The organism is Streptomyces sp. DF42 (assembly GCF_058267695.1).
In genome coordinates this window covers 5,019,579-5,133,056 of sequence record NZ_CM177859.1, presented here as the reverse complement: position 1 = coordinate 5,133,056, position 113,478 = coordinate 5,019,579, and the positions used below count along the sequence as shown (strand labels likewise).

Below are 113,478 nucleotides of genomic sequence, written 5' to 3'. Positions count from 1 at the left end.
GTGAGAGGGGGTGGTCCGATAGGGGGCCTGAGGCCCCTGCCCCGAGCTCTCGCGGACACTCGGGCAGAGCGCCGCGTGACAAGAACCGCGGCCGTGGAAGAAGGGTGAGAGGCCAGTGACCGAGGCGTTGACGCAGGCAGTACGACGCCAGCTCGACCTGGGCCGGCTGCTCCCGCTCGGCGGGCCCCACGACGGGACGTGGATCACCGAGCAAGCGGCCGTCCAGGCCCTCGGGCGCGCCGCCGCCGAGATCCCCGGTGTCCGACTGGAGTCCCTGCGCATCGGGTCGGCACCGCTCCAACCCTTGTCCGAGCCGGCCGTCCGTCCGCCAGCCAGCGCGCTACCGCCTGGCCCGCTCACCATCGAGGCCGCCTTCACCGCATCCCTCGTGCGGCCGCTGCCGGAGACCGCCGACGAATTGAGGAGCACACTGCTCGGCGCGGCCACTGAACAGCTCGGGCTGGCCACGGTGACGGCTGACTTGCGCGTAACGGCTCTCCGTGAGGTCCCGGAGGCAGGCATGACGTCTCGGACCGCGGCGACGACCATGAGGCCCACGCCGGAAGCTGCGGCCGCGCGGAGCTCGCCCCCGGTGACCGGAACAGGGTCCATGCGCGGACTCGCCAGGGAGCTGGCGGCCGTCGCAGCGGGTGTGCCGGGCGTCGCCCGCCTCACCGCCGTGCTGGGCAGCCGCCCGGTCAGAGTGGAGGACCATGATGATCCACCCGGCCGACACATCGAGGTTCACCTCGCGGTCGGCCCCGGACACCATCCATTGCAAGTGGCCCGCGCCGTCAGGGAGGCCGTAGCCGAGGCAGCCACCACTCACACCCCGGGCCCGGCCACCGTCGCCGTCCTCATCACGGAAACCGCGGCCTGGCGACGGACCTCGCCGGTCACCGTGACGAGTGCCCCCCAGTGATCAGCCGCCCCTCCTTCACCGGCCGTCCCCAGTTCTTCCCTGAAAGCGCGCGGCCGTCGCTCCGCCAGCCCTGTCCTGCCACGGTGTGAGACCTGCCTGGCAGGGAACCCGCATGCCGAGAGGGACGTCGTCCCTGCTCCTCGTGCGATGCGTATCCGCAACGGCGGAAGCGCATCCCTGCCTGTGGCCCGGTCTCAGCAACTCCGAGGCGGCGCCTGACCATCTGCCTCCTTCGGAGAGAGTTACAGCAACATGACCACAGACACCACGGTCCGCCCCTCGCCCTCGGAGACGTCCGGCAGTGACTTCGCCCGATTGTCGAGAAAGATCGCTGATGCCGGCCTGCTGGGGCGCCGTCCCGGCTATTACGCAGTGCGGATCACAGTGGTGGCCGCGCTCTACGTCGGTGGGTGGGCCGCCGTCGCGCTCATCGGCGACAGCTGGTGGACGCTGACCGTCGCCGGCTTCCTGGCCGTCGTCTTCGGCCAGGTCGCCCTCCTCGCGCATGACGCAGCCCACCGCCAGGTGTTCCGCCGACGCCGGGCCAGCGAAGCATCCGGCCGGATCGCCGGCACCGGCGTCGGGATGAGCTACGGATGGTGGCAGGACAAGCACGCCCGCCATCACGCCAACCCTAACCACGAGGAACTCGACCCCGACCTCGACCCCGACCTGCTGGTCTGGTCCCAGGACCAGGCCCGGGCCGCCAAGGGGCTCCCTCGCCTGATCGGCCGCTGGCAGGCGTTCCTGTTCTTTCCGCTCCTCACACTGGAGGGCTTCAACCTGCACGTGTCGAGCGTGAAGGCGCTGGCCAATCGCTCGCTCAAGCACCGAACGCTCGACGGCGCCCTGCTGTTCGCGCACTTCGCGGTCTACCTGACCGTCCTGCTCTGGCTGCTGCCGCCCGGCATGGCGGTCGCTTTCCTCGTCGTCCACCAGTGCCTGTTCGGCGTCTATCTCGGCTCCCTCTTCGCTCCGAACCACAAGGGCATGCCGATCCTGACGGGCGATGACCGCCCGGACTTCCTCCGCCGCCAGGTGCAACGCAACGTGCGCGGCGGTTGGTTCACGGACATCGCACTGGGCGGGCTGAACCACCAGATCGAGCACCACCTGTTCCCCAGCATGCCCAGCCCCAACCTGCGCAAGGCCCGGACCATCATCCGCCGCTACTGCGAGGAACTGGGCGTGGACTACGTCGAGACCGGGCTGATCACCTCCTACCGGCAGGCCCTCACCAGCCTCCATCGGGCCGGAGCACCGCTCAGGCACCCGCGCGTCCCCGCCTAGAGGGTGCTGCCGTAGCCATCCCTGCCCGTGATGTGGTGACTGACACGGCACGCATCGAGACTCAGCCCTGGACCTGCCCGTGTCCCACCGAGGCGACGGGCGGCCGTGCTGTCCGCGCTCAGCGACCAGCTCCGCGAAGCCAACGGCGCGGCCGACTACATCCGCTGATACCAGGACGTCCACGACCGTCGTACGGAATGCTCTGTCGGCAGTTCGGTGTTCGCCAACAGTGCCGTCGGCTGGGCCGCCGACAAGGCCGGTATCGAGGGCGGGGCGGGACGGTCTCTGTCAGGCCGCCAGGCCGGGAAGGACTTCCGTACCGTCGATGAAGGCGCGGGCCACATCGGGCAGGCGCCGGTTGTGGGCGCGGGCGTAGCCGCGCAGCGCTGTGAACAGGGGTGAGGTCGACATCGATGATGCGGATGCCGCCGCTCAGGCATCGTGCCGGTTTATCCATGTGCTCCTGCAACGGCGTCCTTCCGGCCAACGCTCGCTTCCAGGGCTCGTCCGCGCGTCGGCCACCAAGAGGGGCCCTCCTCGTCTCTAAGCCGACGGCGTGCCCATAGCGTGCCCTTAAGACCGGTAAACCACGGTCAACAGCGGTGCGTTCACGCGCTTCCGGGCGCCACACCAGAGCGCATATGACCAGGTCAGAAGCCATCAGGCCCGCCAAGCGCCGTCGCTTCCCAAGCTGAGAGCGCGAGTTCGATTCTCGTCACCCGCTCTTTTGAAGCCCCAGGTCAGCGGCCTGGGGCTTATGCGTTGGCGAGGACCTCTCCGCAGAAACCGGCCGCCGGGCGCACGAAGATTGGGCACGTGGAGGGCACGAGTTCTCGGCGTTCATGGCGGACTTGCTGATCCTGACACCGAACGGCTCCTCTGACCTGCGGTTTCGTTGCATCAACCACATCGGTCACGCCTGTGAGCCCTCAGCCTGCCCGTCCCCTTGGGGAGACGGATGGCGTGTGCGGAGGCCGCAGCACTGTCGGTTGCCCAACTACTGCCCGAGGGACACGACTTCAACGAGTCCGCCACGGCGGGTGCGGACGCGCCGCGTGGCACTCAGTTGACACTTCGTGATCTCCAGCATGACGACATGGCTCGCCGTCTTCGCCGGACGCGGGCGCAGCGGAAACCCCTCAGGCGATGTCGTGGATGTTGTGCTCGGTCAGGTCGGATGCGTGCCGGGCGATGGCGCGGTAGTCGCCATCGTCGTGCAGGACAGCCAGTCCGTGATGGGCTGCGGTCGCGGCGATGAGGAGGTCCACCGCCGAAGCGCTGCGATGCTCCCCGCCCTGGGCCATACGGCGTTGCACTGCGCCGATCCAGCGTCCCGCGTTCTTGGGTACCGACACATCGGGGTACAGGTCGGTGAACATCTCCGCGATCTCGTCGTACTCGCGTCCGTTCCGGGCGCTGTGGAGGAACTCGGCGCGCTGCACGTAGCAGGATGCGATGGCCCCGGCGTCGATCGCGTCGTACCAGGCCGACTGCAGTTTCGGGTCGCGGAGCAGCCGGACCAGGCCGGAGGTGTCGAGCAGGTGGATCACCGGCTGTGCTTCTCCGCCCGGTGCAAACGCTCGGCGTCTTCAACAGCCCCCCACTCACGCGCACGCTCGAAGTGTCGACCGATACGCGCGGCACGCTCCTGCTGCTCGGCATAGAAGTGCAGGGCGAGGTTGACTGCCTCCTTCTTGGTCCTGACCTTGGACAAAGCCATGGCACGTTCCAGAGCGTCGTCGTCGATGTCGATCTGGGTCACAGACACGCGGCGCCTCCTGCACGATGTTGGTGATGTACAAAGAAGAATACGTCACCAACATCCGCGAGGCCACGGTCTGCGTCAACGGCGTGCCCACAGGAGCGGACAGTCAAGGTCGACAGCCGCGCGGCCCGACCTTCGCAATCGTCGCAGAGGAGAACGTCACCCTTCAGGGGCTGCGCCCGTGGAGGGTTGAGGTCTGGGCTGTGGAGCACACACGGTCCACGGCAGTTGAGCCCCACCGCGGAGATCATGGCGCGGCCCGTCCTCCCGGCGAGTAGATCGTCCGTTCCCGCAGGCACACCTGGCGCTGTTGGGCCTAACGGTTGTCGAGGACAGCCGAGGTCGATCCGGCCCGGTGTGAGGGCTTCGAGTCGGAGGAAGGTCTCGGCGACCTTGTAAGGGAGGTAGTGGTTGAGCGGCACCGCGCCGGAGGCCACCCGGATACGTGAGGCGGTGCGGGCCGCCAGGGCGATGAGGATCTCCGGCGCCGAGGAGGCGGCGCTGGCGGCGTCGTGATGCTCGGCGTACAAACGAGGCGGGGTGGCAGACGGCGCACACCCGTGCGCGCACGAGAGGGCCGCTGCACGTGAGCGGAGAGCAGGCGTGCCGTGGAACCCGGCCGCGGCGCTCCGTACGAGAGGACCTGTCGGGGGACTTCTCGTACGGGGTGTGCGCCGCGGGCCGACGACGACGGTGGTCACCTGTGGGCGGCGCGGTTCATCTCGACGACGTCCTCCAGCGTGGGATCGGCACCGAGAGCGGCGAAGCGCTCCCCCATGCTCTCCCGGACCGCCGCGTCCTTGACGCGATCGGCCGCGGCCAGGGCCGCCGGCAGCTCGTCCAGGGTCAGCTCGGTGCAGTAGGCGGGCCCCATCGGCTGCTGACGCCAGGAGTCGGCCAGTGCTCCCGCGTCATAGGGGTCGAATCCGGTGTCGTCCACCAGACGCATGGCCACACGCTTCGCCTCCTCGGAGTCGCCGGCGACCGGAAGAGCGATGCGGCCCGGAGTGCCCGCCGGGACACCCTTCGTTCGCTGGGTTCCGGCCAGGGCGGCGTTCCACGCCTTGACCACGGGGCGCCCGAGGAGTTCGGAGGTGTACACGCTCTCTATGGCGCCGCCCTCCACTGCCTCGATCCGGCCGCTGAGGTGCGGGTAGTAGTTGGAGGTGTCGATGACCACCGTCTCTGCGGGGACGGAGGCGAACAGATCGGCCAGCTGTCCCGCCACTCCGAAGGGGATGGCCAGGACGACGGCGTCCCTGTCCTTGACGGCGTTGTCAAGGGCCACGGCGCGAGCGCCGGTCTCCAGCACGTCGGGCGCGACGGCCTCGGGCCCGCGAGCGTCGGCCACCTGGACGTCGTGACCGGCTTCGCCGAGCTTGCGGGCGAGGTTGCCGCCGATCGCTCCGGCACCGATAACAGAAATTCTCATGATTTGTACTTCCAATAGGCGCACCACCCCCAGGGCGGCACGATGTGATCACTGTGGGACTGTGGAATGAAGGCGCGGGAAACCGCCCGGAGTCCAGAGATCCTGGTCGCTCCGGTGATCGCCCGGCAGAGGCTTACGCCTCGGCGTTCTGCTCGCGATAGCCGACGGCGATGAGCGCGCGAACGCGGTCCAGCGACTCCTCCTCCGCGGCACCGGCACCCTTGAGCCAGGCGACGGAGATGGCCGCGAGGAACAGGTCGTACCCCTTCACCGACTTGCGCACGTGCCCCGTCCGCCGAGCGGCCTGCACGTACTCCTCGGTGGCGGTGATGACGGTGTCACAGGGGAGCGTGAGCGGATTGTCCGGATCCTGAGCCCTGGCCGCGGCCATGAGCGGCTCCGGCAGCCCGCTGAACGCGCTGAAGTACTCCTCCAGCGCGCGCAGCCACTGCTCCAGCGCCTTGTCGGCGTCGCCGAGGCGCGCGATCTCTTCCTGACGCGCCACCAGTTCTTCGGAGCGCGTCTGCAACACGGCCGCCAGCAGCGCTTCCCGGGTGGGGAAGTGCCGGTACAAGGTGCCGGGCCCGACACCCGCCTCCTTGGCCACCGCCTCCAGGGACGTACCGACCCCGTGCTTCAGGAAGTGACGCTGCGCCGCTTCGAGGAGGGCGGCACGGTTGCGCCGGACATCCGCACGGGGCTTGCTCCCCTGCTGTCCGCTGGCGCCCATACGCCCTCCCGACTCACGCGATCCTGCGATCCCCATAAAACGGAGGCTACCTCCGCACTGGTTCCACAGTAAAACGGAGGCAGCATCCGGTCAAGCCGGAGGCGCCACGGGCAGGACGATCCGGGATGGCCGGGCGGGGTCGTGGAAGACCTGCTGTCGGGCCACTCGGGCAATGGTCGCGTTCTCCTCGGGTTCGCCCGTGTTGAGGTTGCGGTCCCAGCGGGGGCCATCGGCGCGCAGCACGGAGCCGTCACGCATCTCCGCCGGAACATCGAACTCGATCTGGGGTCCGGCCTGCGACGCTCCTCGGGCCGCGGTGGTGGTCAGGCCGTTGCGTTCAGCAGGTCGGCCAGCACGTCGGGCCGTTCCAGGGCGATGAAGTGGCCGGCCTTCGGCACCTGTGTGAACTCGGCGGCCGGCAGCAGCCGCTTGTTGGCCTCCCGGTCCGAGGGGCGGGACCAGTCCTTCTCGCCGTAGACGAGGTGGACGGGCGCCTTGATCTCGGGGTAGCGGGGGCGGGCGGCGATGAGGCTGGGCAGGGCCTGGTACACACCCCGGGCGACGGCCGGATAGCCGGGGCGGCTGCCCACCTGGAGGAGTTCGTCCACGTAGTCCTCGCGCAGCGCGCTCTTGTCGCCGAGGCCGCCCTGCAGGATCCGCCGGAGGGCGGCCCTGGGCTCCACCCCGGCGATCACCGGACCCACTCCGGGCGCGAGGACTCCGCTGACCACCACGCGGGCGAGCAGGCCGGAGCGGGCGATGCCGCCGGGGAAGTCGTAGGCGTTGACCGCGACGACGCGCCGTACCCGCTCCGGGAGATCGGCCGCGGTGGTCAGGGCGAGCACCGCACCCATGGACTCCCCCACCAACGTCACGTCGTGCAGGTCGAGTTCGGTGAGGAGCCGCTCGACGCCCGCGCGCATCGCCGGCTCCTCGTACGACGCACCGGGCACGATCTCGGAGTGGCCCATCCCCGGCAGGTCGAGGGCGTACACGGTGTACCGGTCCGCGATCAGCGGGATGAGGTGGCGGAAGTGTTCGGCCTGCGTGCGCACCGTGTGCAGCAGGACCACGGGAGCGCCGGTCCCCGCCTTGAGATAGCGCAGCGTTCCCTCGCGGCCGCCGGATCCCGCGCGGGGGGCGATGGTGTGGCTGGTGGTCCCCGGAATGTGAATGGTGGGACGTGACTCTTGGCTGGGCATCTCGCCGACTCCTTGTGTGTGAGGGGGTTACCAAAACGGTCATGACTCTCACCGGAGAATGAGAAACCGATCGGTTTCCACCAAGGTAAACCGATCGGTTTCCAGGCGCAAGCCCGGCGGGCTCCCGGCTTCACCGGGGCGTTCCATACCCGTGGATCCCCGGGATGACGAGCTCTCCACCTATCTGTCCGGCCTGGTCGATGTCGGCGCCGTCCAGGCCGAGTTGGAGCTTGAGGCCGAGTTTCCCGACGCTGTCGTAGAGCCACTCCGGGACGGTGTCGGGCGTAAGGCGGAGGGCTGGAGGCAGGGGAATGCCCTCGACGCCGGAGAGGGTGCCCGTCAGGCTCTCGACGTACATGGTGATGTGGTCGCCTCGCAGCGTGGACGTCGAGCCGGGCGCTCCGTCGATGTGCTGGATCTGCGGGCCGACGGGTACGGCCATCTTCAGGTCGCGGATCGTGACGGCCGCCGCGGAGAACTTGAGCACCCGCTTGGGCCCGGCGGCCGTGTCCACGGTCACCACGCCGCCGAAGACGAGGTCGCGCAGTTCCAGGCGGCTTCCCTTCATGCTCCAGGACTCGGCGGCGAACCGGCCGGCGCTCGGGTCTTCGGGAGCCTTGAGATCACTGATGTCACAGGCGCGGGAGGCCCCTGTGATGGGCGCCGGCCGGGACGACGGCTCGGTGGCCCGATGGCCGGGGGTGGGGGACGCGTGGGGTTCGGCCGGATGCCGAGCCGGTCGTAGAAGCGGGCATGGAGGGCCCGGAGCCCGCCAGGCCGCTCTTCCCGGCAGTCTCATGACGGCCACTCCCAGCAGGATGCGCACCGCCCGCAGGTCCAAGCCGAGCGCGTCCAGGGGGTGTCGCCGTAGACCGCCGACCCACCGGCCAAGTACGCCCGAGCTTCCCGCGATTTTGGCGGTACGGCACAAGGTGTCGACGCCGACATGGACGCCCTGTCGGCAGCTCAGCCGTGCCGCGACGCCGAGCAACCAGCCACTTGTCGAGGCAGCACCGTCGGCCTATGCGGACTTCGACCCTGTCGGGTCACCCCCGGGCCAGAAGGCACCCGCCCACTTGCACCTGGGAAACCGATCTGTTTCCCTAGGTAGAAACAGATCGGTTTCCGACTGGCGTCCAGCCTGCGACCAGCAGCAAAGGGAAGACATGACTACGACCTTCGACCGCGGAGCACCCACCTCCGGGAAAACCGACTCGGGCCGCCGCGGCTCACATGCCATGCGCTGGTGGGTGCTTGTCGTGCTGGGCGTGGCGCAGCTCATGGTCACGCTCGATGCGACGGTGGTGAACATCGCACTGCCCGAAGCACAACACGACCTCGGTTTCAGCGACGGCAGCCGGCAGTGGGTCATCACGGGTTACGCCCTGGCGTTCGGCAGTCTGCTGCTGCTCGGAGGCCGGCTCGGTGACCTGTTCGGGCGGCGTACGACTTTCGTGACCGGCCTGTTCGGTTTCGCGGCGGCGTCCGTCGTCGGCGGCGCGGCCGGCAGCTTCGAGATCCTCGTCGCGGCACGCGTGGCCCAGGGCCTGTTCGCCGCACTGCTCGCGCCCGCCGCGCTCTCACTGCTGAGTGTGACCTTCACCGACCCGGCCGAACGGCCGAAAGCCTTCGGCATCTTCAGTGCGCTGTCCGGAGCGGGCGCCGCGGTCGGACTCCTGCTCGGCGGCATGCTCACCGAATGGGCGTCATGGCGCTGGGTGATGTACGTGAACGTCGTCTTCGCGAGCGTCGCACTGGTCGGTGCGTTGCTGCTGCTGGCCAAGCCCGCACACGCCGAGCGACCCAAGATCGACATTCCTGGCACCGTCGTGGTGAGTGCCGCGCTGTTCGGCATCGTCTACGGGTTCGCACACGTGGAATCCACCAGCTGGACCGACCCGGTCGCCCTCGGCTCCATGATCAGCGGCGTGGTGCTGCTCGCGGTATTCGCCTGGCTGGAGCTCAGGGTCGCGCATCCGCTGCTGCCGCTGCGAGTCGTACTGGACCGGACCCGGGGTGGCTCGTTCCTGGCCGTGTTCGTCCTGGGCATGGGGATGTTCTCGATCTTCCTGTTCCTGACCTATTACCTGGAGGCCAGCATCGGCTACTCGCCGATCGAGGCCGGTCTGTCCTTCCTGCCGATGGTCGGCGGCATCGTCGCCGCCTCGACCACGGTGCCCTCGCTGCTGCTGCCCCGGGTCGGCCCGAAGATCGTGGTAGTCGCCGGCTTCCTGGTCTCCGCATCCGGCATGGCCCTGCTGACCCGGCTCACGCTGGACAGCGCCTACGTCGCCAACATCATGCCGGGCATGATCCTGCTGGGCCTCGGCATCGGTGCGGTGATGACCACCGCGTTCCAGGGTGCGACCTCCGGCGTCCACCACGAGGACGCGGGTGTCGCGTCGGCCCTGATCAACACCAGCCAGCAGGTGGGCGGTTCGATCAGTACGGCGCTGCTGACCACCGTCGCCTCATCGGCCGCGACCGACTACCTGTCCTCGCACAAGCCGGGCGCGCTGACCGTGGCCCAGGCCGGCGTCGAGAGCTACACGGCCACCCTGGCGTGGGGCGCCGGGATCTTCGTGGTCGGTGCGGTGCTCATGGCGTTCCTGATGCCGAACTCGGCTCTGGCGCCGTCGGAGGGCGAGCCTGTGCTCGCCCACTGAGCCGGGGACCGCGATGGGGGTGCCGACGTCCGGACGCACCCCCATCAAGGCGCCGCCGGGCTTCTGCCGCTTCCTCGCGGCCTCCACTGTAAACCGATCGGTTTCCAATGGGTCGGAATCGAGTTAACCTCGCCATATGACCACCGAAGCAATGCCAAGCTCCCGAGAGCGCCTGCTGGAGGCAGCGGCCACGCTCACCTACCAAGACGGTGTCAACATCGGCGTGGACGCGCTGTGCAAGGCGGCCGGGGTGTCCAAGCGCTCCATGTACAAGCTGTTCGAGAGCAAGGGCGAACTGCTGGCGGCGAGCCTGGAGGAACGCGCTTCCGCCTATGTGACGGCACTCCTTCCCACGGTGGACGACGAGCGTCCACCCCGCGAGCGGATCCTGCACGTCTTCGAGCAGGCGGAGGCGCAGGCGGGTGCACCCGACTTCCAGGGCTGCCGGTACCTCGTCGTGCAGATCGAGCTCAAGGACCCGAGCCACCCCGCGAGCCAGGTGGCCCATCGGGTCAAGGAGAACCTGACGGCCTTCTTCCGCACCGAGGCCGAACAGGGCGGGGCGAGCGACCCGGACCTGCTGGCCCGGCAGCTGATCCTGGTCTTCGACGGCGCCAGCGCCCGTGCGGGGATCAAAGCCGACACGCAGGCCGGGCTCGTCGCCCCGACCGTGGCCGCCCTGCTCGATGCGGCGCACCTGCGCTGACGCATCGCGTTTCGGGAGCAGCCGTGGCGGCCGATGCACCCGGTGAGTCGCGGCCGACCTCCGGCGCCACGAGAAACTCCGCCGTCGTCACGGACCGCCGTGAGGGTCGAGACCTCATCGCCGCAAGCCCCCAGCCGCAGGCGTACAGCCTCACAGACAGCCAGCAGCTCGCTGCTGGGGCTTGCACACGGAAACCGATCGGTTTACGGTGGTGAAACTGATCGGTTTCTCGCCGTGCGGGCGAGTCTCGCACCCGAATCCCCAGGAGTACGGATGACTGCCGCGCGCGACGCCGACGAGCGGACGACGGCCCCGGCCCCCAGGCTTCCGGCGAAGCTGGCCGCCCACCCGTCGGTACGGGCCGTACTCGCCCGGCGCGCGGCGGGCGACGTCGCGAGCCCACCGCCCGTGATCGACGCGGCCTGGCTGCGCGAGCTGTGTCTGGCCGCCGGGGCGGACGACGCGGCCGCGGTCAGCCTGGATCACCCCGACCTGGCCGGCGAGCGCGCGTACGCACAGGCGGCACTGCCCGGCACCCGCACCCTGATCGCGATGGCGGTGCGGATGAACCGCGACAACTGCCGCTCCCCCGCCCGCAGCGTGGCCAACCAGGAGTTCCACCAGACCGACGAACAGGCCAACCACGCCGCCCGCAGCGTCACCCAGGCACTCCAGGACGTCGGCTATCGCGCGCTCAACCCGTCGGTCGGCTTCCCGCAGGAGATGGACCGCTTCCCGCGTGAGCGGATCTGGGTGGTCGCGCACAAGACGGTCGCCGTAGCCGCCGGCCTCGGCGTCATGGGCCTGCACCGCAACGTCATCCACCCGAAGTTCGGCAGCTTCATCCTGCTCGTGACCGTCCTGGTGGACGCAGAGGTGAGCGAGTACGGGCAGGCGCTGGACTACAACCCGTGCATCGACTGCAAGTTGTGCGTCGCGGCCTGCCCGGTGGGCGCCATCGCCAAGGACGGCTCCTTCGACGGGCTGGCCTGCACCACGCACAACTACCGCGAGTTCATGAGCGGGTTCACCGACTGGGCGCAGACCGTGGCCGACAGCGAGGACGCCGCCGACTACCGCTCCCGGGTCAGCGATTCCGAGAGCGCCTCCATGTGGCAGAGCCTGAGCTCTCCACCCGGCTACAAGTCCGGCTACTGCCTCGCCGTCTGCCCCGCCGGCGAGGACGTCCTGGGCCCGTACCTGGACGACCGCAAGAGCTTCATGGACACGGTGCTGCGACCGCTTCAGGACAAGAAGGAGACCCTGTACGTCCTGCCGGGCTCCCCCGCGCAGGAGTACGCCCGACGCCGCTTCCCCCACAAGCCCGTGAAGGAAGTCACCGGCGGCTGGCATCCCCCGGCGAGGTGTTCCGCGTCAGCCGACCGAGAGACACGTACGTCATGAGCGACAGTCACCCCTTATTACGGCCGCAAGGGATTGCACCGTATCCCGGCGGAGACGAAGCCGGAGAAGACCGCCGCACCGGCATGACGGCCGATCACCCAAGACGGGCCATTACTCGGAGTGGCCCCGGTGTGCGTCGCCCTGGCGGGGACGGCAGGCGCGCACACCATCGTGGCTCGGCGACGGCCCTTTCCCCCAGGCCGTCGCCGAGCCTCTTCCGAGGACCCCCTTCGGAAACCGATCGGTTTTCATTTCGTCCGCTCCGGGTTAACCTCACGGTATGACCACCGAAGTGAAACTGAGCCCCAGGGAGCGCCTACTGGAGGCGGCGGCCACGCTCACCTACCGAGACGGCGTCAGCATCGGCGTCGAGGCGCTCTGCAAGGCGGCAGGGGTGTCGAAGCGCTCCATGTACCAGCTGTTCGAGAGCAAGGACGAACTCCTGGCGGCAAGCCTGAAGGAGCGCGCCGGCGTCTACGTGGCGACCCTCCTGCCCGCGGCGGACGACGGCCGGTCACCCCGCGAGCGGATCCTGCACGTTTTCCATCAGGTGGAATCGCAGGGAGGGGCGCCGGAGTTCCGGGGCTGCCGATATCTGGCCGTGCAGGTCGAGCTCAAGGACCAGGGCCACCCGGCGAGCCGCGTGGCCCACCAGGTCAAGGCGAATCTGACGGCCTTCTTCCGCGCCGAGGCCGAGCAGGGCGGGGCGGGCGATCCCGATCTGCTGGCCCGGCAGCTCAGCCTGGTCTTCGACGGCGCGAGCGCCCGCGCGGGGATTCAGGCCGACAACCTGACCGGGCTCGTCGCACCCACGGTCTCCACGCTGCTCGACGCGGCGGACGTACGCTGACGCACCACTGTCCAGGACCCTCCACTCACCACCCGGCAGCCGAGGGGAGCCCGATGGCCGCAAGCATGTTGCCGAGCATGCCGCAGGCGAAGAATCTTGCGGTCTCGTCGGCATCGGCGCCAAGCGACTGGTGCACGGTGTCCCAGATCTTCATCCAGCCGGCCCGGACGACCTGACCGATCAGGTCATCGCCGCGGGCCTCGGCGGCCGCCACTGCGGAGTATCCCTGCATCTGCACCAGGAGCGTTTCGGGGCGCGTCGAGATCAGCCGCACATAAGCGTCTGCCATCGCCTGCCGAGCTCGCTCACCGCCCTCCACACCGTCGACCGCCCTCTCGAAAGCCAGGCGAGTGTCTTCCGCGCTCCGCACCAGAGCGGCGACGAAGATCGCCTTCTTGTCCGGGAAAAGCCGGAAGAGATAGGGCTGCGTGACGCCGACCCGCTCGGCGATCGCCGCGGTGGTGGTGCCGCGGTAGCCGGCGCGCGCGAACTCGGCGATCGCCGCACGAATGAAGTCCTCACGCCGCTCCTGCGCACTGATCCCGCCCATGCCCCATCTCCTGCTTGACCTTGCACACGGAAACCGATCGGTTTACTGTAGCGGAAAACGATCGGTTTCGAGCGAGTGCGGGAGTCCATGATGACGACAGGTCGGCCGGTGGCACTCGTGACGGGCGCATCCTCCGGCATCGGGAAGGAAACCGCGCTCGCCCTCGTCGCGGCCGGATTCAACGTGGTCGGCACTAGCCGTGACACCTCACGCGTCACCCCGCTCGGCGGCGTGACGTTCCTCGGCCTCGACGTCGCCAGTGACGCCTCGGTCACCGCCTTGGTCCGGGAGGTGACCGAGCGGTTCGGGCGGATCGACGTCCTGGTCAACAACGCGGGCGTCGGCTCGCTGGGGGCGGCGGAGGAAACCTCCGTCGAGCAAGCTCAGTCCGTCTTCGACATCAACGTCTTCGGGGTCATGCGCATGGTGAACGAGGTTCTGCCGCACATGCGCGCCCAGCGACGCGGGCGCATCATCAACATCTCGTCCGTCCTCGGGTTTCTGCCCCAGCCCTACATGGCCGCCTACGCCGCCTCCAAGCACGCGATCGAGGGCTACACCGAGTCCCTGGACCACGAGGTCCGTGACCACGGTGTCCGGGCGCTCATCGTCGAACCCGCCTACACCAGGACCGGATTCGAGGCCAACAGCGCGAAGCCCGACACCCCCCTGCACGCCTACGCGAAGCAGCGGCAGACCGTCGACCGCGTGATGGCGGAGGCGGTCAGGGACGGCGACGCCCCCGCTGTCGTCGCCAAGGCGATCGTGGCGGCCGCGACCGACCCGAAGCCGAGGCCGCGCTACACGGCCGGCCCCCTGGCCGGACGCGCACGCGTACTGCGCCGCCTCGCTCCCGCCGCGGTCTTCGACAAGCAGATCCGCAAGATGAACCAGTTGGCCGGCTGACGCACAGGCACTGCCCGCTCCGGAACGCGAAAGGGCCCACCGACTCCGCCGGTGGGCCCTCACAAAGGATCGAGGCTAAGGCTTGAGCACCGCCAGGACGTCGTCGAGCGAGACGTCTGTGGGGTCACTCATGTCGGAGCCATCGAACGTCTGCCAGATGTACGACGCCGTCCCGCTCTCCCGCAGCGGATGCAAGTCGGCCAGTTCCGGATCGTCCCGGAAGCGGTTGAACGCCTCTTCGGACTCCCATTCGACAAGGAACAGCACCTGCCGTGGCGTGAGGTCACCGGCCACGTTGTCCCGGAAGCGGCCGAACGCCACCATTCGGCCACCGTACTGCGGAGCCGCTTCGGGCAAGCGGCTGAAATAGGCAAGGTATTTCTCCAGGTCAACCACGTCGAACATGTTCAGGGCGTAGAACTTCTTCGTCTCTGAATTCGCACTCATCGCCAATGCCCTTTCGGGTCTCAGAAAGCTGGTCTACTTGGCGAGCTGGGGGTACAGCCCCGTCAGGTCGTCGGCCAGGCCCGCCTTGACCTGCCGCGAGATGTCGTCGGCGAGCACCTCGTACGCACCGGTCTCGATGCCGTCGAGGGCGAGGGCGGCGACGTCACGGGGGTCGGACTTGAGCGCCTCGACGCCGGCCGCGAGGTCCGTGTCGACGTACCCGACGTGCAGTCCGGTCACCGCGATGCCACGCGGCTGCAGCTCCAGGCGCAGGGAGTTGGTCTGCGACCACAGGGCGGCCTTGGAGGCGCTGTAGGAGCCACCGAGGGCCAGCCAGGAAAGCACGGAGTGCACGTTCAGGACGTGGCCGCCACCATTGCGCTCGATGACCGGCACGAAGGCACGGGCAACCAGAAGCGGGCCGTAGAAGTTCGTCTCGAACTCCCGGCGTATGTCGTCGATCGGGGAGCCGAGGAAGGACGCGCCGACCGAGGCACCGGCGTTGTTGATCAGCACGGTGACATCCCCCGCCTGCGCGACGGCCGCGGCCACGGAGGCCGGGTCGGTGACCTCCAGCGCCACCGGGACGGCGTCCGGGTGCGTGACGCTGCGCGGGTCGCGGGCCGTGGCGTAGACCTTGCCGGCGCCGCGCGCGTAGAGCTCCTCCACCAGCGCCTTGCCGATGCCGCGGCTGCCGCCGGTGACGAAGACGTTCGCGCCCTTCAAAACGGTCATGACTCTCTCCCGGAGAATGAGAAACCGATCGGTTTCCAGAAGAGTAAACCGATCGGTTTCAGGGTGCAAGCTCAAGCGCCTGCCGATACCCGCCGCATCGGCAGGTGGGCTCGGGCCGAGGGCTGCCGTGTAGCGCCCTGGGGCCTGTTCGGCGGATCAGAAAACGAGGCCGCGCAACGGTCGGTGACCCAGAGCGCCACCTCGCGGGTGAGGGCGGGCGACGCCCCAGAAAGGGCCGGCCATCCATGTGCACACGCAACGGCTCCGCGCGGTCGGCCCCGGCACGGGCGGCCCCATGCAAAAGGTGGGCCACTTCGGCGCGCCACCTACCCGTCGCCCGAGCGCCGTGCCCATAGCGTGCCCATAAGACCGGTGAACCACGGTCAACTACGGTGCGATCGTGCGCTCCCGGGCGCCACACCCAAGTACGTAAGCCCAGGTCAGATCCTCTCCGACCCTCCAAGCGCCGTCGCTTCCCAAGCTGAGAGTGCGAGTTCGATTCTCGTCACCCGCTCCAGAATGAAGCCCCAGGTCAGCGACCTGGGGCTTGTTTGTTGTCTAGTCCAATGCCCCGTATCTGGGACGCGCCCGCCTCTCCGGCGAAGGCGGCCGGGGCCTCCTCATCGTCGCTCAGCCCTCCCAGCGGTGGGGCAGCCGTCACACCCGCACCGGCAAGACGAACTGGGCCGAGCTACCCCTCACCCCTGCGCAGCATCGATCTCCCTCCGCGGGGAAGGCCGGTGGCGGGCGTGGTACGCGGTAAGCGGCAGGGCCGGGAGCAGCCATCAGGCGTTCGCCACCGCCGGCCGTGCCGTGCTCCGCGGCGAACGGGAAGCGGTCGAGGAGAAAAAAATCTGTGGCTCTTCGCGGCAACCTTTTCGGCCTCTCGGACCACTCAGCGTTGTCCGGCCAAGTGGTCCGGTCAGATGCAACGGCTGAAAGAGAGCACAGGCATGTCCCTGGAACGAGAGCACAGACATGACGGCGGCGCGCGCGATGGTCGCCCGAAGCATCGTGGCCGTCGGTTGCTCGCGCGTCGGGGTCTCTGGGCGGGTCTCGCCATGGTGGTCGTGGCCGGCTCGGCTGTTGTGGTCAGTCAGGCATCGGCGGAAACACCCCTGAATCTGAAGAAGTGGTACGTGCTGGTCAACCGCAACAGCGGCAAGGTGCTGGACGACCGCGCCTTCGCCACGAAGGACGGCGCGGCGGTGGTGCAGTGGGCTCGCCACGGCGGGGCGAACCAGCAGTGGCGGTTCATCGACTCGGGTGACGGGTACTACCGGCTGCAGAACCGGAACTCCGGCAAGGTGCTGGACGACCTCGGCTGGTCGAAGACCGCCGGCTCCGCCATCGTGCAGTGGAAAGACCTGAACGGCACCAACCAGCAGTTCAAACTGGCCAAGTCGCCGGACGGCTACGTGCGTTTGGTCAATCGCTTCAGTGGCATGGCCGTCGATGTCCACGACGCCGCCAAAGCCAACGGGAGCGGTGTCGTCCAGAACCGCGACCGGGGCGGGGCCGATCAGCAGTGGCAGCTCGTCCCGGCCGGGAGCGTCGGCAGCTCCGGTACGCCCACCGCGCCGAGCAGCAGCGTTCCCACCAGCCCGGCTCCGAGCAGCTCGCACCCGTCGTCGACGCCGTCTCCCGTGGCCGGTGGCGGCAGCTCGACGACACGTTTCATGGGCAGCGGCACGGTGCTCATCGGCGGCTCGATGTCCGACGCCTCGGCGGCCGCCGCGCCGTTCGACGTGCGGTACGCCTATGTGCACAGCCAGCCCGCGCCCTCGTCGGACTACTACTCGGCAGCGCGCTGCCACGACGACTGGTCGGGTTGGTGGGGCTGCTGGAACGGCAGCACCACGGCGCCCGGCACTTACGTGACCTGGCGGGACACCGAGGCGGCCCAGGCGACGTACAAGGGCAGCCCGCGTCCGCAGAAGATGCTCTGGACCTGGTACTCGTTGCGCGACCTCGGGGATGCGGCGGGCCAGGGCGACGGTCCGGGCGAGGTCAAGGCCATCAACCGGCTCGACCTGCTCACCCGGTACCTGAACGACTACCGTTTCTTCCTCCAGAAGATCGGCACGTCGCAGGAGGCGATCGACCTCGAGCCCGACTTCTGGGGCTACGTCCGGTCGCTCGGCGATCCGCACCAGGTTCCCGCACAGGTCTCGGGCGCGAATCCGAAGGATTGCGGATCACAGGAGAACAGCGCCGCCGGACTCGCCCAGTGCCTGATCTCGATGGCCCACAAGTACGCGCCCAACACCGCGGTGGGGATGCACCTTTCCTGCTTCGACTGGGAGACCAACATGCAGGCGTGCGTCAAGGACTACGCGAGCCTCGGGGCGAAGAACGCCGACTTCCTGGCCTCCGATGTGTCGGACCGCGACGCGGGCTGGTACGCGCAGTCGGCCCATGGTGGTAGTGACCACTTCTGGAACGACCAGAAGGCCGCCGCCTCGCTGAAGTTCTACAAGACGATGGCCGAGTCCGTGGGCAAGCCGGTGGTCCTGTGGCAGATCCCCGTGGGCAACATGGCGCAGAACAACACCCTCAACCACTACAAGGACGACAAGGTGGACTGGTTGTTCGCCCACATGGACCAGGTGGCGAACGCCCACATCGCCGGCCTGTTCTTCGGTCCAGGGCAGCAGGAACAGACCGCGGTCGAAACCGACGGCGGAAACCTGATCAACAAGACGATCGCGTACCACAACTCGGGTGGTACAGCACTCAAGTAGGCGAAGCCGACGAATGCGCCCCCATCTCTTCGATGGGGGCGCATTTCGTCATCCGCGTCGGGCTGAGGACTAATCCGCCGCGCAGGGTGTCGGCGTCGGTGATGGACTTGACCCAGCTGGGCAGTCGGGAGTGCCGGACCAGGGTGTGGCCGCGCATCCGCAGCCCGTGCCCGGTGGCGTGGCCGACGATCTGGTCGGCCGGGCCGAAGTTGAAGCTGCCACGGGAGGGTTCGGCGGTGTCCCACTTCATCTCGTTCTCCGGGCTGGTCATCTTGAACTCCCGGTCGAGAATCGTGGAGTACGTCGAGTCACCGAGCGTGCCCGAGGACGCTGCCGTGCCGAAGTAGCGGCCGCTGCCGGCCGCCGCGGCGGCCAGGGTCGGTGTGCGGGCCTCCGGCATGCGTGCGGCCGGCGCGACCAGCGGTACGGCGGCACACGCGGCGGCGAGGACCACGGCGACGGCGCGCACGCGGCGGGTTGCCGGACGGCGACGATGAGAGCGGTTCTGATCCGACAACGGCATGTCCTTCTGGCACAGCGGGCCTTGATCCGGCCCCGGTCACCCGCCGGTTGCCGCCCCGCACGCGAAGGCTGCTGCGATCGAGGGAAGAATTTCCACGGCCGCCGTCACCATCCCCGACCCAGCTCCACGGCGACCTGCCGGCCACCTACGCCGACGGGACCGACGCCGGCCCGGCCGACTGGGCCCCGTACCAGCAGTTCGGGTACTTGTTCTCCCACCGAGCTGTGCGGCAAGGGGACTCGTCGCCTTGCCGCACAGCGGCGTTCACCGGGTCGGGACGAACCCTCCCCGGACCGACGCGGAGCCGCCCGAACCCTGCGCGTCGACGCGGTAGCCGTCGCCCACGGCACCGCGCGCGCCGGTGCCCTTGTTGAACTGGGCGGCGAACTCATAGCTCCCGGCCGGCACAGTGAGGCCCGGCTTGAGGACCCACCGGTAGACGAGCGTGCCGCCGGACTCTTGGACGGTGACGGTGAAGTCTCCGCTCGGCAGGGTCTGCCAGGTGCCGGTGTTCTTCACCCCGCCGGTCTGCACGATCCGGATCTCGATCGTGAGCGAGGTGACGGGCTGGGTCGTCTTGAGGGCGAGGTTGCTCTGCGTCCAGTAGACGCTGCTGCGCGGGTCCACCGAGCCGGCCGACCACAGCGGCCCGTTCTGGCTCTCGCCGGCGGTCGGCGATGGGCTGGTGGCCGGCGGAGTCTGGCGCGAGCTGCCCGGGGTGGCCGGGGCCGGCGCGACAGCGGTGGGGCGGGCCGATGTCGGGTGCGGGGAGCTGACGGCCGGAGACGGGGTGGCGGGCACGGTCACGGTGGCCGACGGCGGCGGGGTCGCGACGATGGCGGCGACGGCCAGGCCGCCGGTCGCCAGGATGCCGGCGGCGGCGAGCCCGGCGAGCGCGACCCTGGTCCCGGACCTCGCGAACGGCCGCGCACGGTGACGGACGGCGGGGCCGGCCATGCCGCGTTGCACCCGGGCCAGCATCCGCGCAGGGTCGGGCCGGTGGGCCTCGGCGGCCTCGCGCAGCTGACGTGCGATCTCCTCGTTCACCGGTTCCTCCTCCCTGCCACCAGGTCCCCGGCCGCTCGTGCGCCAAGTGTCCTTTCCAGCTCGGCCATTCCCTTGGAGGTCTGGCTCTTCACCGTGCCGACCGAGACGCCCAGCGCCGCCGCCGTGTCCTTCTCCGACAGGTCGAAGGCGTGCCGCAGCACCACGCAGGCGCGCTTGCGGAACGGCAGCCGGGCGAGCGCCGCGCGGACGTCCAGCACGGCCGCCATGTCCGGCCCCTCCACCTTCTCGGGGCCGCGGGACCAGAACAGCGCGATCCGGCGTCGCTCACGCACCGCGCTGCGGATCCGGCTCCGTGCCAGGTTGGCCACCACACCGCGGGCGTAGGCGAGCGGGTGGTCGGCCTGCCGCAACCGGTCCCAGCGCTGCCACAGAGCGACCAGGGCATCCGCCGCGAGGTCGTCCGCCGCGTCCGTCTCGCCGGTCAGGAGGTGGGCCAGACGGGCGAGTTCGGCATAGTGGCGTTCGAAGAATTCGTGGAACTCCGCGGACGCGTCGTCGAGGAGCATCCCCCGGTCGCCCTCTCCTGGCAATGATGTGCACGTTGGTTGCGTGTTTAACAACATCGGGGGGCGCAGCCTAACAGTGCCCGGCCCGGGACCGGACCGGCGCTCGTGCTCGGTTGCGGGCCGGTGAAGGCCGACCGGCGGGCTGGTCATTGCCGGGCGAACCGGACGCCGGTCGGCTGCGCGACGTCCGGCTGCACGGCGGTGCCGCCGACGGTCAGCCGCTCCCCGTAGATGTCGGTGATCCTTACACCGGTTCCGCCCCCGGGGGGACGGCACGCCGGCGCACCGACGCCCAGCAGCGCCAAGGGAATGCCCGTGACCAGTCCGCGCCTGCGCCACGGTTGCGGCGCGGCGTGCTTCGTTGCCCTCATGCCCGTCCATCCGGTAGTTCGACTCGGCCTTCCGGCTCCCAGTTGCCGCAGAGGACGAGAAGGTTGCCGCCCCGACGCTGTTTTCTCGGCGACCGGTGCGCGGCACGAAAGGGACCGTTCCCCAGGACCCGATGCCTTCCGTGTGCCAGGTGGGCAAGTCCTCAATGCCCCTGTCGCCTCGTCCGCCCCGACGGGCGACGTAGGTGGGATGGAGAACTTCTCCGGGTTCTTGAGATCCCGGTGGCCGGCCACCGGTCTTCACGTCCGTAAGGATCACCAGCACTTCGGGAAGCACCCTGACTCGATGAAGCGGTCTTGGCACCTTGTCCTGGCATCGGCTCTCGTCGCGGGAGCCGTCGCCCCACACCGGTGGTTGCGGTGGGCAGCGCGGTCGCCGCAGACGGCGCACGTCCTGCCCTCCTCCTGGCAGGAGGCAGCCGACGACATCGCCAGCCCTTGGCGCCCCAGAGGTCGTGCTCCGAGCCACCCGACCCCGCGGTGATTTTCTGGAAGTGCGAGGTGCCGTACTCGGTGTCGAGGCTGATCGTCACTCCGAACACATTTCACCGGCGCACTCCCGCTTTTGCAGGTCGCTCGGTGGGTCGAATGAAGCCCACGAAGTGTGGCTGTGAATTCGGCGGGGACATGGCCGATCGCCGTTGATGCGCCCCCCGCTCGCGCCCCGCTGATCTGGTCGTTTGCGGCGTGACTGGAAGCTACTACTCCAGCTGTAGATCGTGATCTCGTGTCTTGTAGCGGCGAAGGTTGAGCGCGTGCTCTCGACAACGGGAGCGCCTCGACCTGGCCGGAGGCGCAGGGCTCGTGCGTTCCCAGACAGTGAGATCGCTGACTGTCCTCGGCGAGCGGGCAGTTGAGGCCACCACCCGGGCCACGGTGCGGGGGATCCGCCCACCTGTCCGAAGAGGTCCGCAACCGGCTCAGTGTGCGGGCTCCCTCGCGGGCGAGCACGGGGCCGTCGCCCACCGCCGCAGACAGACCCACGCCGCCTTCTTGCCGGCGTGTTGGGAACGCGGTGACCGCACGAAGGAAGGCATGTTCGCGTTCACAAAGAGGAAGAGGCTGAGCAGGTCTTGACCGGAAACCGGCGTTCATTGATAGTGATGCCCGCAAGCGGAACGTCAGGTCACGTGACAGCCGCGGCAAGGTTGTGAGCGTTAACAATTCGGCGGATCCGGCAACGAGTCCGGCTGCCCATACCTATCTGCGCCCCGACAGTCCCACCGCCGACTCGGCCGGGGGTGCCTGGTGATCCACACCCATGAACAAGGGAGTTCATGATGCTTGCGTTCCGCACTTCCCGCCGACTGCGAAGAAGGCTGGTCGCCTCCTTGTCAACGGTGGCCCTCGCCTTCGCCGGCCTGGTCGCCTCCACCGGCGCCTCGCACGCCGCCACGCAAGGGCCCTGCGACATCTACCTCGCGGGCAGCACACCCTGCGTCGCGGCCCACAGCACCACCCGTGCCCTGTACGCCTCCTACAACGGCCCGCTGTACCAAGTCAGACGGTCGTCGGACAACACCACCCGCGACATCGGCGTACTGAGCGCCGGAGGCGTCGCGAACGCCGCCGCACAGGACTCGTTCTGCGCCGGCACGAGCTGCGTCATCACCGTCATCTACGACCAGTCCGGTCGGGGTAACAGCCTCACGCAGGCGCCCGGCGGCGGCGCGGCGCCAGGCCCGGACAACCTCTCGGACGCGACCGCCGCGCCGGTCACGGTCAACGGCAGCAAGGCGTACGGCGTCTTCATCGCTCCCGGTGGCGGCTACCGCAACAACCACACCAACGGCATAGCCGTCGGCGACCAGCCGGAGGGGATGTACGCGGTCCTCGACGGCACGCACTCCAGCGACGGCTGCTGCTTCGACTACGGCAACGCCGAGACGAGCAACAACAACACCGGCAACGGCCACATGGAGGCCATCTACTTCGGCAGCAACAACTGGTGGGGCTCCGGCTCCGGCTCCGGCCCCTGGGTCATGGGCGACCTCGAGAACGGCCTGTTCAGCGGACCCAACGCCGGTGCCAACGCCAACGACCCGACCGTCAACCACCGTTTCCTGACCGCCATCGTCAAGGGCGAGCCGAACCACTGGGCCATCCGGGGAGGCAACGGGCAGTCCGGCGGCCTGTCGACCTACTACGACGGGCAGCGCCCCAATGTCGCGGGCTACAACCCGATGAGCAAGGAGGGGTCCATCGTTGTCGGCATCGGCGGCGACAACAGCGTCGGCGGCGCCGGTACCTTCTACGAAGGCGTGATGACCGCCGGTTACCCGTCGGACGCCACCGAGAACGCGGTCCAGGCCAACATCACCGCCGCCGGCTACGCGCAGACCAGCGGCGGCAGCCAGCAGAACGCGGAGGTCGTGGGTGCCGGGTCCGGCCGGTGCATGGACGTGCCCGGCGCGACCACGAACAACGGTACCCAGCTGAACCTGTGGGACTGCAACGGCAACTCCAACCAGCGGTGGACCTACACGTCCGGCAAGCAGCTGACGGTGTACGGCAACAAGTGCCTGGAAGCGTACAACTGGGGCACCAGCAACGGCACTCCCGCCGCCATCTGGGACTGCACAGGGGGTGCGAACCAGCAGTGGAACATCAACGCCGACGGCACGATCACCAATGCCCTGTCAGGGTTGTGCCTGGAGGCCGCTGGTCTCGGTACCGCGAACGCCACGAAGCTTCAACTATGGAGCTGCTGGGGCGGCTCCAGCCAGAAGTGGAGCCTGCGGTAACCGGCCTCGATCGCTAGTTGAGGGCCGTCAGCTTTGCTGGCGGCCCTCTTCGGCTCCGAGGGGCGCGTCAGTCGTCACAGAAGGGCTCGCCGGCCTCGGGCCGCCGACGCGGCGATGAGACAGCCGAGACCGCGGCGGCACGACGCGGCCAGCCACGCCGCCCCGCAAGCGAGGCACGCTCCTGGACAGCGGCGGCAACAAGGTCCTCAAGGCATCCGGGGACCAGTGTTGGGGAGGCGACAACGCCACGATGTCCTTCGCTCCCATGCGGGGCGGCTGATGCCCACCGCGTCCTTTGGCGCCCCGGGGGAGATCCTCGAGTGGAAGCTCCAGGGGGACGACGGCACGGTGGTGCAGGAACTGTCCGGCGCGGCCAACGGCCTGCACTTCCCGGTGCCGACCGTGGACGGCTCGGTCGCGTACTTCGGTACTGGCCACTCGCCGACCGGCCCCGTCCTGGAGTCGTGTCCGCGTGCCATCCTCCCTGATCAACGTCCTCGCACGCTACTGCGAGGACGGCGACGAGCCCTGTCCGTCCATCGAGCCGCACGAGATGGTCTCGCTGTCTGAGGTGCTGGCCGCCGTGCCCGATCCCCGGCGGGTGCGCGGGTGCCGCTACCGCATCGGCGTGCTGCTGGCCCTGTGCCTGACGGCGGTGCTCGGCGGAGCCCGCCCGCTGGCGCAGATCGCCCGCTACGCCACGGACGCCGACCCGCAGGTCCGCGCCGGACTCGGCCTCGCCCGCGCCACGCCCAACGCTTCCACGCTCGCCCGACTGCTGGCCCGCATCGACGGCGACGCCCTGGACGACGCCGTCGGAACCTGGCTCGCCCGCCACGCCGCCGATCCCGTCGAGGAGGAAGAAACCCTGGTCGGACTGGCGGTGGACGGTAAGACGGTCCGCGGCTCGCGCACCGAAGGCAAGACCGCGATACGCCTGCTGGCCGCTGCCCTGCACGGCAGCCAGACCGTCATCACCCGGCGCCAGGTGGCGGCCAATAGCAACGAGATCCCGGCCATGGCCCCACTGCTGGCCTGCGTCGACCTGCGCGGCATGGTCGTCACCGCCAACGCGATGCACACCCGGCGCAAGACTGCGAAGAAGATCGTCGCCGCCGGCGGGCACTACCTCCTGGTCTGCAAGGGCAACCAGAAGAAGCTGCGCCGGCAACTGCGCCGCCTGCCCTGGCAGCAGATGCCGCTGCTGGACCGCGCCCGCACCGCCGGGCACGGACGTCGCGAGGTGAGGCGGCTGAAGGTGTGCACCGTCGAAGCCGGGCTGCTGTTCCCGCACGCCGTCCAGGCCATCGAGATCAAGCGACGCCGCGTCGACACCACGACCGGCGAGGTCCAGACGAAAACGGTCTACGCCGTGACCAGCCTCACCCCCGGCCAGGCCGACCCCGCCCGACTGGTCGAACTCGTCCAGGGCCACTGGTCCGTGGAAGCCCTTCACCACGTGAGAGACGTGACATTCGCCGAGGACGTCTCCAAGATCCGCACCGGCAGCGCACCCCGCGCCATGGCCACCCTGCGCAACCTCGCCATCGGCCTGATGCGCCAGGCCGGCTGGACCAACATCGCCGCCGCAGCCGACCACTACCGGTCACGCCCCGACTACGCCACCGCACTCCTCGAGATCACCTGCTGAGAACGCATCAGCCCTGGCCGGAGGCGCCGTAGCATTACACGTTCTGGCAAGCCCTCGCCTTGAACTCCGCCATGGGGACAGTGACTGGCGATTCATCACCATTGTCCGAGATCTTGTCGTAGCGGACTTTCCCTGGGGTGAGCCGGTCCCGGTCGCTCGGGGTGAAGGAGACGCTGCTCGATGACCACGAGTTGTCCTTGGTCCAGCCGTAGAGGGCATACGTGGTCTTGGTGGTGAGCGGGGTGAGGGATCTGGTCGCGGTCCAGCCGACGGCAGGAGAATCGAGGGTCCAGGTGGTGAGACCAGCCCTGAGGGGGCGGTCGGCGGTCCATGAACCGACCGTCACCGTCTTGTTGACGTCGTCGCTGTCCACGTAGAGGGTCGCGCCATCAATCTGATGTCCGCAGACCATCATGACGCCGAGCAGATGGCCGTCGCTGGTCACGGAGACGCCGGCGACGGCATCGACGGGAACCGTGCATCCTGAGGTCGTTGCCAGGGCCACGCCGACCGCGACGGCGCCGACGAAGCGCCCGAACACCGGCCGTGAAGTGATCGACCGCATGCTTGGCCCCCTGCCTGGCGGCGCGCGTGAGCCCCCTGCCCGAATGGTAGGGGGCGAGCGGCGGGCAGCGGGGCCGTGATCGAACTGATCGGCAGCCACCCGAGGTTGACCGGCACGGCGCTACGGACGGTGGGCAGCAAGGGCCACGACGGCTTCGCGCCGGCGCGCGTGCCGGCGTGGCCCCCGGCCGCTCAGCTCTTCGGGGTGAGGTCGAAGGAGGGGTAGGACGGCGTGGACAGCCCGAAGCCGGACGACGGGTAGCCGGACGGTGCGGGGGATGCCGTGGGGATGCCGTTGTCGTCGCAGAGCTGGGGCGCGGACGGCGCGAACACGTGGTAATCGACCACGCGCTTGGTCGGGAAGGTGACGTCGTCGCCGACGATCGTGTTGCCCGTGCTGATCTTGGTCGGCAGTTCGCGGTTCTTGAGCGGTGCGCCGACGTAGATCGCTTCCAGGAAGCCGTCGCAGGGGCTGGCCTTGGCCGAGGCGAAGCCCTTCGGCGGCTTCACGTCGTGGACCTTGCGGCCGTCGATGCGCAGTTCGGTGCGCTTGAGGGACTGCAGGCTGTAGTCGTAGTTCGCCTCCCTCGAAAGCGGGTCGGCGGCCGAAGTGGCGCTGGACGGCCGGTAGTTGACGCGCCAGAACTGGACCTGGACGGTCACCCGGTCGCACAGGGGCCCGTCGAAGCCGGACATGGACTTGGGGAACCGGACCTCTCCCGGGCCCAGGGCGGGCGTGCCGACCTGCCCCCAGTGGACCCAGTCCACCGCCTTCGCCGTACTCCACTTCGCGTTCGGATGGCAGCCGGCCGCGTTCGTGGGGTAGATGTCCGACGGTTTGACCGCAGGGGTGGGCGAGGCCGTCGAAGGGGTGGTGGCCGGGGCCGCCGCGGTCGTCGTCGCGGAGGGGCTGGAAGCCGCGTCGTCACCGCCCCCGCCGGAACAGCCGGCGGCGGCCAGCACCGCCGCGACGATCATGGCCGCACGAACCCGTCTGTGCGCAGTGGTCATCCCGCTTTTCCCCCGTCCACCCGATGGACAATCATGCTCCCAGGTGAAGTTGCCCGTCGGCCATGACGGAAAACTCACGTTTCGCGGGGTTCGAAGCGGGCGACGGGTCCTCAGAGAGCGTTTTCTCCCGATGTTTCATCCCGAGATGCGGCTTTGATGAGGCATTAGAGCCCTCGCCGGGTTGGGGTGGAATCTCTGGTGAGTCGGCGGCCATCAAGGCGATCATCGCAAGGTAGATCATGGCGGCAGAGCGGACCGGGAGGGCTTAGGAGTCGCGGGCCAGGCGGCGGTGGTACACAGCACCGCAAGCTCTCCGTAGAAGACGGGCAATGCACCCTGCACTGGTTCTGACTCCCGGACGACGTGTCAGTTCCCACCGCGGGACCGTCGGGAGAGCGCTACGGCCACACCACCGGCCAGCAACAGCGCGCCGGCCGCCCAGACGATCCAGCCGCCGCCGAATCCGGTGTCGGCCAGCGGTCCGGACCCTGCGGAAGGGCCGCCCGAAACGGAGCCGGATACTCCGGCCGCGCCGCCGGGGCCGGACCCGCCGGGCGTACCGCCGCCCGCGGAGCCGCCCTGCGCCAGCCGCAGGGTCAGCGCCGCGTTGTCGTTGGAGGCGTCCGGGTCGAGCCCCTTCATGACCTCCAGCGTGCGGACCTGGCCCGTGGAGACGGCCGGGGTACGGGGGCCGACAGCGACGGTGAACGACAGGACGTGTCTGTCCCCCGGGGCGGGGTCGCCGAAGTAGCACTGGTACGAGGACCGGCCCATCCGGGGGCCGGGGTCCGACCCGTCGTCCGTGGGCGGCGGCTGGCAGTTGTCCGGGATCTTCGTGGCCTTCGTGCCCGGCGGCAGCTTGACGAGGACCGGGAGGAAGGCGTCGTCGTCGAGGAGGTCCTCCACCACCGCAGGCCCCCGGTCGATCACCGTGGCGTGCAGCGTGGCGTGACCGCCGCGCCGCCCGGTGACGGTGTCCCCGATGACGGCGAAGTCGGCGTGGTTGACGCTGTTGACGTAGGTGGTGAAGTACGGGTCGATGTTCCCGTCGGACGGCATCGCGCCCCTCGGGACGAGGGTCAGCGGGGTCCCGGGGCCGTTCGCCGGGGCGGCGCTGGTCAGCGGGGTGAATTCGTAGAAGATCTTGTCGCGCAGGGCCTCGTCGCCGACCTTGACGCGCAGCGGCGACGACAACGCGTACTGCTGGCCGGGCTCCACCGGGGTGGGGAAGTCGCACAGGGTCTCGCGCACGATGTGCCCCCCGCGGTCGCTCGCGGTCACGGCGCGGCAGTTGGCCCAGGAGCCCTGGAGGTGCAGCCCGGCGGTGGTGTCGATCCGCAACTCCACCCCCTTGGCCGCAGGGAGTTGGCCGTTGTTCCACACGTCGAGCGGAAAGGTCAGCGTGTCGCCCGGCACCTGGTGCAGCTGCTCGGCGGACGCGCTCACCTTCAGCTGCGTCGCGCCGTTGGTCAGGGTGAGGTGGTCGCCGGTGACGGTGGCGTCCGACGCCGTGCCGGAGACGGTCACGGTGCCGCTGCTGCCGACGGCCGCACCGGGCTTCGGCACCAGCGTGATGGCGTGGAAGTCCGAGGTGGCGGACGCCAGGTCCAGCGTGCAGAGGTTGCCCTTGCAGTGCTCCGACGGTGCCGGCTCGGCGAAGTCGGCCACTCCCGACAGGTCGACGGTCAGGTGGACGTGGTGTGCCGTGCCCCCGCCGGCCACCTTCCACCGGTAGGACAGGTCCACGCTCGCCGGCTCCGTCCCGATGAAGAGCTCGTGCTCGGCGAACTGGACCGTCATCCCTCGTGCGGCGTCCGCCGTGTCGGCGCGGGCCGGACCCGTGCCGAACACCCCCGCCACCAGCGCCACCGCGCCCGCCGCCGCCGTCGCGACCGCGCGTACCCGTGATCGTCGTGCCATCCGACCGAAACCTTCCCGTGCGCCGGGAGGGTCCCGACCCGCCGTGCTTCACAGGTGTGACCCGCGAGGTGCGGAAATGGTTGCGGCCGGCGGGCTCAGGTGTCCGCGCTGCCGGGCACGATGTGACGTGGCCCAGGAGGCCGGACACGGATGATCACAGTCGTCGACCTGTCGCGCTCAGGCTCAACCGCCCACAACACCGTCGGTGACAACCAGCGTGCCTATGTGACAACCATCGCGCTTCGGCTCACAAACTGGGCCGCAGTTGGGCGTCTTGGTGTCCGACTGGACGGCCTGATACTCCAGTTCATCACGGTCACCGTCCGGCCCGTCCACGACGTGGACCACCGGCTCGGCCGGTCTGACTGGCGGCGCCACCACCAGCAGCGATCACGGGCCAGTCACTACCGGCTCGGAAGGGGCGGAGAGCGGACAGTTGCGGGTGCTGCGGATCGGGCCCACAGCGCCTCCTCCGGCGCTGCGCCGCCGGCGACGATGTGGTCGTCACCCGCAGGTTCAGCGGAACAACCAGGTCAGCACCGCGGTCATCAGGAACACGACGACCGCCGCAAGCCAGACCATCAGACGCGTCGGCCCCGAAGACCTGACCGACGCCCACTCCTCTTCCTCCCGTGACAGCAGCGCATCCGCGAACGCCTGTGCGGTCTGCGGTCGTTGGTCAGGTTCTATGGACAGCGCAGCACGAAGCAGTGTTTCGATGCCGTCCGGAACCCCCAGCTCTCTGGGAAGGGTCGGCAACGACGACGTCGACGCCTGCCGCGTCACCATGACTGTGCGACCGCCCGACCCGAACGGCTTGCGTCCGGTCAACAACTCGAACGCGACGACACCGAGGGCGTACACATCGGCTCTACCGTCGAACCCACCGTCCTGGAAGACCTGTTCGGGCGCCATGTACGCGGGAGTGCCGGTGGTCACTGTCAGCCCCGACGCGTCGGCCAGTTGCTTCGCGCTGCCAAGGTCCGCGACAAGTACGGCGGCAGGCGTGCGGCCGGCGTCGAGCAGGAGGTTCGACGGCTTGATGTCGCGGTGGATGACGCCCGCGTCATGGAGCACCTGGACCGCGTACCCGGCCTCGGCCGCGAGCCGGAGCGCCTCCGCGGGCCGGCAGTGCCCTGTCTGCTCGGCCAGCGTGCCGCCTCGGACGTAGTCCATGACGAAGTACGGCCGGTCGTCGTGGACGCCGACGTCGTGAACGCGCACGACACGTGGGCTGGAGATCCGGCGGAGCAGCCTCGCCTCCGCCAGGAAGCGCTGTCGTACATCGGCGTTCGACGCCCAGTTGTCGGCCAGCACCTTGACCGCGACATCGGTGTCGAGCTCGGGGTCGTATGCCTTCCAGACGGTGGCGAACGAACCGGCTCCCAGCCTGTCCTCGAGGAGATAACGACCTAGCTTCTGCATGTGGCAACATTTTCCCGGGGCGATGTGGCGGAGGTAGCCGGCTGTGGTCGGCTGTGGTCGGGAACTTTCGTGCGACCCAGTGGGGTCCAGGTCGGACGATAGCGGGGGGACAGCAGGGTGCCCGAGGAGGATGAGCTGACGCACCTCGTGGCGTCCGCCCAGGCAGGTGACCGGGCGTCCCTGGACCGCCTCCTGGTCAGGCTTCGGCCCACCGTCATGCGCCGCTGCTCCCGGTTTCTTCCGCACCACGCCGACGCCGAAGAGGCCGCGCAGGACGCTCTGTTGTCCATCAGCACGCATCTGCACGAGTACAGCGGGCGGGGCTCGTTCCTCGGTTGGGTGACAGTAATCGCATCGAACGCCGCCAGGGCCACGTATCGCTCGATGCGCCGGCGCGCGGAGGACAGTCATGCGGTCGTTCCCGACGGTATCGACCCTCGGACGACGAGCGTCATCGCGGGGACCCGCCTGGACCTGATGGAGTCGCTGGCCGCACTGGAGCAGCGGCACCCGGCCCTGGTGGAGTCCTTCGTGCTCCGCGATCTCGGCGACCTGACCTACCTTCAGGTCGCCGAGATCACCGACGCTCCCTTGGGCACGGTCAAGGACCGCATCCATCAGGCTCGTCGCTTCATGCGGGACCGCCTCGGCGGTGGCTTCTGAGACGCCCCGGCTTCCCGCTCCCCCCTGGCATCAGCTCGACCGCGGGCCGGGAGGTGCTGCCGTGCGGCCTCGGACGATCGTCGTCATCCTGGCGGTAGCCATCGGACTCGGCCTGCTGACCGGGCGGTTCGTCCTGCCTGCCCCCTCCGCGCCGGCCACCCCGACGGTGACGCCCGGCGCTGCGGCGTCCTCGCCGGGCAACGGCTCTCCGACGCCGAGGCCCGCGAGCGGGCCCATGACGAACCCGCACCTGTTGACAGCGGCCGAGTTCAGGAAGGTCGGTATCTCCCAGCGCATCTACGTGCGCGACCGTGTCGGCGACGGCAACTACGCCAACGCGACCTGCGCCGGCGAGAAGACTCTCGGCGAGACGCTGGGAGCGTATGGCGCGCACTTCCGCGGGTTGGTGACGAGCAAGGACAGGGGCAACGGCGACCCCACCGAGGCGGCGAACATCGACGATCAGGTCGCACGCGAAGTCGCCGGCGACGCCGGAAGCCGGGCACTGGCCCAGAACTACGCCGAACGCCTGCTGCTGGAGGAGGTGCCGTGCCAGAGCGAACCGGCCACGCACTGGGTCTACGGGCCGACGCACACGATCGACGTCGCTGCGGACATCACCGCGAGTTGGATGGGTGCTTACAGCGGCGATCTGAACACCACAGGGACCGCTCCACGAGGCAAGGAGCCGTGCGGAGGCGTCGCCGTACTCCGCAACGGCTCTCACTACGGGGTTCTGGAGGTCGATGCCTGCCTGGGCTCGGCTGCGATGACGCGGATCGTCCGTGCGGCCGTGACACGGCTCTGAGACCACCCCCACCCCACCGGCAGACGTGATGCGGATCACATCGATCGCGGCAGATCGCCATCCAACATCTCCCGTACCCCTGGCATCTCCAAGACGTACGACGACGCCAACCGCGTCGCGACCCGACAGGAGATGAGATGTTCGACAACCAGGCAGCCCGGAGGAAGTTCGCGCGTCGCGGTCGTACCGCAGGGGTGGCCACCTCTGTCGGTGCCGCCCTGATAGCGGTCGGCATCGGCGCGTTTCCCGCCGCCGGCGCGGACACGAGTTCCGCGAGCCGGTCTTCAACCGCGCCTGCCGCCGCTTCTGCCGAACCCGGCCTCGGCTCCGCCGGCCTGATGCAGAGTGACGACTTCTTCCAGCAGGGCCTGGCCCCGGTCCACGCGACGGTGGACCTGACCGGGAAGCAGGCTCTCTCGGCATGCTCCGGCGAGGAGACGATGCGAGAGCTGACCAAGGGGAAGGCCGCCGCCTATGCCGACGTGACCTGGGCCTTCGACACCGAGGGCACCTCGCTGACCGAATCCGCCGCGGACGGTTCCACCGACACATCTGCGGCCTCGTACGAGAAGCAGCTCGACAAGCTGGTGCGCGGCTGCCAGGACGAGCCCCGTGGTCACTGGCACTACGGCAAGGGGCACGCGATCACCGTCAAGGCCGGCCAGGGCACTTGGTACCCGGCCTTCAACGGCGACGGCAAGGTTGCCGGCGGCGTCGCCGTGATCCGTAGCGGCCACAGGTTCGGCATCGTCGAACTCGCCGGTCAGCCCAGCGACGACCCCGGCTATATGGAAGGCATCGCCGCCGCTGCCGTCAACCGGCTGGCCGACTGATCGGTCCCGGGCGGTTCCGGGAACTGTTCGAGGGGCTGCTGGACCGTCCGGGCCGACCGATGAACCTCTGGTCGGGGTTCAGGAACCGGTACACCCGGACGGGCCGGCCCGTGAGGTGAGTTCGTCTGCGGCGGGCTCGGGCGTCAGCCGCGGGTCGCGGCTGGAACGTCCGCCCCGGAGGGGGCAGCGTCCGGGCGGGGTGTGCCCGGCGTGCCGTTCGTGTGCAGGATCAGGAAGGCACCGAGGGAAACAGCACCTCGGCGGTGACGCGTGAACACGGTTCCGCGTGGAGGGTGACGAAGCCGTCCGGCGGGCGGACACGGCCGGCGGAGACTGACGCGCGGACGACTTCGGTGGAGCTGGACGACCTACCGGCCTGCCCGAGGGCCGGTTGGGGTCGGTTCATCGCGTGGTGGGGGTCCGTCCCCGCCTGCGGGGCTGGGCAGGACGGCGGAGACGGACGGTTCGGTGAGACGCCGACGCTGTGCGCATCGCGAGGACGCGGCGTCAGTTCGAGCCCGGCCGTAACGTCGAGCCACGGATCACGAGGCTGGTGGGGACGATGCATGAGGCGGCGGCCTTCGGCGATCCGCGCACGTGGTCCAGCAGCAGTCGCGCCGCTGCCTCGCCCATCTCCCGCATGGGCTGGCGGATGGTGGTCAGTGCCGGATAGGTGTACGACGCCATCTCGAGGTCGTCGAAGCCCACCACGGCGACATCCTGCGGAACCCAGAGACCGGCCTCGTGCACTGCGGCCAGCACACCGGCCGCCGAGGGATCGTTGTGTGCGAAGACCGAGTCGAACTCCAGGCCGTCCGCGAGAGCGCGCGCCACCGCGCTCCGGCAGCGGTCGAACTGGAAGTCGCCGCAGATGATGCTGCGTTGGTCGATCTCGATCCCGGCTTCGGCGTAGACATCGACGAAGCCGTCCAGCCGTTCGCGAGTACAGCCGAACGTCTCGGGACCGGTCACCACCAGGGGACGACGGCGGCCGATGTCCAGCAGGTGCCGCGCGGCCTGCTCACCCCCCTGCCGGTTGGTGGTGGCCACGTAGGGGAATCCCGGCCGCTGGAAGCGGTCGTCTATCAGCACGACCGGAAGCCCCGCTTCGTGCAGTTCCGTGATGTATCCCAGAACCCCCTCGGGCTCTATCACCAACAAGCCGTCGAAGGACTTGGCGGCGACCTGCAGACCGAGCCTGCGCAGTGACTCCTCACCGCGGTTCCAGGTCAGCATGCGCAGCCCGAAGCCCTCGGCCTCCAGCGTTTCGACGACCGCCTGCACGATGCCGGCCCAGGCCCAGGCCATGTCAGGGACCAGCATGCCGATCATCTGTGTGGTGCCCCGTGCGAGTCCGACTGCTCCGGCGCTCGGCACATAGCCCAGATCCGATATCGCCTTGCGGACCTTCAGGACGGTGTTCTCGTTGATCTCGCCCTTGCCGTTCAGCACTCGCGAGACCGTCGTCTTGCTGACGCCGGCCCGTGAGGCCACGTCGGCGATGGTGACTCCCATGCCACCTCCTCTCACTCCACGCAGAGGCGGAAGACGTCCTCCCGCACCGAAGGTGCCGATCGTACAGAGATCGGTGGAACCGGTACCGGCAGCGGTTCCGGAACCGGTTTCGGTACCGGTTCCGGCAGTGAAGCACCGAGAGGCTCGCCCCGTCAACACACCGGAAACAACTCGTTCACGGGACGTACGGGGAAGGCGTCAGACGTCCTCGGGAGCGGGGAGTTCGCCGGAGCCGCGGGTGAGATAGCGGGTGGGCAGCACGCGGTGACGGGCGGGTCCGCCCTCGCCCTCGAGCCGTTCGAACAGCAGGCTCGCGGCCTCCCTGCCGATGGCCGCGTGGTCCTGGGCGATCACCGAGATGCCGGGTTCGAGCAGGTCGGCGAGGGTCAGGTCGTCGAAGCCGATCAGCGCCACGCGGCGCTGCAGCCCAAGCTCCTGCAGGGTCCGGCGGGCCCCGATGGTCAGGAGGTTCTGGCCGGAGACGAGTGCGGTGGGCGCGTGGGCGAGCGCCAGGAGTCCGCGGGTGGCCTCCTGGGCGGCCTCCGCACCGTGCAGGCCGCGCCTCACGAGAGAGGGGTGCAGGACGCGGCCCACCTCGGCGAGCCCCTCCACGAACCCGGCGTAGCGCTCTTCGGCGGTCCAGATCGAGCGTAGGTCGCCGAGGAAGGCGATGCGCCGGTGACCGGCCTCGCTCAGCCTTTTCACCGCCGCCCGCACACCCGCGCGGTTGTCCACCGTCACGGTGTCGACCCGCGGCGCCGTGGTGCGGCGGTCCACGCACACAACGGGTGTGCCGGCGCGGCGGGCCGCGTCGAGGTCGGTGTCGTTCTGACCGGTGGGCACCACGATGAGGCCGTCGACCCGGCGGGCGGTGAAGGTCCTCAGCAGGCCGCGTTCCCGGACCGGATCCTCGTCGGTGGACCCGGTCAGGAGCAGCATGCCGCGCTCGGCGGCGGCGTCCTCGACCGCGCGGTGCAGCGCGGCGGAGAAGGGGTTGGCCGCGTCCTCCAGGACCAGGCCGAGGGTGCTGGTGCGGCGGTCGGCCCGGCGCAGGCTGCTGGCCGTCAGATCCTGGCGGTAGCCGAGCAGTTCGGCGGCGCGCGTCACCCGTTCCGCCAGGTCAGGGGTGACGGGCTTGCCGTTGACAACACGCGAGACAGTGGCGATCCCCACCCCGGCCATGGTCGCGACGTCGCGCATGGTCGCCGTTCGCCGACCTGTGTCGTTCTGCTCGCTGGACAACGTTTCTCCCGGGGATCAATGGCACTGTGCAGCCGCGGCTCATCCTCGCATTCAGGAGTTTTCGCGCACAGGCTCTGGACTTCGGCGACCGGTGCCCGTACGTTCGGCGAAACGTTTCCAGTCGTTGGCTGGAGCTGCCGGTGCCGTGCCCCCCACAGCCGGGCTCACCCGTGACCTTGGACGAGGCCACGGTGCAGCCGCCGCCCGTACTCGCACCCCACACGCGTCGCTCGTCACGCGTCAGTCCCCGACGGCTGAGCCGAAGCCCGTACTCCCGCAAGGAGCCGCCATGTCCAGAACGATTCGTCCGCGCCGCAGACTCCTGGCCGCACTGGCCGTCCTGTCCGGGCTCGGCCTGGTCGCGGCCTCTCCCGCCATGGCCGACACGCCCTACCACGAGCAGTACCGCCCCCAGTTCCACTTCACCCCGGCCCAGAACTGGATGAACGACCCCAACGGCCTCGTCTACTACAAGGGCAAGTACCACCTGTTCTTCCAGTACAACCCGGACGGCACCACCTGGGGCAACATGTCCTGGGGCCACGCGGTCAGTACCGACCTCGTGCACTGGAAGCAGCTCCCGGTGGCCATCCCCCAGGACGACAAGGAGATGATCTTCTCCGGCAGCGTGGTCCTGGACAGGACCAACACCACCGGCTTCGGCACCGGGAAGAACCCTCCCCTCGTCGCCGTGTACACCAGCGCGCAGAAAGCCTCCGGCAAGCAGCAGCAGGCCCTCGCCTACAGCACCGACGGCGGCACCACCTGGACCAAGTACGGCGACAACCCGGTGCTCGACATCGGCTCGGACAACTTCCGCGACCCCAAGGTCTTCTGGTACGCCCCCACGCAGCGCTGGCTGATGGCGGTCTCCCTCGCCGACCAGCACAAGATCTCCTTCTACAGCTCGGCCGACCTCAAGCACTGGACCCACCAGAGCGACTTCGGTCCGGCCGGCGCCACCGGCGGGGTGTGGGAGTGCCCGGACCTGTTCCCGCTCCCGGTCGACGGCAACACGAAGAAGACCAAGTGGGTGCTGGCCGTCAACCTCAACCCCGGCGGCATCGCGGGCGGCTCCGGCGCCCAGTACTTCGTCGGCGACTTCGACGGCCAGAAGTTCACCTCCGACGACACCGGCACCACGTACACCCCGCCGAGCGGCACCGTCACGCAGGACTTCGAGTCCGGCTCGTTCGGCGACTGGAAGGCCACCGGTGACGCATTCGGCAGCGCACCGGCGACCGGAGCGGTGGACGGCCAGTCAGAGGTCACCGGCATCGAGGGCAAAGCCTTCGCCGACAGCTTCCACGGCGGCGACGCCTCCACCGGCACCCTGACCTCGCCCGAGTTCACGGTGACCGGCAACTACATCAACTTCAAGGTCGGCGGCGGCAACCACCCGTACCGGCCCGGCACCGTCCTGGGCGATGAGCCGGCACCGACCGGTGAAACCCTCGCCGACTTCGAGGGCAGCACCTACACCAGCCCCATCGGCGACTGGTCCACCACCGGCGACGCCTTCGGCACCGGACCGGCCCAGGGCACCCTCCCCGGCCAGCAGCAGGTCAACGGCCACCTCGGCAAGGGACTCGTCAACACCTTCCTCAACGGAGACGCGAGCACCGGCACGCTGACCTCTCCGACCTTCACCATCGACAAGAAGTACCTGGACTTCCTCATCGGTGGTGGCGCCCACGCCGCGAGCTCCGACGCCCCGACCGCGGTGGAGCTCGTCGTGGACGGCAAGGTGGTGCGCTCCGCCACCGGATCCAACGGCGAAGCCCTGAACTGGGCCTCCTGGGACCTGTCCGACCTGCAGGGCAAGCAGGCCCAGATCAAGGTCGTGGACGACAACACAGGCGGCTGGGGCCACCTCAACCTCGACCAGGTCGTCCTCTCCGACACCCAGGCGAAGCCCCCCTCCGTCGAGACCGGCGTCAACCTGCTGGTCGACGGCAAGGTCGTCCAGAGCGCCACCGGCGCCGACTCCGAGAACCTCGACTGGGCCTCCTTCAACACCACCGCCTACAAGGGCAAGAAGGTCCAGGTCCAGATCGTCGACGCCAACCCCGGCGGCTGGGGACACGTCCTCGCCGACCGGTTCACCACCGCCGACAAGCCCGCTCTGAACACCACCCAGCGCGCCCACTGGCTCGACTACGGCGCGGACTTCTACGCCGCCAACACCTGGACCGATGCCCCCGGCGACCGCCGCGTCATGATCGCCTGGATGAACAACTGGAACTACGGGCAGGCCATCCCCACCAGTTCGTGGCGCAGCGCCGATACGTTCCCCCGCCAGCTCTCCCTGAAGACCGTGAACGGCAAGGTCCAGCTGATCCAGCAGCCGGTCGGCGAACTGACCACCCTCCGCAGCGCCGGCACCGGGCTGCCCAGCACCCGCGTCGCGAACACCACCACTCCGCTTCCGGTGCACGGCAGCAGCCAGGAACTCCAGGCCGACCTCACCCCCGGCACCGCCGACCGCTTCGGCCTGGACGTCCGTACCGGCGGCGGGCAACGCACCCGCATCGGCTACGACACCACCACCGGCGAGGTCTACATCGACCGCACCGCCTCCGGCGCGACCGACTTCGACCCCACCTTCTCCGGCGTCCATCGCGCCTCCCTCGACCTCCACGGCGGCAAGCTGAGCCTGCACATCCTCGTCGACGCCTCCTCCGTCGAGGTCTACGCCCAGAACACACGCGGCGAACAGGTGACCCTCACCGACCAGATCTTCCCCGACCCCTCCAGCACGGGTGTCGACGCCTTCGCCGAAGGCGGCACCGCCACCCTCGACCACCTGCAGGCGTGGCAGCTCAAGTCCATCTGGCCGTGACCAGCCCTCACGTCACCGCGCCGGGGGTCATGAAGCGGCTCCCGGCGCGCGGCTCTCCCTCGTCGTGCGCGAGCGATGCGTGAGCGATGCGTGAGCGGACCGTCCACCACGAGTCCGCCGGCCGCACCAAGAACACCGAGGTCCGCCCCTGCAACGATGATCGCCGGGGTCGGGGTGTTGCTGATTCCGGCACGACCGCAGCTTCCTGGCGTGCCCTGCGTACGTCGCGTCGAGTCCGGCACCAACTTCCTGCCGCCGGTCGTCGTCGGAGCGCTGATACATCGCCATGTGCACGCTCACAAAGCAGAGGCTGAGAAGGTCTTGACCGGAATCCGGCGTTAATTGATAGTGATGGCGCAAGCGGAACGTCAGGTCACGTGACAGCCGCGGCAACGTTGTGAGCGTTAACAATTCGCGCGGCTCCCACGAGGAGTCCGGCTGCTGTCCATATCCACCCGCGCCCCGACAGACCCACCGCCGACTCGGCCGGGCGCGCCTGGTGATCCACACCCATGAACAAGGGAGTTCATGATGCCTGCGTTCCGCACTTCCCGCCGACTGCGAAGAAGGCTGGTCGCCTCCTTGTCAACGGTGGCCCTCGCCTTCGCCGGCCTGGTCGCCTCCACCGGCGCCTCGCACGCCGCCACGCAAGGGCCCTGCGACATCTACCTCGCGGGCAGCACACCCTGCGTCGCGGCCCACAGCACCACCCGTGCCCTGTACGCCTCCTACAACGGCCCGCTGTACCAAGTCAGACGGTCGTCGGACAACACCACCCGCGACATCGGCGTACTGAGCGCCGGAGGCGTCGCGAACGCCGCCGCACAGGACTCGTTCTGCGCCGGCACGAGCTGCGTCATCACCGTCATCTACGACCAGTCCGGTCGGGGTAACCACCTCACCCAGGCGCCCGGCGGCCTCGCGGCGCCAGGCCCGGACAACCTCGCCGACGCGACCGCCGCGCCGGTCACGCTCAACGGCAGCAAGGCCTACGGTGTCTTCATCGCTTCCGGCACCGGCTACCGCAACAACAACACCAACGGCATCGCGACCGGAGACCAGCCGGAGGGGATATACGCCGTCCTCGACGGCACGCACTACAGCCCCGGCTGCTGCTTCGACTACGGCAACGCCGAGCCGGGCAACGCCTCCACCGGCAACGGCCACATGGAAGCCCTCTACTTCGGGAACGGCAACCAGTGGGGCTCGGGCGCGGGCAACGGCCCCTGGGTCATGGCCGACCTCGAGGAGGGTGTGTTCTCCGGAGTCAACAGGGGTCTCAACGCGAACGACCCGAGCGTGAACCACCGCTTCACCACGGCCATCGTCAAGGGCACGGCCAACCTCTGGGCCATCCGGGCGGGCGACGCGCAGTCGGGCAGCCTGCTGACCGGTTACAGCGGACCGCGCCCCAGCGACACGGGCTACAACCCGATGCACAAGGAGGGCGCCATCGTCCTCGGCATCGGCGGCGACAACAGCATCTGGGGCGCCGGTACCTTCTACGAAGGCGTGATGACCTCCGGTTACCCGTCGGACGCCACCGAGAACGCGGTCCAGGCCAACATCACCGCCGCCGGCTACGCGGAGGCCGGCCAGGAGGTCGTGGGCACCGGGTCCGGCCGGTGCATGGACGTGCCCGGCGCGACCACGAACAACGGTACCCAGCTGAACCTGTGGGACTGCGCCGGCAACTCCAACCAGCGGTGGACCTACACGTCCGGCAAGCAGCTGAGGGTGTACGGCAACAAGTGCCTGGAAGCGTACAACTGGGGCACCAGCAACGGCACTCCCGCCGCCATCTGGGACTGCACAGGGGGTGCGAACCAGCAGTGGAACATCAACGCCGACGGCACGATCACCAATGCCCTGTCAGGGTTGTGTCTGGAGGCCGCTGGTCTCGGTACCGCGAACGCCACGAAGCTTCAACTATGGAGCTGCTGGGGCGGCTCCAGCCAGAAGTGGAGCCTGCGGTAACCGGCCTCGATCGCTAGTTGAGGGCCGTCAGCTTTGCTGGCGGCCCTCTTCGGCTCCGAGGGGCGCGTCAGTCGTCACAGAAGGGCTCGCCGGCCTCGGGCCGCCGACGCGGCGATGAGACAGCCTAGACCGCGGCGGCACGACGCGGCACACCCGGGGCGCGGCCGCAGGAGTCACCCACCGCATCATGAGCCGACCGCGCCGGCGCCCATAACAGGACCGACGGCGCCGCCGCCGAACTGATGAGGCGACAGTCATGGGCCATCTTCTCGGACATCGGCGTGCCCGAGACGGAGGAGGTGGATCTCGACCGGTGACGTCTCCTCAGCTGAGCCCGTCAGTCCGAGCGCTGCCGGTTCGGGCACACCGGAAAGGACTTCATCCCCGTCCTCGAAGCCGTACGGCCGTGCTCGCGGCCGCGGGCCGTTCGGCGCGGGTACGTCAGCGGTTCGTATGCCTTCAGGGCCGTGCCCTGCCGTCTCCGGTCCCCGCCGTGTCCTCTCCCCTGCGGAAGGTCGCCGCCGTGAGCAGCGCGAAGGCCAGGGCGAAGCCGAGCATGGTGAGCACGCCCCGCGGCCAGAAAATGTGGCTGTCGACGAACGACCAGCAGGCGGCGAACAGCACGACGGCACCCGGCAGCACCCGGACCCCGTGCCGCCGGTACAGCACCGCGCACGTCGCGAGACCGGCTGCGGCCAGGGCGTAGACCCCCGCCCGGCCCAGTTCGTCGCCGGTCGCGAACAGCCACCCGGCCGCCCCGTGCACTCCGTGGTGGACCACCGTGCCCGCCGAGATCCCCGCGACGGCGTCGAGTCCGGAGTAGTACGCCGCGTAGACGAGGCATCCGGCCCAGGCGAGCAGCGTCAGGGCCCCGTCGGCGTCGCGGCGCGGCCTGCCCCACAACGGGACCACCAGACCGAGCGCCAGGAACGGGAACACCGGCAGCAGAACGACGTGCAGCCCGGCCCAGTCGCCCGCCGTCGCCGCCGTCAGATGCCGGGGATGGACCAGACCGGCAACAGCCAGCAGCAGGGGGGCCGCCGTCACCAGCGCCGTGGTACGCAGAGCGGGCAAGGATCGCATCCCGTCACCGTAGGAGGCCGCACCGGCTCCGCCGTGGCCCTGCGCGGAACGCGTAAGACATCCGTAACACCGGAGCGGCCGACTGCTGACGAGAGTCTGACGCGGCCCCCGTTCCCCACCACCCGCCTCACTGCCACCACCGACCACGCTCGTCCTGTCCACGACCTCCACGCGGACGCACAGGCACGACGAGGAATGAAGGAGTGGCACGTGAACATGTACGGCGAGCGGAGTGAGCACCGTCCAAGTCCGGCTCAGCCCGCTGTTCCCGGGCGATGGCCGACACCCGCCCTGAACGTGCTTGCTCGTGCGCGGTGCACAAGCCCCTTGTGGGAGCGGGCCTTTGACCGCCGAGGGTCCTGCGTCAGAGCGGGAGGTCGTCGGGGAGTACCCGGAACGCCGTCGGCCGAGGGTGAGAATCGCGTCCGTGCCGTAGTCGGCGGCAAGCGCCACGTTCACCGCGTCGGCGAGGTCGAGGTCCAGTGCGCGGTAGCGGACACGGACAGACTTGTCGCCGGGTCAGGCCTTCTGCGGGAAGGGGGCCTTGGAGCGGTGGGAGGGAACCTCCGGCAGGTTGCGCCGGGCCAGGCCGGCGAGGGTCGCGCCGGGGCCGATGTCCAGGAACGCGGTGGCACCGAGCTCCTCGTGCAGGACGTGGAGGGTGTCCGCCCAGCGCACCGGGCTGACCAGCTGGCGGGTGCACAGGTCGCGCCAGTGGCCGCCGCCGTGGTGGGCGTGGGCGTCGACGTTGGCCACCACGGGGACCGCCCCGGTCGCGAAGCCCGTCAGTTCCAGGGCCCGGCGCAGGGGCGCGCTTGCGGGCTCCATGAAGGGGCTGTGGCAGGCGGCGGTGACCGGCAGGACGCTGTAGCGAAGGCCGGCCCCGGCCGCTCGGTCGGCGGTGGCCTCCACGGCCGTACGACTGCCGGCGATCACCGTCTGCTGGGGGCTGTTGTGGTTGGCCACCCACAGCTCGCCGCCGTCCCGGCGTGCCTCCTCCACCAGGGCCGTGACCTGCCGCGGGTCGCCGCCCATCACGGCGGCCATGGCTCCGGGCCGCTGCCGGGCCGCCTCGGCCATGGCCCTGCCCCGCTCGCCCACCAGCCAGGCGCCGTCGGTCACCGACAGCACCCCGGCGGCCACCAGCGCCGAGTACTCGCCGAGGCTGTGCCCGGCGACGGCCACCACCTGTGCGGACGGATCGTGCCGGTGGAACTCCGACCAGGCCAGCAGGGAGGCGGTGAACACCGAGATCTGGGCGTGGTCGGTGCGGGACAGGGTCTCCTGGTCCGCCGTCAGCAGCAGCTCGGCGACTTCGAAGCCGGAGGCCCGGGAGACGGAGTCGACGAGCTCCCAGGACGGCGTATCCCGCCACGGCTCGCCCATGCCGGGGCGCTGCACCCCCTGACCGGGGAACAGGACGGCGTACCGCGGCTCGGCGGTGGACCCGTGAACGTGCGCAACCATGATCTGCCCTCTCGAGATTCCGACGACGGTCGGAAAACATCGTCCGAGGGGGCCGCTCAAGTTCCGGACCGCGTTTCCCTCACGCCACGGCCTGTCTTTCACTCAAGGCCCGGAAAAGAAGTCGGCGGCTTTTTCACGGCTTGAGTCAGGCATTGTCCGGGGCCCCGAACCCTTCTTCCGGGCGACCTCGGTCCAGAGGGCGTCCGGATGGGAGGACAAGGCATGACCACCGTGATCGAGAAACCCCTGGCGGACAGCCCGGTGCCGCCTGCCGAGTCGGAGCCCGAGCGGCCCGACAGCATGCATGTGCGGGTGGAGGAGCTGCGGCGGCTGCGCGCCGGGGTGCACGCGGGCCCCGGACAGCGGGCCACCGAGGCGCAGCACGCACGCGGCAAGCTCACCGCCCGCGAGCGCATCGAACTCCTTCTGGACGAGGGGTCGTTCACCGAGCTGGAGCCGCTGCGCCGGCACCGCGCGACCGGTTTCGGCCTGGAGCACAAGAGGCCGCACACCGACGGAGTCATCACCGGCTGGGGCACTGTCGAGGGCCGCCAGGTCTTCGTCTACGCGCACGACTTCCGCATTTTCGGCGGCGCGCTCGGCGAGTCCCACGCGGCGAAGATCCATAAGCTGATGGATCTGGCGGAGGCGTCCGGCGCCCCGCTGGTGAGCCTCTGCGACGGCGCCGGCGCCCGCATCCAGGAAGGGGTGACCGCGCTCGCCGGATACGGCGGCATCTTCAGCCGCAACGCCCGGGCCTCGGGCGTCATCCCGCAGATCAGCGTGATCCTCGGCCCGTGCGCGGGCGGCGCTGCCTACTCGCCGGCGCTGACCGACTTCACCTTCATGGTCCGGGGCGTGTCCCAGATGTTCATCACCGGCCCGGACGTCGTACGGGCGGTCACCGGCGAGCAGGTGAGCATGGACGAACTGGGCGGCGCCGATGTGCACGCGTCGGTGTCCGGGGTGGCCGCGTTCGCCTACGACGACGAGGCGAGCTGTCTGGAGGACGTGCGGTATCTGCTGTCCTACCTGCCCTCCAACAACCGGCAGGCCCCGCCCGCGCTGCCCGGCGACGACCCGGCGGACCGGCGCACCGACCGGCTCGCCGACCTCGTCCCGGCCGACCCCACGCGCGGCTACGACGTACGGGAGGTCATCGAGGAGATCGTCGACCACGGCGAGTACTTCGAGACGCACCCCACCTGGGCCGGCAACGTCGTGTGCGCCCTCGCCCGGATCGACGGGCACGTGGTCGGCATCATCGCCAACCAGCCCCTCGTCAGCGCCGGGGTGCTGGACATCAGGGCCAGCGAGAAGGCCGCCCGGTTCGTGTCCCTGTGCGACGCCTTCAACATCCCGCTGGTCACCATGCTGGACGTGCCCGGCTTCCTGCCGGGCGTGGACCAGGAGCACAACGGGATCATCCGGCACGGCGCGAAGCTGCTGTACGCGTACTGCAACGCCACCGTCCCCCGCATCCAGCTGATCCTGCGCAAGGCGTACGGCGGCGCCTACATCGTCATGGACTCCCGCTCGGTCGGCGCGGACCTGTCCTTCGCCTGGCCCACCAACGAGGTGGCGGTGATGGGTGCCGAAGGGGCCGCCAACGTCGTCTTCCGACGGCAGATCGCCGACGCCGACGACCCCGCGGCGATGCGGGAGCAGATGGTCAAGGAGTACAAGGCCGAGCTGATGCACCCGTACTACGCGGCCGAACGCGGTCTGGTCGACGACGTCGTCGAACCGGGAGAGACCCGCGCGGTGCTCGCCCGCTCGCTGGCCGTGCTGCGGACCAAGCACCGGGCGCTGCCGCAGCGCAAGCACGGGATCACCCCGCTGTGAACGCCGACGTGTTGAGCGAGGCCGCCTTCCGTGTGGTGCGCGGCGACCCCACGCCCGACGAACTGGGCGCACTGGTGGCCGTGTTGACCGTGCTTCGGGCTCGCGCCGACGCCGCCGAGGACGCTGCCGCCGAGCCCTCGGCACCCCGCGCGAGCTGGGACCGGGCCGGCAACGGCTACAGCAGTCCGCTCGCCTGGGTGGTCCAGCGAACAGCCCCTTGAGTTCGCTTTTAGTGAGCGCTTTGCCACCTCCCCCGAAAATGAAATCACGCGAGAGAAAAGGGAATTGGATCCCATGACCTCCAACGAAAAGAAGACCTGCCTGCCGGGTGCCGCGAACCTCGAATTCATGCGCACCGTGGACCGTTCTCTGCTGCACCGCTGGGCGCTTTCCGAGGTGTTCCTCACCGACGCCCGCCAGACCGGCGAGGAGGAGTATCTCGCCGCCGCCCAACTGCCCCCGCTGCACGCCTACTACACCGAGAGCACCTCGCGGCTCGGCAGCCCGGACCCGATGCTGCTGCTGGAGTGCTGCAGGCAGGCCGAGACCTACGGCGGCCACGAGTACGCCGGGGTCTCGCGCAAGAGCAAGTTCCTGCTGCGGTCCTGGTCGATGGAGCTGCCGGGGCTGCTGACCCTCCCGCAGCAGGAGCAGCCCGGCGAGCTGCGGATCTCAGTGCGCACCAGCAACCGCCGCGGCACCCCCGGCGATGTGCGCCGGCTGTCCTTCGGCATCGACATGAAGCTCGCCCAGCGCTGCCTCGGCTTCGTGCACATGGACGTCGGCTACATCCCCGCCGAGGTCTACGACACGGTCCGCCTGCAGGGCCGTGGCCGGCCGCTGGTGCCGTTCAAGGACCTGCCCCGCCAGACCGCGTACGTCGCCCCGCACCTGGTCGGCCGCAGCGACCCGGCGAACGTCGTCCTCAGCTCCGCCACCGTGGGCAGCGACAACGCCTCCGCGACCGTACGGGTCCCGCTGGAGAACCGCAGCATGTTCGACCACGGTCAGGACCACGTGCCCGGCATGGTGCTCATGGAGGCCGCCCGCCAGCTGTGCCTGCTCGGCGTGTCCGACCTGTGGGGCGCCTCGGTCAGCCGCAGCACGGTGGCCGGCTTCGAGTTCTCCTTCACCCGCTACGCCGAGCTGGACGCCCCCACGACGGTGCACATCCGCAAGACCGAGCCGTACGCGCACGAGGACAACCTCAGCCTGATGCTGCCGGACCTCAGAACCTTCCACATCGACTTCGAGCAGGACGGCGACATCATCGCCTCCGGTCAGATGCACACCACCACGGCGTCGACGGGCGTCCCGCTGCTCGACGGCGAGGAGTGCATATGACCCCCGACGGCATCTGGCTCGCGCCCGCCGAGTGGCTGCCGCCCACCACCGAGAAGACGGCGGACGCACTGGCCGCCGGCCGGGTGACCACCGACGAGGCGGACGCGATGGGCTACGGGCAACTGCCCGTCTCCCCCGACCTGTCCGCCCCCGAGATGGCGGTGCGTGCCGCCCGGGACGCCCTGTCCCGGGCCGGTGTCCCCGCCGACGACCTCGCCGCCGTCCTGCACGCCTGGACGTACCACCAGGGTCACGACTTCTGGTCGCCCGCGCACTACGTGGCCGCCGGCATCGGCGCCCTGGACGCGATCCCGACCGGCGTCCAGCAGATGTGCAACGGCGCGGCGGCGGCCCTGCGCACCGCGGTGCACCAGCTCGCCGCACGGCCCGGCGACGGCCCGGTCCTGGTGACCACCGCCGACCGCTTCGCACCGCCGGGCTTCGACCGGTGGGGCGGTGACTACGGCGTCTGGTACGGCGACGGCGCCACCGCGGCCGTCGTCGGCACCGGGTCCCACCCCCAGGGCGCGCTGGCGCTGCACGCCCTGCACACCCGGGCGGCACCGGAGCTGGAGAGCGCCCACCGTGACACCGGCGCCTTCCATCCGGCACCGCACACCCGCAGCGCGGCCGTGGACGTGCGCCGGACCAAGAAGGCGTTCCTCGCAGAGCACGGCAGGCCGCGCTTCCTCGACCGGCTGCGCCGGGAGACGACGGCCGTCCTGGCCGCCGCGCTGACCGAGGCAGGCATCGGCACCGAGGGGCGGCGGCTGAGCACCGTACTGCTGCCACGGCTCGGCCGGGCCACCGCACGGGAGGTGTACGGCCCCGCCGTCGCCGAGGTCACCGACGCGCCCCTGTCCGACCTGGGCGAGAACACCGGCCATCTCGGCGCCGGTGACCTGCTGTCCAACCTGGCGGCCCTGGCCGCGGACGCCGGCCCGCACCGCCTCGAACGCGGCGGCTGCGCCGCGGTGCTGAGCGCGGGCGCCGGGTTCACGTGGAGCGCGGTCGTGGTGCAACGGACCTGAACCACCCGGGATTTCCCACCCTGTTCCGACTTCTCCGAAAGGCACTGTCATGACGTTCCCTCAGCGCGAGGGCCCCGGTGAGCGGCGCCCCGTCCTCGTCGTGGGCGCCGGCCCCGTGGGACTGGTGCTCGCCACCGAACTGCTCGCGCAGGGTGTTCCGGTCCGGCTGATCGACCACTCGGCCGCCGGCCCCGTCCAGCACTCCCGGGCCAGCGTCGTCTGGCCGCGCAGCCTGGAACTCCTCGGCCGTATCGGCGCCTCCGAGCCGCTGGTCGAACTGGGCAACCGGCTGGACTCGGTGCAGTACTACTCCGACAAGCGCTACCTCGGCGCCGTCGAGATGAGCCGGCTCACCGACACCCCGTACCCCTTCGGCGTGGTCGTCCCGCAGGACACCACCGAGGAGGTGATCCGCACCCGGCTGGCCGCGTACGGCGGCGAGATCGAGTTCGGCTCCCTCACCGGGCTCGACACCTCGGGGCCCCGGCCGGTCGCTCAGGTGCAGCGGGCCGACGGGCGCGCCGAGCACATCGAGGCGGACTGGGTGATCGGCGCGGACGGCGCGCACAGCGCGGTGCGCCGCCTCGCCGGGATCGAGCTCCTCGGCGCCGGCAACGACGTGCTGTTCGCGATCGGTGACGGTCCCGTGGCCGGCGACCTGGACCAGCACGCGCTGGTGTACTGCTACTCCCGCTCCGGCGCTCTGGGAATAGCCCCCTTCGGCGGCGGGGTGTACCGGCTCGCCATCAGCGTGCCGGACTGGCGCGAGGAGCAGGGGCCGCCGCCGGAGCTGTTCCAGCGGTTCGTCGACGAGCGTTCCCCGCGGCCCGCCATCGTCGGCGAGCTCGACTGGTCCACCATCTTCCGGGCGCGGCGCCGGGTGGCCGAGACCATGCGCGCGGGCCGGGTCTTCCTTGCCGGCGACGCCGCCCATGTGTTCAGCGCGGCCGGCGCGCAGGGCATGAACACCGGCATCCAGGACGCGGTCAACCTCGCCTGGAAGCTGGCCGGCGTGGTCAGGGGCGCCTTCGAACCGGGCATCCTCGACACCTACGACAGCGACCGCCACCTGGCCGCGGAACGCATCGTGCTGACCACCGCCAAGCAGACCAGCTGGGGGCTGTTCAAGCGGCGCCACGAGCTCGCCCTGCGCGACGCCACCGTGCGGCTGGCCCACCGGACCGGGGTACTGCAGCGGTTCGGCGCCCCGCTGATGGCGCAGCACGACGTCAGCTACCGGCCTGCCGAGTCCCTGCGCGACACGCTGCCCGGGCTGACCCGCAGGATCCGTGTCGGCGACCGGCTGCCCGTGTTCGCCGCGCATGACGACCCCCAGCCGGGGGCCGAACGATGGCCCTCGATCGACCCGGCGCGGCTCACGCTGCTGCTCTGGGCCGGCGAACGTCAGGACTCCACCTGGCTGGCCACCCGCGAGTCCGTGTCGCGGACCGCACCCGACGGTGTACCGGTACGTGACATCTCCGCCTGGCCGGGCTTCACCCCGCTGCTCGGCACCACCGCGAGGGCCCTCGTGGTCCGCCCCGACGGACATGTGGCGGCGATCGTCGCCCCTGAGCCGGCGGCCGTCCGCACCGCACTGCGCAGGGCGGGGAGCAGCTTCCGGACGGGAGGCACCGTGCAGGTCCCGGAGGTCCCGGAGGTCCCGGACACCCCGGACATCCGGCTGACGGCCCTGGCAGTGCCCTCGGCCCGCACGTCCGACGAGGCCGAGGAGCTGGCCTCATGAGCCGCGCCGCTGTCCTGTGCGGTCTGGGTGCCGCGCTGCCGGAAAGGGCCGTGTCCAATGAGGAGTTGGCGGAGCAGCTGGACACTTCCGACCGGTGGATCCGTACCCGGACCGGGATCGGCCGGCGTCATGTCGTCGCCCCGGGCGAGGCCACCTCCGACCTCGCGGTGGCGGCCGGACAGGATGCGCTGGCCTCGGCCCGTCGCAGCGACGTGGACCTGGTGGTACTGGCCACCAGTACGCCGGACCGGCCGTGCCCGGCCACCGCGCCGGACGTCGCCCACCGGCTCGGGCTCGGGACGGTGCCCGCCTTCGACGTGTCCGCCGTGTGCACCGGGTTCGTCTACGCGCTGGCCGCCGCGTCCTCCATGATCACCGCGGGGATCGCCGAACGGGCCCTGGTGATCGGCGCGGACACCTTCTCCACCATCCTCGATCCGGCCGACCGCACCACCCGGGCCATCTTCGGCGACGGAGCCGGAGCCGTGGTCCTGCGGGCGGGCGAGGCGGACGAGCCGGGCGCGCTGCTCGGCTTCGACCTGGGCAGCGACGGCTCGGGCGGCGACCTGATCACCGTGCGCGCCGGAGGCTCCCGGCAGCGCTCCGCGCCCGAACCCCCGGGCGCCGGGGACCACTTCTTCACCATGGACGGCCGACCCGTGTTCACCCAGGCCGTGCTGAACATGAGCCAGTCCTCGCAGACCCTCCTCGACCGGATCGGCTGGACTCCCGCCGAAGTGGACAAGGTCGTGGCGCACCAGGCCAACATCCGCATTCTCAACGCCGTCGGCGATCAACTCGGCCTGGAGGAGAAGCAGATCGTGGCCAACCTGGACCGGGTCGGCAACACCGTCGCCGCCTCGATCCCGCTCGCTCTGCGCGACGCCGCCGCCGACGGCGACCTGCAGCCCGGCCACCGCGTGCTCCTCACCGGCTTCGGCGGCGGCCTCACCTGGGGCTCGGCCGCGCTGGTCTGGCCGGCCCTGGAACCGACCGAACTCACCGATAACCCCGAGAAAGAACAACGAGAGGACAGCACCATGAGCACTCCCGTCATCCAGATCCAGGAATCCCTCAAGCACCGTGTCTCCGCCCTGATCAGCGAGAAGTTCGGCCTCGACGAGACGGAGCTGATCTCCGGCGCCACCTTCGACGAGCTGGAGATCGACTCCCTGATCCTCGTGGAGCTGAGTCTGATCCTGCGCAAGGAGATGGGCATCGTCCTGCAGGAGGGCGAGCTGAAGTCCTCCTTCACCCTCGACGAGGCCGTCGCCGTGATCCGCGCGAAGGGGGATCAGGCGTGAGCGGCGTGGCCCGGGGCCGCGGTGTCGCGGTCACCGGTATGGGCCTGGTCACCCCGGCCGGCCTCGGGGTGGAGGAGAACTGGCGGCGCGTGCTGTCCGGTGTCTCCGCCGCGGCCACCGACCCCGAGCTGAAGGGCGAGAAGGTCGACATCTCCTGCCGGGTCCCCGGCTTCGATCCCACCGCCGAGCTGGGCCGGCGCACCGCCTGGAAGCTGGACCGCTTCACCCAGCTCGCCGTGGTCGGCGCCCGGCAGGCGGTCGCCGACTCCGGCCTGGACACCGGCTCCTGGGACTGCACCCGGGTGGGTGTGGTCATCGGCAACTCGCTGGGCGGCGCGGCCACCCTGGAGAAGCAGCTGCGCACCTACTCCGAGGGCACCCCCGAGGACGTGTCGGCGCTGATGATCCCCATGAGCATGGTCAACATGGTCGCCGGATACGTCGCGATGGACCTGCGCATCCACGGCCCCAGCCTGGTCACGGCGACCGCGTGCGCGTCGGGGGCGTCCGCGATCGGCACGGCCCGGGAATGGCTGCTGTCGGGACTGTGCGACGTGGTCCTGGCCGGCGGGACCGAGTCGGCGATCAGCCCCGGTACGCTCAACGGGCTGTCCCGGATGGGCGCGCTGTCGGGCCGTACGGACGAACCGGCCGCGGCGTCCCGCCCGTTCGCTGCGGACCGGGACGGCTTCGTGGCCGGCGAGGGCTCGGCGATCCTCGTGCTGGAACGGTGCGCGGACGCCACCGCCCGCGGTGCCCGGCGCTACGCGGACATCGCCGGCTTCAGTGCCACGTCCGACGCGCACCACGCCACCGCCCCGCATCCGCAGGGCGAGGGCCTGGCACGAGCGCTGCGGGCCGCCCTGGACGACGCCGGAGTGCTCCCCGACGAAGTGGAGCACGTCAACGCGCACGGCACCTCCACTCCGATGAACGACCTCACGGAGGCCCGTGCCCTGTACTCGGTGCTCGGGGACCGCGCGGCGATCACCTCCACCAAGGGCGTCACCGGCCACACCCTCGCCGCGGCTGGTGCCGTCGAGGCGGCGTACACCGCGTTGGCGCTGTACCACGGGGCCATGCCGCCCACCGCCAACGTCACGTCACTGGACCCGGCGATCGACGTCGACATCGACGTGGTCACCGGCTCGGCGCGGCACCGGCGGATGAGCGTCGCCGCCAGTACGTCGCTGGGGTTCGGCGGGCACAACGCCGCCCTGGTCCTCACCGCCGCGGCCTGACGGGGCCGGGGTGTCCGCACCCCGGCCCCCCAACCCCCTTTGACAGGAAGGAACTTCACGTGACCACGCGTGTCCTCGGCCCGACCGGCCTCGCCGTCCACCCCGTCGGCCTCGGGTGCATGGGAATGAGCTGGGGCTATGCCGAGTCCCGGCGCGACGACGCGGTCTCGGTCGCGGTGATCCGGCAGGCCCTGGACGCCGGGCCGGTCCTGCTGGACACGGCCGACGCCTACGGCTCAGGCCACAACGAGACCCTCGTCGGCCGTGCCATCGCCGGCCGCCGTGACGACGCCGTGGTGGCGACCAAGACCGGCATCGTCGTGGACGACCTCGCCACCCGCACCCTGAGCCGCGACGGCTCCCCCGAGCACATTCGGCGCTCGGCCGACGCCTCCCTCGGACGGCTCGGCGTCGACGTCATCGACCTGTACTACCTGCACCGGGTCGACCCCGCCGTACCGCTGGAGGAGTCCTGGGGCGCGCTGGCCGAGCTGGTGCGCGCGGGCAAGGTGCGCCACCTCGGGCTGTCGGAGGTGACCCGGGAGCAGGCCGACGCCGCCCACCGCGTCCATCCGGTGGCGGCGGTGCAGTCCGAACTGTCCCTGTGGACCCGGGAACCACTCGACCCCGAGACCGGGATCTCCGGGTGGTGCGCCGCCCACGGCGCCGCCTTCGTGCCGTTCGCACCGCTGGGCCGGGGTTTCCTCACCGGCCGCTACACCCGGCCCGAGGACTTCGAGGCCGGCGACTTCCGGGCCGGCAACCCCCGTTTCACGGGCGCGGCGTTCACCGCCAACCTGCGCATCGCGCACGCGGTGGAGAAGGTCGCCGCCCGGCACGGCGCCACCGCCGCGCAGGTCGCCATCGCCTGGACCCTCGCGCAGGGTGAGCATGTCCTTCCCATCCCCGGCACCAAGCAGCCCCACTACCTGAAGGACAACCTGACCGCGGCCGAACTGGGCCTGACCGCCGCCGACTTGCGGGAACTGGACGCCGCACCCGCCGCCACCGGCAGCCGCTACTAGGTGCTCCGCGGGATGTGCCGCGACGGTGGTCGGCCGACCGCGGCGCCATCGTGGCCGGTCGCTCCCCCATCGCGGCGGAGCCGCACATCGGCACGGCCCCGCGCCCCTGGGTGGGCCCGACCGACCTCAGTTGCGCGTCGCCGCCGCCGTAACTGCCGGCCATCGTGCCAGTCCCACTGAAAGCGGCCCCCCGTCGGCGCGGGCGAGCGACACCGAACCCCGCCGGCCCCCACCCACGGCACCTCACCGACCACCCCGCCCAGCCCCCCGAACCCTCTCCACGAACAGGAGCACACCATGCCCGATCAGCCAGGCGGCGCCCCCACGCCGTCCCCGTACACCGTGGCCGTCGTCGGTCTGGGCGGCACTGGACTGGCCCTGGTGCGCCGACTGGCCGGCGCGGGGCTCACCGTCATCGGCGTCGACGACGACCCGGCGGCCCTGGTCCGCGCCCAGGAACTGAGCCCGTCCGAGCGCCCCCGCACGGTGTCCCGCTTCCCGGCGGGGCTCACCGAGGCCGACGTGGTCATCGAGGCCGTACCGGAACCGGCGGCGCTGAAGCGGCTGGTGCTGGCCAAGGTGCGCCAACGGCTCAGGCCGGGCACCCCGGTGCTCACCACCGCGCTGACCACGCCCCTCCCCGGCCTTGAGGAGGCCGCGGGGCCGGACCTGTTCGCGCTGCGCTTCCTGCGCGCGGACCACCTGGACGCCGTGGAGGTCGCCCGCGCTCCCGGCGCCGGGGACGCCGCGGCCGAGCGGGTGGAACGGGTCCTGACGGCGGCCGGGATCACGGCGCACCAGGTCGTCGACCGGCCCGGCTCGCTCGCCCCCGGCCTGCTGCTCGGCCTGCTCAACCGGGCGGCGTGGATGGTCCACGACGGGTACGCCGACGCCGAGGACGTCGACACCGCGGTACGGCTCGGCGCCGGCTGGAAGGAGGGCCCGCTGGCGGTGCTGGACGCGATAGGCCTGGACACCGCACGCGACCTGCTCTCCCGGCTCGCCGAGACGGCCGACGGGCACGCGGCACCGGCCCCGGTGCTCGACGAGCTGATCGCCCGGGGCGCGCTCGGCCGCAAGACGGGACGCGGCTTCCACCGCTACGGCCCGGAGGAGGGGCCGCGCCGCCCGGCGGAGCCGACCGCCCCGCCCGGCCGCCGGGTGGTGGTCGTGGGCTCCGGGACCATGGCCACCGGCATCGCGGAGTGCTTTGTGCGCGGCGGCTTCGACACCACTCTGCTGGCCCGGACCGAGGAAAAGGCGCAAACGGCCGCGGAGCGCGTGGAGTTCGCGCTGGGCGCGGGCGCGGAGGAGGAAGGAGGGCGGGCCGGCTTCACCGCGACCGCGGACCGCTCGGTGCTGGCCGCCACGGACATCGTCGTCGAGGCCGTGGTGGAGGACCTGGAGGTCAAGCGACGACTGTTCGCCGAGCTGGGGGCGGTCTGCGCGCCGCGCACCCTGCTGGCCACGTCCACCTCCAGCCTGCCTGTCGCCGCCTGCACCGAGCCCGCGGACCGCCCCGCGGACGTGCTGGGCCTGCACTTCTTCAACCCGGCTGCGGTGATGCGCCTGCTGGAGCTGGTCCCGGCGGAGGGCACCAGCGAGCACTCTCTGGCCCGCGCCCGCGCGGTGGCCGAACGGCTCGGCAAACGAACCGTGCGGTGCGGCGACCGGGCCGGTTTCATCGTCAACGCGTTGCTCTTCCCGTATCTGAACCAGGCGCTGGAGCTGCTGGACGCGGACGAGACGACGACCGCCGCGCTGGACGCGACCGCGCGGGCCGTGGGCGGCCAGCCGCTCGGTCCGGTACGGCTGCTCGACACGGTCGGCACGGATGTGGCCCTGGAGGTGCAGCGCCGGCTGCAGGCCGACCCGCGCTGCCGGGCACCGGAGTCGGCCTCGCTGCTGAAGCAGCTGGTGGCCGCGGGACATCTGGGCCGCAAGACGCCCGGCAAGGGCACCCGCACCTATCTGACCGGCCGCGCCGGCGCACCGGTCCCCGCGTCCGTCTGATACCGCCGGGCGGCGGCCCCTCCTCCCCCCGGGGGCCGCCGCCCGGCTTCTCCCACTCACCCGCACGGAAGGACCTGTGCCATGTCAGATGTCCTCGACGCGCCCGTCGAGATCGCCTTCTTCGATGTCGACGAGACGTTGATCACCGTCAAGAGCATGTTCCGTTTCCTGGAGTTCCACTACCGCGAGCGCGGTCTGCCGCCGTCCGTCTACGAGGAGGCGGCGGGCGCCCTGCGCCGCAGGTCGGCGGCGGGTGTCTCACGGCTGGTCACCAACCGCGAGTACTACCGCCTGTACGCGGACCGCCCACGGCAGGAGCTGTTCGCGCACGGCCGTGCCTGGTTCGACACGGAACTCGCCGGCGGCGCTCTGCTGCACCCGCCGGTGGTGTCCGCCCTGCGCCGACACCGGGAGCAGGGGGCGCTGATCGTGCTGGTGTCGGGCTCGTTCCGGCCGTGTCTTGAGCCGGTCGCGGAGCTGCTCGGCGCCGACGAGATCCTGTGCAGCGAGCCGGAGTACGCCGACGGGTACTGCACGGGCCTGGTGGAACGCCCTGTCATCGGCGTCGAGAAGGGCCGGCTGGCGTGCACGCTGATGCAGCGGCGCGCGGTGCCCCCGTCGCGCGCCGCCGCCTATGCCGATCACGCCTCCGACCTCGGCCTCCTGCGCTCGGTGGGCCATCCCGTCGCCGTTGGCGACGACCTGGTGCTCGGCGCCCATGTCGCCGGGGTGGGGGGAGGCACGCTGCCGGGCGTCGGCCGGGCGGTGGACGTCAGCCGGTCTGCCCCGTGGCGACCGACACCAGCGCGGTGAAGCACAGCTTGTCGTCCTGGTGCATCGTCACCAGGAAGCGTGCCCGGCCGAGTTGGTCGTCGGGCAGCAGCTGGGCGTTCACCCAGCAAGGGGAGTCGAGTTCGACGTAGCGGTGGAAGACGGTCTCCATCGCCTCGGCGACACCGACCCGGGGGTGGCGCAGGGTGCGCACGGCCTGTTTGGCCGCCTCCAGCAGGAGGATGCCCGGCGCGTGGTCGCTGGGGTGGTCGAAGTACATCGGGTGGTGGGTGTCGATCCGCAGCTGCCAGCGGTCGGTGGCGTCGGTGGGCGAGAGCACCACGTCCCGGAACTCCTCGCCGGCGCCGGAGACGGGGGGCGGCAGCGGACGGCTGCGGGCCAGTTCGAGCATGCGGTGGGCGTCGCCCCGGGAGCCGCGCAGCCGGCCGTAGACGGCGGGCGGCTGGATGGTGAACCGGGTGTGGGCGGTGGCCAGTTGCTCGCCGTCGCGCTCCACGGTGATGTGCAGGGACAGGGCCGTGACCCGGTCGCGGCGGCGGACCACGTCGTAGCAGCGTATGTGCAGATCGGGCCGGCCGCCGATGCCGTTCTCGCGCAGCGTCGTCAGGTTCAGCGCGTACCGGTACTCGCTCCAGAGCAGTCGGTGCCCGAACGGCACGTCGTAACCGGCGTGCGCCAGCAGCGGAAAGGTCTGCCGGATCGTTTCCGTGAGGAGAACGGCGCCGTCCCCCAGCTCGCCGGTGTCCGTCCAGTCCGCCGCGATCAGGAACTCGTCCTCCGCCAGTCGCCGCAGGCCCGAGAGCAGCACCTGCCCGGCATCGTGCTTGTGGACGAGGTCCTTCGTGACCCGGACCGGTTTCGAAACGGCGGTCGTCGCCAACTCGTTCATGTGGAACCCCCCTGTTGTACGCGTCTGTCGTGCCGCGTCGACATGCGCTGCCCCCGCACGGTGGCGAAGGCGCGCCACGGCCAGTAACATAGAGGACGTTCTTTTTCTTGTCGAGACCGGGATGCAGCCATGGCACGAGCAACGACGCATCGCGCACCGAAGCAGGAGCGCGCGATTCAGACCCGAGAGCAGCTCTTGAAGGCGGCCGCGGAGGTCTTCGACGAGTACGGCTACGCCGGCGCCGGGATCAACAAGATCCTTCAGCGTGCGGGCGTGACCGCGGGGGCGCTGTATTTCCACTTCAAGGACAAGCAGAACCTCGCGATGGAGGTGATGAACGCCCAGCGCGGCACCATCGAGCCGCACGTACCCACCACCGGCTTGCAGCGCCTGGTGGACATCACCTTCATCTGGTCGTACTCGCTCCAGGCCGACCCGCTGCTGCGGGCCGGCGTCCGGCTCACCGGCGAGCAGGCCGCCTTCGGCCTGCAGGACGCCACGCCGTACACGGTCTGGGCCCGCAGCTTCGAGGACTGCCTCGAAGTGGCGCGCGCCCAGGGCGAGTTGCGCGAGCACGTACGCATCGAGGAGCTGGCCGAGTTCGTGGTCGGCGCGTGCACCGGCATGCAGGAGTACGCCCAGGTCGTCTCCAGGCGCGCCGACCTGCCCCGTCGCACGGTGAGCATGTGGCGTCTGCTGCTGCCCGGCATCGCCACCGGCCCGGCTCTCGACGGGATCGAGAACACCGAGGAGCGCGCCCTGTCCCTGTGGACGTCCGCGAGCGCGCCCGATCAGGGGGAGGAAACCCGCTCATGACCGACCGCCTGCACAAGCTGAGACTGGCCGCCGTCAACATCGACGGCGTCCTGCTCAATGACACCTTCAGTCCGCTGATCCACCGGTTCGTCACCCGCCGCGGCGGCATCTACTCGGCCGACGTCGAGCGCAGCGTCTTCTCGCAGCGGCAGGCCGACGCCGGCCGCGCCATGGCAGCGGCGGTGCCGCAGGCGCTCACCGGCGAGGAGGCCCTGGCCGCCTACTTCGAGGAGCGTGCCGCCTACCTCGCCGACCACCCCGTCGAGGTCACCGAGGGAGCCGGGGCGCTGCTGCGGCGGCTGCGCGCCGCCGGGCTGGACGTGGTCTGCTACGGCGGCCTGGCCAAGTCCCACTTCGACGAGCATCTCGGGGCGTACACCCACCTGTTCACCCCTCCCCACTACCTCTGCACCAACGACGTGCGCCCCGGACTGCGGGAGATCACCGCGCACTTCGGGCTGGAGCACGGCCAGGTGCTCTTCGTCGACGACGTGGCCCGGGTCGCCGAGGCCGCGCGAGCCCTCGGAGCGCCGTTCATCGGCCGCCCCAGCCGCTTCGAGCACAGCCACCAGGCCGAACTGATGCGCCAGGCCGGGGCCCGCCACCTCGTGGACGGGCTGGACGAGATCGACGAGGCGCTGCTGCGCACCCTGGACGAGGAGACATCGGCCGGCACGCTGTGGCCGACGGAAGCGGAGGAGCTGGTACCGGCGGCCCATTAGGACCTGCTCACCCCCGGGCCGTCCGGGCGCCTCGCGGAAGCGGGCCCGGACGGCCCGTCGGCCCGCCCGGACAGTCGTACGACATCCCGTACGACATCCCGTACGACACCTCAGACGGCCAGCGTGCCGCCGTCGACCGGGACGGTCGCGCCGGTCACGAAGGACGACGCGCCACTGCACAGCCACAGTGCCGCCTGCGCCACCTCGACGGGGGCGGCGAACCGCTTCTGGACCGCACGCGCGAAGAACGCCTGCTCCACGCCGGGCATCTGCTCGACGACCGACTCCATCATCTCGGTCAGCGTGCTGCCCACGGCCAGCGCGTTGACCCGGATGCCCCGGTCCCCGTACGAGGCAGCCGCGGCCTTGGTCAGGCCGATCACCGCGTGCTTGGCGGCCACATAGGGCGCGCCCACACCCGTGGCGACGAGGCCGGCCACGCTGGCGGTGTTGACGATCGCGCCGCCGCCGGTGCCGAGCATGGCGCGGATCTGATGGCGCATGCAGTTCCACACGCCGCGGACGTTGACGTCCATGACGGTGTCGTAGTCGTCGTCGGACATCTCGTGCAGGTCGGTGCCGAGGGTGGCGTGGCCGGCGTTGTTGAACGCGGCGTCCAGGCGGCCGTAGCGCTCCACGGCCGTCTCCACGACCCGTTCGACGTCCTCACCATGGCGTATGTCCCCGGGCACGTACATCGCCCGGCCGCCCTTCACCTCGATCTCCTCAACCACCGAGGCGAGTTGCTCCTCGCGACGGGCCGTGAGCACGACGGCCGCGCCGTGCTCGGCGAAGAGCCGGGCCGCCGCCGCGCCGATGCCCGACGAAGCGCCGGTGACCATGACCACCCGGCCATTCATTGCGTACGCCCGTTCGATCATGACGGCCAGTCAAACAGCCGTCCCACGGACAGTCAGCCGGATGGGACAGCCCTTACCAGCCAACCTGCCAAGAACGTTCCGAGCTGCTCGTTCCCCGGATCTCTTGGGAAACTCTTGACCTATGGTGGGGCTGTCGCGGACCGGCCGCGGCACACGGGGACGGAAGGAGAGGGGCGACCACTGGTGGCGAGGCAGGAGAGGGCCGAGCAGACCCGGCAGCGGCTCATCGAGGCCGCGGCCGCCGAATTCGCCGAGCGCGGCTACGACGGCACCTCCCTGCACGGGATCGTCAGGACGGCCGGGGTCACCATGGGCGCGCTGACCTTCCACTTCCCCAGCAAGTCGGCCCTCGCGCACGCCGTCCAGGAGGCCGGCGTCGCCGCCACCCGCGAGATCCTGCACGCCACCGCGCCCGCACCGGGACTGCAGGGCGTGCTCGACGGGGTACTGGCGCTGGCCACGGCGCTGCGCACCCTGCAGAGCGTCCGCGCCGCAGCCCGGCTCACCCGCGAGGGACACGCCGCCGACCAGGGCTGGTACGACTCCTGGGCCCCCGGCCTGCGCGAGGCGCTGGAGCGGGCCTGGTTCGAGCAGCGCCCGGACAGCGGGCTGACCCCGCTCGCGGCCACCTCACTGCTCTCCCACATCCTGCTCGGCGTCGAGGCCACCGCCGCCACCCCGGACGCGCTGCGCCCGGTCACCGGCGACGCACCCGAGGAGAGCCTCACCCAGGCACTGAAGGCACTGGGCACCCTCCTCGCCCCCGCGACCGACTCCGGTCCGGGCGGAGGCTGACCGTTCCGCACGCCCGGCGGAGGGCCTCGTTCCGGCCCAAGTAGCCTTACTGACTGCGCCGTTCCGCACACACATCGTGTCGCCCCGGTCGACGCACCCCCTGCCCCCGCGCGGAATTCTCAACGCTCGGTGCACCACTCCCGTCGCAGCTCAGACCCCCTGAAGGCACCGCCGCACCATCCTCCTCGCCACCTCCCTCCCGGAACACGAGCTAGAAACATAGAGAATGTTCTGTATATTTGCGCCTGACCGGGAGAGAGGAGTCCGTCCATGCGTCCGGCCACCGAACGGGTCCCTTCGGCCCAGCGGCTCTTCGCCCATCTGCCGCGGGCCGACCAACGGCGCTGGGCCGGCGTCTACTTGAAGGGGCTGCTGAGCACCCCGGGCAAGAAGACGCTGCGGCGCATAGCGGCCTCGGTGACGCCGTCCCCGACGGCACCCCAGTCGCTGCAGCAGTTCGTCAACGACAGCGCCTGGCCGTGGCGCCCGGTCCGCGCCGAACTCGCCCGCTGGGTTGCCGAGCACACCGCCGCGCACGCCTGGACGCTCTCCCCCGTGGTCATCCCCAAGCGGGGCGAACTGTCCGCCGGCGTCCACCGGCGCTTCGTGCCCGCCTTCGGACGCACCGTCAACTGCCAGCTCGCCGTGGGCGCGTTCCTCTCCGGCGAGCTCGGCGACCTCTCCGTGGACTGGCGGCTGTATCTGCCGCGGCGCTGGACCGAGGACGCAGCGCTGCGGCACCAGGCCCGCATCCCCGAGGCCACCGGCCACGCCACCGCGGCCGAGCTGTGCCTCGCCCTCACCGACCAACTGGCGCTGATCACATCGGAGATGCCGCCGGTGGTGGTCCACACCGACGGCCACATCGACGCCGAGTCCGTGATCGAGGGCCTTCAGGCCCGCGGCCTGGACTGGATCGTGGCCGTGCCCGACGCCCTGCCCCTGTCGCTCGCCCCGGCCGCCGCCCCCCACGCGGCAGGCACGGCGGCACTCAGCGCGGCCCCGGAACCGGCGGGCGACCTGCTGCGGCGGCACGCCCGGCCGACCACCCTCGGCCCCCTCACCCCTGGGCGGCCCCGGCTCGGCACCGCGCGGGTGCTGCTGCCGGGGGCCCGGCCGGCCCTGCTGGTCGGTGTCTGGACCGCCTCACGACAACGGCCGGACCGGATCTGGCTGACCAACGTGCCCCCCGCGTGGCGCGCCCGGGCCCTCGCCGTCATCGGCTCCGCCACCGCCGCGCGGATCGGGGACACGGAGGCCGAACTGGGTCTGCACGACTTCGCCGGCCGGTCCTACCCCGGCTGGCACCGCCACGCCACGCTGGTCTCCGTCGCCTCGGCGCACCGCCGTCTCGGGCACGAGGTGTGCCTGGCACCGGGCGGCGGCTGACCCGTACGCCGGCCGACGGCCCTCTCTCCCCCCGCACACAGCACCACGGGAATCCCGCAGCGACGCGGGGTACCGCCGATCCGTTCGCCCGTACACCGCGCGCCACGCCGGGCGGTGACACCCAACCTCGAGGAGGGGCTGTGGAATTCCGTGTCCTCGGACCGATCGACATCCGCGAGCAGGGGCGTGACGTCACCCCCAGCGCTCCCAAGCAGCGGCAGGTGCTCGCCCTGCTCATGGCGAAGGCCAACCACCGGGTGCCCGTGCCGGCACTGCTGAGCGAGGTGTGGGACGGCGAGCCGCCCCGCACCGCCACCACCGCCCTGCAGACGTACATCGGGGCGATACGCAAGGCACTGGCTGCCGGCACCGGTACCAGTGCCCGCGACATCGCCGAGCACCGGCTGGTCACCGACGGCAACGGCTACGTGCTGCGCCTGCGGCCCGACGAATGGGACCGACCCCGCTTCGAACAGCTGGTCCTCCAGGCCCGCGGGCTACTGGAGAAGCACGAGGCGCACACCGCCACCGAGGTGCTCGGCGAGGCGCTGGCCCTGTGGCGCGGCGCGCCCTTCGGCAACGTCCGGCACGGCTGCCGGCTCACCGTGCAGGCCCGGGTGCTGAACGAGGCGCACCTCGCGGCCTGCGAGGTACGGATCGACGCGCTGCTGCTGTGCCGGCGCTTCCAGGAGGCGGTCGGGGAGGCCGTCGCCCTGGTCGACGAGCACCCGTACCACGAGAACCTGCACACCCAGCTGATGCGGGCGCTGTACGCCTCGGGCCGCCGTGCGACGGCCCTGGAGGTCTACCAGTCGCTGCACCGCCGTATGACCGACGACCTGGGCATCCCCCCGTCACCGTCGACCACGACGCTGCACCATGTGATGCTCCAGGACCACCCCGACCAGCGGTACCTCGCCGCCGCGGGCGCCGGCGCCCTGCAGTGACGCCAGGCCTCGGTCCCACAGACCCGCAGACCCGCAGACCCGCACCAGCGGTGTCACCGGGCCCTGGGCCTCCGGCGGATCGACCCGGCGTCGCAGGTCGGGCCCCCACCGCTCCGCGTCGACTCCCGCCCGGCAGCTGCGCCCTCCCCTTCGCCCCCGCTCGGCTCGGCCAAGACGCGCCGTTCTCTGCAGGCCGCCTGATCCGCCGGACAGGCCCCAGGGGCGCCGCGGGCCGCACGTCATGGTGGATCGGCCCGCCTCTTCGGCGCGCTCCCGCCGCCCGTCGGCCGCGACGCCGTGTGCGAGGCCGCCTTTTCGCCGGGCCTGTCCCCAGCCCCCTGCCTGGCCGCCCGGCTTCGCGGCCGCGGCGCCGGTCCCCGTCGGCGACGCCACCGACTTCCCCGCCGCCGGCGCCGGGCCCGGCCACGACGTCAGGCGTGGTTACGGCGACTTCTTCGGCCCCACCGAGGCGACTTGGGTTCCACAGGTCGTTGCCATACCTGCCCTGAGGGATGTGGCAGCGACCCGTAGAACCCAAGGGCGCCACCGCGGCCACCTCAGGCGCCTGGGCCCTCGTCCGCCCACAGGCTCTCCACGGCCCGCGCCGGGCCGCCCACCCCGCGGACCTGATCCATGGCCACCCGGACGAAAGCCCGTAGCCGGGCCGTCTCGTGGCCGGTGGGCCAGACGAAGGCGTAGTCGATGGCCGGGGCGTCCGTGAACGGCTTGAAGACCAGGCCGGGACGGCTGTAGTAGTGCGCGCCGGCGGCCGCCACCGGTGTCACGCCCTTGCTCGCGAGAACCAGGGAGAGCGCGTCCTCCCAGTGCGTCATGGCCTGCCCGTGCGGGATGGGCCTCCCCGACGGCGTCTGCCGCGGGAAGTGGTGGTCCAGCCAGTGCGTCGGCACGTTCCCGGCGACCGTCAGCAGCGTCGCCTCCGCCAGGTCCTCCACGCTCACCGCGTCGCGCCGCGCGAACGGGTGCGCGGACGACATCAGCAGCACCCTCGACTGCGACACCAGCACCGGACCCAGCGTCAGATCCGGCTCGGCCACCGGAGGTTCGGTGACCTGGAGCTCGATGTCGCCCGCGCGCAGCGGACCGTAGGGGTCCGAGATCTGCACCTGCCGGATCTGCACGTCCACGCCCGGGTACCGGCGTCCGAACACCTCAGCGATGCTGTGCAGCAGATGGCCCGTGAACGCGCCGGAGAAACCGATCCGCAGCGAGCCGGTGATCCCCCGCCCGGCCGCCATGGCCCTGGCGACAGCCTCCTCGACCCCCCGCCACGCGGGCGCGAGATCGTCCCTGAGCTGTTCCCCGATGGGCGTGAGGGTGACCTGGCGGCTGGTGCGGTCGAACAACTTGGCACCGACACGGCGCTCCAGCCGGGCGATGGTCTGGCTGACCCGGCTCTGTGAGACGCCCACGCGCTCGGCGGTCCGCCCGAAGTGCAGTTCTTCCGCGAGGGTCAGGAAAATCTCGATCTCCTGGCGTTCCATCACCGAATCTCCCGCGCCCCTCATTTCCGCGACCTCGAACGATGAGCCCAGCGAATCGATCGTTGCACAGATCGTCCTTGTTGCGCAGGTCCCCGGATTCGAAGCTGATCAGGTCAGCTGGAACGCCAGGAAGGACCGCTCATGGCCGTCACCGAATCCTCACCCCCCACCCACCCCACGCACGACGTCGCCGCACCACCGGGGCCCGTCGCCGACAGCGCCACCTTCGGGGCGCGAGAGTGGCTGGTGCTGATCACCCTGTGCTGCGCCACCTTCATGTGCGGCCTGGACTTCTCCATCGTCACCGTCGCCCTGCCCGACATCGGCACCGCCCTCGGCTTCTCCTCGGCCGGCACCCTGCAGTGGGTGGCCACCGCCAGCCTCCTGCCGTCGGCGAGCCTGCTGCCCCTGTTCGCCCGGGTCGCCGACCTGATCGGCCGCAAGCGGCTGTTCACCCTCGGCGTCGCCGTGTTCACCCTGTTCTCGCTCGGCGCCGCCCTCGCGAACAGCCCCGGCGTGCTGATCGCCACCCGCATCGGCCAGGGCACCGCCGCCGCGATGATCGCCCCGTCCGCCATCGCCCTGATGACCGGCTACTTCCGGGAAGGCCCCAAGCGCGCCCGCGCCCTGGGCCTCAATGGCGCCGTCATGTCGCTGGGCTTCGTGCTCGGCGCGCTCGGCGGCGGTGTCATCACCAACGGCTTCAGCTGGCGCTGGACCATGGTCGCGCTGTGCGTGATGGGCGCGCTGGCGCTGGCCGGCGCGCTGGCCCTGCCGTCGATCCACGAGTCCGGTGCAGCCCGGCGGATGGACATCCCGGGCGCGATCCTGGCCACGCTCGGCCTGTTCGGCCTGGTCTACGGCATCTCCACCGGCGGTGACGAGGGCTGGACCCAGCCCGCGGCGCTCGGCCCGATCGTCGGCGGCCTGCTGCTGCTGGTCGCGTTCCTGCTGGTCGAGCGGCGCCACCCGGAGCCGCTGGTGCCGCTGTCCGTGCTGAACCGGCCGTCCGTGAAGTGGTCGGGGCTGTTCGGTGTCATCACCTTCGGCATGTGCGCCGGCACGACCGTGCTGCTGAGCCTGTACATGCAGGACGTGCTGGGCTTCACCGCCCTCCAGGCCGGTCTGAGCTACCTCGGCGAGGGCGCCGCCGCCACTCTCGGCGGCATGTACGTCGCCCGCCTGCTCGGCCGGTTCGGCGGGGTGAAGGTGCTGGCCGCGGGCCTGCTCATCCAGGGCGTCGGCACGGTGGCCATGTTCGCCCTGCCCCAGGACGTGAACCTGGCCGCCCTGCTCGTCACCTCCTCCGTCATGGGCCTCGGCCACGTCTTCAGCGTCGTCTCCTTCATCACCGTGATGACCACCGGCGTCACCGAGGAGGACCAGGGCGTCGTCGGCGGGCTGTCGCAGCTGCCGCAGTACGTGGCCGCGATCGGCGTCTCCGGGCTCAGCGCGATCGCCGCCGCCCGCACGAGCGCCCTCGCCTCGGGTGCCACCCCGTCCCGCGCCGACATCCTGGGCGGACTGCACGCGGGCATGGTCACGGCCGGCGTCGTCGCCCTCGCCGGTGCCCTGCTCGTCGGCGCCGTACTGCGCAAGCGGACCACGGCGTAGGCCGTCCCGTGTCCGGCACACGGCACCGCCCGCCGGCACCGTCCGCGCACCTGGCGCGGCCGTCCGCCTCCACTCGGCGGACGGCCGCGCCGCCCCCGTCGTCCGAGCCGCGCCGCGCGCCTTCGCCGACTGCGAGGAAACCGTCCATGAACGACAGCCGACTGCGCAGGCCCTCCGCCGTGCGCACCCTGCGCGTGGGTGAACTGAAGGTCAGCTATGTGCCCGACGGGGCGATGCTGCTGAAGCCGACCGGCAGTCTGCCCGCGGCCGTCGATCACCACTGGAGCAGATACGGCGCCTACCTCAACGACACCCGCAGGCTGGTCGCCAACACCGGCGGCCTGCTCGTCGAGCTCGGCACGCGGGCCCTGCTGATCGATACCGGGTTCGGCCCGCACGCAGTGCCGGAGGACCCCGCCCACCCCTACCGGGGCGCCGTGCACGGCGGTTCGCTGCCCGGCAATCTGGCCCTGCTCGGGCGGTCGCCGGAGGACATCGAGACGGTGGCCTTCACCCACCTCCACTCCGACCACATCGGCTGGGCCTGCGCCGAGCCGCCCCTGTTCACCCGGGCCACCTTCATGATCCCCAAGGCCGAGTGGGACCACCGCGACCCCGCGGTGGCGGCCCTCGAACCCCGGACACAGCTGGTGCTCGCCGACGACGAGATCTTCCCCGGTGTCCACGCGCTGGCCCTGCCCGGCCACACCGCGGGCCACACCGGCTTCGTCATCGCCTCCCACGGCACGCGCCTGCTCGCCTTCGGTGACGCCCTGCTCTCCTCCCTCCAGATACGGCACCCCGAGTGGTCCGCGATCTCCGACGCCGACCCCGCCCAGTCCGAGCGCCACCGCCGCCGCCTGATCACCGAACTCCTGCGCCCGGACACCCTCGGCTTCGGCATCCACTTCGCGGACGTGGTCTTCGGCCGGGTACGACCGCACGGGAAGGGGGCGGCCTGGCATCCGCTGTGACGCGAGGCACGCGACTCCCCGGTACCCGCACCCTGGGCGGCCCGCACCGCCTGCGCGGGCACGAGAACACGAGCACCGCCTCGCGTGCCCGCGCAGCCGAGCGGGACTGCCCGGCCGATCCGGTTCCGCGCGCCGCGGGCGGCCATCGCCCTGCTCGGCATCAGGGCACGGCGAGATCTGAAAAAGGATCGATGGATGCGGCAACCTTTCCGCTCCGCCCGGCCACCTAGGGGTGCACCGACCACGGCGAACGCAGTCAGCTGCGCTACGCCCCCGTATTCACGCACTCCGACCGGGAGCCACGACGTGTCACCTGACGACCCGACAACCACCGAGCAGCCGACGCCTCGGGACCGTACGCACCGCCGTAGCCGAACGCGCCGCCGCATCGTGGCGGGGGCGGTGGCGGCCCTGGTGGCCGGGGCCGGCGCGGGCGCCCTGGCGCTCAGCGCGGACGCCTCGCCGGCCGTCGCCGTCACCGTCGACGCAGGAACCTCGCTGGGCACGGTGCCCAGCACCGGGGTCGGCCTCAACACCGCGGTCTACGACACCTACATGAACGATCCCTCGGCGGCGTCGCTGATGAAGGCGGCCGGGGTCCGGCAGTTGCGCTTCCCCGGCGGCTCGGTCGCGGACGCCTACCACTGGAAGACCCACACCGTCACCGGCGGCAGCTGGGCCGCGCCGGGCACCGACTTCGACCACTTCATGGCCACCGCGAGGAAGGTCGGCGCCCAGCCGATCATCACCGCCAACTACGGTTCCGGCACGGCCCAGGAGGCCGCCGACTGGGTCAAGTACGCCAACGTCGACAAGGGCTACGGCGTGAAGTACTGGGAGATCGGCAACGAGGTCTCCGGCAACGGGTACTACGGCGCCAAATGGGAGATCGACAACCACGCCGACAGGGGCCCGAGGGAGTACGCGAAGAACGTCCTCGCCTACGCGAAGGCGATGAAGGCCGTGGACCCGAAGGTGAAGATCGGGGCGGTGCTCAACACTCCGGGCTCCTGGCCGGACGGGGTGAAGACCTCCGGCGACGACGCCGACTGGAACAACACGGTGCTGTCCATCGCCGGCAAGTCGATCGACTTCGCGATCATCCACTGGTACCCGGGCGGTTCCAGCACGGCGGACCTGCTGAACTCCCCCGCCAAGATCGCCGGCACCACCTCCGCGGTGCGCTCGCTGATCAACAAATACGCCGGCTCGCACGCCGCCTCGGTGAAGATCGCGGTCACCGAGACCTCCACTGCCACCTCGGTGGCGCAGACCAGCCAGGCCGCGGCGCTGTTCGCGCCGGACACGTACATGAACTGGCTCGAGCAGGGGGCCGTCGGCGTCGACTGGTGGGACCTGCACAACGGCATAGGCAAGCCCACCACGGTCAACGGCGAGACCGATTACCAGGACGGCGGCCTGCTCTCCGTCGGAGGCTGCTCCGGCGGGACCTGCGAGCCGGCCCGCGAAACGCCCTTCTCCACCTACTGGGGCATCCGCTCGCTGACCGCACTCGCGCGGCCCGGCGACACCATGGTCAAGGCGTCCTCGGCCAACCGGTCGGTCGCCGTGCACGCGGTGCGCGCCGCCAACGGCGGTCTGAACGTCATGCTGATCAACAAGAACCCGCAGAACGCGGCACAGGTGTCGCTCTCCTACAGGGGATACACCCCGGCCCAGGGAACCGTCAGGACCGTTTCGTACACCAAGGGCGGAAAGGCCCTGGCCACGGCGGCGCGGGGAACGGCGGCCGCACAGACGCTGCCCCCGTACTCGATCACGACGCTCCAGCTGAAGCCCGCGTCGGCGGCCTCCCGCGCCGACGCCCCGTCTCCCGCTCCCACTCCGGCCGCCGCTGCGCCGGTAGCCGCCGCCTCAGGCATGATCGGCACCCGAGCGCAGGCGTCGGCAGCGGGCGTACCCGTCGGGCGGCCGGCCCAGAGCGACACGGCCGGCGACCTGGCTTCCACCGGGATGGGCAACGCCGTCACCTACAGCGCCCTCGGTGGCCTGCTGGCCCTCGCCGCCGGCTCCGTGCTGGTGCTCCGCATGCGCCGAAGCAGGGGTTCGCACGCCAGGTGAACCCCTGCCGCGTCCGGCGTCCGACGGCCCGGCAGCATCCCCGCCCACCCGCGGCGTGGGACCCGGGCCGTCGGCCTCCGCGCCGGTGCCGACGGCACAGGAACCCGTGCGCGGCAAGTGCGCACGTCCCGCTCGACGAGTTCGAAGAGCTCTACGCCCTCTGCCGCGACCCGGCCGAGCGCGACCGGTTCATCGACCGTCTGCTGTCCGCCACCAGGGTTCCGGCGTCTCATGTGGGACGAAGGTCCGGGGATGCCGGTGATGACGTGCCGGGCGGATCTGCTCACGCCGTACCGACGGGACGTCGACCGAGGACAGGGCCGGGCCGGGGAAAGGCATACGCCCACAGAGAGACCCCGTTCGGCTGACTTTCGGAAACATGGGATCATTTATGCTGACCCGGACAACGACGATGTCGTCGCGGAGGCTGGCGCCATGGGTGTGGATCTGAACCTGCTGGTGCCCTTGGGCGCCCTGCTGCAGGAGCGCAGTGTGACGCGTGCCGCCCAGCGGCTCGGTCTGAGCCAGCCCACCGTCAGTGCCGCACTGGCCCGGCTGCGCCGCCACTTCGGCGACGAGCTGCTCACCAGGGTGGGCAACCAGTACGAACTCACCGCGCTGGCCGAGCGCCTGGCCCCGCACGCCAAACGGACCCTCGACTCGGCCAACCGGGTCTTCGGCACCCGCCCCGACTTCGACCCCGCCATCGCCGAGCGCGAGTTCACCCTGATCGTGACCGACGTCCAGCTCGCCACCTTCGGGCGCGTCCTGACCTCCCTGGTGCACGAGGCGGCGCCGGGGGTGATGTTGCGGTTCCAGCACAACAGCCCGCACCTCGTGCGCGGCGCCCAGGAGCATCTGCGCCTCGTCGACGGCATGGTGCTGCCGCAGGGCCTGCTGGCGAACGTCCCCGGCATCGATCTGTACGAGGACCGCTGGGTGTGCGTCCTGGCGGAAGGCACCGTCGCCTCCGCGCCGCCGACTCCGGAGGAACTCGCCACCCGCCCCTGGATACTGCCCTACTACCTCCCGTCGTGCGGCTTCTCGCCCCTGCACGGGCTGCACGCCCACGGCATCGAACCGCGGGTCGAGATCGCCATCGAGAACTTCCTCACCATGCCGTACCTGATCGCGGGAACCGACCGGGTCGGCGTGGTCCCCGAAAGCGCCACCCGCCTGTTTCCCCCCGACAGCGGCACGGTCGTGGTCGAACTGCCCTTCGGCGGAGGGCGGTTGGTGTATTCCCTGTGGTGGCATCCCCTGCACGAAGACGACCCCGCACACGTCTGGTTGCGCAGGACCGCGGCCGAGGCCGGTCGAATCCTCGCCGCGAGCACGGCGCCGACCGTACCCACCGGCACACCGCACAACTGATCACACCCTCGGAAACCGACCTCCGCGGCGGTATCGATCCCATCTATGCCCGTCATCGGCGATTTCGCGTTCCCAAAGCACACAGCGGCGGCCAGAGTTGATCTCGCCCAGAAACGACTGAGCTTGTCACCCCCACCTTTCGGTTTCTCGGAGTTCGACAGTGATACCCAGCGCGTTGCATGCGCTATGGGCAGGACATGGTTCACCCCCGAAGGCACCGGCCTGCGCCAGGATGCCGGACGAGGCCGTGCGGCGAGGCACGTTCGCCGGTCGCACGGTGGGCACGGTGCGCGGCACCGGGCCCGGCACCATGTCGGCTCTTCCGGTCGTCGTCGCGCGTAGGGCGGCCATGGCGGACGCCATCGCCGAGATCGTCGTCCCGGGCGCCCGGGTCGTTCCCGGAACCAACGCCGGCATCGGCTCCGAGAAACCTCACGGTGGCCACCCCCACACCCCGAACCCCTTGGCCGAGTTGGGCGTGTCGAACCGTGACGTACTGCGGTCCGCGCCCAGCCAGGCAGCCGATGTGGTCGGCCGGGCCGGACACCAGGGCGTCCTGCGCCCCGGCTCCGACGCCGACCTCCTCGTGCTCGGCAGCTCCCCGATCGACGCCGCGTCCGCCGTCACCGACACCCGTGCGGTGTACCGGGCAGGCCACCGGGCCCGCTGAGCCAACCCCCCTCCACAGAACCGAAGAGAGAGCACACGCAACTGATGCGTACGCACAAGGCACCCCAACTCGTCGCCGCCGCAATGGCGGTCGTGCTGAGCGCGCCCGGCATGGCCGCCGCCTGCCCGTGGAACGGCGGCGACGACACCACGTACTACATCTCGATCGGCGACTCGATAGCCGCCGGCTACCAGCCGGACGTGAACCACGACACGGACGCCGCCTACTCCGACCAGCTCTACGCCCAGCTCAAGCAGTACCAGCCGGGACTGAAGCACATCCGCCTCGGCTGCGACGGCGAGACCTCCGCATCGCTGATCAAGGGCGGCACCTGCTCCTACCCGAACGCCCAGTCCCAGCTGGACGCCGCGGTCAAGGCCCTCGCCGAGCACGGCGGCCACGTCAGCTACGTCACCGTCGACATCGGCGCCAACGACATCCTGGAGTGCGTCAGCAAGACCACCGGCGCGTTCGACCAGGCCTGCGTCAACCGCGCCACCCAGGCCATCCCCCAGAACCTCGCCCAGATCACCCAGGCACTGCGCGCGGCGGGTGCCCAGAACACCAAGTTCGCGGGCATGACGTACTACAACCCGTTCCTGGCGCAGTGGCTGCGCGGCGAGGCTGGGCAGGAGACCGCCAAGGGATCGGTGTCCCTGACCAATGCCGAGAACGCGGCCCTGTCGCAGGTGTACGCCGCCGCCGGCTTCAAGGTCGCCGACGTGGCCGGAGCCTTCGGCTCGAACGACTTCACCCCCGTCGATGTGCCCGGTTACGGCGAGGTTCCCGCGAACGTGGCCAAGATCTGCCAGCTGACCTGGGCCTGCACCAAGCAGGACCCCCACCCGAACGCCCCCGGCCACTCGGTGATCGCCGGCGCCTTCGCGGCGGTCCTGCGGCAGGGTTAGGCGTCCCGGCTGTGACGACCGGGAGGCAGGTGCCCACGCGAGGGTGGGCACCTGCCTCCCCCGGCCGCGAAACTCTGTGCGAAGCCAGTGTCCCGAGCACTGAAACGGGACTGAAACGGCCGGCCTCGGCGACCCTGCCGGGCACTGAGGCATAGAGGCCCGAAGGAACACGACCAGAGGCCCGTGCACACGGAGGCCTCCCCCGCCCCGGTGACCGCCCATCCGTTCAGGACGGCCCCACCTGGGCGGACCGCTTTCGTCAGCGGCTGACGCTCCACGTCGGTGAGCTTGCGGGGCACGGTCCCCGGGGTGGCTGGAGTGCACCCGGCCGCCCGTAGCCGAGCCGAGCAGGCCGCCCGCGACATCGCGAGCGGCCTGCTGCTTGGGTTCGACCTACTGACTGTCCGTCAGTTCTCCTGGCCCGTACGGCGCCTGCGCGCGAAGTAGACCGCGGCCGTGCCGACCGCCGCGACCGCGAGACCGGCACCCGCGAGGACGGGAGTGCTGCTCGACGCACCGGTCTCGGCGAGATCTCCGTTCGCGGTCGGGCTGTTCGCCCCCGTGCCGGAACCGGGCGTGGCGGAATTGCTGGGGGTCGGGGACTCTCCCGCACCGGGCGTGGCCGGCGCGCCGGGGGTCGGGGACGCACCCCCACCGGGCGCGTCGCTCGCGGCGAGCACCGCCGCGAAGGCGCCCGCGATCACCTTGTGGCCGTCGGCGTTGGGGTGCGGGTCCTTCTTCGTGCACGCCCAGGTCAGCTGGCAGATCTTGGCCACGTTCGCCGGCACCTCGCCCGCGCCGGGCACGTTCACCTGGGTGGTGAAGTCGTCCGAGGAGAAGGCCCCGGCCACGTCCGCCACCTTGAAGCCGGTGGACTTGTACACCTGGGTGATCCCCGTGTTCGCGGCCGCGACGAGGGGTGCCGACTCCTTGGCGGCCTGCTGCCCCTGGGCGCCCAGCATCCAGGCCCCCAGGAACGGGTTGTGGTAAGTCGAGCCCACGAACTGGGTGTTGTTCGTGCCCGCCTTGCTGAGCGCGCCCGCGATCTGGGCGAGGTTCTTCGCCATGGTCTGGCTACGGCTGTTCAGGCACGCCCCGTCGAGGGCGCCGGCCGGGCTGACGCAGTTGAGGAGGATGTCGTTCGCGCCCACGCTGAGGGTCACGTAGGCGACCTTGCCGTGGTGCTGGGCCATGGCCTGCAGGGCGGCGTCCAGTTGGGACTTGGCGTGCGGGTAGTCGCACTTCCCGCCCTTGATCAGCGACTCGGTGGTCTCAGCGGTGCAGCCGAGGCGTATGTGCTTCAGTCCGGGGGTGCGCTGCTTGAGCTGCGTGTAGAGCTGGTCGGTGTAGGCGACGTCGGTGTCCTTGTCGACGTCCGGCTGGTAGCCGGAGGCCAGGGAGTCACCGAGCGAGATGTAGTACGTGGTGTCCTTGGAGTTGGTCGCCTCGTCGGCGGCGGCCAGTCCGGGCGTGCTCAGCACAATCGCCATGGCAGAGATGGCCAGGGGGGGACCGAAACGCTGAAGGGATCTCATCACTTACGTGCACTTTCCAGTTGTCGGGGGGGGGGTTGGATGCCGGAAGGCATGGCGTGAGACGTGGGGGAAGCAGCGAACTCAGCCCGAGCGGTTGCCGGGCATCCAATAAAGCCTTGGTCAAGGCATGGGGGAATTCATCCTCCGTCGCGGCGGGATCTGCCCGACTTCGTCTCGGAGGATAGGGCGTCAATCTAGCAAGAATGACGCGGACTTGGATGCGGGAGCCGATTAAGTTACGGCCACAACGACGCGTGCAACCCTCAGAAAGCCTCGACCGGCCGGGAATTGCTCACCGGACTCACTGGTAGCCTTTCATTGAGTGATCAACTGGACGGTGCTTCACCTCGTGGGCAGGCCAGCCGCCTGCACGAGCTGAACCGCTCCGGGGACACCGGAGGCCCTACGGGTTAAGCCAGACTGCCGGTTGGGGCTGGTGTTGAACGTAGTAGTACGCCTCTTGTGCGACGGGTCGAATGGCGCCGATTGCAGAATCGCAGGCGCTGGAGGTTAATCCGGTCCATCAATTCTGCGGAGATGGACAGCGCACGGCCAGATCGGCTCGACCTCCGAATACCTTCGTGAACTCCCGATGAACTTTACGAGGCGTCTTGGTGGCCGGTCGAGCTCGGCCGCGAAGAATGCCGACGCCGCCCTTCAAAGTCGGACAGGCGCCGTCCGACCGGGCGCGGGTCATGCTGGATTGGTGCGGCATGTCATCGATCCGACGTCCGCCGGACGGATCGACCTGTCGCCCTCCATCACCGCACACGTCCCGCCGGCGGAGGCGGCCGACCCTGTCTCGCGGCTCGAGAAGAAGATCGGCGACCCCATCCGGTTCGTGCTCACGCCCTGAGTTCGCAAGGCGCCGGAGTCCGGTGACGGACGTGGACAAGGCGGCCGTGGCCATCGACCGGGCGCGCGCGAAAGCAGAGTGATCGGGAACCAGGAGAAGTCCCCACAAGAGGGAGGACCCCAGCCGATGTGCGGCTGGGGTCCTCGATGCGGTGAGTATCGGTCAGCAGGTGGAGTCCGCCTACGCCGTAGACCGCTCGTCCACGTGTCGGCGAACCGCACCCGATCGCGGTCACCGTGGATCAGGCGGGTCAGTGCTGCAGGGTCAGCACGCCCGGCCGCCACGGCAGTTGGTCGTAGGGGCCGCTCGCGGTGGGGGACTTGCCCTGGTAGAGGAACTGCAGGTTGCAGGGGTCGATGGTCATGGTCTGGTCGGGGTTGTTGCGGACCAGGTCACCGTGGCTGATGTCGTTGGTCCAGGTGGCACCGCTGTTGGCCTTGCCCGCGAAGGGATTGCTCTCGCTGGCGGCCTGCGGGGTCCACGAACCGCTCAGACTGGAGGCCGTGAACGAGCGGAAGAAGCGCTGCTCGTTCGCACCCCGCGCCTCGACGATCATCAGGTACTGGTTCTGGCCCTGGACCTTGTAGACCTGCGGCGCCTCGAACAGGTTCTTCTCCGTGTCGGTCATGACCGTGGTGTACGACGAGCCGAAGCTGCCCGGGAAGTTCCCGATCGGCATGGTCGACTTGAAGATGCTGCCCTTGTCATTGGCGAAGAACAGGTACATGTTCTGGCCGTCGGCGATCAGGGTCGGGTCGATCGGGGCGCCGGTGGGGAGGCTGCCGGTGAACAGCGACTGCTGCGCGGACCAGCCGTTGGGGTTAGTGGGGTCGCTGGACGTGCGGTAGGTGAAGGGCGAGGCACCCCACTGGGACACCAGCACCCAGATGTTCTTGGGCGCGAAGTAGAACAACTGGGGCGCCACCGCGCCCTGGCTCATCCCGGTCTGGCCGGCCGACGCCATGTCCGACCAGTTCGTGAAGGGCTTGAACGCCATCGAGCCGTACGACGATCCCTTCACGCTCGACGCGTAGACCAGGTGCTTGCCGTTGTACGTCACGGTGGTGAAGTCCTTCACCGCGTCCCACCCGTTCGCCGGCTGCGCCAGCGCACCGGTCGAGCTCCACCGGTACGTCGACGGAAGAGCACACGCGGCGCTCGTCCGCGTGGGCGTTGCCGGGGCCGACGTCGACGTCCTGAAGTTCCAGTGCTGGTTGGCGGCGCCGCCGTTCGAGTCCCAGATCTGGACGGGAGTGCCGTTGGCGGTCCGACCGCCGGGGAGCTCCAGCGCCCGGCCGCTGGCGACGTTGGTCAGCGTGTAGGAGCCGTCACTGTTGCGGCCGGCCCGCCAGTGCTGGTTGGCGCCGCCGTTGGAGTCCCAGACCGTCATCCCCGTCCCGTTGCCCGTCCGGTTGCCCGGCTCGTCCAGTACCCGGCCGCTGGCGACGTTGGTCAGCGTGTAGGAGCCGTCGCTGTTGCGGCCGGCCCGCCACTGCTGGTTGGCGGCACCGCTGGCGTCCCACACCTGGAGCGGGGTGCCGTTGCCGTTCTGTCCCGCGGGCTCGTCGAGAACGCGTCCGGCGGCCACGTTGGAGAGCGTGTAGACGGTGCCGGAGGTGAGGCCCACGCCAGGCGTGCCGCCGCCGCTGCTGCCGCCGCCCAGGGCGGTGAGCACCGCGCTGTAGGCGGGCTTCTTGTTGCCGTTGCGGTCGAACAGCAGGGGGTTGTCCCCGCTGCGCCAGGAGTCGCTGTCGCGGATGCCCCACACCGTGATGCCCGTGCAGCGAGCAACGTTCATGCACGCCTTGACGGCGTTGGTGTACGCCGTCGGCGACGCCTGGGCGATGTCGAGCTCGGTGATCTGTACGTCGACGCCGAGCGCGGCGAAGTTCGACAGTGTGGTCTGGAAGCTGGCCGGCGGGCCGTCGGCGCCGAAGTGGCTCTGGAAACCGACGCAGTCGATGGGCACACCACGGGACTTGAAGTCCTTGACCATCGCGTAGACGCCCTGCGTCTTGGCGTCGGTCCAGTTCTCGATGTTGTAGTCGTTGTAGCAGAGCTTGGCCGCCGGGTCGGCCGCGCGGGCGGTGCGGAACGCCTCCTCGATGAAGCCGTTGCCGAGCACGTTCTGGAACACGGAGCTCCGGTGCTGGCCACTGCCGCCGTCGGCGAACGCTTCGTTGACCACGTCCCAGGCGTAGATCTTGCCCTTGTAGTGGGTCATCTCGGTGGTGATGTGGTTCTTCATCACGCTGCGCAGGGTGTTCGCGTCGGTGATGGAGCTGACCCAGCTGGGCAGTTGGGAGTGCCAGACCAGGGTGTGGCCGCGCATCCGCTGGCCGTGCGCGGTGGCGTGGCCGACGATCTGGTCGGCGGGTCCGAAGTTGAAGGTGCCGCGGGACGGTTCGGTGGTGTCCCACTTCATCTCGTTCTCCGGGGTGATCATGTTGAATTCCCGGTCGAGAATCGTGGAATACGTCGAGTCGCCGAGCTTCCCGGCGGGCACGGCGGTGCCGAAGTAGCGGCCGCTGCCTGCCGCTGCATCGGCGACCACCGTCGGCGTGCCGGCCTGCGAGGTGCGTGCGGCCTGGGCGACCAGCGGTACGGCAGCAGCCGCGGCGGCGAGAACCAGTGCGGCGGCGAGCACGCGGCGGCTTGCCGGACGGCGGCGATGAAAGCGGTGCTGATCTGGCAACGGCGTGCCCTTCTGTCGCAGCGGGCCTTGGTCTCGGCCCCGGATACCAGCCAGTTGCCGCCACGCACACAAAGGTTGCCGCGACCGAGGGAGGAACTTTCACGGCCGCCGTCCCCGTCCCCACCCGGTTCCACGGCGATGCCGGCCACATGGAGACCACCTACGCCGACGGGACCGACGCCGGCCCGGCCGACTGGACCCCGTACCAGCAGTTCGGATACTCCTTCTCCCTCGACGACACCGCCGGCACACGGCCCTGACCTCCGCCTTCCTCGGCGGCCTCAAGGACGGCGCTGGAGCTGATCGCCCACCGAGGTCCGGTCCCCCGTGGAGCTGACCGACGTCCTCGACGGCACGCCGGTCCGCATGGGGGCGCCGGTGCACCTGGGGCCCGGGACGTGCGGGTCCTCGCCGCGGACCGGTGGCCGGCCCGGCAACACCTGCCTCGCCGGTACTCGACCGGGGGCGCCTCACCAGGATCTGCTGGAGGTACGGGGCCCAGGTCGCGTTCCGCGAGGCAGCGCCGACCCGCGTCGGGCGGGTGGCTCTCAGGCGGGCCGAGCGCGGGCCCGTAGTTCGATCTTGTATCCGCCCTGCGAGGTGGTTTCGGCGGTGAGGGTGCCGTCGAGCAGTTCGGCGCGTTCCCTCAGGCCGATCAGGCCGTGCTGCGCGCTGGGCAGGGGGACGGACGGGCGGGTGGGGGCGGCGTTGGTGACGGTGACGCCGAAGTGCTGAGCGTCGTGCCACAGGTGCACTTCGGCGCGGGCGCCGGGGGCGTGCTTGCGTACGTTGGTGAGGGCTTCCTGGACCATGCGGTAGACGGTGCGTTGGGCGGTGGTGCTGATGCCGGGCGGGAGCCCGCCGGTCAGGGTGGTCTCGATGCCGCTGTTGGCGATCAGCTGCTGGAGGTCGGCCAGGGTGGGCTGAGGGGTGAGCTCGGTTTCCTTGCCGCCGGAGGCGCGCAGCAGGGTGACCATGTGGCGGAGTTCGTCGAGGGTGTTCACGCTCAGGGTGCGGATGGTGCGGGCGGCGTCGCGGGCGTCGGGGTCCTTGGCGGCGACCTGCAGGGCTCCGGCCTGTACGGCGATGAGGCTGACCTGGTGGGAGACCACGTCGTGCATCTCGCGGGCCAGTTGGGCGCGTTCGCGGGCGAGGACGGTCTGGGCGTACAGGGCGCGTTCGTGTTCGCGGGCCACTTCGACCTCGACGAGCTGGCGGGCCACGTCGTGCCTGGCCTGGACGAGCTGGCCGAACAGGATCGGGGCGAAGGCCGTGGCCAGGGTGTAGACGAACTGGATGAGCGTCCAGGTCTGGTCGCCGGAAAACGAGCCGGACAGTGGCCAAGCGAGGGTGCCCGCCGCCGCGTTCAGCAGGGCGCAGCCGGCCAGCAGCGGGCGGTTGCGGGTGTGCGTGGCCAGTGTGTACAGGGCGGCGATCGGCGCGACCGCCACGTCCATGAGCAGGGTCATGGGCAGGGTCAGCAGGAACACGGCCAGTGGAAAGCGCCTGCGCAGGAACAGTCCGGCGCAGCCGAGAGCGGTGCAGGCCCACATGAACGGTGTGGCCTCGCCGTAGAGGTTGATCGAGGCGTCGAGCGCGGCGAGCACGACGAGGCCCGCGTTGACGGCCCAGGGCGGCACGCGCCGCCACAGCGCCTGTCCCGTGCTCATCGCCCGTTGTCCTGTGCCGTGTTGGCGCCGTCGTCGCTGAGCAGTCCGGCCCGCTCCGCGAGGAGCGCCGCCTGGACGCGGCTGGAGACGCGGAGCTTGGTCAGGATCGAGCTGACATGGTCCTTGACGGTGCCCGCGCTCAGATGGATGCGGGCGCCGATGTCGACGTTGGACAGTCCTTCCGCGATCAGGACGAGGACGTCACGTTCGCGGTCGCTGAGCAGATTCACCCGCGCCACGTCCGCGTCCCGGGGCGCGCCCGCCCCCGGATGGCCGCGCAGCAGAGCCCGCGAGGCCTTCGGGGACATCACCACCCCGCCCGCGGCCAGGGTGCGTACGAGTTGGGCGAGTTGTTCGGGCTCGGTGTCCTTGAGCAGGAAGCCCGCGGCTCCCGAGCGCAGCGCGGTCAGGATGTACTCGTCGGTGTCGAAGGTGGTCAGCATGGCCACCGTCGGCGGCTCGGGCAGCGTCTGGATCTCCCTCAGGACGGTCAGGCCGTCCACGTCCGGCATGCGGATGTCGAGGAGCACGACGTCCGGGTGCTCGCGCCGGATCACGTCGGCGGCCTGCGCTCCTTCCGCGGTGGCCACGACCTGGATGCCGTCAGAGGCGTTCAGGATCAGCTCGAACCCGGAGCGCACCAGCGCCTCGTCGTCCACCACCACTACCCGGATCACCGGCGTTCCGCCTCACACTCGTCTGCTCTGTCCAGCTTCGCGGCGACCCGTGCATCCCGTATCGGGGTCCACGTTCACGTACGGTGATCGCCTGCTGTCGACAGTACGTCCAGCAGGGCGCGGGACGGTGCGGCCGCTGTGGACACCCGCCACCCGGCAGGCCGGTTCCAGCCGGTCGGGGGGAGCGCTCCGGCCCGTCGGCGGGCGGGTGGGCGAGGCTCGGCGGATGGTGCCCGTGGTTCTCGTCCGGTGCGATCGGTCCGTGGGCCCTCCCGAGTCGGCGGGCCGCAGTCGATTTCCGTACCGTCAGAGGACCACCCAGCCATGCCCCGCCTGTGCCTGCGTCAGCCTGTCCGTGCTCTGCGCCGCTCTGCGGCGCGGCCCCATGTACTGTTCGGGGGCGTGTACGGGGCGGTGCTGGCCAGCTCCATGGTGGCCGCCCTGACGGAGCAGGGTGGGACGGCGCCCGCCGAGCGGTTCAGCAGCGCCCAGTGGCTCCTGGTCACGGCCGTCGCATCGGCCTTGGCGCACGGTTACGCACATCTGATCGCCCTGCGCGGCGACCGGACCCATCACGGTGTGCGCGCCGCGGTGCGGCTGTTGCTGTCCGAGTGGCCGTTGGTGGTGGCGACGGTGCCGACACTGGTCCTGCTGCTCGGCGCGGCCTGGGGGTGGTGGCCCGCGGCGGGCATCGAGTACGTCGCCTTCGCCGTGAATGTGGTGCTGCTGTTCGCCTGGGGCCTGCTCGCGGCCCGCGCCGCAGGCCGCACCTGGGGCTCCGCCTTGAAGATCGGCACAGTGGACGCGTTGCTCGGCCTTGCGGTCGTGGTGGCCAACGCCGCCATCAAATAGGGCAGTTGGCCGTTCGGGCCCGCCGGTCGGCCGCCGCGGCGCCGTTCCGCCGGTCGGCGGGGTGGCCCCGGCCGGTCGGCGGGGGCGTTACCGAAGCCTGCCGGATGGTCCGCCTCCAGACGGCACCGAAGGATTTTGCGCATGACACAGATACAGCCGCCCCAGGAGACACCGACTCCGCAGGAGAACTCCCCTCCACGGCCCCGAACCTCGCCCGAATCCGCCGGGCAGGCCCCCGGCGGCCCCTCAATGGGACGCCTGGTCGGGGTGGACCTGGCCCGCGCGCTGGCCGTGTTCGGTATGTACGTCGTGCACATCGGTCCGCCGCTGTCGGCCACACACGGCGTCGGCAGCTGGGTCCGGTACATGGCCGACGGCCACTCGTCGGTCCTGTTCGCCACCCTCGCAGGGTTCTCGCTGATGCTGATCGCAGGCCGCTTCGAGCCTAGGACCGGACTGGCCGGCCGGCAGGCGAAGGCCCGGATCGCGATCCGCGCCGTGATCCTGCTGGCGCTGGGCACCGTGATGGCGATGGAGTACGGGGGAGTGATCATCCTCGGCTTCTACGGCGTCTACTTCCTGCTCGCGCTGCCCCTGGTGCGACTGAGCGCGGGGGCCCTCGCGATGATCGCGGCGGGGCTCGCGCTCGTCATGCCGCAGTTGGCGTTCGTCCTGACCCTGGGGCTGAGCGAGTCCGTCCAGCAGAGCATCAACTCCTACGACCCGCTCCGCCACCTCAGCGAGGTGGGAGTGCTCGATCTGCTGCTCACCGGTTTCTACCCGGCGCTCACGTGGATGCCGTTCGTGATCGCCGGCATGGCGCTGGGTCGCATGGACCTGTCGGCGCCTTCCGTCCAGCGGCGCCTGGCGGCGCTCGGCGCCGGCCTCGTCGTAGGGGCCTACGGCCTGTCCCTGCTGCTGGCGGGCAAGAACGCGTTGAGGAGCACAGCGGAGGACGTGGCGCCGTCCAGTGGATCCGGGGCGGCGTCCATGGGCAGCGGGTCCATCGAGCCCCAGCGCCGGTTCACGGAATTGTTGTCCGCCGGGCCGCACACCGGCACCACGTTCGACATCATCGGCAGCGTGGGCGTCGCGATCCTCGTGATCGTGGGCGCGACGGTGCTCATCGACCGCCTGCCGCGACTGCGCCGCCTGGCCAAACCGGTCATCGCCGTGGGCACCATGTCCCTGACCGCCTACGTCGGCCACTTCCTCGCACAGTCCGTGCTGTCCCCGCCCGCCGGGACGGGCACCCAGCAGTCATGGGTGCCCCTGCTCATGTACGTCCTCGGGGCGATCGTGTTCGCCACCATCTGGTCCCGTTTCTTCCGCCGCGGCCCCCTGGGGCATCTGCTCAACGTCGCCACCAAGCCCGCCAAGTCCATCCGGTGAGGTCCGGTCGGGGTGGCTCGGCTTCATGCCCCTCCCGGCCTGAACGGTCTGCCCGCCCGCAAGGGGATCGCCCTTGCGGGCTTCGGCTGTGGTCCTGGCCGATCGATGTCAGCTCCGCCTGGCGCCGACCCGCCGTCCATGGGCCGGGCGAACACCTACACCGTCGTGAACGAGCACAGCGATAAGTGCCTGGACGTCTCGGCGCTTCCACGGCCGACGGTGCCGCCGTCATCCAGTGGACCTGCAGCGGCACCACGAACCAGATGTTCACCCTCAAGCCCGTCACCGCGCTCGGCAACGGCAAGGACGACCAGCTGGCCGCCGTCCACAGCGGCAAGTGCGTGGACGTCAGCGGGATCTCGACCGCACCCGGCGCCCTCCTCCACCAGTGGACCTGCGACCCGGCGACCGACCTGACCTGGAAGAAGAACCAGATCTGGCGCCTCCAGGGCATGGGCTGACCTGTCGTCCGCAGGCGAAGGCCTCCAGCACAGCAGGGAGCCTTCGCCTGCGCCGGCCGGACCGACGTACCGGACGGAGCACCATCTCCATCGCACCCGGCGCCCCCGAGAGCTCCGAGCTCACAAAGCGCTCGCCATCGGGCGCGGTGTGGTGGATGACCAGCCGTCCATGGGAGCTCCACAAGCGAACGCCCCAGGCGAACGTGAACCGACCGTCGGGACACCCGCCGGTTTCCCGTCCGTGCGCGCGGCCGGGGGGCTGCCCCCTGGGCTCCGGGCCGCGGCCTTCGATGGCGTCAGTTCCTGACGCCCCCCGCCGGGGTCAGGAGCTGGGTCGCCGCGAGCTGCGCGTACAGCTCGTCCCTGGCCACCAGCTCCTCGTGGGTGCCGACCGCGCGGACCCTGCCCGCGTCCATGACGACGATGCGGTCGGCGTCCGTGACCGTCGACAGGCGATGGGCCACCACGAGAACGGTGGTCTCGCGTGCCGTATCGGCGATGACGTCCCGCAGCGCCAGCTCGTTGACGGCGTCGAGCTGCGAGGTCGCCTCGTCCAGGAGCAGCAGCCGGGGCCTGCGCAGCAGCGCGCGGGCGATCGCGATGCGCTGACGCTCGCCGCCGGACAGTTTCGTGCCGCGGTGCCCGACCGGGGTGTCCAGGCCGTGCGGGAGACGCTCGACGAGGGTGTCGAGCCTGGTCCGGGAGAGGACCTCGCGGATGTCGTCGTCGGTCGCGCCGGGCGCGGCGAAGACCAGGTTCTCCCGCAGTGTTCCGGCCAGCACCGGGGCGTCCTGCTCGACGTACCCGATGACGGACCGCAGCTCGGACAGCGGCCACCGAGTCACGTCCGTGCCGTCGACCAGGACGCGGCCGCCGGTTGCTTCGTAGAACCGCTCGACGAGCGCGAAGAGGGTCGACTTGCCCGCTCCCGAGGGGCCGACGAAGGCCGTCATCCCGCCGCCCGGCACCTCGAAGTCCACCCGCTGGTGGATGTCCGGCAGCCCGGGGCCGTACCGGAAGGACACCTCCTCGAAGCGGACCGACGCCGGACGCGGCCGCACCGCCGCTGTTTCCGCGGGCCGCACAGGCCGGTGCGGGTTGTGCGGCTCCGTCGCCAGGCCGTCCAGCTGCGTGATCCGGGCGATCGCGGCCGCGCCCTCCTGGTAGTGGGACGCTGCGTCGACCAGCTTGTACACCGGCTCCATCAGGAAGAAGAGGTACAGCAGGAACGCGATGAGCGTGGACACGGGCATCGCCCCGGACGCCACCCGCGCCCCGCCGACGGCGAGTACCGCGAGGAACGCCAGCTCCACGGCGAGGTTGTCCGCCGACCCCATCACGGCTTCCCACTTCGCGCTGCGCACACCATGGCGCCATGCCCTGCGCGCCGCCGCCTCCACGCGAGCGGTCTCCCGCTCCTCGGCGCCGGACGCCTTCACCGTACGGAACGCGCCGAAGACCCGCTCCAGGCCGGTGGACATCTCCCCGACAGCCGCCTGGGAGCGCTCGGTGGCCTGCCCGATCTTCGGCATCACCAGCGCGACGCCCACGCCGAGCACCGCGACCACGGCGAGCGTGACAGCGAGCAGGACGGCATCGAGGAACGCCATCACCACGACCGCCGCGACCAGCGTCACCGCTCCGGTCGCCGCGGAGACCAGCGCCTGGGTGCTGACCGCCCGCAACAGCGTGGTGTCGGAGGTCACCCGGGACATCAGATCGCCCGGCTGCATCCGGTCCACCTCCGCAAGGCGCAGCCGCAGCATCCGTCCGATGAGGCTGCGCCGAGCGGCGAGCACCACCGACTCCGCCGTCCGTTCCAGCACATAGGCACCGAACGCCTCGGCCACCATGCTCAGCAGTACCACGACGGTCATGGCCAGCAGGACGGTACCGATCGTGCCACCGGACGAGAGCCGGTCGACCAGGGTCTTCGTGGCCAGCGGCTGCAGCAGCCCCCCGGCGGCCCCGGCCAGCGCGCACAACAGACCGAGCGTGACGGCCCAGCGGTGCGGACGGACGTACCCGTACAGCGCCGTGAGCGTCTCGCGGGCGCGCAGGGACTCGGCACCCGTCGCCTCCGGGGCGGATGCGGTGTTCACAGGATTCCTTTCCTACGTGGTCGGCCGCGCACCGCGTCAGCGGCTGCGGGCACCGGCCCGCACGGGGGCCTTGGGGGGCGTCGGCTCAACGGGCTCGACGACCCTCGTGGCGAGCGTGTGCACAACGTCATCGCAAAGTTCAGGGCGCACAACGGCCGGACAGAGACCGGCGGACGGGGTCGAGCTCCCTCTCGTGCGCACGGTGTGTCATGCCACCACCTGGAAACCCGGAACCTTCTTCGACCGTCCGGCGATCGTCGGCGGCACCCCCGCCAAGTGGCCGGGACCGCCTGCCCACCGTGAAACCGGAGCAACAGGAGCCGGCGAAGGGGAAGGCAGCGGGCGGAGCCGGAGCCTGGCCCTCGGCTTCATCGAGATCAAGGACGGCGCCGTCGCCCCCGAACCCCTGCGGAGTCGCCCGCACCGGAGGAGATCTCCGATCGCCGGCTCAGTGGACCAGTGAGGCCGCTCGCGTGGCGAAGAGGTGCACCCCTGCCTCGTAGAACTCAGGACGGACGACGAACAGGACACCGGCGCCCGCCACCAGCGTCAGGCCGAGAAGTTCCAGCAACCCGCCTCTGCCAGGTGTGACGTCACGGCCTGGCACGGCGATGTCGGCCGACGCCCCGAGGGTGGTCTCGGGCGCCTTGTCAAGAACGTGTTGTGTCATGCCTCCAAGCCTGGACGCCGGGCCGCTCCCCGCACATCCGGCGACTGTCGGGTCCACCCCCGCCGAGTGGCTGGAGAAGACCGGCCTGGGGTAGGAGCCGTCGGGGCCGAGAGGCGGACGCGCCAACCAGCACGGCAGCACCGCAGGACATCGCAGCACCGCCAGGCACATCAACTCCGCCTGGCGACGACCGATGAGTCCGGCTCGTCGGTCACCGGGGTGCCAGGGCCGCCGGCTGCCGACGGGGGCGGACCGGTCAGGGACCGGGCGATGACCACCGAGCCGCCGCCGTGGAGCAGAACGCTGCCGAGCACCGTCAGGGTCATGGCGTACAGGGCGGTGTCGGCGTACCGCCCGTCCGGCAGAGCGTTGAACGCGAGCAGGCCGAACACGATGGAGGTGGTGCCGCGTGGTCCGAGCGCGCCGACCATGAGCCGTTCCCGCCAGGTGAACGTCGAGCCGAGGAAGGCGAACATGATCGGAAGGATGCGCACGACGGTGAGCGCTGCGACGCAGAGCACGACGGTGGGCCAGTGGACGCCCTCCTCCATGGCAAGCACCACGGCGTTGCCGAAGAAGAACCACATGCACATCGTCGCCATCGAGTTGGTGTCCTCGATGAGCTGGAAGTCCGAGGCGTGGGGAGCCGAAGCGCCCCGTCGGCGGACCGGCGCCTGCCTGACGTAGCGGAAGGCGATCCCGCACACGAACGAGGCCACGAAGCCATTGCCGTCCATCGCCGTGGTCACGGTGTAGGCGAGCAGCGGTGTGACCAGCACGATGATGCGCCGGGACTGCTCCGTCATCCACTCCGCGCGGTCGGCCATATTGATCAGCCACGCCACCAGCGCCCCCACCACGAAGCCGACCACGAGGGCCTTCAGCGCGAACGGCACGGCCGTGCCGAGGGCCTGCATGGGCGTGCGGGTGACGGAGTTGGTGCCGACGAGGATCAGTGCGAACAGGAAGACGGGCGAGACGATGCCGTCGTTGTAGCCGCCCTCCACGTTGAGCACGCTGCGCACCTTCGCCGGGATACGCCGGTCGCGGACCAGCGTCTCGGCCGGAGCGAAGTCCGTCGGGACGACGATGCACGCGATGAGCAGCAGCAGCGCCACCGGCAGCCCGGGCAGCAGCAGCATTCCCAGCAGCACCATCGTGATCAGGCTCAGCGGCAGGGCCACCAGCAGTGCCCGCGCGGCGGAGCCGGGGTCGTTGCCGAACAGTCGCCCGCCCGGCAGCTCGGTGGCGTCGACGAACAGCAGGACGGCCAGGATGACCTCGGCCACATGCTGAGCCACCTCGGAGTTCAGGGTGACAGCGATATGGCTGTGGGTGAACACCCCCGTGACCACGCCCGCGAGCACCAGCACCAGAGGAGCCCGCACATGCCGCTGCTCCAGCCGACCGGCGACCAGCGACCACCCGGCCACCATCGTGGTGATCACAATCAGGACAGAGATCATTTGAATCCGCTTCAGAACTCGGAACAGACCAGCAACCGCCCCACCGGGACCTCAACAAGGGCGTCGACCGGCGTGAGCACACGCAGACGGTACAGCGGACGACGCCCGGCAGGCGGCACCGGCCCTTACGCCTGGCTCCGGCAGATCGCCGCCGGAGCTTGCACCAGCACCGAAAGGGCCGGCCGGAACCGGCCCTCCTGAAGGACCCGGCGGGCACACCCTGTACGCCGCCCGCACCCACACCTCGGCGACCTGTACGACGAGGTGTGGGACACGGCAGCCCGCCGTAGGACGGCGGCGCCTTGGGGAGTGGTCGGTCACCACCTCGCCGCTCCCCCGCCCCGACGACCGCGTCGAATGCACCTACCTATCAGCGGATCCGCGGGAACCGAGGCCTCGACCCGGCCGGAGCGCGGTCAGAGGCGGCGGGCCGCGCGCAGCCCCTGTGCGTAGTAGCCGACACCGTCGAGCCGCGAGGCGCCGCCCTTGTCACCCATGGTGGGGCCGCCCGCGTTCTTCCGGCTGGAGATGAAGCGCGGGTGGTCGGCGGTGTCCAGGCCGAGGTAGATACCGACGTGGCCGATCCGTCCGCCGGTCAGCTCCCGTGTCGTGAAGAACACCAGGTCGCCGGGCTGGAGCTGCTGGATGACGGCGGGGCGGCGGTCGGTCGGGGGGATCACGGGTACGCCGAACCGCCCGCGGGCGATCGCGTCGGGGGTCCGCTGCAGCCCGCTGCCCGCCCCGCTGTCCCTGCTGTTCAGCGGGAACCCCGAGCGGTATCCGTACACCAGCCGGACATAGCCGGAGCTGTCGACGGAGCGCGCGCGGTCCTTCTCGGCGCTGCGGGTGACCGTGTCGGGGAAGGTCCAGGAGATGCCCAGGTAGTCGTAGAAGTCCGAGCCCGTGCGCGGCTTCGGCTTCCCCTGCCCGGCACGCTTGGAATCGCTGGGGGTGTTGGGTGTGTAGTGAGCGGCACCGCTGTATTTGACTCCCGTTGCCGTCGTCCGGACCGGGGCACCTGCGACGTAGTCGAAGGCCGTGGCGAGGATGTCGGGATCGCGGCTGCCGAGCCGGGAGTTGAGCCAGGTCCTGAACCAGCCGCTCCGCTCGGCGTCACGGGTCCATGGCTTGGGCAGCAGCCGTACCCAGCTCTTGGTGACGACCTTGGCATCCGTCGTACGCGGCTCCGCGAAGGTCCTGCCGGGCCCTGTCAGTACGGCCGTACGGGCACCCTCGGTGAACGTGGCGATGACGGCGCCGTGCCGGTCGCGGGCGACCGTGCGAGCGGGGTTGCCGATCCGCTCGAAGCGCAGCGGGCCGGTCCTGGTCCGGATTCCGGCACCCTGCGATGCCTGTGATATCCGCGATGCCTGTGAGGTCTGCGATATCTGTGATGCCGGTGCTGCCTCCGGCTGGTCGGTACGGTGCCTGAGCTGCAGGGTCAGCCCGTAGCTCGCCGCGAGCAGGACGGCTGTCACCAGGAACAGGGCCGCGTTCCTGGTCAGGGAGAACCTACGGATTCTGGGCAGGAGGCGTTTCACTGGTCAACTCCGGTGCAGGGAAGGGGAGATGGCGCCGCGTGTCGGGGAGGGGGCGGCTCATGTCGTGGGCAGGGCGCCCAGCAGCAGCCCGGACACCAAGATCACGTAGGTGGCGAACGTGACCGCGCCGGTGGCGAGGACCGTCGCTGTCTTGGGCTGCCTCTCAAGCTGGTAGGCGATGAGACCGGGGACGATGAACCCGAGGGCCTGATGGGCGAACAGCAGGGGGAACTGCTGCTGGAGCAACAGGGAGAGCCCGGCCTGGAGCAGCACACCGGTGAGCACGACGGCGGCGAACAGCCGCTTGCCGTAGAGGATGACGAAGCGCTGCAGCAGCTTGGTCAGCAGGTAGGTCAGGGCCGCCACAGCCGCGACCATGGCGGCGCGCCGCAGATCGCCGACGAGGGTGAGGGCGAGCCAGCCGGGGGTGATCATGCCGCCCGGTGACAGGTTCGTGGTCAGGTAGCACAGGAGGGAGAACACCAGACCGAGTGCGATGCCGATGGCGGCGATCTGCGGGGTGACTACTGCGGGGATCAACGGGATTCTCCGTAGGAGGAGTTGTGGTGGGCGCCGGGCGATGTGGGGGCGTCGCTCGGATCGGCGGGGCCGGCGGGGTGGTCGGGACCGGCGGGGTGTTCGGGCGCGAGTGCCGCGAGCCGCTCCAGGAAGAGTTCGCCCTGGCCGTGGATGTTGCCGATGGCGACGAGCGAGGAGTCCGGCCCCAGGTGAGCCAGCAGATCCGCGGTGAGCCGGCCGGGGTCGCGGCGGTCGCCGCCGAGATCGACGACGTTCCCGGTCCAGTGGGCGGGTATGGCGTCGGCGGCGGACTTGGTGGGGTGGCCGATGAGGAACACCGTCTCCGGGTCGAGCTGGGGGATGAGCGCGCCCATCTGCCCGTTGCGCTCCACACGGTCGGGACGGCAGTTGATGACGAGGTGCAACGGACGGTGGATCGCGCCCAGTTCGAGCAGCTGCGTGATGTTCATCAGCGTCGACTCGGGGTCGTTGGCGGCGAAGACGTTCGCGAAGCGCAGCCGCTTTCCGTCAGGGGTGCGGTACCGCTCGACGGACAGCACACCCGGGTCCGGCGGCGCCGCGTACATCCCCTTCAGCGCGGTCGCCCGGTCGACGCCGAGCAGTTCGGCGACCGCGATCGCGATGGCGACGTTCTCCTTGAAGGTGAACCAGCTGAAGCCGCGCAGTTCCTCGTCGGTGACGGTTTCCGGGTCGGCGTAGATCAGCTTGCAGTTCCGGGCGTCGGCCTCCTCCTGGAGGATGTGGAAGCGCTCCTTCTCGGCCGTGACACAGATGCCGCCCTCCGGCATCGAGCGGCACAGGGAGCGGGCCACGTCGTCCAACGTCGGGCCCATCTCGGCGAGATGGTCCTCGCGGACGTTGCACAGCACGCCGATGGTGGAGCGGATCAGCTTGGACTGGTTGATCTCCTGGAGTGCCGGCATGACGGCCATGCACTCCATCACCAGGACATCGGGCCGGTAGGCGGCTGCCCGCCGGACGATGCCGATCTGCTCCACCACGTTGGCGATGCCGAACTTGCGGTAGACCGGTTCCTCGGTGGCATCGGGGTGGATGAACCGGGCCGCGGTGCCCGTGGTCTTGGCGACGGTCACCAGGCCGCTGCCGCGCAGCGCGCCCGCGCACAGCCGGGTGATGGAGGACTTGCCGCGAATGCCGTTGACCAGCACTCGGGTGGGTATGGCGGTCAGGTTCGCGTCATGGCGGCGCTGTTCGACGACGCCTGCGACGAGCAGGCCGGCGCAGCACGCCGCGAGGACGCAGTACAGGAAGAGCACGGCAGGTCAGCTCCTGGGACCGGGGCCGGACAGGGAGGTGGAGACAGTGGGCGCCCCGTCCGGGGAACCGGGCGCGGGCGGTGCGTCGGCGCGGGGGAGCCGCTGCCGGATCAGTTCGAGGCTGCGGGCGAGGGATCCCACCTCGTCGTGGTAGCGCGGGTAGAGCACCGTTCTGCGGTCCCCGGCCGCCAACACCTCGGCGCCCTGGGCGACTTCACGCAGCGGACGTACGACGACGAGGTACAGCCAGCCGAGGCAGAGGGCGCCCGCAGTCACCCCCAGCAGACCGACGAGCATGATCCGCCGCTGTGCCTCGTACTCCGGCAGACCGATCCAGAACACCGGCCTGATCGAGGCGACCTTCCAGCCGAGTGCGCCCGCGACGCCCAGCTTGTCGTTGAACGGCGCCACTGCGGCGACCGCCGGATCCCGCCAGCCGAGCAGCAGCTCGGCGGAGCCCTTGGCCGTGCGGTCGGCCTTCAGCTGGGCCCGCAGCCGGCCGTCGGAGACCCGCCCGAACGCCACGAACCCCTTGTTGGACGCGATGACCCGATGCGCGGAGTCCACCAGCCACACCGAGCCGAGACCGGGTCGGTTGATGATGCCGGTCAGGTACTGGACCTTGAACTCACCCACGACATAGTGGCGTCCGGACCTCGCCGGCGCACCCTTGACCTGCTGAGTGGCCACGGCGGCGAGCACCGGTTCCGTGCCGGAGGTGTTCGTCTGCCTGACCCCGGGCCTGACGCGGGCCTTCGTCGGGGTACGGGGTTCATCGCCGGCGCGGGCGAGGATCCTGCCGGCGCCGTCGACGACGTACAGGGACCGGTACCGGCCGTGCTGCTCCAGGGACCTGTCGAGGACCTTGCGCGCCTCCTGCGACTGGGAAACCTGGATCACGGTGGCGAGATGGGTGAGATCCGCGTATCCGTCGTTGATCCCCCTGCGCACGCGATCCGCCGTCGTCTCGGTGCGGAGCCGCTGGTCGTCGGAGATCAGCCGGGGTACGACCGCAGCCGGGCGCGGCAAGGAGCTGCCGAGCGTGAGCAGCATCGACGCGGGCCAGGCCAGCAGGGCGAACGCGCACACCACGAGGACGGTGCGCAGTCCGAGCCGACGCCGTCCCTTGCCCGTCCCGCGCAGAACACGCCCCTCGGCCGGTGATTGCGCGTCCGTCTGCTGCAACGGCCCGCCCCTACCGAGGAGTTGTCGGTGCAGTGCCTCCAGCGCGGCGCCGACCCGGGCGGGTTCCCCGAAGCGGGGCACGCGGACGGGAGCCGTGAGGTCGCCCGAGCCGAGCCTCTGCGCTTCGCTGTGCAACCGCAGCAGGGGCCGCTGCACCACCAGGTGGAGGGCGGCGGTGACCCCGGCGGCGAGGGTCAGCAGCACGGCCGCGGCGAGGAGGGCGAGACGAAGGTCACCGGTCCCGGCCCCATGACGCTCGGTCGGCACCGTCGTGACGACCGTCAGTCCGAGCGTGCTGCTCGGACTCTCTTTCGCGGCAGGCCCTCGGGCCACTCCGGCGTACCCGACGGCGGTACGGGTCTTGGCGTCCGCCGCCTCGACGAGACTGCCGCTCGGACCGTCGAAGCCGCCGGCCACGGCGGTGTCCGACGGTCCCTTGCTCTGCGCCTGGCGGGCGGCGGTGCCGGCCAGGGCCTTGGCCCGCCCGGTGCCGGATTCGGGCCCGGCCGAGGTGAGAGTGGCCCCGTCACGGTCCACGACGTTGAGCGTGTGTTTCTTGCCGACGGAGATGCCCGGCAGCTTCACGCTCTGGGAGGCGACGAGCAACTCCTGCCTGCCGCCTTGCGACAGCGTCGCGAACGCCAGCAGTCGGGTGACGCCCGAGTCGTCCCGCACGAGTCTCGGTGGCGGGTTCGCCGGGAGTCCCTGAAGGTTCACCTTCCCGAGCGGTAGGGCGTCGCCCTGCGCGGCGAGCAGCCGACCGGTGGACTGGTCGACGACGGCGGTACCGCGCCACTTGCGGTAGGACCGGTCGAGGCGGGTCAGAATCCCGTCCGCCGGTACGGACTTGGAGGCACCGAAGTCCGCGGCCGCTGCCCGCAGATCGGTGACGCTCTGGTCGATGGCGCCCTGCAGCGCGACCGCCCCGTCCTCGGCGATGTGCTGCTGGGAGCTGAGGACGGCCTCGGGAACGCCCCGTTCGGCATCGCTCCCGACGGCGAACACCGTCAGGCCCGCGACGAGCGCCAACAGAACCGGCAGGGCCGCCAGTGGCGGCCGCACACCTCCCAACACAGCCATGTCCGCCCGACGCCGAGCCGGGCTCTGCATGGATATCGGGGGTCGAGTGGTGGACAAGAAGAATCCTTTCCAGGCTCTACCGATGTCGCGTGAAGCAACAAAGAGAAGTTCTCGACTTACCTGATGACGGGAATGCTCCGCCGGTTCACCGGGGAGGTGTGACGGCGCTCACCCACCGGCAGTAAAGCGCCGTTTCACGTAGTGCAGAAACAGCCATACCACTGTCCTGACCTGCCGGTTTGTGGACTTGCGGAAATGGATTCAATGGCCGAAACGCTCGTTCTGAAAAACCTACAAGAATGATGGAGATAGGCTTAACGAAATGTGAACGAATTGCGATGGGCCGCCTGCTGAAGAGGCGATAATTACCCGCAAGGATTGTTTTGCATTTCCTCTTCCTTGCCCATCCCGCAGTCGGCTGCTCCACCCCCGCCGATCGGGGGGGGTGCCTTCTGCTCAGCCCTTCGCGCGGCAGTCGTAGAGGCCGAAGTTGCCCCTGGTGCGCCAGCCGTAGGCCCCGGAGCGGACGCGCTCGCAGTGGGACTTCACCCACGTCGTGGCGGGGGTGGTGGGTCGCAGGTGAGTGAGGAGCGCGTAGCGGAGTTGGTGAGTGGCGATCAGGTTGCCGAGCTGCGGGGCGCTGGGAAAGGGGGTCTTCCCGGTGAATCCGCCCATGACGAGGACGGGTTGGGCCTGGGCTCGCAGCAGACGTTCCGCGGGGTAGGCGGCCTGGGTCGCGAGCAGGTACTTCTCGCCCTTGCGGTGCGCCATGAGGTAGTCCAGCAGGGCGGTGTCGCGGGTGCTGGGCCGGCCGAGCCCGGCCCGGCGGACAGCGGACGGGTCATGGCTGGCCCGGTGGTGGAACTCGCCGACCGGACCGGCCGTCGGAGACGTGGAGGCGCCCGCGTAGCGCGGGTCGAGAGACGAGACGGCCCAGCCTGCGGGTACGAGCAGAGTCGCCGCGACTGCGACGGCCAGAGAGCCTTGGACCAGCCTCTGGGAGGCGCGTGACCCACCGCGCCACAGGCCGAACGTCCCGCACACCGCGAAGATCACGGCGAACACCAGCAGCCGGGAGGCGAACCAGGTCGGCCCGTCGAGCACGAGCGCCCAGGCCACCGTCACCACGATCGCCGACGGCAGCCACAGCCGTCGCCGGCCGCCCGCCTCGTACGCGGACCAGAAGAGCGCGAGCCCACCTCCGGTGAGAGCGGCGATCGCCGGTGCGAGCACGGCCGTGTAGTAGACGTGGTTGCCGTTGGAGAGGCTGAACACCACGGCATGGACGGCAAGCCAGCCGCCCCAGAGAAGGAAGCCCGCCCGCAGCGGGTCGGTCCGCGGCTCGCGGGCGCGCCAGACCAGAGCCGTCACGACGGCGAGCACGGCGAGCGGCAGGAACCAGGCGATCTGCGGGCCGACGGTGTGGTTGACGAGCATCCCCCAGCCGGTGTTTCCGGAGGTACGGCTGGCAGCGGTGCCCGGGACGGCGCCGAACGCGGTGCCGTCGTCGCTGAAGCGACTGATGCCGTTGTAGCCGAAGACCAGGCTGAAGGGGTTGTTGTTCGACGTACCGTCGACATACGGGCGCTCATCCGCGGGAGTCACCCACGCGATCAGCGCCCACGAGCAGGAGACGGCCAGCGTGACCGCACCGCTCAGCAGGAGGCGCAGGGCTCTCTGCAACGGCGAGTTGCACGCCGTGAGTTGATGGACCACGGCGAAGACCGGCAGGACGAGCCAGGCCTGCAGCATCTTCGTCTGGAAGGCGAGCCCGACCCAGACGCCACACATGATCAGCGGGTACAGCCGCCCGGTTCGTGCCGCCTTCTGCAGGGCTCCGGCGGCTGCCACCAGCAGCAGAGTGAGTGCGGTGTCCGGGATGGTGGCCCTGTTCAGCACCACGGTGACCGGAGTGAAGGTGAGCGTCAGCGCGGCGATCAGTGCGGCGAACGGCCCGGCCCACGCCCGTACGATCCGGTGCAGCAGCCATACGGTGAGCACGCCCTCGATCACATGGGGCAGCGCGGCCGCCCACGTGTGAGGCCCGAAGATCCATACGGAGAGGGCATCGGGCCAGAAGGCGCCGGGCAACTTGTCGAGGGTGATCGAACCGCTGGTGTCGAGACCGCCGAAGAAGAAGGCCCGCCAACCGGTGGCCATCGACCGTATCGCCGCGCCGTAGTAGGGGTGGATCGCGGCGTGCCCCATGCCCCAGCCGTACAGCAGCGCGGCGACGCCCAACACCGCGGCCAGCGCCGGGCGTTCCCAGCGCGCCGGAGCTTCCGGCCGGTCGGCGCGGCGGTGCGATTCCCGGCGGAGGCGATGGAAGCCGGTGCTCTGGGCGGTGGGGATGGCGGCCACGGTGAAGGTCCCTGGATCAGTGTTGAGGCGTAAGGGCAGGTGAGAGGCGGAAGGCTGCGCGGGATCCGCGGGCACCGCACTTGCGTGCCGTCCGGCGGTACGCCGCCCGACGAACCGGCGATGCGCGTCGAGAGGGGGCCACGGCTTCCGGCGCCCGCACGCCGGAGGCCAACTCACGCTGCCGCACATCCCCGGAGTGCTGAAGCACACCGGGGATGCGAACAGCAGCCACTTCTCGTACGGACTTTCCTCTCGTACGGACTTTCCCGGGCGCCCGCCCGAAGCTCATCGGACGAGGTGGGCCAGTTTCGTGGCGTTGTTGAGCAGGTACTCCAGCGGTCCGCGGCGGAAGAAGCGGGACCAGACCGCCGCGAACGCGGTGGCCCCGACGATGAAGCAGAGCAGCAGCGCGGCGGAGGCCGACTGCGGCGGGGTGGCCGCTTCGCCGGGCAGGGCGAGGATCACCAGGATGTGGCCCACGTAGAGGGTCAGGGACATGGTGCCGACGGCGATGACCGGCGTTGCCAGTCGGCGCAGCCACGGCAGTCGGTCCAGGGCCACCGTCAGGCACAGGAGCACGGTGATCGCGATCCCCAGGCTGCCGATGAGGTCGAACGTGGAACCGCTGTGCGGCTCGGCTGCCAGCAGCCCCCATGCGTCAGGGCCGCCCAGACCGCCACCGACCGGCGAGTCGAAGGATCCCGATGCCATGCCGGGATCCTTCATGGCACCGGGGTCCTTCATGGCGGGCATCCCGGCCATGATCTTCTGAGCGCCGCCGGTCAGCCGGAGCGCCAGCCATGAGATGCCGTATCCGAACGCGATCATCGCGGGACCGACGACGGCCAGCCGCCGCCGGACCGCGCCGGAGGACAGATCCAGCCGGCCCAACGTCATGCCCGTGACCACGAACGTCATCCAGGTGATCGCCGGGTAGAGGCCGAGGAGCAGGAGATCGAGCACGCCCACGCCGGAGAGTCGCGCGATCGGGTCGTACGAGTCGATGCTGCGCACGGTCGACTCGGTGAGCAGCGCCCGGATCACGTACGCCACCTGCGGCGTGACGACCGCGAGCGTGACCGCGATGATCGCCAGCGTCCTGGCCCGCAGCCGCAGCAGGGGCAGGGCCAGCAGGAAGTACACCGCGTAGAAGTTGAGGATCCCGGCGCCGCCGAAATTGGTCATCGCCAACGCGACGCCCACCACCAGCAGGATCACGGCCCGGATCACGATCCTCGCCCTCGCCTGCCGGCCGGCCAGTCCGGTCTTCGGTTCGAAGCGGCCTGCGATCAGCATCAACGAGAACCCGGCGAGCGTGGCGAACAACGCCGACGCCCGGCCGCTCGACAGCTCCAGGAACCAGTCGCCGACGCCGCCCCCGGGCGTCGCTACGGGGCCGACGTGCACGGCGAACATCCCGAACACGGCCAGTGCACGGGCGAGGTCCACCCCGACCAGCCGCGCCATCGGCGCGGGGCGTTCCGTCGCCGTGGCGGACCCGGGTGAGGGTGCGGGCCGGGGAGGCGTCTTGTCGGCGCTTTCGATCTCGGTCACCGGGACAACCTTGCCGAGGCAGGGGGGCGGTCGACCATCCGCCGGGCTTCGGGAGGTGCCCCGCCGGTCGGCCGACCGACCCCCTCCGATTGGCGGGGTCAATCCCGGCCGTCCACGAACGCTCACCACGCCCCGCGTTCTTCGGCACCGCCGCTGCGTGTTGAAGAGCCTCGCCCTTCGGCGAGGCGATCAGGCTGTGCGGCCTCGACCTGGGGCAGCCATCCGGCTGTCCGGCCGGGCGGGCCGCTTGGCGTTTGTCGCGGCGAGGATCGAGCAGGCCACCAGGCCAAGTGTCACCAGGGCGGCGCCCGACAGCATGAAAGCGGCCCTCACTCCGGCCGGGGAGATGGTCGTCGACGCGATGAACGGGGAGACGGCGAGGGCGCCGGCGATTCCGGCCTCCCACAGACCGAGGGCCTTGGCGAGGTGGCTGTCCGGGATGCGCTGTTGTACCAGTGCGATCAGCGGGATGTCGGTCAGCGCGGACGCGAGCCCTGTCAGCGCGAGCAGAGCGGCTGCCATGACCGCAGACGTGGCCAGGCCCAGCGGAAGTCGGAAGACACCCAGCCGCACGGTTTCAGCCTGCGAACATTCCCGCTCGCGAATTGTGCGAGAGGTATTGACGCCGTTCGCCGATTCTCTCCATCATCACTTGCTCGACACTTCGGCCCATGTTCGACATAACGAACATGCCAGGGCCGCAGCGCATCGACAGCCCCCAGAGCCTCCGGCGGGGTCAGCCAGAGCCGCGTACGCAAGAATCACGAGGTCCCCATGCACAGACTGAGTTTCAGCCGCAGACGCCCGTCCGCGGTGCTCGCCGCCGTGGTTGCGGCCCTGGTCTCGTTGGCCGCGCTGCTCGTCGCCGGCCCGGCGCAGGCGGCCACCAGCGGCGCCCTGCGCGGTGTCGGTTCCGGCCGGTGTCTCGATGTGCCGGGCGCCAGCCAGACCGACGGCACGAACGTGCAGATCTGGGACTGCCATGGCGGGACCAACCAGCAGTGGACGCTCACGGACAGCAACCAGCTGACCGTGTACGGCAACAAGTGCCTCGATGTTCCGGGCCACGCCACCACGGCCGGCACCCGGCCGGTGATCTGGTCCTGCAACGGCGGTACGAACCAGCAGTGGCGGGTGAACGCCGACGGCACGGTCGTCGCCGTGGAGTCCGGGCTGTGCCTGGACGTGAAGGACTTCGGTACGGCCAACGGCACGGCGGTGCAGCTGTGGAACTGCACCGGCGCCAGCAACCAGAAGTGGACCGGCCTGTCGGCCAACTCGTGCGCTCTTCCGTCGACGTACAACTGGACCTCGACCGCTGCGCTGGCGCAGCCGGCGAACGGGTGGGCCGCGCTGAAGGACTTCACCACGGTGACGTACAACGGCCAGCACCTGGTCTACGGGACCACCGCGAGTGCATCCGGTTGGGGCGGGATGGGGTTCCGTCCCTTCACGAACTGGTCGGACATGGCGACGGCCACCCAGACCGCGATGAGCGGGGCCCCGGTGGCGCCCATCCTGTTCTACTTCGCGCCCAAGAACATCTGGGTGCTGGTCGCGAACGGCTGGGACACCGGCTCGACCTTCACCTTCCGCACGTCGACCAACCCCACGGACCCCACCAGCTGGTCTTCGCCGCAGGAGCTGTTCAACGGCAGCCTTCCCGTCGGCGGCCCGCTCGACCCGACCATCATCGGCGACGACCAGAACATGTACCTGTTCTTCGCCGATGACAACGGCGGCATCTACAAGTCGACCATGCCGATCGGGAACTTCCCGGGCAGCTTCGGCTCGTCGTACACCAAGGTCATGAGTGACACGGGGGACAACCTGTTCGAGGCGCCGGAGGTCTACAAGGTCCAGGGCCAGAACCAGTACCTCATGATCGTCGAGGCGAAGGGCGCGAACGGGCGCTTCTTCCGCTCGTTCACCGCCTCCAGCCTGAACGGCCCGTGGACCGTCCAGGCCGGCACCGAGAGCGCCCCCTTCGCGGGCAAGGCCAACACCAACCAGACCTGGACCAACGACATCAGCCACGGTGACCTGGTCCGCAACAACCCCGACCAGACCAAGACCATCGACGCCTGCAACCTGCAGTTCCTCTACCAGGGCAGGAGCCCCAGCTCGGACGGCACCGCCTACCAGCTGCTGCCGTACCGGCCGGCCGTGCTCACCCTGCAGCGCTGACCCGACCGATCCACGGTGATCGCGATGCGGTGCGGTCCGCCGACGCGTAGACGAGCGGTTCACCGCGTGGGCGACTGCACCTGCTGACCGATACTCACCGTTTTTTCGAGGAGTCCCAGCCGCGCGTCGGCTGGGGCTCCTCTCTTTCGTGGACCGGCCAGACGCGCACCACGACCGCACCATGAGCTTTCGGCGGCCTCCTCGCTGTGGTGCGGGGACGCGTCCTTGGGGTGCTTCGCTCGCGTCGAGGGCCAGGCGCGGTGCCTGTTCGAAGGCGGCTCTCGTCCCTCGCGTCACACCCCCGCGCCGCCCACCCTCGCCTCCCTCGCAGCACCGGGCCCACTGCCACGGCGGATCGCGGCTCTCCTCGGACCACCGCCCACCGTTCGCACCTGGCCACCGGTCTTCACCACGGTCGGCCTCGCCCTCCGGACCGCCACCACCGGAGCCCTCCTGTCGGCGACGCTCTCCGCCGACTCGGCCGTCACACTGCTACTCCTGCCGCACGCAGCGACACCGCTCCGGCCTCGAACGCCGACGTACTCCTACTTACTGACAGCGAACCGCATCAGGGCGTGCTCGTCACCCTGCTTGACCTTGCCCGTCGTGTTGATGACCTCGAGCTTCCAACTGCCGCCGATCCGCACCGCCTTGGCCACGGCGCAACCGTTGTCCTTCGTGAGCAGGCTCGGCCAGATGTCGGCGACCTGCTGGGAGGTGCCCCCGGTCGCGTCGTAGACCTTGAAGCTGATGTTGCGCGCCAGCTGGAAGGAACTGCCCTTCTTGTACGCGGCGGCGACGAACACGATCGCCGTGATGTTGGGCGGGATCCGGGCGAACTCGACGGTCACCGTCTCGTCGTCGCCGTCACCGTGGCCGGTCTGGTTGTCGCCGCTGTGGACCAGCGAGCCGTTGCCCATGGGGTCGAGCGAGTCGAGACCCGCGAGGCGGACCGGGTCCCCGCCCTGCATGGCGACGGCGATCAGGTCGAGGTCGGTGCCCTTCTTGCGGCGCAGCTTGCCCATCACCCCGCCGCTGCTGCCGGCGGTGGGATCCCAGGAGACTCCGATGGAGAGGTGGGTCACTCCGTCCAGGTCTGCCGGGCCGTCTTCCTTGGTGAGCGTGATCATGTATGGCTCATCCTCGTTCTCAAAGGGACTACAACACGCAGAGTGTCCCCGGCGCCTTCGTGGTTCCAGGTGACGGGTCCCGGACAGCAACGCACGCACCCGGACAGGCAGGCGTTGAAGGACTTCACCCGCGGCGTCCCTGGCCCATCGCAGTGGAGCGGGCCGGCAGGCGACGGCTCTTCGGAGGTGTCAGCTGGTGGCCGGGACCAAGGGGCCGAAGGAGGCGGCGGCGATCTTCAGGATGTAGCGCATCTCGGTGCCGTTGAGGTTGGTCGGGTTGACCGAGTAGACGATCTTGCGGGAGAGGTCGCGGGTGGCGAAGACACCGCTGGTGTAGCCGGGATTGGAGCCGGTCTTGCCCCAGACCACGACACCGTTGGATGCCGTCACCCTCATGATGCCCATGGTCATGCAGGCACGGCCGGCGTCGGCCTGGGTGCGGCACTGGCTGCTGTGGAAGCTGGGGACGTCCGGGACGGTGAAGAGCTCGGCCTGCTGGGCCGGCGGGAGGAAACGGCCGCGGAAGAGGGCGGTCAGGAAACGGTCGAGGTCGGCGGGAGTGGAGATCATGCCGCCCTCGGCCCAGGGCCAGGGACTCTGCTCGGTGACGTCCACCTGGTGCGTCGTGCCGTCCGAGGACGTGACCGTCAGATAGCCGTGGGAGTGCGGGCCGGGCAGGCGCGGGTCGTCGGCGTCGGGGACCTGGGTGCCGTGCAGTCCCAGGGGCCGGGTGATGCGAGAGCGCACCTCGTGGGCGAAGGTGTGCCCGGTGATCTTCTCGACCAGGAGACCGGCGACGAAGTAGTTCATCCCGTTGTACTGCTGCGCGGTGCCCGGTGCGAACTGCATCGGCCTGCCTGTCATCAGGTCGATCACCTGCTGCGGCGTGAAGCTCTTGAGACGGTTGGCGGCGAACCATTCGGGACTGCCGTCGCCGAAGTCGGGGTTGTCGGCGGCGCGCGGCAGGCCGCTGGTGTGGTTGAGCAACTGGCCGACCTCGACGGGCGGGAGGCCGGCGGGCAGAACCCCCGGCAGGTACTGCTGGACGGGCTTGTCCAGGTCGATCCGGTGCTCGGCGGCGAGCTGGAGAACGAGGGTGGCGGTGAAGACCTTGGAAATACTGCCGATCCGGATGTGCGCGTCGGGCGGAACGCCCTGACCTGTCTCCAGGTCGCCCACCCCGGAGGTGCCCGACCAGTGGCCCGCGCGACCCGTGATCCGCAGCAGCGCGCCGGTGACGTCCGCGTCCGGCAGGCCACCGATGGCTGTCTGGAGCCTGGCCGGGTCGAGCACGGGTAACGGCGTGCCGGACGCGGTGGCGGGCACCGGAGCCGGGGTGGCGGCGGAGGCGGGGGCGGCCATACCCGCGGCAAGGGCGACCAGCACAGCGCCGGACGCCGCCACGGCGGACCAACGGGGGCTGAAGGCAGAGAAGTTCACGAGGCTCTCCAAGGTGGTGGCGGTGGGACCGGCGGTCGAACGGCCCGGCCACGAGTCTCATCCAGCCCGTCAGCCCGGATCATCAGGGAACGCCCCTGAGCGAACCCTGACCGCGCCCTGACCGCGCCCTGATCGCGCCCCGACAGCTGATGGGGGATGGGCGACGTTTCTTCATGTCATCCGACCCGTTATTGCACAGTTGTGACGGTGAGCGCATGGCTCCGTCACCCTCTGTGGGAAGACTCCGTTGTACAGCGAAGGGCAGCAAGCCGAGCGGACCGGATCCGGTTCCGGGGACGGCGGGCGGTTCCCGCGAAACTCTGGTCGCAGCGTCATTCACCTCCCTGGGGGAACCTAGATGTCCGCTCGTATCCGTCGGAGCGCCGCAGCCGTCTTCACCACGGGTGCTGCTGCACTGCTCACCCTGTCCGGTACGGCCGCCACCGCGATGGCGGCTCCGGCCGCTGCCTCCTTCGGCGCCCATGCCAGGGGCAGCGCCGCCATGGTCGCCGCGGCCGCGTCCGCCCACACGCTCACCGTGCCCAGGGGACTCACCATCAGCAACGGCAGCCGCCACGTCGTGGTCAACGGCAAGTCGATCGACTTCGGCACCGCCGTCCGTGACCTGGCCTGGAACCCCAGCGGCAGCAAGGCCGCCTTCATCGACGGGCACGGCGACCTCGTCGTCTCCAACCCGGACGGCAGCCACCGCGTCACCGTCGCCGCCAACCCGGGCGGGCAGACGTGGTCCCACCCCACCTGGCAGGTGACCGCCGCCGACCGGGCGAACCAGATCCCCGCGAAGAACAACCTCATCTTCTCGGCCAAGATCCACGGCAGCACCGTCCTGGAGGGCGTCAAGGCCACCGGCAACCACGGCAGGCCGGCCAGGATCAGCCTGAACGGCGACGGGGAGCACAACATCCCGCAGACCAACAACACCTGGCCGAACGTCGGCGGCAGCTACGGCTCATCCGTCTACGAGAACACCCACACCGGCGAGGTCTACATCCGCGACGACTACCTGCGCCAGCAGGGCGGCGCGCTGACCAAGGGTTCCGAGCCCGCGCTCTCCCCCGACAACGAGGAGGTCGTCTTCGTCCGCTCCGTCCACGGACACGACCACCTCTTCGTCGAGGACTTCGGCGGCTCCACCAACACCGTCAAGGACGTCACCCCCCACGCCACCACCGACTACACCGAGCCCACCTGGTCGCCGGGCGGCAAGACCATCGCCTTCCGCGCCCCGACGGGTACGTACACCATCACGAAGGGCGCCCACGGCTTCGGCAGTCCCGTCAAGGTCTCCAAGCACACCGGCCTGCCCGCCTACCGCGGCTGACCGCCCTCCGACCGGCCGTCCAACCGGCCGCCGGAGCGGGCGAGTTCGGCCTGGAGCTCCGGCAGGTGCTGGTCGGCCGTGTCGTGCGGCAGATACTCGACCACATCGAGGAAACGGAACAGGACCTTGGTCTTGGTGACGGCGAACTCGTAGTCGCCGTACCCCACCACGGCACCCAACTCCCCACGAACAGCTCCCCGGACGACATGAGCGGTCATGTCGTCCGGGCTTTCTGCTGTCAGCCCCCGCCGCGCGTTGGGGCGAGCCAGATACGGGCAGACCATCGAGGCGTAGAGCATGCACGCGCGGTGCCCCGGACCTTCCGGTGTCGCCGCCATGTTGCGGTACGGCCGTCCTGCAGCAAGCGCCTCGCGGATCGCGGAGCTCTCCGCGCCCCCGACCACGCGCCACACGGGACCCCGGGGCATCAGGGTGTTGCAGACGGAACACAGACGCTGCCTCGCGCAATCCGCGCTTCGTCCGTAGTCGGTGAGCGCGAACTGGGGTTCGTCGCCCTCCCACGGTGTGATGGCGGGGACGGGATAGCCCCGGCTGTCACGAGGTCTGGCCTCGACGGTCGCCGGCATGGGAACGGAGTCGAATCGCACACCTCATGGTCGACCACCTGACCGCCGACCGCGACGGTTAATCAGGTATCAGCGGCCCGGGGCCGGATGCCCACGGATTCCCGGCCGACGGCACGGCCGTCTCTGGGACGTCCCCTGGACGCGGGACGGTTGTCGGGACGCGGCGCAGCGTTGGAGATTGAGCGGGCTCGGCATCCGAGCCCGCTCAGTCTTTGTCTGTCTCGGCTTCCTCTCCCCAACTTCCTCTGAAGACAACGGAGTTCCGCATGCTCTCCCTGCCCCGCCGTCTCGGCACGAGTGGCGCCGTCCTGGCGCTCGCCGCCTCCGGCCTGCTGTTCGGCGCCGCGTCGCCCGCCTCCGCCGCGACCAGTTGCCTCGGGCCCGGCTGCAACGGCCTCAATCCCGCCAACACGGTCGGCGGCAACCGCTGGCTGCGCCGGGCCCTGCCCCTCTGCTACGTCGCTTCCGGCGCGCTCCTCGGCGCCCTTTTCACCACGCTGTTCACGGACGACGGGCACGCGGCCGCTGCCACGCCCCGGACCAGCCCGACCCGCGAACTCGCCGCCCCCCTCGCGGCCGCCGCCTCCAGGCCCGGCTGCCAGGGCGACAGCTGTCTCGAAGCGGAACCCCAGGCCAAGAACTGCCAGTGGGACGCCCGCACCGCCCACGAGACCTGGCTGAGAGGCCCGCAGATCCAGCTCCGCTACAGCCCCGGCTGCAAGGCGGTGTGGGGCCGCATAGAGAACGGCACCGTCGGCGACTCCGTCTCCATCACCGACCGTTGGGGCCGCACCGAGGACGCCACCATCCGCGTCGGCACCGACACCTACACCCGCATGCTCTCCACCGCCTCGGCCCCCGCCTCCACCATCACCATCTGCGGCAGAATCCCCAGCCAGCACGACCAGGAATGCACCCCGACCGACAAGCCACCGGCACCCTGACACGCCATCGGGGCGGCGCACGCACGGCTCGGCGCCTGAAATCGCGAGTTCGAGTCCCGCCAAGCGGCACCTCGGCCGGTCACCGCGACGACCACACCCTGGTCAAGCTCTCCTGACGGCACCCGACCCTTCAGGAGAGACCAGTCCCCCACAGCGGGCGGGCCGGTGTCACCCGGCACGCCAGCGCCCGGCGGATCAATCCGTCGGCAGCCACAGCTCCGTCTCCGCGCCCCCCTCCGGACGGTTGCGGAAGATCAGGCGGGCGCCGAGCAGGCGGGCCTGGCCGGTGGCGATGGTCAGGCCGAGGCCGGTGCCGCCGGTCCGGGAGCCGGTGCGAAAGCGCTGGGGGCCGGAGGTGTGCAGCACCGCGAGCAGGTCGGGCGGGAACCCGGGGCCGTGGTCGCGGACCCGGACCACGGGCCCGTCGACCTCCACCTCCACGGGCAAAGCGCCGTGCCGCAGGGCGTTGGCGGCCAGGTTGGCGAGGATCCTCTCGACACGGCGCGGGTCGGTGGCCACGACCGCGTCCGCCGCGACCTTCACGGACACGTCGTCGAGCCCGGCAACCGCACGCCGGGTCATGGCGCTCACCTCGCGCTCCTCGGTCTCCACCGCCGCCACCTGGGAGTCCAGCCGGGCCACCTCCAGTACGTCCTCCACCAGCCCGCGCAGCTTCTGCACGCTGCCCGCCACCAGGTCGGACGCCCGGCCGGGCGGCAGCAGGCCGACCGCTGCCGACATGCCGGCGACCGGCGTGCGCAGTTCGTGCGCGATGTCGGCGGTCACCCGGCGCTCGGCCTCCAGACGGGCGCCGAGCGCGTCCGCCATGGTGTTGACGGAGGCGGCGAGCCGGGCGATCTCGTCGTGGCCGTGGGGGCGGACCCGGGCGTCGAGGTCGCCGTCGGCGATGCGTTCCGCCGTAAGCGCGGCGGCCGTGGCCCGCCGTCCCATCCGCACCCCCAGCACGAGTCCGGCCAGGGACACGAGGACGGTGGCGCCCGCGCCGGTGGCGAACAGCGTCCGGTCGAGTGCGGCCAGGGACTTCTCCTCGGGGGCGTACGTACGGCGGATCGCGAGCACCTTCCGGTCCGAGACCCGGGTCGCCGCCCACAGCACCGGATCCTTGCCGCCCTCCTGCAGATAGGTCACCCGGACGTCGTCGCGGACGGCACGGGCCACCGGGCCGGGCAGATCAGGGGGGTCGAGCCTGGCGTCCGACCTGCGTCCGTCGGTACGGTCGCCGGCGGCGCTCAGCAACTCCTGGTCCAGGCCGGAGCGGGCGGTGGCCAACTGGTCGGCGGCGGTGGTCCGGTGCACCAGCACCCCGATCGCCCCCGCCACGCACATGGCCGCGGCGGCGACGGCCAGGGCGACCTTCGCTCCCACGTTCACGGCGGGCCGTCTCGTGGCGGGCCGTCTCATGGGCGCAGCTTGTAGCCGAAGCCGCGCACCGTCTCGATCCGCTCCCGGCCGATCTTGGCGCGCAGGCGCTGCACGTGGACGTCCACCACCCGGGTGTCACCGGACCAGGCGTAGTCCCAGACCCGCTCCAGGAGCACGTCCCGGGAGAGCACGGTCCCCGGCGCGGCCGCGAACTCGGCAAGCAGCTTCAGCTCGGTCATGGTCAGCGCGAGCGGCTTTCCGTCCCGGCGCGCGGTCAGGGAAACCCTGCAGAACTCCAGGTCCCCGAAGTACAGGCGCGGGCTCTGAGCGGGCTGCGCGGCGGGCGCCGCCCGGCGCAGCAGGGAGCGGATGCGGGCCACGAGGACCGGGCCGTCGAAGGGCTTGATGACGTAGTCGTCGGCGCCCGCCTCCAGGCCCATCACCACGTCCACCGGGTCGTTGCGGGCCGAGATCAGCAGCACGGGCACCCCCGACTCCTCGCGGATACGGCCGGCCAGGCTCACCCCGTTGAGGCCCGGCAGCATGATGTCGAGGACGGCCACGTCCGGATGGCGTTCGCGGAAGAGCGCGAGCCCGGTCAGGCCGTCGGCCGCGGTGCGGACGCGGTAGCCGCGCTCCTCCAGCGTGAGCCGCGTGGCCTCCCGGATCAGCTCGTCGTCCTCGACCAGCAGCACCTCCTGAGCAGCGTGCATCTCCCGAGCCGCGCGCATCGCGTTCCCTCTCCGACGGTCCTCTCCCGTGCCGTACTCAGGCATCCGGTACTCCCAGGTCCGTATCTTCGCTGCCTGCCGCCCAGAACGGCGCCGGGGGGTGTACGGGGATGAGGGTCAAGTGGCTGTAGAACGACACGTTCCCGCGCCTGACCGGCTTGCTCAGCACGACCTCGACGCGGTAGCTCGGCGGGGTGGTGTCGGCGGCGGAGCAGCCGGACATGCAGTTGAAGTCCTCCGCGACCCCGGTGCCGAGCGCCCGGGACGGGCCCCAGGCCCGCCACTTCAGCTTGTCCAGGGACAGGTTCCGGGTCGTCACGACCTCCTCGGGGCGCTGCCAGGCCCGGCCGAAGGAGTCCGTCATGTACACCGGCCCCGTCCAGGGGACCGTCGTCACCGCCGGGCCTTCGACCCGCACACCGGCGTCCACCCCGCCGCAGCCGGTCAGGCAAGCGGCCAGCACGGCGCACCGCAGGAGTCGGTGAAGCCGCATCCCTGGTCCTTCCGCCGGGCTGTCAGGTCATGTGGAGATCGCTGCTGTGCAAGCCGGACGCCATCGTATGACCCGCCGCTGTCGGTCATACGGGGCGGGCCGTGGGCGGGCCGCGCTCCCGCTCGGAGCAAGGTCCCGTACGCCCGCTGTCACACGGGATCGACAGCCTGACGTGCGCATGTAACAGGCGCCCATCGATGCGTCATCGACATCGACACGTCATCGCCGTACAGCCGACGAACGGCCGCGCATCCGCGTTGCTAGCTTCACGCCGACCATTGCCACCCGGCACCTCAGCCCTGGGGGAACTTTGCACAGAAAAGCGAAGGCAGCATGCGTGGCCACGGCCGCGGCGACGGTGGCGGCGGTCCTCGCCACGGGACTGACCGGCACGGCACAGGCAACGCCCGTACCGACCGGCACCGTGCCGACCGCCGCCAAGGCCAACAAGTCCGTCGAAACGCACCGAGTCACCCTCGTCACCGGCGACCGTGTCCTCGTCAACGGCAAGGGCGACGTCGTCGGCATGGAGCGGGCCAAGGGCCGCGCGCGGGTCCCCGTGCAGATACGGAAGGCCGGCGGCCACACCCTCGTCATCCCGACGGACGCCGCCCGGCTGATCGCGAGCGGCAGCCTCGACCAGCGACTGTTCGACGTCACCGAGCTCAACAAGCCGGCCAACCGCAGGAACCAGCAGGGCGGCCTGAAGGTCATCGTCGGCTACAAGGGCACCGCACGCTCCCTGAAGGCCGCGGTCCGGGACACGGGCCTGGTCCACCGGACCTTCAAGTCCCTGGACATGGAGGCCCTCCAGGCGCGCGCCACGCAGACGCCGAAGCTGTGGGACACCCTCACCAACGGTGACGCCCTCGCCTCCGGCATCTCCCATGTCTGGCTCGACGGCGTCCGCAAGGCCAGCCTCGACAAGTCGGTGCCACAGATCGGCGCACCCGCGGCCTGGGCCAAGGGCTACGACGGCAAGGGCATCAAGGTCGCCGTCCTGGACAGCGGCCTCGACAGCAGCCACCCCGACCTCAAGGGCCGGGTGCTCGCCTCCAAGAACTTCAGCGCGTCCGCCACCACCGAGGACCGGCAGGGCCACGGCACGCACGTCGCGTCCACCATCGCCGGAACCGGCGCCGAGTCCGGCGGCAAGTACAAGGGCGTCGCCCCCGGAGCGAAGCTCCTCATCGGCAAGGTCCTCGACGACAAGGGCCAGGGCGACGACGCCGGCATCATCGCGGGCATGGAGTGGGCCGCCGACCAGGGCGCCGACGTCATCAACCTCAGCCTGGGCGGCCCCGACACCCCGGGTGTCGACCCGATGGAGGCCACGGTCAACCGGCTTTCGGAGACCAAGGGCGTCCTCTTCGCCATCGCCGCCGGCAACGAGGGCGAGCAGGGCTTCAAGACCATCGACTCCCCGGGCAGCGCCGCCGACGCGCTCACCGTCGGCGCCGTCAACGGCCACGACGAGGTCGCGGACTTCTCCAGCATGGGTCCGACCGCCGACGGCGCCCTCAAGCCGGACGTGACCGCGCCCGGCGTGGACATCACGGCGGCCGCGGCCAAGGGCAGCGCCATCGACAAGGAGGTCGGCGAGAAACCGCCCGGCTACCTGACGATCTCGGGTACGTCGATGGCGACCCCGCATGTGGCGGGCGCCGCCGCCATCCTCAAGCAGCAGCATCCCGACTGGACGTTCCGCGAGCTGAAGGCGGCGCTCGTAGGCTCCGCCAAGGGCGGCGACTACACCCCCTACGCGCAGGGTTCGGGCCGCATCCAGGTCGACCAGGCGATCGGCCAGCGGGTGTTCGCCGAGACGACCTCGGTGGGCTTCCCCGTCCAGCGGTGGCCGCACACCGACGACACCCCGGTCACCAGGAAGCTGACGTACCGCAACGCCGGCACGAAGGACATCACGCTGGCCCTGTCGACCACGGCCTTCAACCCCCAGGGCGAGGCGGCCCCGCACGGCTTCTTCACCCTGGGCGCGAAGACCGTCACCGTCCCCGCCGGCGGCAGGGCGTCCGTGGACGTCACCGCCCACACCAGGCTGGGCGGCGAGCTCTTCGGCGGCTACTCGGCCTATGTGACGGCCAAGGGCGACGGCCAGACCGTCCGCACGGCGCTGGCGGTCACGCGGGAGGAAGAGGCGTACGACGTCACGCTGAAGTTCGTCAACCGCCCCGGGCAGCACCCGGTCCACCTCACCACCCTGTCCCGGGACGAGCGCAACGCCCCCCAGTTCGGGGGCATGTCCACCGACGACACGGTCACCTTCCGCGTCCCCAAGGGCTCGTACATCCTCGATTCGCTCAGCGTGAAGGACCCGAACTCGACCGAGGGCGGCGCCGACTGGCTGGTCAGGCCCGTGCTGAACGTCGACAAGGACCGGACGGTCACGCTCGACCTGAACAAGACCCGGTCGGCCGACATCACCGTGCCGGACAAGAACGCCAAGCCGCTCCAGGCCATGGTGTTCTACAAGCACAACGCCACGCTCGTGGCGAACTACCTCGTGATGCCCACCTTCTCCGACATCCGTGTCGCGCACGTCGGCCCCGAGATGCCGTCCGGCCTGACGCAGATCTGGTCGGGGCAGTGGACCAAGGGCAAGGGCGCCGAGTACAACACCCTCGACGGCGGCGAGGTGAAGAAGATCGCCGGGACGCACGTCCACCATTACAGGGCGAGCGAGTTCGCCACGGTGAAGGCCGGTCTGGGCGCCTCGACCCCCGGAAAGACCGGGGAGCTCGCTCTGCACGGCACCCTGCCCCTCATCGACGGCATCCACACCCCGCTGCCCCAGAAGCTGCCCACCACCCGGACGTACTACCTGTCCACGGGTGGCGGCGCCGAGTGGTACTTCGACTTCCAGCAGTTCTCGGGGAAGAAGGACGCGGACGGTGTGCCGATCGTGGAGGCCGAATCCACCACCGGTGACTACCTGACGCTCTCCGGTGGCAGGACCTACCGCAAGACGTTCGACACGGCGGTGTTCGCGCCGCGGGTGGTCCCCGGCCTGTCCGGTGTCTTCCACGGCCCCGACGGGATCTACGGCCAGCTTCAGCTCTTCGCCGACGGCCAGAGGAACGAAGCGGTCTCCAGCCTCACCTCGGTGCGCACGACGCTGTACCGCAACGGCAGGAAGGTCGCCTCGAACGCCGACCCGCTGACCGGCAGCGAGATGTTCAAGGTCCCGGCCGGCGAGGCCGCGTACACCCTGACCACGTCGGCCAGGCGCAGCACCAAGGTCCAGGCCGCATCCACCCGGATCGACGCGAGCTGGACGTTCCACTCGAAGGCGCCGTCCACCGGACTGCCGACCGAACTGCCGGTCTCCACGGTGCGCTTCGCGCCGAAGACGGGCCTGGACAGCCGGGTCAAGGCAGGCCGGACCGTCACCTACCCGGTCACCGTCGAGGGCGCGGCGAGGGGCCGGAACCTCAGGTCGCTGTCGGTGTACGTGTCGTACGACGACGGCAGGACCTGGAAGAAGACCGACGTCCGGAACGGAAAGATCACCGTGAAGAACCCGGCCAAGGGCAAGGGCATCTGCCTCCGCGCCAGGATCACCGACAAGAAGGGCAACACGTCCACGATCTCGGTCCACAACGCGTACTACGGCAAGTGAGGCCATGGTTCGCCGAATTGAGTCACTGACGTGAGTCGCTGACGCGAGTGGCCGAGCGGGTCGGTCTGCCGGAAGCACGGTTTTTTCCGGCAGACCGACCCGCTCAGTCGTCCCTACCTTCTACCTGATCGGCACCGTCGACAACGTCACCGGAGTCTTCCGCCCCACCGACAGGGGCACCACCTGGCTCCGCGTCAACGACGACGCCCACCAGTGGGGCGCCATCGGCAGCCTCGGCCTCATCACCGGCGCCCCCGACACCTACGGACGCGTCTACATCGGCACCAACGGACGCGGCCTCCAGTACGGCGACCCGTCCTGACCCCACCCCAGCACCTGAGCGGGGCCGCGGGCACGACTGCCTGCGGCCCCGCCGTGGTTGAGGGACCCCGCCGCCGACAGGAGCAGGTGCGGCGAGCGGCCTGTGTGGCTCAGGTGCGGTGGGTCCCGTCCTCCGTCTTGGCCCGGACCGTGTCGATGACCGCCTGGACGGCCGTCACGAAGTTCTGGGGGTCGTCCAGACCCACGAACCGTGGCGCGAACCGCGCGATGTTGGGGTATTTGTCGGACGGCAGCGTGAGGTAGTCCGTCTTCCAGGCGTGCAGGTCGGCGTCCCGCAGCTCCGGCGACAGCGCGGCCAGACTCGCGTCCATGGCGCTGTAGGCCAGCACCAGGTCGGCGAAGACCCGGTAGTAGCGGGCGGCTTCGGCGTCGTCGAGGCCGGCCCGGCGCATGCAGTCCAGTTTGCGCTCCACGGACCGGAACTCGTTCTCCCGCCGGGCGGTGCGCGCGGCTGCCAGGGCCCCCACCCGGGGATGGCGGAGAAACGCCTCATGGGTGTGGATCGCGATCTCCATGAGGTCGTGGGCCCAGTCGTCCGTGGGCGGCGGGATGCTGGCCAGTGCCTCCTCGTGCAGGGCGTCGATGAGTGCCAGCAGCAGCTCGTCCTTGTTGCGGAAGTGCCGGTAGATCGCCGTCGGATGGGCGGACAGCTCACGGCCGAGGGCCTGGAACGTCAGCTTCTCCATACCGGAGGAGTCCGCGACCCGGAACGCCGCCTGGACGATCAGCTCCTGGCTCAGGGTGCCTCGCGGCAGCCGGCCGCCCCGGCCCGCCCTCTTGGTCGTCCTCGCACCACTGTCGGTCATGCTTCCTTCCCCACGTCGGTCACTCCCATGATCGCGCACCCGGCCATGTCGTCAGCCGGAGTCAGCCGGCGACCGCCGAACCGTCCGCACGCGGATCGGTCGCCGCCGCCAGGTGCGGCCCACCGTCCCCGGGGACCCGCCGGACCAGCTGCCCGTGGCCCACCCCGTCGTCGTTCGCGCCGAGCGAACGGACGGTGAAGCCCGCCCCTTCGATGGCGTGGACGCCGGCCGGAGGGACGTCCCGCTCGGTGCTGACGACGCCCGCGCCGGCCGTCACCCCCGCCTCCATGGCTCCGAGGACCCAGCGTGGCACCGACACCGCGTGTTCGGGAGAGGAACCGGCGGCGAGCTGCAGGGCCATGTGGGTGTGCACCTGGGGTTGCGCGCGTCCCCCCATGGCGCCGTGCGCGCCGACGAGTCGGCCCCCTTCGCGGACCAGCACCGGCATGAGCGTGTGCAGCGGCCGCTTCCCGCCGGCCAGCCCGTTGGGCGAGGCGGGGTCGAGGGAGAACGAGGCACCCCGGTTGTGCAGGACGATCCCGGTGCCGGGGTCGAGCACGGCGGCACCGAAGCTGTGGAAGACGCTCTGGATCAGGGAGACCCAGGTGCCGTCCGCGTCGGCCACCACCACCGCGACGGTGTCACCGGATGCCTTGCGCTGCGCGAGCAGGTCGACCGCCGTGCCCGACAGGGCATGCTCGGCGACGCGCCGCGCGTACGTGTCGGACAGCAGGTGGTCGACGGGGGCGCTGCTCCAGTCCGGGTCGGCGCAGTGGCGGTCGCGGTCGCCTGCGGTCCAGGCGAGTACGGAGGCGACCACGCCGGCGTCGCGGCCCAGCGGGTCGAGCGGCCCGCGGACGCTGCGGGCCACGTCGAGCGCCCTGAGGCCCTGGAGGAAGTAGAGGCCCTGCGAGTTCGCGCCGGTCGACAGGTACTCGACACCGTCGTACTCCGCGGCGAGCGCCTGCGAGAGCTCCACGGTGTGTGCGGCGAAATCCTCCTCCGTCATCGCGGAGCCCCCCGCGGCGAGCAGCTTCACCAGGCTCGCGCCCACCTCTCCGCCGTACATCGCGGCGGGGCCGTCGGAGCCGATCAGGGCGAGGGAGCGGGCGAGGTGGGGCTGGCGCAGCGTCTGTCCGGCCGCGAGGACCTCTCCGTCGGCGAAGAACACCCCCCGCATGCCGGGGTCCCGCGCCAGGTTGCCGCTCTCCCGGGCGAGGTCGTGGGCCAGTCCCGGGGCCACGGCCACCCCCTCGCGGGCGGCGGCCTCGGCGGGCGCGAGCGCCGCGGCGAGCGGACGCGTGCCCCACTTCTCGGCGAGGGCGCCCCATCCGGCGACCGCGCCGGGAACCGTCACCGGCAGGGCGCCGAGGACCGGCATCATGTCGTACGCCGCCGTCAACGACGCCGCGTCGAGCGCGCGAGGGGACCGGCCGCTTGCGTTGACGAAGCGGACCTCGCCGTCCCGGGTGCCCACCAGAGCCAGCAGGTCGCCGCCGACGGAGCACTGGTTGGGGTAGACCACCGTCAGCATGGCGGCGGCGGCGAGCGCCGCGTCGACCGCGTTGCCGCCCCCGCGCAGGACCTCGGCCGCCACGTCACTGGCCCCGGCGTGGGGTGTGGCGACGGCCCAGTCCCCGCCCCTCGCGGCGAGCGGACGTTCGGTGAATGCGGACATCGTTCCCTTTCCCGAGTGCGCCGGCGGCCGCCTGCGGTGCGGCCTCTTTAACCGCCGCGTTACAGGGGACTTCTTGACAGTCCAAGAGCGACGGGCCTAGCTTCCCTTCATAGTCAACGTTATCGACTATGACATTGACTTACATCGTCGCGCAACAGCGCGAACTCTCAAGGGAGTTCTGAAAATGGCCAGGTCGCTCTCCTTCTCCCGTCGATCGGTGTCCGTGCTGACGGGTGCCACCGCCGCGGCCGCCATGGCCCTCACCGGATGCGCCGGGAACTCCGGCGGCACCGACGCCGCCGCCCCGGCTGCGGCCTCGGCCAAGCTGCCCGCGGACGCGCTCGTGAAGGGCGGTCGGATCACCTACTGCTCGGACATCAGCGCGCCGCCGCTGACGTACTACGACGTCGCCCAGAAGCCGGTCGGAGCCGAGGTGGAACTCGGGAACGCGCTGGCCGCCGAACTCGGGGTCAAGGCGAACTGGGCCAACACCAGCTTCAACGGGATCATCCCGGCGCTGCAGGCCAAGCAGTGCGACGCGATCATCAGCCAGCTCTACATCAAGCCGGAGCGGGAGAAGGCAGTCGACTTCGTCCCGTACATGTACGCCTCCAACACCCTCCTCGTGGCCAGGAAGAACGCCGGGGCCATCAAGGGCGCGGACGACCTGTGCGGCAGGAAGGCGGCGGGGCAGACCGGCACCACCATCGTCCAGTACCTCACCGACCAGTCCGGGAAGTGCACGGCGGCCGGGAAGGCCAGGATCGACATCCGGCAGTTCACCAAGGACAGCGACGCCCTCCAGCAACTGCGCCTCGGTCTGGTGGACGCCTACGGCACGACGCTGGAGACCGCCGCGTACGTACTGAAGCAGCAGCCGGACGACTTCAGCCTCTCCGGCGAACCCTTCAACCACATCAAGGTGGGAGCCGCGACCCGCAAGGACAACACGTCCCTGCACGACGCCCTCACCAAGGCGCTGGCCGCGGTGCGCAAGAGCGGCGCGTACGACTCGATCCTCAAGAAGTGGAACCTGACCGGCGACGACATCGCCGGCTGACCCCGCGGCACGCGCGCAGAGAGAAGACCACGTGACCCACGCAACCGTGCTCGCTGACACAGGGCAGCCGGCCGGCTTCGACTGGCCGTTCTTCTGGCACTACCTGTCCTCGCCCTCCGGGGCGTTCCTCGACGGACTCTGGCGCACCGTCTACATCTCGGTCGTCGCCCAACTGCTCGGCGTGCTCCTCGGGTTCGCCATCGCCCTGGCCCAGCGCAGCCGCTTCTCCCCGCTGCGCTGGGGCGGCCGGACCTATGTCTGGCTGGTCCGCGGTACGCCCCTGCTCGTCCAGCTCGTCCTCGTCTACAACGGCCTCGCGGCGGCGGGCATCTACCGCTTCGGGGACGTCCAGTTCGGCGGGCTCGTCCTCCTCGGTGTCGTACAGGCGGCCATTCTGACGCTCGCCGTGAACGAGGGCGCCTACATGGCGGAGATCTTCCGCGCGGCCCTCGACGCCATCGATCCCGGGCAGGCGGAGGCGGCGCAGGCGCTGGGCATGACCCCGGGGATGACCATGCGGGTCGTGCTGCTGCCGCAGGCGATCCGGATCATCGTTCCGCCCCTGGGCAACGAGTTCAACCTGATGATGAAGTCGACCTCCCTCCTGTCGGTCATCGGGCTGCAGGAGATGTTCCTGACCGTGCAGTCGATCAACTCGGCGACCTTCAAGACCTTCGAGATCTTCCTCGTCGCCGCCTGCTACTACCTCGCGCTGACGACGGTGTGGTCGTTCGTCCAGCGGTTCATCGAGCGCAGACTCGTGGATCCCGGACAGGTGATCGCCGCGCCCTCGCTGCGGGAGCGGTTCACCTCAGGCGGCCCGGGCCGCACCGCCGGCCGCGAAAACGCCACGCTCGTCGGCAAGGAGGCCCACTGACATGGAACCGATCACGAGGCAGGCCGGGGCACCGGAGGGTCACGGGGCCGGTGCACTCGCCGGGCCGGCCGACGCGTCGGCGGTGATGTCGGCACGCGGGGTGGTCAAGCGCTTCGGCGACGTCCGGGTGCTGAACGGCATCTCCATGGACGTCCGGGCCCGCGAGGTCGTGGTCATGGTGGGGCCGTCCGGATCCGGCAAGACCACGTTCCTGCGATGTCTCAACCACCTGGAACGCATCGACGAGGGCGAGATCCTCATCCACGGCCGCCCGGTCGGCTACCGGCCTCGGCCGTCCGCCTCCGAACAGCCGGTGGAGGAGCGGCCGAAGGTGGTGGCCGAACGCCGCCGCAACATCGGTTTCGTCTTCCAGCGCTTCAACCTCTTTCCCCATCTGACGGCGCTCGACAACGTGGCCGTAGCGCCGACGAAGGTCCTCGGC

At 70.4% G+C, this 113,478-nt stretch carries 98 protein-coding genes and 4 pseudogenes (1 of these 102 cut by a window edge); 52 read left to right on the top strand and 50 right to left on the bottom strand.

All coding sequences use genetic code 11. The features are described from left to right. Positions 1-115 precede the first annotated feature (115 nt). Both ACYUED_RS23445 and ACYUED_RS23440 read left to right on the top strand, forming a co-directional pair. Complete coding sequence (locus ACYUED_RS23445; RefSeq protein ID WP_491284684.1) at positions 116-922, top strand: hypothetical protein; 807 nt, start codon at positions 116-118, stop codon at positions 920-922. A gap of 252 nt (positions 923-1,174) precedes the next feature. Continuing rightward, on the top strand, positions 1,175-2,212 hold the full coding sequence (locus ACYUED_RS23440) for a fatty acid desaturase family protein (protein WP_491284682.1): 1,038 nt from the start codon (positions 1,175-1,177) through the stop codon (positions 2,210-2,212). Between the two features lie 288 nt (positions 2,213-2,500). Here the strand turns inward: ACYUED_RS23440 and ACYUED_RS23435 are convergent, their stop codons facing one another. The 9 genes from ACYUED_RS23435 to ACYUED_RS23395 form a co-directional block, all read right to left on the bottom strand. Next, complete coding sequence (locus ACYUED_RS23435; RefSeq protein ID WP_491284680.1) at positions 2,501-2,623, bottom strand: hypothetical protein; 123 nt, start codon at positions 2,621-2,623, stop codon at positions 2,501-2,503. Positions 2,624-3,351: 728 nt separating this feature from the next. Beyond that, positions 3,352-3,762, bottom strand: a complete 411-nt coding sequence (locus tag ACYUED_RS23430) for a PIN domain-containing protein (RefSeq protein WP_491284678.1) — start codon at positions 3,760-3,762, stop codon at positions 3,352-3,354. Beyond that, a complete protein-coding gene (locus ACYUED_RS23425) occupies positions 3,759-3,980 on the bottom strand; it encodes a type II toxin-antitoxin system VapB family antitoxin (protein WP_491284676.1) in 222 nt (73 codons plus the stop codon). Before ACYUED_RS23425 ends, ACYUED_RS23430 begins: the two co-directional genes overlap by 4 nt. Further along, entirely contained in the window at positions 3,971-4,678 is a 708-nt protein-coding gene (locus ACYUED_RS23420; RefSeq protein ID WP_491284674.1) for an LLM class flavin-dependent oxidoreductase, read from the bottom strand. The genes ACYUED_RS23425 and ACYUED_RS23420 overlap by 10 nt, the downstream gene beginning before the upstream one ends. Further along, the gene (locus ACYUED_RS23415; protein WP_491284672.1) at positions 4,675-5,433 is read right to left on the bottom strand and encodes an NADPH-dependent F420 reductase; all 759 of its coding nucleotides are present in this window, start codon (positions 5,431-5,433) and stop codon (positions 4,675-4,677) included. The genes ACYUED_RS23420 and ACYUED_RS23415 overlap by 4 nt, the downstream gene beginning before the upstream one ends. A 109-nt stretch (positions 5,434-5,542) precedes the next feature. Further along, a complete protein-coding gene (locus ACYUED_RS23410; RefSeq protein ID WP_491284671.1) occupies positions 5,543-6,139 on the bottom strand; it encodes a TetR/AcrR family transcriptional regulator in 597 nt (198 codons plus the stop codon). Positions 6,140-6,229: 90 nt separating this feature from the next. Then, the gene (locus tag ACYUED_RS23405) at positions 6,230-6,397 is read right to left on the bottom strand and encodes a hypothetical protein (RefSeq protein ID WP_491284670.1); all 168 of its coding nucleotides are present in this window, start codon (positions 6,395-6,397) and stop codon (positions 6,230-6,232) included. Positions 6,398-6,462: 65 nt separating this feature from the next. Then, positions 6,463-7,341, bottom strand: coding sequence for an alpha/beta fold hydrolase (locus tag ACYUED_RS23400; protein WP_491284668.1), 879 nt, complete (start codon positions 7,339-7,341; stop codon positions 6,463-6,465). A gap of 130 nt (positions 7,342-7,471) precedes the next feature. Beyond that, complete coding sequence (locus ACYUED_RS23395; RefSeq protein ID WP_491284666.1) at positions 7,472-7,909, bottom strand: hypothetical protein; 438 nt, start codon at positions 7,907-7,909, stop codon at positions 7,472-7,474. Positions 7,910-8,507: 598 nt separating this feature from the next. Here ACYUED_RS23395 and ACYUED_RS23390 point away from each other — a divergent pair. From ACYUED_RS23390 to ACYUED_RS23375, 4 genes are all read left to right on the top strand, one after another. Then, complete coding sequence (locus ACYUED_RS23390) at positions 8,508-10,007, top strand: MFS transporter (protein ID WP_491284664.1); 1,500 nt, start codon at positions 8,508-8,510, stop codon at positions 10,005-10,007. 136 nt (positions 10,008-10,143) lie between these two features. Continuing rightward, positions 10,144-10,713, top strand: a complete 570-nt coding sequence (locus ACYUED_RS23385; protein ID WP_491284662.1) for a TetR/AcrR family transcriptional regulator — start codon at positions 10,144-10,146, stop codon at positions 10,711-10,713. A gap of 273 nt (positions 10,714-10,986) precedes the next feature. Next, positions 10,987-12,117, top strand: a complete 1,131-nt coding sequence (locus ACYUED_RS23380) for a 4Fe-4S binding protein (protein WP_491284659.1) — start codon at positions 10,987-10,989, stop codon at positions 12,115-12,117. Positions 12,118-12,397: 280 nt separating this feature from the next. Continuing rightward, positions 12,398-12,967, top strand: coding sequence for a TetR/AcrR family transcriptional regulator (locus ACYUED_RS23375; RefSeq protein WP_491284657.1), 570 nt, complete (start codon positions 12,398-12,400; stop codon positions 12,965-12,967). Between the two features lie 25 nt (positions 12,968-12,992). Here ACYUED_RS23375 and ACYUED_RS23370 read toward each other — a convergent pair whose 3' ends face one another. Next, positions 12,993-13,517 (bottom strand): TetR/AcrR family transcriptional regulator, encoded by a 525-nt coding sequence (locus ACYUED_RS23370; protein ID WP_491284656.1) that lies wholly within the window; start codon positions 13,515-13,517, stop codon positions 12,993-12,995. Between the two features lie 90 nt (positions 13,518-13,607). On the opposite strand from ACYUED_RS23370, the gene ACYUED_RS23365 reads away from it, so the two are divergent. After that, positions 13,608-14,423 (top strand): oxidoreductase, encoded by an 816-nt coding sequence (locus ACYUED_RS23365; protein WP_491294394.1) that lies wholly within the window; start codon positions 13,608-13,610, stop codon positions 14,421-14,423. A 75-nt stretch (positions 14,424-14,498) separates the two neighbouring features. Here the strand turns inward: ACYUED_RS23365 and ACYUED_RS23360 are convergent, their stop codons facing one another. Together ACYUED_RS23360 and ACYUED_RS23355 are read right to left on the bottom strand one after the other, a co-directional pair. Further along, the gene (locus ACYUED_RS23360) at positions 14,499-14,870 is read right to left on the bottom strand and encodes a DUF1330 domain-containing protein (RefSeq protein ID WP_491284654.1); all 372 of its coding nucleotides are present in this window, start codon (positions 14,868-14,870) and stop codon (positions 14,499-14,501) included. A gap of 33 nt (positions 14,871-14,903) precedes the next feature. Beyond that, positions 14,904-15,605 (bottom strand): SDR family oxidoreductase, encoded by a 702-nt coding sequence (locus ACYUED_RS23355; protein ID WP_491284652.1) that lies wholly within the window; start codon positions 15,603-15,605, stop codon positions 14,904-14,906. Positions 15,606-16,744: 1,139 nt separating this feature from the next. On the opposite strand from ACYUED_RS23355, the gene ACYUED_RS23350 reads away from it, so the two are divergent. Next, the gene (locus tag ACYUED_RS23350) at positions 16,745-18,349 is read left to right on the top strand and encodes an RICIN domain-containing protein (protein WP_491284650.1); all 1,605 of its coding nucleotides are present in this window, start codon (positions 16,745-16,747) and stop codon (positions 18,347-18,349) included. On the opposite strand, the gene ACYUED_RS23345 is transcribed toward ACYUED_RS23350, so the two are convergent. Further along, entirely contained in the window at positions 18,342-18,818 is a 477-nt protein-coding gene (locus ACYUED_RS23345) for an endo-1,4-beta-xylanase (protein ID WP_491284648.1), read from the bottom strand. The two genes, ACYUED_RS23350 and ACYUED_RS23345, sit on opposite strands and share 8 nt — an antisense overlap. On the opposite strand from ACYUED_RS23345, the gene ACYUED_RS23340 reads away from it, so the two are divergent. Then, positions 18,731-19,246, top strand: a complete 516-nt coding sequence (locus ACYUED_RS23340) for a hypothetical protein (protein WP_491284646.1) — start codon at positions 18,731-18,733, stop codon at positions 19,244-19,246. The genes ACYUED_RS23345 and ACYUED_RS23340 overlap by 88 nt on opposite strands. Here ACYUED_RS23340 and ACYUED_RS23335 read toward each other — a convergent pair. The 3 genes from ACYUED_RS23335 to ACYUED_RS23325 form a co-directional block, all read right to left on the bottom strand. Then, the gene (locus ACYUED_RS23335; RefSeq protein WP_491284644.1) at positions 19,137-19,919 is read right to left on the bottom strand and encodes a hypothetical protein; all 783 of its coding nucleotides are present in this window, start codon (positions 19,917-19,919) and stop codon (positions 19,137-19,139) included. The genes ACYUED_RS23340 and ACYUED_RS23335 overlap by 110 nt on opposite strands. After that, positions 19,916-20,446 carry a SigE family RNA polymerase sigma factor gene (locus tag ACYUED_RS23330; protein WP_491284642.1) on the bottom strand — a complete coding sequence of 177 codons (531 nt, stop codon included), beginning with the start codon at positions 20,444-20,446 and terminating at the stop codon, positions 19,916-19,918. The genes ACYUED_RS23335 and ACYUED_RS23330 overlap by 4 nt, the downstream gene beginning before the upstream one ends. 146 nt (positions 20,447-20,592) lie before the next feature. After that, on the bottom strand, positions 20,593-20,817 hold the full coding sequence (locus ACYUED_RS23325; RefSeq protein ID WP_491284640.1) for a hypothetical protein: 225 nt from the start codon (positions 20,815-20,817) through the stop codon (positions 20,593-20,595). A 1,298-nt stretch (positions 20,818-22,115) separates the two neighbouring features. Here ACYUED_RS23325 and ACYUED_RS23320 point away from each other — a divergent pair. Both ACYUED_RS23320 and ACYUED_RS23315 read left to right on the top strand, forming a co-directional pair. Further along, positions 22,116-23,579: an arabinofuranosidase catalytic domain-containing protein gene (locus ACYUED_RS23320; RefSeq protein WP_491294393.1), complete on the top strand. Its 1,464-nt coding sequence runs from the start codon at positions 22,116-22,118 to the stop codon at positions 23,577-23,579. A 472-nt stretch (positions 23,580-24,051) separates the two neighbouring features. Next, the gene (locus ACYUED_RS23315) at positions 24,052-25,230 is read left to right on the top strand and encodes an ISAs1 family transposase (RefSeq protein ID WP_491284638.1); all 1,179 of its coding nucleotides are present in this window, start codon (positions 24,052-24,054) and stop codon (positions 25,228-25,230) included. A 34-nt stretch (positions 25,231-25,264) separates the two neighbouring features. On the opposite strand, the gene ACYUED_RS23310 is transcribed toward ACYUED_RS23315, so the two are convergent. The 4 genes from ACYUED_RS23310 to ACYUED_RS23295 form a co-directional block, all read right to left on the bottom strand. Then, positions 25,265-25,795, bottom strand: coding sequence for a hypothetical protein (locus tag ACYUED_RS23310; RefSeq protein ID WP_491284634.1), 531 nt, complete (start codon positions 25,793-25,795; stop codon positions 25,265-25,267). Between the two features lie 191 nt (positions 25,796-25,986). Continuing rightward, positions 25,987-26,805: a hypothetical protein gene (locus ACYUED_RS23305; protein WP_491284631.1), complete on the bottom strand. Its 819-nt coding sequence runs from the start codon at positions 26,803-26,805 to the stop codon at positions 25,987-25,989. 366 nt (positions 26,806-27,171) lie between these two features. After that, on the bottom strand, positions 27,172-28,725 hold the full coding sequence (locus tag ACYUED_RS23300; RefSeq protein ID WP_491284629.1) for a hypothetical protein: 1,554 nt from the start codon (positions 28,723-28,725) through the stop codon (positions 27,172-27,174). Between the two features lie 516 nt (positions 28,726-29,241). Next, the gene (locus ACYUED_RS23295; RefSeq protein ID WP_491284627.1) at positions 29,242-30,150 is read right to left on the bottom strand and encodes a serine/threonine-protein kinase; all 909 of its coding nucleotides are present in this window, start codon (positions 30,148-30,150) and stop codon (positions 29,242-29,244) included. A gap of 117 nt (positions 30,151-30,267) precedes the next feature. Here ACYUED_RS23295 and ACYUED_RS23290 point away from each other — a divergent pair, with 117 nt between their 5' ends. From ACYUED_RS23290 to ACYUED_RS23280, 3 genes are all read left to right on the top strand, one after another. After that, positions 30,268-30,813 carry an RNA polymerase sigma factor gene (locus ACYUED_RS23290; protein ID WP_491284625.1) on the top strand — a complete coding sequence of 182 codons (546 nt, stop codon included), beginning with the start codon at positions 30,268-30,270 and terminating at the stop codon, positions 30,811-30,813. 61 nt (positions 30,814-30,874) lie between these two features. Then, a complete protein-coding gene (locus tag ACYUED_RS23285) occupies positions 30,875-31,621 on the top strand; it encodes a hypothetical protein (RefSeq protein ID WP_491284623.1) in 747 nt (248 codons plus the stop codon). A 137-nt stretch (positions 31,622-31,758) separates the two neighbouring features. Then, complete coding sequence (locus ACYUED_RS23280) at positions 31,759-32,454, top strand: hypothetical protein (RefSeq protein ID WP_491284621.1); 696 nt, start codon at positions 31,759-31,761, stop codon at positions 32,452-32,454. Positions 32,455-32,961: 507 nt separating this feature from the next. Here the strand turns inward: ACYUED_RS23280 and ACYUED_RS23275 are convergent. Together ACYUED_RS23275 and ACYUED_RS23270 are read right to left on the bottom strand one after the other, a co-directional pair. After that, positions 32,962-33,969, bottom strand: coding sequence for a LacI family DNA-binding transcriptional regulator (locus tag ACYUED_RS23275; protein ID WP_491284619.1), 1,008 nt, complete (start codon positions 33,967-33,969; stop codon positions 32,962-32,964). Positions 33,970-34,167: 198 nt separating this feature from the next. Continuing rightward, the gene (locus tag ACYUED_RS23270; protein WP_491284617.1) at positions 34,168-35,211 is read right to left on the bottom strand and encodes a LacI family DNA-binding transcriptional regulator; all 1,044 of its coding nucleotides are present in this window, start codon (positions 35,209-35,211) and stop codon (positions 34,168-34,170) included. Positions 35,212-35,500: 289 nt separating this feature from the next. Between ACYUED_RS23270 and ACYUED_RS23265 the strand changes: the two genes are divergently transcribed. Further along, positions 35,501-38,053 carry a GH32 C-terminal domain-containing protein gene (locus ACYUED_RS23265; protein WP_491284615.1) on the top strand — a complete coding sequence of 851 codons (2,553 nt, stop codon included), beginning with the start codon at positions 35,501-35,503 and terminating at the stop codon, positions 38,051-38,053. A 531-nt stretch (positions 38,054-38,584) separates the two neighbouring features. Next, the gene (locus ACYUED_RS23260) at positions 38,585-40,030 is read left to right on the top strand and encodes an arabinofuranosidase catalytic domain-containing protein (RefSeq protein WP_491294391.1); all 1,446 of its coding nucleotides are present in this window, start codon (positions 38,585-38,587) and stop codon (positions 40,028-40,030) included. Between the two features lie 459 nt (positions 40,031-40,489). On the opposite strand, the gene ACYUED_RS23255 is transcribed toward ACYUED_RS23260, so the two are convergent. The 3 genes and pseudogenes from ACYUED_RS23255 to ACYUED_RS23245 all read right to left on the bottom strand — a co-directional run bounded on the left by ACYUED_RS23255 (position 40,490) and on the right by ACYUED_RS23245 (position 42,580). After that, a complete protein-coding gene (locus ACYUED_RS23255) occupies positions 40,490-41,113 on the bottom strand; it encodes a hypothetical protein (protein ID WP_491284613.1) in 624 nt (207 codons plus the stop codon). Between the two features lie 364 nt (positions 41,114-41,477). Continuing rightward, positions 41,478-41,623 (bottom strand): annotated as a pseudogene (locus ACYUED_RS23250) (VapC toxin family PIN domain ribonuclease); the annotation flags it as partial. Positions 41,624-41,632: 9 nt separating this feature from the next. Continuing rightward, positions 41,633-42,580, bottom strand: coding sequence for an ACP S-malonyltransferase (locus ACYUED_RS23245; RefSeq protein WP_491284611.1), 948 nt, complete (start codon positions 42,578-42,580; stop codon positions 41,633-41,635). A 300-nt stretch (positions 42,581-42,880) separates the two neighbouring features. Between ACYUED_RS23245 and ACYUED_RS23240 the strand changes: the two genes are divergently transcribed. The 11 genes and pseudogenes from ACYUED_RS23240 to ACYUED_RS23190 all read left to right on the top strand — a co-directional run bounded on the left by ACYUED_RS23240 (position 42,881) and on the right by ACYUED_RS23190 (position 54,943). Next, on the top strand, positions 42,881-44,425 hold the full coding sequence (locus tag ACYUED_RS23240; protein WP_491294390.1) for an acyl-CoA carboxylase subunit beta: 1,545 nt from the start codon (positions 42,881-42,883) through the stop codon (positions 44,423-44,425). Beyond that, positions 44,422-44,646 carry an acyl-CoA carboxylase subunit epsilon gene (locus ACYUED_RS23235; RefSeq protein WP_491284609.1) on the top strand — a complete coding sequence of 75 codons (225 nt, stop codon included), beginning with the start codon at positions 44,422-44,424 and terminating at the stop codon, positions 44,644-44,646. Before ACYUED_RS23240 ends, ACYUED_RS23235 begins: the two co-directional genes overlap by 4 nt. Positions 44,647-44,719: 73 nt before the next feature. Then, complete coding sequence (locus tag ACYUED_RS23230; RefSeq protein WP_491284607.1) at positions 44,720-45,769, top strand: AfsA-related hotdog domain-containing protein; 1,050 nt, start codon at positions 44,720-44,722, stop codon at positions 45,767-45,769. Next, complete coding sequence (locus ACYUED_RS23225; RefSeq protein WP_491284605.1) at positions 45,766-46,800, top strand: ketoacyl-ACP synthase III family protein; 1,035 nt, start codon at positions 45,766-45,768, stop codon at positions 46,798-46,800. Before ACYUED_RS23230 ends, ACYUED_RS23225 begins: the two co-directional genes overlap by 4 nt. A gap of 49 nt (positions 46,801-46,849) precedes the next feature. Further along, positions 46,850-48,547 (top strand): FAD-dependent monooxygenase, encoded by a 1,698-nt coding sequence (locus tag ACYUED_RS23220; RefSeq protein ID WP_491284603.1) that lies wholly within the window; start codon positions 46,850-46,852, stop codon positions 48,545-48,547. Next, positions 48,544-49,539: pseudogene (locus ACYUED_RS23215) on the top strand (beta-ketoacyl-ACP synthase III); the annotation flags it as partial. The gene ACYUED_RS23220 and the pseudogene ACYUED_RS23215, both read left to right, overlap by 4 nt. A gap of 48 nt (positions 49,540-49,587) precedes the next feature. Continuing rightward, positions 49,588-49,851, top strand: a complete 264-nt coding sequence (locus ACYUED_RS23210; RefSeq protein WP_491294388.1) for an acyl carrier protein — start codon at positions 49,588-49,590, stop codon at positions 49,849-49,851. A gap of 5 nt (positions 49,852-49,856) precedes the next feature. Next, positions 49,857-51,092, top strand: coding sequence for a beta-ketoacyl-[acyl-carrier-protein] synthase family protein (locus ACYUED_RS23205; RefSeq protein WP_491294386.1), 1,236 nt, complete (start codon positions 49,857-49,859; stop codon positions 51,090-51,092). 59 nt (positions 51,093-51,151) lie between these two features. Next, entirely contained in the window at positions 51,152-52,117 is a 966-nt protein-coding gene (locus ACYUED_RS23200; RefSeq protein WP_491284601.1) for an aldo/keto reductase, read from the top strand. A 297-nt stretch (positions 52,118-52,414) separates the two neighbouring features. Beyond that, a complete protein-coding gene (locus tag ACYUED_RS23195; RefSeq protein ID WP_491284599.1) occupies positions 52,415-54,130 on the top strand; it encodes a 3-hydroxyacyl-CoA dehydrogenase family protein in 1,716 nt (571 codons plus the stop codon). 81 nt (positions 54,131-54,211) lie between these two features. Next, positions 54,212-54,943, top strand: coding sequence for an HAD family hydrolase (locus ACYUED_RS23190; RefSeq protein ID WP_491284597.1), 732 nt, complete (start codon positions 54,212-54,214; stop codon positions 54,941-54,943). Here ACYUED_RS23190 and ACYUED_RS23185 read toward each other — a convergent pair. Then, positions 54,903-55,811: a ScbA/BarX family gamma-butyrolactone biosynthesis protein gene (locus ACYUED_RS23185; protein WP_491284595.1), complete on the bottom strand. Its 909-nt coding sequence runs from the start codon at positions 55,809-55,811 to the stop codon at positions 54,903-54,905. The genes ACYUED_RS23190 and ACYUED_RS23185 overlap by 41 nt on opposite strands. Positions 55,812-55,940: 129 nt before the next feature. Between ACYUED_RS23185 and ACYUED_RS23180 the strand changes: the two genes are divergently transcribed. Together ACYUED_RS23180 and ACYUED_RS23175 are read left to right on the top strand one after the other, a co-directional pair. Beyond that, positions 55,941-56,627, top strand: a complete 687-nt coding sequence (locus ACYUED_RS23180; RefSeq protein ID WP_491284592.1) for a ScbR family autoregulator-binding transcription factor — start codon at positions 55,941-55,943, stop codon at positions 56,625-56,627. Then, complete coding sequence (locus ACYUED_RS23175) at positions 56,624-57,349, top strand: HAD family phosphatase (RefSeq protein WP_491284587.1); 726 nt, start codon at positions 56,624-56,626, stop codon at positions 57,347-57,349. Before ACYUED_RS23180 ends, ACYUED_RS23175 begins: the two co-directional genes overlap by 4 nt. Positions 57,350-57,459: 110 nt before the next feature. Here ACYUED_RS23175 and ACYUED_RS23170 read toward each other — a convergent pair whose 3' ends face one another. After that, positions 57,460-58,230, bottom strand: a complete 771-nt coding sequence (locus tag ACYUED_RS23170; protein ID WP_491284583.1) for an SDR family NAD(P)-dependent oxidoreductase — start codon at positions 58,228-58,230, stop codon at positions 57,460-57,462. 183 nt (positions 58,231-58,413) lie between these two features. On the opposite strand from ACYUED_RS23170, the gene ACYUED_RS23165 reads away from it, so the two are divergent. The 3 genes from ACYUED_RS23165 (at position 58,414) to ACYUED_RS23155 (ending at position 61,361) form a co-directional block, all read left to right on the top strand. Then, positions 58,414-59,025, top strand: a complete 612-nt coding sequence (locus tag ACYUED_RS23165; RefSeq protein WP_491284582.1) for a TetR family transcriptional regulator — start codon at positions 58,414-58,416, stop codon at positions 59,023-59,025. 270 nt (positions 59,026-59,295) lie between these two features. Then, a complete protein-coding gene (locus ACYUED_RS23160) occupies positions 59,296-60,414 on the top strand; it encodes an IS701 family transposase (protein ID WP_491284579.1) in 1,119 nt (372 codons plus the stop codon). A 140-nt stretch (positions 60,415-60,554) separates the two neighbouring features. After that, positions 60,555-61,361 carry an AfsR/SARP family transcriptional regulator gene (locus ACYUED_RS23155; RefSeq protein WP_491284577.1) on the top strand — a complete coding sequence of 269 codons (807 nt, stop codon included), beginning with the start codon at positions 60,555-60,557 and terminating at the stop codon, positions 61,359-61,361. Between the two features lie 557 nt (positions 61,362-61,918). Here the strand turns inward: ACYUED_RS23155 and ACYUED_RS23150 are convergent. Continuing rightward, positions 61,919-62,863 (bottom strand): LysR family transcriptional regulator, encoded by a 945-nt coding sequence (locus ACYUED_RS23150; protein WP_491284575.1) that lies wholly within the window; start codon positions 62,861-62,863, stop codon positions 61,919-61,921. Positions 62,864-63,004: 141 nt separating this feature from the next. Here ACYUED_RS23150 and ACYUED_RS23145 point away from each other — a divergent pair, with 141 nt between their 5' ends. From ACYUED_RS23145 to ACYUED_RS23120, 6 genes are all read left to right on the top strand, one after another. Beyond that, positions 63,005-64,477 (top strand): MFS transporter, encoded by a 1,473-nt coding sequence (locus ACYUED_RS23145; RefSeq protein ID WP_491284573.1) that lies wholly within the window; start codon positions 63,005-63,007, stop codon positions 64,475-64,477. Between the two features lie 146 nt (positions 64,478-64,623). Continuing rightward, positions 64,624-65,451: an MBL fold metallo-hydrolase gene (locus ACYUED_RS23140; RefSeq protein ID WP_491284571.1), complete on the top strand. Its 828-nt coding sequence runs from the start codon at positions 64,624-64,626 to the stop codon at positions 65,449-65,451. A 306-nt stretch (positions 65,452-65,757) separates the two neighbouring features. Further along, a complete protein-coding gene (locus tag ACYUED_RS23135; RefSeq protein ID WP_491284569.1) occupies positions 65,758-67,533 on the top strand; it encodes an LPXTG cell wall anchor domain-containing protein in 1,776 nt (591 codons plus the stop codon). A gap of 435 nt (positions 67,534-67,968) precedes the next feature. Beyond that, complete coding sequence (locus ACYUED_RS23130) at positions 67,969-68,907, top strand: LysR family transcriptional regulator (protein ID WP_491284567.1); 939 nt, start codon at positions 67,969-67,971, stop codon at positions 68,905-68,907. Between the two features lie 232 nt (positions 68,908-69,139). Further along, entirely contained in the window at positions 69,140-69,577 is a 438-nt protein-coding gene (locus ACYUED_RS23125; protein WP_491284565.1) for a hypothetical protein, read from the top strand. Between the two features lie 44 nt (positions 69,578-69,621). Further along, entirely contained in the window at positions 69,622-70,485 is an 864-nt protein-coding gene (locus ACYUED_RS23120; RefSeq protein ID WP_491284563.1) for an SGNH/GDSL hydrolase family protein, read from the top strand. 407 nt (positions 70,486-70,892) lie between these two features. Here ACYUED_RS23120 and ACYUED_RS23115 read toward each other — a convergent pair whose 3' ends face one another. Continuing rightward, the gene (locus tag ACYUED_RS23115; RefSeq protein ID WP_491284561.1) at positions 70,893-71,975 is read right to left on the bottom strand and encodes an SGNH/GDSL hydrolase family protein; all 1,083 of its coding nucleotides are present in this window, start codon (positions 71,973-71,975) and stop codon (positions 70,893-70,895) included. A gap of 751 nt (positions 71,976-72,726) precedes the next feature. On the opposite strand from ACYUED_RS23115, the gene ACYUED_RS23110 reads away from it, so the two are divergent. Then, complete coding sequence (locus tag ACYUED_RS23110; protein WP_491284559.1) at positions 72,727-72,876, top strand: hypothetical protein; 150 nt, start codon at positions 72,727-72,729, stop codon at positions 72,874-72,876. Between the two features lie 250 nt (positions 72,877-73,126). On the opposite strand, the gene ACYUED_RS23105 is transcribed toward ACYUED_RS23110, so the two are convergent. Then, positions 73,127-75,571 carry a non-reducing end alpha-L-arabinofuranosidase family hydrolase gene (locus tag ACYUED_RS23105; protein WP_491284557.1) on the bottom strand — a complete coding sequence of 815 codons (2,445 nt, stop codon included), beginning with the start codon at positions 75,569-75,571 and terminating at the stop codon, positions 73,127-73,129. Between ACYUED_RS23105 and ACYUED_RS23100 the strand changes: the two genes are divergently transcribed. Next, positions 75,457-75,831 (top strand): hypothetical protein, encoded by a 375-nt coding sequence (locus ACYUED_RS23100; RefSeq protein WP_491284555.1) that lies wholly within the window; start codon positions 75,457-75,459, stop codon positions 75,829-75,831. The genes ACYUED_RS23105 and ACYUED_RS23100 overlap by 115 nt on opposite strands. A 288-nt stretch (positions 75,832-76,119) precedes the next feature. Here the strand turns inward: ACYUED_RS23100 and ACYUED_RS23095 are convergent, their stop codons facing one another. Both ACYUED_RS23095 and ACYUED_RS23090 read right to left on the bottom strand, forming a co-directional pair. Next, positions 76,120-77,241: a sensor histidine kinase gene (locus ACYUED_RS23095; RefSeq protein WP_491284553.1), complete on the bottom strand. Its 1,122-nt coding sequence runs from the start codon at positions 77,239-77,241 to the stop codon at positions 76,120-76,122. Further along, a complete protein-coding gene (locus tag ACYUED_RS23090) occupies positions 77,238-77,906 on the bottom strand; it encodes a response regulator (RefSeq protein WP_491294385.1) in 669 nt (222 codons plus the stop codon). The genes ACYUED_RS23095 and ACYUED_RS23090 overlap by 4 nt, the downstream gene beginning before the upstream one ends. Before the next feature lie 336 nt (positions 77,907-78,242). Here ACYUED_RS23090 and ACYUED_RS23085 point away from each other — a divergent pair, with 336 nt between their 5' ends. The 3 genes from ACYUED_RS23085 to ACYUED_RS23075 all read left to right on the top strand — a co-directional run bounded on the left by ACYUED_RS23085 (position 78,243) and on the right by ACYUED_RS23075 (position 80,623). Then, on the top strand, positions 78,243-78,770 hold the full coding sequence (locus tag ACYUED_RS23085; protein ID WP_491284551.1) for a hypothetical protein: 528 nt from the start codon (positions 78,243-78,245) through the stop codon (positions 78,768-78,770). A 141-nt stretch (positions 78,771-78,911) separates the two neighbouring features. Further along, a complete protein-coding gene (locus ACYUED_RS23080) occupies positions 78,912-80,162 on the top strand; it encodes a DUF418 domain-containing protein (protein WP_491284549.1) in 1,251 nt (416 codons plus the stop codon). A gap of 185 nt (positions 80,163-80,347) precedes the next feature. Continuing rightward, complete coding sequence (locus tag ACYUED_RS23075) at positions 80,348-80,623, top strand: RICIN domain-containing protein (RefSeq protein ID WP_491284547.1); 276 nt, start codon at positions 80,348-80,350, stop codon at positions 80,621-80,623. A gap of 296 nt (positions 80,624-80,919) precedes the next feature. Here ACYUED_RS23075 and ACYUED_RS23070 read toward each other — a convergent pair whose 3' ends face one another. From ACYUED_RS23070 to ACYUED_RS23025, 10 genes are all read right to left on the bottom strand, one after another. Further along, the gene (locus ACYUED_RS23070) at positions 80,920-82,725 is read right to left on the bottom strand and encodes an ABC transporter ATP-binding protein (RefSeq protein ID WP_491284545.1); all 1,806 of its coding nucleotides are present in this window, start codon (positions 82,723-82,725) and stop codon (positions 80,920-80,922) included. 448 nt (positions 82,726-83,173) lie between these two features. Further along, the gene (locus tag ACYUED_RS23065) at positions 83,174-83,395 is read right to left on the bottom strand and encodes a hypothetical protein (RefSeq protein WP_491284544.1); all 222 of its coding nucleotides are present in this window, start codon (positions 83,393-83,395) and stop codon (positions 83,174-83,176) included. A gap of 170 nt (positions 83,396-83,565) precedes the next feature. Further along, entirely contained in the window at positions 83,566-84,861 is a 1,296-nt protein-coding gene (locus ACYUED_RS23060) for a cation:proton antiporter (protein WP_491284542.1), read from the bottom strand. Between the two features lie 416 nt (positions 84,862-85,277). Then, positions 85,278-86,402: an NlpC/P60 family protein gene (locus ACYUED_RS23055; protein ID WP_491284540.1), complete on the bottom strand. Its 1,125-nt coding sequence runs from the start codon at positions 86,400-86,402 to the stop codon at positions 85,278-85,280. A gap of 57 nt (positions 86,403-86,459) precedes the next feature. Further along, positions 86,460-86,942, bottom strand: a complete 483-nt coding sequence (locus ACYUED_RS23050) for a poly-gamma-glutamate biosynthesis protein PgsC/CapC (RefSeq protein WP_491284538.1) — start codon at positions 86,940-86,942, stop codon at positions 86,460-86,462. Continuing rightward, positions 86,939-88,219: a poly-gamma-glutamate synthase PgsB gene (gene pgsB, locus ACYUED_RS23045; protein WP_491284536.1), complete on the bottom strand. Its 1,281-nt coding sequence runs from the start codon at positions 88,217-88,219 to the stop codon at positions 86,939-86,941. Before pgsB ends, ACYUED_RS23050 begins: the two co-directional genes overlap by 4 nt. Positions 88,220-88,225: 6 nt before the next feature. Next, positions 88,226-90,484 (bottom strand): HAMP domain-containing protein, encoded by a 2,259-nt coding sequence (locus ACYUED_RS23040; protein WP_491284534.1) that lies wholly within the window; start codon positions 90,482-90,484, stop codon positions 88,226-88,228. A gap of 456 nt (positions 90,485-90,940) precedes the next feature. Further along, positions 90,941-92,845: an ArnT family glycosyltransferase gene (locus ACYUED_RS23035; RefSeq protein WP_491284532.1), complete on the bottom strand. Its 1,905-nt coding sequence runs from the start codon at positions 92,843-92,845 to the stop codon at positions 90,941-90,943. Between the two features lie 285 nt (positions 92,846-93,130). Continuing rightward, positions 93,131-94,399, bottom strand: a complete 1,269-nt coding sequence (locus tag ACYUED_RS23030; RefSeq protein WP_491284530.1) for a DUF418 domain-containing protein — start codon at positions 94,397-94,399, stop codon at positions 93,131-93,133. Positions 94,400-94,588: 189 nt separating this feature from the next. Further along, positions 94,589-94,921 carry an MFS transporter gene (locus ACYUED_RS23025; protein ID WP_491284528.1) on the bottom strand — a complete coding sequence of 111 codons (333 nt, stop codon included), beginning with the start codon at positions 94,919-94,921 and terminating at the stop codon, positions 94,589-94,591. A 252-nt stretch (positions 94,922-95,173) separates the two neighbouring features. Here ACYUED_RS23025 and ACYUED_RS23020 point away from each other — a divergent pair, with 252 nt between their 5' ends. Further along, positions 95,174-96,586, top strand: a complete 1,413-nt coding sequence (locus tag ACYUED_RS23020) for a non-reducing end alpha-L-arabinofuranosidase family hydrolase (protein ID WP_491284526.1) — start codon at positions 95,174-95,176, stop codon at positions 96,584-96,586. Positions 96,587-96,874: 288 nt separating this feature from the next. Next, positions 96,875-97,108 (top strand): annotated as a pseudogene (locus ACYUED_RS23015) (M56 family peptidase); the annotation flags it as partial. A 23-nt stretch (positions 97,109-97,131) separates the two neighbouring features. On the opposite strand, the gene ACYUED_RS23010 reads toward ACYUED_RS23015, so the two are convergent. Both ACYUED_RS23010 and ACYUED_RS23005 read right to left on the bottom strand, forming a co-directional pair. Continuing rightward, the gene (locus ACYUED_RS23010; RefSeq protein WP_491284524.1) at positions 97,132-97,716 is read right to left on the bottom strand and encodes a TerD family protein; all 585 of its coding nucleotides are present in this window, start codon (positions 97,714-97,716) and stop codon (positions 97,132-97,134) included. A 189-nt stretch (positions 97,717-97,905) separates the two neighbouring features. After that, positions 97,906-99,156: a serine hydrolase domain-containing protein gene (locus ACYUED_RS23005; RefSeq protein WP_491284522.1), complete on the bottom strand. Its 1,251-nt coding sequence runs from the start codon at positions 99,154-99,156 to the stop codon at positions 97,906-97,908. 358 nt (positions 99,157-99,514) lie between these two features. On the opposite strand from ACYUED_RS23005, the gene ACYUED_RS23000 reads away from it, so the two are divergent. Continuing rightward, on the top strand, positions 99,515-100,498 hold the full coding sequence (locus ACYUED_RS23000) for a TolB family protein (RefSeq protein WP_491284520.1): 984 nt from the start codon (positions 99,515-99,517) through the stop codon (positions 100,496-100,498). Here ACYUED_RS23000 and ACYUED_RS22995 read toward each other — a convergent pair. After that, positions 100,486-101,085 carry a hypothetical protein gene (locus ACYUED_RS22995; protein WP_491284518.1) on the bottom strand — a complete coding sequence of 200 codons (600 nt, stop codon included), beginning with the start codon at positions 101,083-101,085 and terminating at the stop codon, positions 100,486-100,488. The genes ACYUED_RS23000 and ACYUED_RS22995 overlap by 13 nt on opposite strands. Positions 101,086-101,351: 266 nt before the next feature. Between ACYUED_RS22995 and ACYUED_RS22990 the strand changes: the two genes are divergently transcribed. Further along, the gene (locus ACYUED_RS22990; protein WP_491284516.1) at positions 101,352-102,029 is read left to right on the top strand and encodes a DUF2690 domain-containing protein; all 678 of its coding nucleotides are present in this window, start codon (positions 101,352-101,354) and stop codon (positions 102,027-102,029) included. A gap of 195 nt (positions 102,030-102,224) precedes the next feature. Here the strand turns inward: ACYUED_RS22990 and ACYUED_RS22985 are convergent, their stop codons facing one another. Genes ACYUED_RS22985 through ACYUED_RS22975 form a run of 3 tightly spaced genes read right to left on the bottom strand, consistent with a single transcriptional unit; the run spans position 102,225 to position 104,636 of the window. Next, positions 102,225-103,451: an ATP-binding protein gene (locus tag ACYUED_RS22985; RefSeq protein WP_491284514.1), complete on the bottom strand. Its 1,227-nt coding sequence runs from the start codon at positions 103,449-103,451 to the stop codon at positions 102,225-102,227. After that, positions 103,448-104,125 (bottom strand): two-component system response regulator CseB, encoded by a 678-nt coding sequence (gene cseB / locus ACYUED_RS22980; protein ID WP_491284512.1) that lies wholly within the window; start codon positions 104,123-104,125, stop codon positions 103,448-103,450. Before cseB ends, ACYUED_RS22985 begins: the two co-directional genes overlap by 4 nt. 55 nt (positions 104,126-104,180) lie before the next feature. Beyond that, the gene (locus ACYUED_RS22975) at positions 104,181-104,636 is read right to left on the bottom strand and encodes a hypothetical protein (protein WP_491284510.1); all 456 of its coding nucleotides are present in this window, start codon (positions 104,634-104,636) and stop codon (positions 104,181-104,183) included. 337 nt (positions 104,637-104,973) lie between these two features. Between ACYUED_RS22975 and ACYUED_RS22970 the strand changes: the two genes are divergently transcribed. Then, complete coding sequence (locus ACYUED_RS22970) at positions 104,974-108,273, top strand: S8 family peptidase (RefSeq protein WP_491284508.1); 3,300 nt, start codon at positions 104,974-104,976, stop codon at positions 108,271-108,273. A 118-nt stretch (positions 108,274-108,391) separates the two neighbouring features. Continuing rightward, a pseudogene (locus ACYUED_RS22965) lies at positions 108,392-108,595 on the top strand (hypothetical protein); the annotation flags it as partial. 109 nt (positions 108,596-108,704) lie between these two features. Here ACYUED_RS22965 and ACYUED_RS22960 read toward each other — a convergent pair. Then, on the bottom strand, positions 108,705-109,421 hold the full coding sequence (locus tag ACYUED_RS22960) for a TetR/AcrR family transcriptional regulator (RefSeq protein ID WP_491284506.1): 717 nt from the start codon (positions 109,419-109,421) through the stop codon (positions 108,705-108,707). Positions 109,422-109,482: 61 nt separating this feature from the next. Beyond that, complete coding sequence (locus ACYUED_RS22955) at positions 109,483-111,099, bottom strand: gamma-glutamyltransferase family protein (protein ID WP_491284504.1); 1,617 nt, start codon at positions 111,097-111,099, stop codon at positions 109,483-109,485. Positions 111,100-111,283: 184 nt separating this feature from the next. Between ACYUED_RS22955 and ACYUED_RS22950 the strand changes: the two genes are divergently transcribed. From ACYUED_RS22950 to ACYUED_RS22940, 3 genes are all read left to right on the top strand, one after another. Next, positions 111,284-112,159: an ABC transporter substrate-binding protein gene (locus ACYUED_RS22950; protein ID WP_491284502.1), complete on the top strand. Its 876-nt coding sequence runs from the start codon at positions 111,284-111,286 to the stop codon at positions 112,157-112,159. 31 nt (positions 112,160-112,190) lie between these two features. Continuing rightward, the gene (locus ACYUED_RS22945) at positions 112,191-113,036 is read left to right on the top strand and encodes an amino acid ABC transporter permease (protein ID WP_491284500.1); all 846 of its coding nucleotides are present in this window, start codon (positions 112,191-112,193) and stop codon (positions 113,034-113,036) included. 85 nt (positions 113,037-113,121) lie between these two features. After that, positions 113,122-113,478: the beginning of an amino acid ABC transporter ATP-binding protein gene (locus ACYUED_RS22940; RefSeq protein ID WP_491294383.1), read on the top strand. 411 nt of this gene lie beyond the right edge of the window; only the first 357 of its 768 coding nucleotides appear in the window; the start codon lies at positions 113,122-113,124; its stop codon lies beyond the right edge, outside the window.

Excerpts from the sequence above, each read along its gene's own strand:
- ACYUED_RS22955 (WP_491284504.1), bottom strand. The coding sequence starts at position 111,099 with ATGTCCGCATTCACCGAACGTCCGCTCGCCGCGAGGGGCGGGGACTGG.
- ACYUED_RS23085 (WP_491284551.1), top strand. The coding sequence starts at position 78,243 with ATGCCCCGCCTGTGCCTGCGTCAGCCTGTCCGTGCTCTGCGCCGCTCT.
- cseB (WP_491284512.1), bottom strand. The coding sequence starts at position 104,125 with ATGCACGCTGCTCAGGAGGTGCTGCTGGTCGAGGACGACGAGCTGATC.
- ACYUED_RS23080 (WP_491284549.1), top strand. The coding sequence starts at position 78,912 with ATGACACAGATACAGCCGCCCCAGGAGACACCGACTCCGCAGGAGAAC.
- ACYUED_RS23020 (WP_491284526.1), top strand. The coding sequence starts at position 95,174 with ATGCACAGACTGAGTTTCAGCCGCAGACGCCCGTCCGCGGTGCTCGCC.
- ACYUED_RS23230 (WP_491284607.1), top strand. The coding sequence starts at position 44,720 with ATGACCTCCAACGAAAAGAAGACCTGCCTGCCGGGTGCCGCGAACCTC.
- ACYUED_RS23370 (WP_491284656.1), bottom strand. The coding sequence starts at position 13,517 with ATGGGCGGGATCAGTGCGCAGGAGCGGCGTGAGGACTTCATTCGTGCG.
- ACYUED_RS23220 (WP_491284603.1), top strand. The coding sequence starts at position 46,850 with ATGACGTTCCCTCAGCGCGAGGGCCCCGGTGAGCGGCGCCCCGTCCTC.
- ACYUED_RS23150 (WP_491284575.1), bottom strand. The coding sequence starts at position 62,863 with ATGGAACGCCAGGAGATCGAGATTTTCCTGACCCTCGCGGAAGAACTG.
- ACYUED_RS23395 (WP_491284666.1), bottom strand. The coding sequence starts at position 7,909 with ATGAAGGGAAGCCGCCTGGAACTGCGCGACCTCGTCTTCGGCGGCGTG.
- ACYUED_RS23195 (WP_491284599.1), top strand. The coding sequence starts at position 52,415 with ATGCCCGATCAGCCAGGCGGCGCCCCCACGCCGTCCCCGTACACCGTG.
- ACYUED_RS23325 (WP_491284640.1), bottom strand. The coding sequence starts at position 20,817 with ATGAGGGCAACGAAGCACGCCGCGCCGCAACCGTGGCGCAGGCGCGGA.
- ACYUED_RS22975 (WP_491284510.1), bottom strand. The coding sequence starts at position 104,636 with ATGCGGCTTCACCGACTCCTGCGGTGCGCCGTGCTGGCCGCTTGCCTG.
- ACYUED_RS23265 (WP_491284615.1), top strand. The coding sequence starts at position 35,501 with ATGTCCAGAACGATTCGTCCGCGCCGCAGACTCCTGGCCGCACTGGCC.
- ACYUED_RS23365 (WP_491294394.1), top strand. The coding sequence starts at position 13,608 with ATGACGACAGGTCGGCCGGTGGCACTCGTGACGGGCGCATCCTCCGGC.
- ACYUED_RS23130 (WP_491284567.1), top strand. The coding sequence starts at position 67,969 with ATGGGTGTGGATCTGAACCTGCTGGTGCCCTTGGGCGCCCTGCTGCAG.
- ACYUED_RS23360 (WP_491284654.1), bottom strand. The coding sequence starts at position 14,870 with ATGAGTGCGAATTCAGAGACGAAGAAGTTCTACGCCCTGAACATGTTC.
- ACYUED_RS23295 (WP_491284627.1), bottom strand. The coding sequence starts at position 30,150 with ATGCAGAAGCTAGGTCGTTATCTCCTCGAGGACAGGCTGGGAGCCGGT.
- ACYUED_RS23410 (WP_491284671.1), bottom strand. The coding sequence starts at position 6,139 with ATGGGCGCCAGCGGACAGCAGGGGAGCAAGCCCCGTGCGGATGTCCGG.
- ACYUED_RS23300 (WP_491284629.1), bottom strand. The coding sequence starts at position 28,725 with ATGGCACGACGATCACGGGTACGCGCGGTCGCGACGGCGGCGGCGGGC.
- ACYUED_RS23190 (WP_491284597.1), top strand. The coding sequence starts at position 54,212 with ATGTCAGATGTCCTCGACGCGCCCGTCGAGATCGCCTTCTTCGATGTC.
- ACYUED_RS23405 (WP_491284670.1), bottom strand. The coding sequence starts at position 6,397 with ATGCGTGACGGCTCCGTGCTGCGCGCCGATGGCCCCCGCTGGGACCGC.
- ACYUED_RS23160 (WP_491284579.1), top strand. The coding sequence starts at position 59,296 with ATGCGTCCGGCCACCGAACGGGTCCCTTCGGCCCAGCGGCTCTTCGCC.
- ACYUED_RS23390 (WP_491284664.1), top strand. The coding sequence starts at position 8,508 with ATGACTACGACCTTCGACCGCGGAGCACCCACCTCCGGGAAAACCGAC.
- ACYUED_RS23040 (WP_491284534.1), bottom strand. The coding sequence starts at position 90,484 with ATGGCTGTGTTGGGAGGTGTGCGGCCGCCACTGGCGGCCCTGCCGGTT.
- ACYUED_RS22990 (WP_491284516.1), top strand. The coding sequence starts at position 101,352 with ATGCTCTCCCTGCCCCGCCGTCTCGGCACGAGTGGCGCCGTCCTGGCG.
- ACYUED_RS23400 (WP_491284668.1), bottom strand. The coding sequence starts at position 7,341 with ATGCCCAGCCAAGAGTCACGTCCCACCATTCACATTCCGGGGACCACC.
- ACYUED_RS23280 (WP_491284621.1), top strand. The coding sequence starts at position 31,759 with ATGTTCGACAACCAGGCAGCCCGGAGGAAGTTCGCGCGTCGCGGTCGT.
- ACYUED_RS23210 (WP_491294388.1), top strand. The coding sequence starts at position 49,588 with ATGAGCACTCCCGTCATCCAGATCCAGGAATCCCTCAAGCACCGTGTC.
- ACYUED_RS23140 (WP_491284571.1), top strand. The coding sequence starts at position 64,624 with ATGAACGACAGCCGACTGCGCAGGCCCTCCGCCGTGCGCACCCTGCGC.
- ACYUED_RS23385 (WP_491284662.1), top strand. The coding sequence starts at position 10,144 with ATGACCACCGAAGCAATGCCAAGCTCCCGAGAGCGCCTGCTGGAGGCA.
- ACYUED_RS23175 (WP_491284587.1), top strand. The coding sequence starts at position 56,624 with ATGACCGACCGCCTGCACAAGCTGAGACTGGCCGCCGTCAACATCGAC.
- ACYUED_RS22960 (WP_491284506.1), bottom strand. The coding sequence starts at position 109,421 with ATGACCGACAGTGGTGCGAGGACGACCAAGAGGGCGGGCCGGGGCGGC.
- ACYUED_RS22950 (WP_491284502.1), top strand. The coding sequence starts at position 111,284 with ATGGCCAGGTCGCTCTCCTTCTCCCGTCGATCGGTGTCCGTGCTGACG.
- ACYUED_RS23355 (WP_491284652.1), bottom strand. The coding sequence starts at position 15,605 with ATGACCGTTTTGAAGGGCGCGAACGTCTTCGTCACCGGCGGCAGCCGC.
- ACYUED_RS23375 (WP_491284657.1), top strand. The coding sequence starts at position 12,398 with ATGACCACCGAAGTGAAACTGAGCCCCAGGGAGCGCCTACTGGAGGCG.
- ACYUED_RS23380 (WP_491284659.1), top strand. The coding sequence starts at position 10,987 with ATGACTGCCGCGCGCGACGCCGACGAGCGGACGACGGCCCCGGCCCCC.
- ACYUED_RS23025 (WP_491284528.1), bottom strand. The coding sequence starts at position 94,921 with ATGGCAGCCGCTCTGCTCGCGCTGACAGGGCTCGCGTCCGCGCTGACC.
- ACYUED_RS23275 (WP_491284619.1), bottom strand. The coding sequence starts at position 33,969 with ATGGGAGTCACCATCGCCGACGTGGCCTCACGGGCCGGCGTCAGCAAG.
- ACYUED_RS22995 (WP_491284518.1), bottom strand. The coding sequence starts at position 101,085 with ATGCCGGCGACCGTCGAGGCCAGACCTCGTGACAGCCGGGGCTATCCC.
- ACYUED_RS23000 (WP_491284520.1), top strand. The coding sequence starts at position 99,515 with ATGTCCGCTCGTATCCGTCGGAGCGCCGCAGCCGTCTTCACCACGGGT.
- ACYUED_RS22985 (WP_491284514.1), bottom strand. The coding sequence starts at position 103,451 with ATGAGACGGCCCGCCACGAGACGGCCCGCCGTGAACGTGGGAGCGAAG.
- ACYUED_RS23115 (WP_491284561.1), bottom strand. The coding sequence starts at position 71,975 with ATGGCGATTGTGCTGAGCACGCCCGGACTGGCCGCCGCCGACGAGGCG.
- ACYUED_RS23320 (WP_491294393.1), top strand. The coding sequence starts at position 22,116 with ATGCTTGCGTTCCGCACTTCCCGCCGACTGCGAAGAAGGCTGGTCGCC.
- ACYUED_RS23145 (WP_491284573.1), top strand. The coding sequence starts at position 63,005 with ATGGCCGTCACCGAATCCTCACCCCCCACCCACCCCACGCACGACGTC.
- ACYUED_RS23120 (WP_491284563.1), top strand. The coding sequence starts at position 69,622 with ATGCGTACGCACAAGGCACCCCAACTCGTCGCCGCCGCAATGGCGGTC.
- ACYUED_RS23060 (WP_491284542.1), bottom strand. The coding sequence starts at position 84,861 with ATGATCTCTGTCCTGATTGTGATCACCACGATGGTGGCCGGGTGGTCG.
- ACYUED_RS23185 (WP_491284595.1), bottom strand. The coding sequence starts at position 55,811 with ATGAACGAGTTGGCGACGACCGCCGTTTCGAAACCGGTCCGGGTCACG.
- ACYUED_RS23180 (WP_491284592.1), top strand. The coding sequence starts at position 55,941 with ATGGCACGAGCAACGACGCATCGCGCACCGAAGCAGGAGCGCGCGATT.
- ACYUED_RS23240 (WP_491294390.1), top strand. The coding sequence starts at position 42,881 with ATGCATGTGCGGGTGGAGGAGCTGCGGCGGCTGCGCGCCGGGGTGCAC.
- ACYUED_RS23095 (WP_491284553.1), bottom strand. The coding sequence starts at position 77,241 with ATGAGCACGGGACAGGCGCTGTGGCGGCGCGTGCCGCCCTGGGCCGTC.
- ACYUED_RS23305 (WP_491284631.1), bottom strand. The coding sequence starts at position 26,805 with ATGACCACTGCGCACAGACGGGTTCGTGCGGCCATGATCGTCGCGGCG.
- ACYUED_RS23125 (WP_491284565.1), top strand. The coding sequence starts at position 69,140 with ATGCCGGACGAGGCCGTGCGGCGAGGCACGTTCGCCGGTCGCACGGTG.
- ACYUED_RS23440 (WP_491284682.1), top strand. The coding sequence starts at position 1,175 with ATGACCACAGACACCACGGTCCGCCCCTCGCCCTCGGAGACGTCCGGC.
- ACYUED_RS23435 (WP_491284680.1), bottom strand. The coding sequence starts at position 2,623 with ATGTCGACCTCACCCCTGTTCACAGCGCTGCGCGGCTACGCCCGCGCC.
- ACYUED_RS23330 (WP_491284642.1), bottom strand. The coding sequence starts at position 20,446 with ATGCTCCTCGACGACGCGTCCGCGGAGTTCCACGAATTCTTCGAACGC.
- ACYUED_RS23245 (WP_491284611.1), bottom strand. The coding sequence starts at position 42,580 with ATGGTTGCGCACGTTCACGGGTCCACCGCCGAGCCGCGGTACGCCGTC.
- ACYUED_RS23010 (WP_491284524.1), bottom strand. The coding sequence starts at position 97,716 with ATGATCACGCTCACCAAGGAAGACGGCCCGGCAGACCTGGACGGAGTG.
- ACYUED_RS23170 (WP_491284583.1), bottom strand. The coding sequence starts at position 58,230 with ATGATCGAACGGGCGTACGCAATGAATGGCCGGGTGGTCATGGTCACC.
- ACYUED_RS23310 (WP_491284634.1), bottom strand. The coding sequence starts at position 25,795 with ATGCGGTCGATCACTTCACGGCCGGTGTTCGGGCGCTTCGTCGGCGCC.
- ACYUED_RS23225 (WP_491284605.1), top strand. The coding sequence starts at position 45,766 with ATGACCCCCGACGGCATCTGGCTCGCGCCCGCCGAGTGGCTGCCGCCC.
- ACYUED_RS23255 (WP_491284613.1), bottom strand. The coding sequence starts at position 41,113 with ATGCGATCCTTGCCCGCTCTGCGTACCACGGCGCTGGTGACGGCGGCC.
- ACYUED_RS23260 (WP_491294391.1), top strand. The coding sequence starts at position 38,585 with ATGCCTGCGTTCCGCACTTCCCGCCGACTGCGAAGAAGGCTGGTCGCC.
- ACYUED_RS23065 (WP_491284544.1), bottom strand. The coding sequence starts at position 83,395 with ATGACACAACACGTTCTTGACAAGGCGCCCGAGACCACCCTCGGGGCG.